Annotated in this window: 100 protein-coding genes, 5 tRNA genes and 3 pseudogenes (2 of these 108 cut by a window edge); 60 read left to right on the plus strand and 48 right to left on the minus strand. The window is 41.5% G+C overall.

Features of this window, described 5'->3' with window-relative positions:
* The 6 genes and pseudogenes from WDV74_RS06340 to WDV74_RS06365 form a co-directional block, all read right to left on the minus strand.
* Positions 1 to 705, minus strand: a pseudogene (locus WDV74_RS06340) (tyrosine-type recombinase/integrase) (its annotated part extends 135 nt beyond the left edge of the window); the annotation flags it as partial.
* A 283-nt stretch (positions 706 to 988) separates the two neighbouring features.
* Positions 989 to 1,219 carry a helix-turn-helix transcriptional regulator gene (locus WDV74_RS06345; protein ID WP_338885552.1) on the minus strand — a complete coding sequence of 77 codons (231 nt, stop codon included), beginning with the start codon at positions 1,217 to 1,219 and terminating at the stop codon, positions 989 to 991.
* A gap of 1,226 nt (positions 1,220 to 2,445) precedes the next feature.
* Positions 2,446 to 4,893 carry a hypothetical protein gene (locus WDV74_RS06350; protein WP_338885176.1) on the minus strand — a complete coding sequence of 816 codons (2,448 nt, stop codon included), beginning with the start codon at positions 4,891 to 4,893 and terminating at the stop codon, positions 2,446 to 2,448.
* A 605-nt stretch (positions 4,894 to 5,498) separates the two neighbouring features.
* The gene (locus WDV74_RS06355) at positions 5,499 to 7,835 is read right to left on the minus strand and encodes a phage/plasmid primase, P4 family (protein ID WP_338885553.1); all 2,337 of its coding nucleotides are present in this window, start codon (positions 7,833 to 7,835) and stop codon (positions 5,499 to 5,501) included.
* 209 nt (positions 7,836 to 8,044) lie between these two features.
* The gene (locus WDV74_RS06360; RefSeq protein ID WP_338885177.1) at positions 8,045 to 9,259 is read right to left on the minus strand and encodes an integrase arm-type DNA-binding domain-containing protein; all 1,215 of its coding nucleotides are present in this window, start codon (positions 9,257 to 9,259) and stop codon (positions 8,045 to 8,047) included.
* 194 nt (positions 9,260 to 9,453) lie between these two features.
* Positions 9,454 to 9,541, minus strand: a tRNA-Ser gene (locus tag WDV74_RS06365).
* A gap of 181 nt (positions 9,542 to 9,722) precedes the next feature.
* Here WDV74_RS06365 and tusE point away from each other — a divergent pair.
* Together tusE and WDV74_RS06375 are read left to right on the plus strand one after the other, a co-directional pair.
* Positions 9,723 to 10,052: a sulfurtransferase TusE gene (gene tusE / locus WDV74_RS06370; protein ID WP_338885178.1), complete on the plus strand. Its 330-nt coding sequence runs from the start codon at positions 9,723 to 9,725 to the stop codon at positions 10,050 to 10,052.
* Between the two features lie 176 nt (positions 10,053 to 10,228).
* Positions 10,229 to 10,923 (plus strand): IS5 family transposase gene (locus WDV74_RS06375; RefSeq protein WP_338885554.1). Its coding sequence is split into 2 segments (ribosomal slippage): positions 10,229 to 10,498 and positions 10,501 to 10,923, totalling 693 coding nucleotides; the frame shifts between segments, so codons are not numbered across the junction.
* Between the two features lie 164 nt (positions 10,924 to 11,087).
* On the opposite strand, the gene WDV74_RS06380 is transcribed toward WDV74_RS06375, so the two are convergent.
* On the minus strand, positions 11,088 to 11,501 hold the full coding sequence (locus WDV74_RS06380; protein ID WP_338885179.1) for a tail fiber assembly protein: 414 nt from the start codon (positions 11,499 to 11,501) through the stop codon (positions 11,088 to 11,090).
* 2 nt (positions 11,502 to 11,503) lie between these two features.
* Positions 11,504 to 12,202 (minus strand): phage tail protein, encoded by a 699-nt coding sequence (locus WDV74_RS06385; protein ID WP_338885180.1) that lies wholly within the window; start codon positions 12,200 to 12,202, stop codon positions 11,504 to 11,506.
* Between the two features lie 752 nt (positions 12,203 to 12,954).
* Here WDV74_RS06385 and WDV74_RS06390 point away from each other — a divergent pair.
* Together WDV74_RS06390 and tnpA are read left to right on the plus strand one after the other, a co-directional pair.
* Entirely contained in the window at positions 12,955 to 13,377 is a 423-nt protein-coding gene (locus WDV74_RS06390) for a hypothetical protein (RefSeq protein WP_338885181.1), read from the plus strand.
* 238 nt (positions 13,378 to 13,615) lie between these two features.
* Positions 13,616 to 14,026: an IS200/IS605 family transposase gene (gene tnpA, locus WDV74_RS06395; RefSeq protein ID WP_338885182.1), complete on the plus strand. Its 411-nt coding sequence runs from the start codon at positions 13,616 to 13,618 to the stop codon at positions 14,024 to 14,026.
* Positions 14,027 to 14,147: 121 nt separating this feature from the next.
* Here tnpA and nqrE read toward each other — a convergent pair whose 3' ends face one another.
* Positions 14,148 to 14,747: an NADH:ubiquinone reductase (Na(+)-transporting) subunit E gene (gene nqrE, locus WDV74_RS06400; RefSeq protein ID WP_338885183.1), complete on the minus strand. Its 600-nt coding sequence runs from the start codon at positions 14,745 to 14,747 to the stop codon at positions 14,148 to 14,150.
* Positions 14,748 to 14,837: 90 nt separating this feature from the next.
* On the opposite strand from nqrE, the gene WDV74_RS06405 reads away from it, so the two are divergent.
* Positions 14,838 to 15,056, plus strand: coding sequence for a hypothetical protein (locus WDV74_RS06405; protein ID WP_338885184.1), 219 nt, complete (start codon positions 14,838 to 14,840; stop codon positions 15,054 to 15,056).
* A gap of 245 nt (positions 15,057 to 15,301) precedes the next feature.
* Here the strand turns inward: WDV74_RS06405 and WDV74_RS06410 are convergent, their stop codons facing one another.
* Positions 15,302 to 16,900: a phosphoethanolamine transferase gene (locus tag WDV74_RS06410; RefSeq protein ID WP_338885185.1), complete on the minus strand. Its 1,599-nt coding sequence runs from the start codon at positions 16,898 to 16,900 to the stop codon at positions 15,302 to 15,304.
* A 205-nt stretch (positions 16,901 to 17,105) separates the two neighbouring features.
* On the opposite strand from WDV74_RS06410, the pseudogene WDV74_RS06415 reads away from it, so the two are divergent.
* Positions 17,106 to 17,288 (plus strand): annotated as a pseudogene (locus tag WDV74_RS06415) (transposase family protein); the annotation flags it as partial.
* Positions 17,289 to 17,384: 96 nt separating this feature from the next.
* On the opposite strand, the gene WDV74_RS06420 reads toward WDV74_RS06415, so the two are convergent.
* Positions 17,385 to 18,098, minus strand: coding sequence for a S24 family peptidase (locus WDV74_RS06420; protein WP_338885186.1), 714 nt, complete (start codon positions 18,096 to 18,098; stop codon positions 17,385 to 17,387).
* Positions 18,099 to 18,195: 97 nt separating this feature from the next.
* On the opposite strand from WDV74_RS06420, the gene WDV74_RS06425 reads away from it, so the two are divergent.
* The 7 genes from WDV74_RS06425 to lldD all read left to right on the plus strand — a co-directional run bounded on the left by WDV74_RS06425 (position 18,196) and on the right by lldD (position 25,141).
* Positions 18,196 to 18,381 carry a Cro/CI family transcriptional regulator gene (locus WDV74_RS06425; RefSeq protein ID WP_338885187.1) on the plus strand — a complete coding sequence of 62 codons (186 nt, stop codon included), beginning with the start codon at positions 18,196 to 18,198 and terminating at the stop codon, positions 18,379 to 18,381.
* Positions 18,382 to 18,503: 122 nt separating this feature from the next.
* Complete coding sequence (locus WDV74_RS06430; RefSeq protein ID WP_338885188.1) at positions 18,504 to 18,956, plus strand: DUF2335 domain-containing protein; 453 nt, start codon at positions 18,504 to 18,506, stop codon at positions 18,954 to 18,956.
* Positions 18,957 to 19,245: 289 nt separating this feature from the next.
* Entirely contained in the window at positions 19,246 to 20,001 is a 756-nt protein-coding gene (locus WDV74_RS06435; RefSeq protein ID WP_338885189.1) for an alpha/beta fold hydrolase, read from the plus strand.
* A 93-nt stretch (positions 20,002 to 20,094) separates the two neighbouring features.
* Positions 20,095 to 20,697, plus strand: a complete 603-nt coding sequence (locus WDV74_RS06440; protein ID WP_338885190.1) for an alpha/beta fold hydrolase — start codon at positions 20,095 to 20,097, stop codon at positions 20,695 to 20,697.
* A gap of 441 nt (positions 20,698 to 21,138) precedes the next feature.
* Entirely contained in the window at positions 21,139 to 22,059 is a 921-nt protein-coding gene (locus tag WDV74_RS06445; RefSeq protein ID WP_338885191.1) for a LysR family transcriptional regulator, read from the plus strand.
* Positions 22,060 to 22,375: 316 nt separating this feature from the next.
* Positions 22,376 to 23,959, plus strand: coding sequence for an L-lactate permease (locus tag WDV74_RS06450; RefSeq protein WP_338885192.1), 1,584 nt, complete (start codon positions 22,376 to 22,378; stop codon positions 23,957 to 23,959).
* Positions 23,960 to 23,998: 39 nt separating this feature from the next.
* Positions 23,999 to 25,141, plus strand: coding sequence for an FMN-dependent L-lactate dehydrogenase LldD (lldD, locus tag WDV74_RS06455; RefSeq protein ID WP_338885193.1), 1,143 nt, complete (start codon positions 23,999 to 24,001; stop codon positions 25,139 to 25,141).
* A 60-nt stretch (positions 25,142 to 25,201) separates the two neighbouring features.
* Here the strand turns inward: lldD and WDV74_RS06460 are convergent, their stop codons facing one another.
* Positions 25,202 to 25,708, minus strand: a complete 507-nt coding sequence (locus tag WDV74_RS06460) for a DUF1543 domain-containing protein (protein WP_338885194.1) — start codon at positions 25,706 to 25,708, stop codon at positions 25,202 to 25,204.
* Between the two features lie 11 nt (positions 25,709 to 25,719).
* The gene (locus WDV74_RS06465; protein WP_338885195.1) at positions 25,720 to 26,508 is read right to left on the minus strand and encodes a PhzF family phenazine biosynthesis protein; all 789 of its coding nucleotides are present in this window, start codon (positions 26,506 to 26,508) and stop codon (positions 25,720 to 25,722) included.
* Positions 26,509 to 26,746: 238 nt separating this feature from the next.
* On the opposite strand from WDV74_RS06465, the gene WDV74_RS06470 reads away from it, so the two are divergent.
* The 4 genes from WDV74_RS06470 (at position 26,747) to WDV74_RS06485 (ending at position 29,147) form a co-directional block, all read left to right on the plus strand.
* Positions 26,747 to 27,646, plus strand: a complete 900-nt coding sequence (locus tag WDV74_RS06470) for an IS982 family transposase (protein ID WP_338882223.1) — start codon at positions 26,747 to 26,749, stop codon at positions 27,644 to 27,646.
* 55 nt (positions 27,647 to 27,701) lie between these two features.
* Entirely contained in the window at positions 27,702 to 28,157 is a 456-nt protein-coding gene (locus tag WDV74_RS06475) for a hypothetical protein (protein WP_338885196.1), read from the plus strand.
* A gap of 10 nt (positions 28,158 to 28,167) precedes the next feature.
* Positions 28,168 to 28,503 carry a hypothetical protein gene (locus WDV74_RS06480; protein ID WP_338885197.1) on the plus strand — a complete coding sequence of 112 codons (336 nt, stop codon included), beginning with the start codon at positions 28,168 to 28,170 and terminating at the stop codon, positions 28,501 to 28,503.
* A 182-nt stretch (positions 28,504 to 28,685) separates the two neighbouring features.
* Positions 28,686 to 29,147 carry a hypothetical protein gene (locus tag WDV74_RS06485; RefSeq protein WP_338885198.1) on the plus strand — a complete coding sequence of 154 codons (462 nt, stop codon included), beginning with the start codon at positions 28,686 to 28,688 and terminating at the stop codon, positions 29,145 to 29,147.
* 111 nt (positions 29,148 to 29,258) lie between these two features.
* Here WDV74_RS06485 and WDV74_RS06490 read toward each other — a convergent pair whose 3' ends face one another.
* The 3 genes from WDV74_RS06490 to WDV74_RS06500 form a co-directional block, all read right to left on the minus strand.
* Positions 29,259 to 29,915, minus strand: a complete 657-nt coding sequence (locus tag WDV74_RS06490) for a LysE family translocator (protein ID WP_338885199.1) — start codon at positions 29,913 to 29,915, stop codon at positions 29,259 to 29,261.
* Between the two features lie 102 nt (positions 29,916 to 30,017).
* Positions 30,018 to 30,953 (minus strand): LysR family transcriptional regulator, encoded by a 936-nt coding sequence (locus tag WDV74_RS06495; protein ID WP_338885200.1) that lies wholly within the window; start codon positions 30,951 to 30,953, stop codon positions 30,018 to 30,020.
* A gap of 151 nt (positions 30,954 to 31,104) precedes the next feature.
* Complete coding sequence (locus WDV74_RS06500; protein ID WP_338885201.1) at positions 31,105 to 32,046, minus strand: Kdo(2)-lipid IV(A) acyltransferase; 942 nt, start codon at positions 32,044 to 32,046, stop codon at positions 31,105 to 31,107.
* Positions 32,047 to 32,392: 346 nt separating this feature from the next.
* On the opposite strand from WDV74_RS06500, the gene WDV74_RS06505 reads away from it, so the two are divergent.
* Positions 32,393 to 33,451, plus strand: a complete 1,059-nt coding sequence (locus WDV74_RS06505; RefSeq protein WP_338885202.1) for a rhodanese-related sulfurtransferase — start codon at positions 32,393 to 32,395, stop codon at positions 33,449 to 33,451.
* A 150-nt stretch (positions 33,452 to 33,601) separates the two neighbouring features.
* Here WDV74_RS06505 and WDV74_RS06510 read toward each other — a convergent pair whose 3' ends face one another.
* From WDV74_RS06510 to WDV74_RS06525, 4 genes are all read right to left on the minus strand, one after another.
* Complete coding sequence (locus WDV74_RS06510; protein ID WP_338885203.1) at positions 33,602 to 34,207, minus strand: LuxR C-terminal-related transcriptional regulator; 606 nt, start codon at positions 34,205 to 34,207, stop codon at positions 33,602 to 33,604.
* Between the two features lie 214 nt (positions 34,208 to 34,421).
* Positions 34,422 to 34,676 (minus strand): biofilm formation regulator BssS, encoded by a 255-nt coding sequence (gene bssS / locus WDV74_RS06515; RefSeq protein WP_338885204.1) that lies wholly within the window; start codon positions 34,674 to 34,676, stop codon positions 34,422 to 34,424.
* Between the two features lie 238 nt (positions 34,677 to 34,914).
* On the minus strand, positions 34,915 to 35,967 hold the full coding sequence (pyrC, locus tag WDV74_RS06520; RefSeq protein ID WP_338885205.1) for a dihydroorotase: 1,053 nt from the start codon (positions 35,965 to 35,967) through the stop codon (positions 34,915 to 34,917).
* A gap of 228 nt (positions 35,968 to 36,195) precedes the next feature.
* Positions 36,196 to 36,271, minus strand: a tRNA-Asn gene (locus WDV74_RS06525).
* A 287-nt stretch (positions 36,272 to 36,558) separates the two neighbouring features.
* Here WDV74_RS06525 and WDV74_RS06530 point away from each other — a divergent pair.
* The 3 genes from WDV74_RS06530 to WDV74_RS06540 are packed head-to-tail and all read left to right on the plus strand — an operon-like array spanning position 36,559 to position 37,970.
* The gene (locus tag WDV74_RS06530) at positions 36,559 to 36,882 is read left to right on the plus strand and encodes an antibiotic biosynthesis monooxygenase (RefSeq protein ID WP_338885206.1); all 324 of its coding nucleotides are present in this window, start codon (positions 36,559 to 36,561) and stop codon (positions 36,880 to 36,882) included.
* Complete coding sequence (locus WDV74_RS06535; RefSeq protein WP_338885207.1) at positions 36,875 to 37,267, plus strand: amino acid-binding protein; 393 nt, start codon at positions 36,875 to 36,877, stop codon at positions 37,265 to 37,267. The genes WDV74_RS06530 and WDV74_RS06535 overlap by 8 nt, the downstream gene beginning before the upstream one ends.
* A 1-nt stretch (position 37,268) precedes the next feature.
* The gene (locus WDV74_RS06540) at positions 37,269 to 37,970 is read left to right on the plus strand and encodes a metalloregulator ArsR/SmtB family transcription factor (RefSeq protein WP_338885208.1); all 702 of its coding nucleotides are present in this window, start codon (positions 37,269 to 37,271) and stop codon (positions 37,968 to 37,970) included.
* Between the two features lie 230 nt (positions 37,971 to 38,200).
* Here WDV74_RS06540 and WDV74_RS06545 read toward each other — a convergent pair.
* The 4 genes from WDV74_RS06545 to WDV74_RS06560 form a co-directional block, all read right to left on the minus strand.
* Positions 38,201 to 38,276 (minus strand) — tRNA-Asn (locus tag WDV74_RS06545).
* 264 nt (positions 38,277 to 38,540) lie between these two features.
* Positions 38,541 to 38,616: transfer RNA gene (locus tag WDV74_RS06550), tRNA-Asn, on the minus strand.
* A 450-nt stretch (positions 38,617 to 39,066) separates the two neighbouring features.
* Positions 39,067 to 39,142, minus strand: a tRNA-Asn gene (locus WDV74_RS06555).
* Positions 39,143 to 39,277: 135 nt separating this feature from the next.
* Positions 39,278 to 39,793 carry a YlaC family protein gene (locus WDV74_RS06560; RefSeq protein ID WP_338885209.1) on the minus strand — a complete coding sequence of 172 codons (516 nt, stop codon included), beginning with the start codon at positions 39,791 to 39,793 and terminating at the stop codon, positions 39,278 to 39,280.
* Between the two features lie 516 nt (positions 39,794 to 40,309).
* On the opposite strand from WDV74_RS06560, the gene cspE reads away from it, so the two are divergent.
* The 16 genes from cspE to WDV74_RS06640 all read left to right on the plus strand — a co-directional run bounded on the left by cspE (position 40,310) and on the right by WDV74_RS06640 (position 59,812).
* Entirely contained in the window at positions 40,310 to 40,522 is a 213-nt protein-coding gene (cspE, locus tag WDV74_RS06565; protein WP_047766586.1) for a transcription antiterminator/RNA stability regulator CspE, read from the plus strand.
* Positions 40,523 to 41,318: 796 nt separating this feature from the next.
* Positions 41,319 to 42,017, plus strand: a complete 699-nt coding sequence (locus tag WDV74_RS06570) for an MgtC family protein (RefSeq protein WP_338885210.1) — start codon at positions 41,319 to 41,321, stop codon at positions 42,015 to 42,017.
* A 206-nt stretch (positions 42,018 to 42,223) separates the two neighbouring features.
* A complete protein-coding gene (gene mgtA, locus WDV74_RS06575; protein ID WP_338885211.1) occupies positions 42,224 to 44,923 on the plus strand; it encodes a magnesium-translocating P-type ATPase in 2,700 nt (899 codons plus the stop codon).
* Between the two features lie 1,575 nt (positions 44,924 to 46,498).
* Positions 46,499 to 46,849, plus strand: coding sequence for a flagellar transcriptional regulator FlhD (gene flhD / locus WDV74_RS06580; RefSeq protein ID WP_074019618.1), 351 nt, complete (start codon positions 46,499 to 46,501; stop codon positions 46,847 to 46,849).
* A 2-nt stretch (positions 46,850 to 46,851) separates the two neighbouring features.
* A complete protein-coding gene (flhC, locus tag WDV74_RS06585; protein ID WP_338885212.1) occupies positions 46,852 to 47,433 on the plus strand; it encodes a flagellar transcriptional regulator FlhC in 582 nt (193 codons plus the stop codon).
* A gap of 132 nt (positions 47,434 to 47,565) precedes the next feature.
* Positions 47,566 to 48,447 (plus strand): flagellar motor stator protein MotA, encoded by an 882-nt coding sequence (gene motA, locus WDV74_RS06590; protein ID WP_338885213.1) that lies wholly within the window; start codon positions 47,566 to 47,568, stop codon positions 48,445 to 48,447.
* 2 nt (positions 48,448 to 48,449) lie between these two features.
* Positions 48,450 to 49,466 carry a flagellar motor protein MotB gene (gene motB, locus WDV74_RS06595; protein ID WP_338885214.1) on the plus strand — a complete coding sequence of 339 codons (1,017 nt, stop codon included), beginning with the start codon at positions 48,450 to 48,452 and terminating at the stop codon, positions 49,464 to 49,466.
* Between the two features lie 6 nt (positions 49,467 to 49,472).
* Positions 49,473 to 51,707 (plus strand): chemotaxis protein CheA, encoded by a 2,235-nt coding sequence (cheA, locus tag WDV74_RS06600; RefSeq protein ID WP_338885215.1) that lies wholly within the window; start codon positions 49,473 to 49,475, stop codon positions 51,705 to 51,707.
* A gap of 86 nt (positions 51,708 to 51,793) precedes the next feature.
* Entirely contained in the window at positions 51,794 to 52,291 is a 498-nt protein-coding gene (cheW, locus tag WDV74_RS06605) for a chemotaxis protein CheW (protein ID WP_074019720.1), read from the plus strand.
* Between the two features lie 152 nt (positions 52,292 to 52,443).
* The gene (locus tag WDV74_RS06610) at positions 52,444 to 54,135 is read left to right on the plus strand and encodes a methyl-accepting chemotaxis protein (RefSeq protein ID WP_338885216.1); all 1,692 of its coding nucleotides are present in this window, start codon (positions 52,444 to 52,446) and stop codon (positions 54,133 to 54,135) included.
* Positions 54,136 to 54,190: 55 nt separating this feature from the next.
* Entirely contained in the window at positions 54,191 to 55,822 is a 1,632-nt protein-coding gene (locus tag WDV74_RS06615) for a methyl-accepting chemotaxis protein (protein ID WP_338885217.1), read from the plus strand.
* Between the two features lie 60 nt (positions 55,823 to 55,882).
* Entirely contained in the window at positions 55,883 to 56,716 is an 834-nt protein-coding gene (cheR, locus tag WDV74_RS06620) for a protein-glutamate O-methyltransferase CheR (protein ID WP_338885555.1), read from the plus strand.
* Complete coding sequence (locus WDV74_RS06625; RefSeq protein ID WP_338885219.1) at positions 56,709 to 57,761, plus strand: chemotaxis response regulator protein-glutamate methylesterase; 1,053 nt, start codon at positions 56,709 to 56,711, stop codon at positions 57,759 to 57,761. Before cheR ends, WDV74_RS06625 begins: the two co-directional genes overlap by 8 nt.
* A gap of 80 nt (positions 57,762 to 57,841) precedes the next feature.
* Entirely contained in the window at positions 57,842 to 58,231 is a 390-nt protein-coding gene (gene cheY / locus WDV74_RS06630) for a chemotaxis response regulator CheY (protein WP_338885220.1), read from the plus strand.
* Positions 58,232 to 58,240: 9 nt separating this feature from the next.
* Positions 58,241 to 58,897 (plus strand): protein phosphatase CheZ, encoded by a 657-nt coding sequence (gene cheZ, locus WDV74_RS06635; RefSeq protein WP_338885221.1) that lies wholly within the window; start codon positions 58,241 to 58,243, stop codon positions 58,895 to 58,897.
* 111 nt (positions 58,898 to 59,008) lie between these two features.
* The gene (locus WDV74_RS06640; RefSeq protein WP_338885222.1) at positions 59,009 to 59,812 is read left to right on the plus strand and encodes an alpha/beta hydrolase; all 804 of its coding nucleotides are present in this window, start codon (positions 59,009 to 59,011) and stop codon (positions 59,810 to 59,812) included.
* Here the strand turns inward: WDV74_RS06640 and WDV74_RS06645 are convergent.
* Complete coding sequence (locus WDV74_RS06645) at positions 59,809 to 60,372, minus strand: recombinase family protein (protein WP_338885223.1); 564 nt, start codon at positions 60,370 to 60,372, stop codon at positions 59,809 to 59,811. The two genes, WDV74_RS06640 and WDV74_RS06645, sit on opposite strands and share 4 nt — an antisense overlap.
* A gap of 420 nt (positions 60,373 to 60,792) precedes the next feature.
* On the opposite strand from WDV74_RS06645, the gene WDV74_RS06650 reads away from it, so the two are divergent.
* From WDV74_RS06650 to WDV74_RS06680, 7 genes are all read left to right on the plus strand, one after another.
* Positions 60,793 to 62,169, plus strand: a complete 1,377-nt coding sequence (locus WDV74_RS06650; RefSeq protein ID WP_338885224.1) for a sodium:alanine symporter family protein — start codon at positions 60,793 to 60,795, stop codon at positions 62,167 to 62,169.
* A gap of 195 nt (positions 62,170 to 62,364) precedes the next feature.
* Complete coding sequence (flhB, locus tag WDV74_RS06655) at positions 62,365 to 63,516, plus strand: flagellar biosynthesis protein FlhB (RefSeq protein ID WP_338885225.1); 1,152 nt, start codon at positions 62,365 to 62,367, stop codon at positions 63,514 to 63,516.
* Complete coding sequence (gene flhA / locus WDV74_RS06660) at positions 63,509 to 65,596, plus strand: flagellar biosynthesis protein FlhA (protein WP_338885226.1); 2,088 nt, start codon at positions 63,509 to 63,511, stop codon at positions 65,594 to 65,596. The genes flhB and flhA overlap by 8 nt, the downstream gene beginning before the upstream one ends.
* A 1,250-nt stretch (positions 65,597 to 66,846) precedes the next feature.
* Positions 66,847 to 67,392, plus strand: coding sequence for a fimbrial protein (locus tag WDV74_RS06665; protein ID WP_338885227.1), 546 nt, complete (start codon positions 66,847 to 66,849; stop codon positions 67,390 to 67,392).
* A gap of 108 nt (positions 67,393 to 67,500) precedes the next feature.
* Entirely contained in the window at positions 67,501 to 68,205 is a 705-nt protein-coding gene (locus WDV74_RS06670; RefSeq protein ID WP_338885228.1) for a molecular chaperone, read from the plus strand.
* 30 nt (positions 68,206 to 68,235) lie between these two features.
* Positions 68,236 to 70,725: a fimbria/pilus outer membrane usher protein gene (locus WDV74_RS06675; protein ID WP_338885229.1), complete on the plus strand. Its 2,490-nt coding sequence runs from the start codon at positions 68,236 to 68,238 to the stop codon at positions 70,723 to 70,725.
* Between the two features lie 62 nt (positions 70,726 to 70,787).
* Positions 70,788 to 71,807, plus strand: coding sequence for a fimbrial protein (locus WDV74_RS06680; protein ID WP_338885230.1), 1,020 nt, complete (start codon positions 70,788 to 70,790; stop codon positions 71,805 to 71,807).
* Between the two features lie 239 nt (positions 71,808 to 72,046).
* On the opposite strand, the gene flgN is transcribed toward WDV74_RS06680, so the two are convergent.
* From flgN to flgA, 3 genes are all read right to left on the minus strand, one after another.
* Entirely contained in the window at positions 72,047 to 72,487 is a 441-nt protein-coding gene (gene flgN, locus WDV74_RS06685) for a flagellar export chaperone FlgN (protein WP_338885231.1), read from the minus strand.
* A 28-nt stretch (positions 72,488 to 72,515) separates the two neighbouring features.
* The gene (gene flgM / locus WDV74_RS06690; protein ID WP_338885232.1) at positions 72,516 to 72,815 is read right to left on the minus strand and encodes a flagellar biosynthesis anti-sigma factor FlgM; all 300 of its coding nucleotides are present in this window, start codon (positions 72,813 to 72,815) and stop codon (positions 72,516 to 72,518) included.
* A 120-nt stretch (positions 72,816 to 72,935) separates the two neighbouring features.
* Positions 72,936 to 73,613 carry a flagellar basal body P-ring formation chaperone FlgA gene (gene flgA / locus WDV74_RS06695; RefSeq protein WP_338885233.1) on the minus strand — a complete coding sequence of 226 codons (678 nt, stop codon included), beginning with the start codon at positions 73,611 to 73,613 and terminating at the stop codon, positions 72,936 to 72,938.
* A gap of 208 nt (positions 73,614 to 73,821) precedes the next feature.
* Here flgA and flgB point away from each other — a divergent pair, with 208 nt between their 5' ends.
* The 14 genes from flgB to WDV74_RS06765 all read left to right on the plus strand — a co-directional run bounded on the left by flgB (position 73,822) and on the right by WDV74_RS06765 (position 86,047).
* Positions 73,822 to 74,238, plus strand: a complete 417-nt coding sequence (flgB, locus tag WDV74_RS06700) for a flagellar basal body rod protein FlgB (protein WP_338885234.1) — start codon at positions 73,822 to 73,824, stop codon at positions 74,236 to 74,238.
* 5 nt (positions 74,239 to 74,243) lie between these two features.
* Positions 74,244 to 74,648, plus strand: a complete 405-nt coding sequence (flgC, locus tag WDV74_RS06705) for a flagellar basal body rod protein FlgC (RefSeq protein WP_047770689.1) — start codon at positions 74,244 to 74,246, stop codon at positions 74,646 to 74,648.
* 13 nt (positions 74,649 to 74,661) lie between these two features.
* Entirely contained in the window at positions 74,662 to 75,363 is a 702-nt protein-coding gene (locus WDV74_RS06710; RefSeq protein ID WP_338885235.1) for a flagellar hook assembly protein FlgD, read from the plus strand.
* Between the two features lie 15 nt (positions 75,364 to 75,378).
* Positions 75,379 to 76,644 (plus strand): flagellar hook protein FlgE, encoded by a 1,266-nt coding sequence (gene flgE / locus WDV74_RS06715; protein ID WP_338885236.1) that lies wholly within the window; start codon positions 75,379 to 75,381, stop codon positions 76,642 to 76,644.
* Positions 76,645 to 76,665: 21 nt separating this feature from the next.
* Positions 76,666 to 77,421 (plus strand): flagellar basal body rod protein FlgF, encoded by a 756-nt coding sequence (locus tag WDV74_RS06720; RefSeq protein WP_338885237.1) that lies wholly within the window; start codon positions 76,666 to 76,668, stop codon positions 77,419 to 77,421.
* Between the two features lie 16 nt (positions 77,422 to 77,437).
* Positions 77,438 to 78,226: a flagellar basal-body rod protein FlgG gene (flgG, locus tag WDV74_RS06725; protein WP_338885238.1), complete on the plus strand. Its 789-nt coding sequence runs from the start codon at positions 77,438 to 77,440 to the stop codon at positions 78,224 to 78,226.
* A gap of 67 nt (positions 78,227 to 78,293) precedes the next feature.
* Positions 78,294 to 79,073, plus strand: a complete 780-nt coding sequence (locus WDV74_RS06730) for a flagellar basal body L-ring protein FlgH (protein WP_338885239.1) — start codon at positions 78,294 to 78,296, stop codon at positions 79,071 to 79,073.
* A gap of 15 nt (positions 79,074 to 79,088) precedes the next feature.
* Positions 79,089 to 80,207, plus strand: a complete 1,119-nt coding sequence (locus tag WDV74_RS06735; protein ID WP_338885240.1) for a flagellar basal body P-ring protein FlgI — start codon at positions 79,089 to 79,091, stop codon at positions 80,205 to 80,207.
* Positions 80,207 to 81,190, plus strand: coding sequence for a flagellar assembly peptidoglycan hydrolase FlgJ (gene flgJ, locus WDV74_RS06740; RefSeq protein WP_338885241.1), 984 nt, complete (start codon positions 80,207 to 80,209; stop codon positions 81,188 to 81,190). Before WDV74_RS06735 ends, flgJ begins: the two co-directional genes overlap by 1 nt.
* A 101-nt stretch (positions 81,191 to 81,291) precedes the next feature.
* Entirely contained in the window at positions 81,292 to 82,926 is a 1,635-nt protein-coding gene (gene flgK, locus WDV74_RS06745; RefSeq protein WP_338885242.1) for a flagellar hook-associated protein FlgK, read from the plus strand.
* A gap of 35 nt (positions 82,927 to 82,961) precedes the next feature.
* Complete coding sequence (gene flgL, locus WDV74_RS06750; RefSeq protein WP_338885243.1) at positions 82,962 to 83,924, plus strand: flagellar hook-associated protein FlgL; 963 nt, start codon at positions 82,962 to 82,964, stop codon at positions 83,922 to 83,924.
* A 93-nt stretch (positions 83,925 to 84,017) separates the two neighbouring features.
* Positions 84,018 to 84,227 (plus strand): hypothetical protein, encoded by a 210-nt coding sequence (locus WDV74_RS06755; protein ID WP_338885244.1) that lies wholly within the window; start codon positions 84,018 to 84,020, stop codon positions 84,225 to 84,227.
* A 484-nt stretch (positions 84,228 to 84,711) separates the two neighbouring features.
* Positions 84,712 to 84,888 carry a hypothetical protein gene (locus tag WDV74_RS06760; protein ID WP_338885245.1) on the plus strand — a complete coding sequence of 59 codons (177 nt, stop codon included), beginning with the start codon at positions 84,712 to 84,714 and terminating at the stop codon, positions 84,886 to 84,888.
* Between the two features lie 4 nt (positions 84,889 to 84,892).
* Positions 84,893 to 86,047 (plus strand): phage tail protein, encoded by a 1,155-nt coding sequence (locus tag WDV74_RS06765; protein WP_338885246.1) that lies wholly within the window; start codon positions 84,893 to 84,895, stop codon positions 86,045 to 86,047.
* A gap of 3 nt (positions 86,048 to 86,050) precedes the next feature.
* Here the strand turns inward: WDV74_RS06765 and WDV74_RS06770 are convergent, their stop codons facing one another.
* The 4 genes and pseudogenes from WDV74_RS06770 to WDV74_RS06785 form a co-directional block, all read right to left on the minus strand.
* Positions 86,051 to 87,010 carry a hypothetical protein gene (locus WDV74_RS06770; RefSeq protein ID WP_338885247.1) on the minus strand — a complete coding sequence of 320 codons (960 nt, stop codon included), beginning with the start codon at positions 87,008 to 87,010 and terminating at the stop codon, positions 86,051 to 86,053.
* 25 nt (positions 87,011 to 87,035) lie between these two features.
* A pseudogene (locus WDV74_RS06775) lies at positions 87,036 to 87,317 on the minus strand (transposase); the annotation flags it as partial.
* 525 nt (positions 87,318 to 87,842) lie between these two features.
* Positions 87,843 to 88,610, minus strand: a complete 768-nt coding sequence (locus WDV74_RS06780; RefSeq protein ID WP_338885248.1) for an MW1434 family type I TA system toxin — start codon at positions 88,608 to 88,610, stop codon at positions 87,843 to 87,845.
* Between the two features lie 258 nt (positions 88,611 to 88,868).
* A complete protein-coding gene (locus tag WDV74_RS06785; protein WP_338885249.1) occupies positions 88,869 to 89,084 on the minus strand; it encodes a DNA methyltransferase in 216 nt (71 codons plus the stop codon).
* Between the two features lie 245 nt (positions 89,085 to 89,329).
* On the opposite strand from WDV74_RS06785, the gene WDV74_RS06790 reads away from it, so the two are divergent.
* Complete coding sequence (locus tag WDV74_RS06790; protein ID WP_338885250.1) at positions 89,330 to 89,458, plus strand: hypothetical protein; 129 nt, start codon at positions 89,330 to 89,332, stop codon at positions 89,456 to 89,458.
* A gap of 226 nt (positions 89,459 to 89,684) precedes the next feature.
* Here the strand turns inward: WDV74_RS06790 and WDV74_RS06795 are convergent, their stop codons facing one another.
* From WDV74_RS06795 to fliF, 14 genes are all read right to left on the minus strand, one after another.
* Positions 89,685 to 101,306: an amino acid adenylation domain-containing protein gene (locus WDV74_RS06795; RefSeq protein WP_338885251.1), complete on the minus strand. Its 11,622-nt coding sequence runs from the start codon at positions 101,304 to 101,306 to the stop codon at positions 89,685 to 89,687.
* 357 nt (positions 101,307 to 101,663) lie between these two features.
* The gene (gene fliR / locus WDV74_RS06800; protein ID WP_338885252.1) at positions 101,664 to 102,443 is read right to left on the minus strand and encodes a flagellar biosynthetic protein FliR; all 780 of its coding nucleotides are present in this window, start codon (positions 102,441 to 102,443) and stop codon (positions 101,664 to 101,666) included.
* A gap of 2 nt (positions 102,444 to 102,445) precedes the next feature.
* A complete protein-coding gene (gene fliQ / locus WDV74_RS06805; protein ID WP_099116301.1) occupies positions 102,446 to 102,715 on the minus strand; it encodes a flagellar biosynthesis protein FliQ in 270 nt (89 codons plus the stop codon).
* 47 nt (positions 102,716 to 102,762) lie between these two features.
* Positions 102,763 to 103,500: a flagellar type III secretion system pore protein FliP gene (gene fliP / locus WDV74_RS06810; protein ID WP_338885556.1), complete on the minus strand. Its 738-nt coding sequence runs from the start codon at positions 103,498 to 103,500 to the stop codon at positions 102,763 to 102,765.
* A 59-nt stretch (positions 103,501 to 103,559) separates the two neighbouring features.
* Positions 103,560 to 104,054 (minus strand): flagellar biosynthetic protein FliO, encoded by a 495-nt coding sequence (gene fliO / locus WDV74_RS06815; protein ID WP_338885253.1) that lies wholly within the window; start codon positions 104,052 to 104,054, stop codon positions 103,560 to 103,562.
* A gap of 2 nt (positions 104,055 to 104,056) precedes the next feature.
* Positions 104,057 to 104,464 carry a flagellar motor switch protein FliN gene (gene fliN / locus WDV74_RS06820; protein WP_338885254.1) on the minus strand — a complete coding sequence of 136 codons (408 nt, stop codon included), beginning with the start codon at positions 104,462 to 104,464 and terminating at the stop codon, positions 104,057 to 104,059.
* Positions 104,457 to 105,464: a flagellar motor switch protein FliM gene (gene fliM / locus WDV74_RS06825; RefSeq protein ID WP_338885255.1), complete on the minus strand. Its 1,008-nt coding sequence runs from the start codon at positions 105,462 to 105,464 to the stop codon at positions 104,457 to 104,459. The genes fliN and fliM overlap by 8 nt, the downstream gene beginning before the upstream one ends.
* A gap of 5 nt (positions 105,465 to 105,469) precedes the next feature.
* The gene (gene fliL / locus WDV74_RS06830; protein ID WP_338885256.1) at positions 105,470 to 105,946 is read right to left on the minus strand and encodes a flagellar basal body-associated protein FliL; all 477 of its coding nucleotides are present in this window, start codon (positions 105,944 to 105,946) and stop codon (positions 105,470 to 105,472) included.
* A 214-nt stretch (positions 105,947 to 106,160) separates the two neighbouring features.
* On the minus strand, positions 106,161 to 108,302 hold the full coding sequence (locus tag WDV74_RS06835) for a flagellar hook-length control protein FliK (RefSeq protein WP_338885257.1): 2,142 nt from the start codon (positions 108,300 to 108,302) through the stop codon (positions 106,161 to 106,163).
* Positions 108,299 to 108,745 (minus strand): flagellar export protein FliJ, encoded by a 447-nt coding sequence (fliJ, locus tag WDV74_RS06840; protein WP_338885258.1) that lies wholly within the window; start codon positions 108,743 to 108,745, stop codon positions 108,299 to 108,301. The genes WDV74_RS06835 and fliJ overlap by 4 nt, the downstream gene beginning before the upstream one ends.
* Positions 108,746 to 108,884: 139 nt before the next feature.
* A complete protein-coding gene (gene fliI / locus WDV74_RS06845) occupies positions 108,885 to 110,249 on the minus strand; it encodes a flagellar protein export ATPase FliI (protein ID WP_338885259.1) in 1,365 nt (454 codons plus the stop codon).
* Entirely contained in the window at positions 110,249 to 110,953 is a 705-nt protein-coding gene (gene fliH / locus WDV74_RS06850; protein ID WP_338885260.1) for a flagellar assembly protein FliH, read from the minus strand. Before fliH ends, fliI begins: the two co-directional genes overlap by 1 nt.
* On the minus strand, positions 110,946 to 111,938 hold the full coding sequence (gene fliG, locus WDV74_RS06855; protein ID WP_338885261.1) for a flagellar motor switch protein FliG: 993 nt from the start codon (positions 111,936 to 111,938) through the stop codon (positions 110,946 to 110,948). Before fliG ends, fliH begins: the two co-directional genes overlap by 8 nt.
* On the minus strand, positions 111,935 to 113,656 hold the full coding sequence (fliF, locus tag WDV74_RS06860; RefSeq protein WP_338885262.1) for a flagellar basal-body MS-ring/collar protein FliF: 1,722 nt from the start codon (positions 113,654 to 113,656) through the stop codon (positions 111,935 to 111,937). The genes fliG and fliF overlap by 4 nt, the downstream gene beginning before the upstream one ends.
* A gap of 239 nt (positions 113,657 to 113,895) precedes the next feature.
* Between fliF and fliE the strand changes: the two genes are divergently transcribed.
* Positions 113,896 to 114,207, plus strand: a complete 312-nt coding sequence (gene fliE, locus WDV74_RS06865; RefSeq protein WP_338885263.1) for a flagellar hook-basal body complex protein FliE — start codon at positions 113,896 to 113,898, stop codon at positions 114,205 to 114,207.
* Between the two features lie 676 nt (positions 114,208 to 114,883).
* Here the strand turns inward: fliE and fliT are convergent.
* Together fliT and fliS are read right to left on the minus strand one after the other, a co-directional pair.
* The gene (gene fliT / locus WDV74_RS06870) at positions 114,884 to 115,258 is read right to left on the minus strand and encodes a flagella biosynthesis regulatory protein FliT (RefSeq protein ID WP_338885264.1); all 375 of its coding nucleotides are present in this window, start codon (positions 115,256 to 115,258) and stop codon (positions 114,884 to 114,886) included.
* Positions 115,258 to 115,343: the end of a flagellar export chaperone FliS gene (gene fliS / locus WDV74_RS06875; protein ID WP_338885265.1), read on the minus strand. The gene runs 325 nt beyond the window's last position; only the last 86 of its 411 coding nucleotides appear in the window; its start codon lies beyond the right edge, outside the window; it ends in the stop codon at positions 115,258 to 115,260. Before fliS ends, fliT begins: the two co-directional genes overlap by 1 nt.

The following is a 115,343-nucleotide window of genomic DNA, read 5'->3' on the forward strand; positions in this document are numbered from 1 at the left end:
CAATTCCACCCATTCAGAAGGGAAGCATTGCTCATGTAGCACTGTGCTCATAGTATGGCGGAATCCATGCCCCGTAGCCCTGCCACCATACCCCATACGCTTCATCATGGTATTCATAGCCATTTCACTGAGGGGTTTTTTGTAATCAGTTCGGCTAGGAAATACATATTGATAATCACCACTGATTGGGATTAATTGCTGAAGCAAAGTTACCACCTGATCAGGTAAAGGCACGCTGTGTGGTCTGCGCATTTTCATTCTTTCCGCAGGGATTTGGATAAGTCTCTTTTCCAGATCAACTTCACTCCACTTTAATTTTCTTAATTCACCAGGACGTAATCCCGTAATAATTAGAATTCTCAGTGCATGCCTAACAATCTGGCTACCCATGTGCTTATCAATGGACTTCAGGAATTCTGGTAACTCGTCAACATCAAGGTGAGGATAATGTTCTCTTTTATGGGGAATGAAAGCACTAGCAAGATCGGGGGCTGGATTATATTCAGCTCGACCAGTGATAATTGCGTATTTCCAAACTTCACCACAACGTTGACGGACTTTTTTTAACTTCTCAGTAGCCCCGCGCCTTTCCATCCTCGAAAGAACGTCCAATAACTCCAAAGGTTTTATATCTGCTATTGGTCTATTGCCAATATAAGGAAAGACGTCATTTTCAAAAGCACTCATCATGTCAGCGCGATACCCTACCGACCCGAGGAGAGCGCAATACTGGTAGGTTAACATATTAATATTTAATAAATTAATTTTATCCAAAATGTCACATACCCCCAGTTGTACCCCCACATTATTTTGCTACATCAAGTCTGGTAGTTTTTATGTGGAAATTAGATTTATAACTTTTTAATCATCACGTTAAAGCAAAAAAGCCATGAGATTTGGAAATGGTCAAATTTGGCTGCCATCTCACGCTCAAGGCTTCATATAAACATTTATCATTTTTACGAACTAGATCACAAATTAAAACGGGTTATTCCTGTGGCTTAGAGCGGGCTTTCCTTTTTAATAATTCTCCAGTATGAGAATCGAAATAACGACTTGGCCAGATTTCTGAGGGATGGATGCCAAGATAATCAGCAATGATCCATTCGCCTTTAGGCCAAGGCCTACTGAATGCGTTTGCTAGTGTAGATGAACTAAGTCCCGACTCACGAGAAACAGCCGCTAAAGTTGTACCGCGTTTACGTAATGCGGCAATAATATCGGCCTGATGCCAATATTTTTAACATTGTTATTCATTCCTGCTACCCCTTCCATTAATTGATCATTGATGGTGGTGATTCAAAGCAGGGTTAGCAGACCGGGAGTAACCATCCGGCGAGGTTACTCTTTAAGGCTGCTAAACCTTACCATTGGATTGTGCCAATGGCGGGAGAACTTTAACTGATTGCTTTATCTGAATCAATAACTGGACGACTAAGTTTAACAGCTATAAACCCACGCAACATAACAGGCAGCGATCCGAATGCTTAATTCTTCAATTAGCTAATTCATCAATTTCCTTACTTATACCTGACAACATGCAATCTCTGGAGCGCGACAGTTCGGACAAAACAGAAAATACCTGCCTTATCCTTGATCGATATCTGTGCGCCAGAGTGAACGCAAGTTGAGGTATTGCGGGGTATCGGTTGAGTACTCAGTACTGCCGCCTGTATTAACAGGTCATCCCCACCGGCTAAAGGCCAGCCTCGATATCGTCAATTTCTCCTTTTTCAATCTATAAAAAGCAGTGTCAGATTCACTGTGTGGTTAATCAGGCCAGAGCCTTTGAGAGTTATGGCGTTCTTTGGCTGCGGCGTCACTTTCAGCGGTAACCCTGCAAAAAGTGACGCCTTGAGTTCCGCGAACTGTCAGAAAAAGCTGTGCAAACGTTGAAGTGCCATCATGCATAGCAAAACGCCGTAAGGTTAAATATCAAAACGGTAGTTATGTTAATGGATTAGCTGTAGAAAAATTGTCTGTTGAATAATTCCAACAAAGATAGATAAAAGTATGAACGGAGGCGCAAAGGCTATCTCTTTGTTCATTGAGGATAAATAGGATTTATGTTGATTTGAAACGCCAGTGTATGAATCCACGTTCACTACACTTTGGTGACAAGATAAAGATATCCTTTTGGGTTATCTATTAGTTTAAGAGACCTTCATTGCCAGACGATGGTTTAGGTGTCTTGGCAATATCTGCTTCCAAAAGTGTGCAGATGTACCGCAATTATGCTCTCTCTTTCAGGCTACGAGAGTTTTGTTTCGCCACCCGAAGGCGATCCTGACAGGCGATAGATCGTTTTTTGTAGTAGGATGTTAGCTGTGGTGATAAGTAGAGTCAACTGCTTATATTGTCTAAATGACCTTTCAAAATGGTCAGTAAGGTTGTAGTATTAAAATTATTACATACATATGGAAATATTGCATATTCAATTTATCATTAAGATTTGCTAGGAGCACTTTTAACAACACGCTCTACACTTACAAATGATCTTTCTCCCATTTTCATTAATTCATTCATATCGAAATAACTTGGTTTATTCACAAGCTTATTCCATGTACCCAATAAATAATCTTTGAATGCGATTGTTCTATTGTATCTATCACCAATATTGAAAGATTCACAATTTGAACGCATTTCATTAACTATTTCAGAATTAAAAATTGGTGTATCAAAAAGCATTGCATCTAAATATGCAAAGTCACTAATCCAGCGTTTAAGGTGATATTGCCCAATTGACGTAATTCTGAATTTAGCTGGCATTTTTCCTATCAATCCTGTTTCATCCTCGTCAAAAGTAAAACGTTGTGACGTTTCGATAAGTTTTTTATTGGTGACTCTTCTTAATGCATGTTCAGTTTGTGCAGGTATATATCCTAAACTTTGCATTTCAATTATTATATTTTTTGTTTCGCAGAAACCATCGCGATCTTGTATTTCATTTTTTTCTGATAAGAGAGCTAAAATTAAAGGAACAAGAAAGTGTTCGGTTTCATCTGCAATAGAGATATCAAATATATTCATTGCAAGAGATGTATTAGGGTCAAAGTGTGAGAACTCACCTAATAGGGCTTGTTTTGAAAACTCGTGAACAGGTATAACATATCGTCCTTCTTTTTCATAGGTGTTGATAATTTTTTCCGCTTCAACATTTGGGCTTCCTATAAATCCAGTTATGAAGGTTAATGCTTGCCTTACATTTCCTCCTGTTATATTTTCTATAAATTCACCAAGGGTTTTATTGTTTCTAAGCGACTCAATTAATACTTTAATGAATACAGAAAGATTATCAATATGAATCCTCACAAATTCGGCTTTTTCTAACGGAATTTTACCCTCCGACATCTCATGTGCAAATTGAAGGCGTTTATCTAGCACTTGATCTATTCGAGGTGGTGCTATAGTAAATACTTTATGAGGATAGGCAGTTAGCGCACCAGATGATTTAGATTTAAAGAATGTTTGGGGGCGGACTGAGATAAACACCAAAGAGTTCCAATCCTTAGCAAGTTCTTGAGATATGATAAAAGCTCTTTGTTGTGTATCAAAGTCTCGTTGATCGGCATTATCTATGCAAATAATTATTTGTTTTTTACTTTGCTTAGATAGATGATTAATTGAGTTTTTTAAGTGCTCATCCTTGTTTTCTAGCTTTTCCGCAAGCATCTCTAACTGTTTCTCATGATATTTTTCTTTATTAGTATCTCTGAGCTCACCCCATATACCAGCCGAAAACCTTTGGATATCTCTAGCATATACACCCTTGACAAATTTCATTTCTGAAATATCAGTATCATACTTGTTTAAGAGCTGCTCCTCCATTTCGTTAATAACAAATTTCTGAAGGTTTTCAGCAAGAGTTGCCTTGGCACCTAAATCAATATAAATGTATATGGCTTCCTTAAACTCTCTAAATGCGCTGGAATAAATAAGATTTTTCACAAAAGAAGTTTTACCAACACCAACATCACCTATTAGAACTATTGGGCGCTTAGATAATGCCTCAGCCATGATACTAGGATCTAATCCTTGTTCTTTTCGTCCTGGTTTTACTGGTGTAATTTGAGGTGAAGACTCACTATCACTGAATAATGCTGCATATCTTGCTTGCAATATTTCCTTGCTTAATAACGCATATTTGGATAGAGCGCCACTTTCACAGTAGCATTTCTGATAAAAAATCTCTTCAATTTCTTTACTTTCAAGAGCATCCTGAATTATTAGTTCAGATATTTGGCGAAGTGAGGTTTGTATTTCACTTGTGTATCTGACTTTTGGATACATTGCTAGATATGATGAAAGTTTATTAGGGATACCTTTCACATCTGATACTAGATATTTCATTAAACGTTGTTCCTTCACACCTTGATAAGAAAGCATGTTCCACGCAAGAGTGAAGTTACTAAGCATGTTATTTAAACTGTCAAAAACTAATGCCTTACCTTCTAATGGTGAACTACCATTTTGATTACTAGCAATAAAGGCAACATACTGATGTCCATTCGTCGCAATAGCAATTGGAGTTCCTCTAGATGAGCAATAGTTTTGGACTTGTCGTATTGCTTTATTTAAATCGTCATTTGATTTTAAAAGAACAGGTATATCGATAGTGTTTTTAGCTGATAAACCAGCAGGTATTTCAAAAATATGTCCTTCTCTTTTTGCCTCAATGATAACTTGCCTTGGTTTGCCTAATTCGTAATCTGTAAATGTTTTATCTTCATAATACTCAACTTCATAACAATCATCTGGCCACGCAAATACATCTGTTATTATTTTGTTAATTATGTGGTGTCTTGTTTGAGCTTCATTTCTTATCTTTTTAACGTCATTGTATTCTGCAACAAGATTTCTTAAAGAATTTTCACATTCGGTCAATGTTTTCATATTATATTTCTCCATTGGTTTTTCTCGATATGTGTAACCCTATTTACCACATAATATTATCATATTAATGATGTATAATATAACGTTAAACATAAGTCGTTCCAATACAAATGAAAAACCAATGGGAAAACTGTGATAAGTATCTCTTCCTAAATAAAATCAAATAATTACATTTATTAAATTTCACACAATGAAACATTTTAAAAACACACTGACGCGCTGTGCTTGTCTTCTCCGAGTTACTGGGCTAATACATTAACCCGGTAACTCAGAGATCTGAAAGATCACCTGCCAGAGAAAACATTTTTACCTACCCCCCCTATTAAAGAATTAGGTATAAAACTGTTCACCCTGTTCACCTTTAAATAATTTTATTTAAATTCATATTGTTAAAGGGTGATGAGTTGAAATTAAACTCATCACCACTCTTCACCCAACCGTTCACCTCCAACCAGAAAAAAGGTGAACAGTGATGAATAGTTGTGAACAGTTTTAAAATAACTATTCACCCTATAATACATTGATATATTTGGTTTAAATTATAGGGTGAACAGTAATGAACACTTTTTTATATTTCTTTGAAAAATGCCTGAAATCAGAAAAAATTATTCTTCTGGCTGGCTATTCCTTGTCAGTTTTGGCATCCATTCGATAGCGGTATCAAGATTCAGGCTCAGATTGCTACGAATGCCCTGTTTGCTTTTCTTGCGTAAATATTGCTGACTATACTCTGCCAGTGCGCCTGGCATATCCATGCCAAAACGAGTCACGGAAACAGGTTTATTCAGGTTATTGCCTTTCATATAAGCAAGATAGGCGTGATAAAGGTATTTACGGGGATTGAACGGCATAATTTCCGCATTGCCGATTAATAGGCCGTCAACTTCATGGGAAGCAATGAGATAACCGCAAAAATCGACCAGTGGATCTGTGCCGCGTTTGATATCCAGCGCCTCCGCAGATTTCTGCTGTTCTGCCAGTAAACGCCTTGCTGATTGTGGATCAGTAAACCGATGCAGCAAATGCCGGATAATCACGGGCAATTCTTCCGCAATTTTATCCCGCAGCAGTGGATCGCGTTCATTTTCCGGTACGACTTCGGAAAAATTGAAAATCACCCGACGCCGCGATACTCCACCACTGCGATCACTGAAACTCATGGCATTATTATTTACTGCCAGAACCACCGCAGAGATACGGGTTGAATAGGGTTGTTTATGCTTCGGATCAATAGCAACTTCATCACCGCCTGTAATCGCCTTGATGCCAGAGCCATCGCCCACATAGCGAGTTTGGTCTGGCAGGATGATCAACGAATAGCCAACAATCAACGCCCGTTCTCGTGGGTTTTCCAGTGCTGCCATACTTGCGGAAACGGTATTGCCTTTACCTGCCAACATGGAAAAAATTTCGGCAAAGATACTTTTGCCACTGCCTCCGGCTCCGGTGATTTCCAAAAATAACTGCCAATCATAGCGATTCGCCAGCACCATAAACAGCGCCGCTAGTACTCTATCTGCTTTGTTTTCACAGTTGGCAGTTGCCTGATTGAGCCAGCGCCAGAACTGTGGCGCGTGATCTTGCAGAGTTTCCCCCGAAACAGGGGAATTGAATTCAACGTCATTGGCAAGCAATAACCAGTCATTTTTGCGGTGAGGTCGGAACTGACAGGCTTTCAGATCAAATACACCGTTACTGAATCCGATTAAGTGGCGTTTTGGTGGCTGCATCATGGGAAGTTGTAATTTCAGGGCATCTACGGCTGAGCTAATACCATGCGGTGAATACGGTAGTTTCTCTTCCATAAAAGCAGCGACCATTTCCCGTCTTAAATCACGGTCACTGACCGGACGCCAGATAATACCGTCATAGTGATGAACGGTTTCCGAAGCACCATCCAGTGCCAGATCACCGTTATAACGTGACAGCAATACTTCCCCACGCTGACTAGCTCCCATCTGGCAGAGTGTCAATTTTGAAGGCTCGGCATCATTATTAAGCTGAATAGCTGCTTTGTTCTTGGTTGATGTCGGTTGATAAAGCCCCTGAGCAAAGGCTTGTTGTGCTATTTCTACACCGTGTTGCTGGCGATAATCATCCCAGTCGGCTTTGAATTCCGTAGGTGGTAGTGTTACCCATCCATTAATCGCCAAAGCAGTATTTTCTGCTGTTATTTTTCCAACATTCTTTTTCAACCTGCCGTTTTTGTCTCGTTCTTCCGGTTCGTGCCTGTCGTTATCAGCGGCAATTATAATTTTGGAGTTTGGATACTGCTCTCTAGCCTGTTCGGCAACAATCAATAGATTACTTTCATCAATCGCTGCCAATACCACGCCTTTATGCAGTTGGCTGACAGTTAAAGCTGTAGCATAACCTTCGGTAATGATGATTGTGTCCGGCGTTCCGGTAATCTCAGTTACCAGAATAAAACTGCCTTTTTTCTGTGTACCTGCAACAAGGCGTTTTTCACCATTTGGCTTGATGGCCTGTGCGCCAGTAATTGCGCCATCCAGTGTCTGAGTTACCAGCAATAAAGAACCGTCTTTTAACATCCGCTGATTGGAGCATTGCAACCCTTTTTTCACCAGATATTGAGATTCCCCCTCAACAGCAGTGGCAACCAGTGCCGCGATACGTTCAGCAATTGGCTTAGTGTTCCTAGTCAGCGTTTTGGCTGGTTTGGGTTCTGGCAAAGGCAATGCCAGCACATCTGCAACAATTTTTGCAGCCTCAAAAATCGAGATCCCTTTGGTCTTTGCCACTAAATCCAGCCCATCACCATAGTTCGGAACGTCACATTGGCGGCAATGCCAGTTGCCATGATGGTGGTCGTCGATAAAGTGGAAACGGTCAGTACCGCCGCAAACAGGACAAACCCCATGTTTATTTTTTGCTGGAATATCAATACCACAGGCAGGTAGCAGATTTTCCCAGTGATACATGGCGGATTTTTTCACGGTTTGGATGAGTTCGAGCGGTTTTTGTTCGTCTGTTTTATCTGAAGATGTAAATTTAGGGTGAGTTTGGTTAGACTGTGTATCAGCCATCATCGTTACCTCATTTAACGGTTTGGTTAGACGCCTCAGATGTGTTCCACCACACTGAGGCGTTGATTTTTATGTTACTTTTCTTAAAAAATCTCTATCTTTCTTTATGCCCTTTTGCCAAATTTCCCGATCAGCACATTTTCACCTCGTTCCAGCATCTCCATATAATCCGCATACCATTGCAGCATTTCCCTGCGACCATCCAGATATTGAGCGTGGTTGTAAGTGCCTCGAATACTGTTTTTATCGACATGAGCAAGCTGTTTTTCAACCCATGCTGTGTTGAAGTCTTGATCATGCAGGATGGTACTCATAGTGTGTCGGAATCCGTGGCCTGTGGCTCGTCCTGAATATCCCATACGGCGGATCATCGTATTGATTGCCATATCAGAAAGATGCTTTCTGTAATCTGTCCGGCTTGGAAAAACATACTGATAACTGCCGTTGATGGGCTGAATCTGCTTCAATAAATCGATAACTTGCTCTGATAGTGGCACTACATGAGTGCGGCGCATTTTCATTTTTTCGGCTGGAATTGTCCAAACAGCCTTATCTAAATTAATCTCTGACCATTCAGCTTTACGAAGTTCTCCCGGACGAACGCCGGTTAATATAAGCATTCGCAAAGCCGTTCTGACTATCTGACTTCCCATGTATTTATCAATAGAGCGCAGAAATTCAGGTAATTCATCCACTGAAAGGTGAGCGTAGTGTTCGCGTTGATGAGGAATAAAAGCACTCGCTAAATCGGGAGCTGGATTATATTCGGCTCTGCCCGTAATAATTGCATATGTCCAAACTTCACCACAGCGTTGGCGGACTTTCTTTAATTTATCGGTGACACCTCTCTTTTTCATAATAGAAAGGAGGTCTAATAATTCGAGGGGTTTTATTTCAGCAATCGGGCGATGACCAATATAAGGAAAAACATCTTTTTCGAATGCGTCCATCATATCTTCACGATAACCAACAGACCACCTGTCTTTTCTTCCCTCGTACCATTCACGCGCAATGCTTTCAAAGGTATTACTGATTTCGCCCTGAGCCGCAAGTTTCTTCTGTTTTTTATCTTGGTTGGGATCAATACCTTCGGCTATCAGTTTCTTGGCTTCATCACGTTTTCTTCTGGCCTCTGCCAACGTAATAAGCGGAAAAGTACCAATAGCGAGTAACTTTTCTTTTCCTGCAATGCGGTATTTCAGTCGCCAGTATTTAGAACCGGTTGTCTTTACCAGCAGGTACAAACCGCCACCATCCGACAGCTTAAAATCTTTATCTTGGGGTTTTACTGTTTCAACTTGTCGGGCTGTTAGTTTCATATTTCTAGCATCCTTGCCCCCTCACAGTAATGGGGGGATTTTTTTAGGGGGTACAGAAAGTTACCCCTATATATACCCCCTGACTGGGGTACATTGCAATAGATGCCAGTAGACGTTACTAGAGTGTTATTTGGGGATTTTCGTTGATTTTATTGGGAAAAGTAGACTTTAAGAGATGCTGCTAGAAGTGTAGATGGCGGAGGAGGAGAGATTCGAACTCTCGGATGGTTTCCCATCGGCGGTTTTCAAGACCGCTGCCTTCAGCCGCTCGGCCACCCCTCCGCGATGTCGAGCACTATAAACATCACAGTTACCAATGTAAAGTATTTATCTGTTCAACTGCGGTTAATTTACTCACAACACTGTCTGTTGGTCTATTTATTCGGCATGTTGAGTAATCTTTCTTGGGGATAGTGGTGAATTTTGCTAAATTGCGGCCATCGTTATTGGATGGTAGAAAGTTATGTTGGTATTTGAAGGTCGTGAGATCGAAACTGATGCACAAGGTTATCTAAAAAACTATCGTGATTGGCAAGAAGCTATGGCTCCTGTCATTGCCGAACAGGAAGCAATCACTCTAACCGAACAGCACTGGGAAGTTATCCGTTTTGTACGTGAGTTTTATGAAGAATTTAATACTTCACCCGCTATTCGTATGCTAGTCAAAGCGATCGCCCAAAAATATGGTGAAGAGAAAGGAAATAGCCGTTATCTCTATCGCCTGTTTCCCAAAGGGCCGGCAAAACAAGCAACAAAAATTGCCGGCCTTCCCAAACCAGTCAAGTGTATTTGATTTATTCATCCGTCACTAGGGCGTGTTGACGTTTTGTGAGGGTAGTTTGAACAGCATGATGCTCTGGTATCATTGTCTTCGCGAAAAAACTATTCCCCCAGTTCATCATGCCACGAACAATGTTATCAAAACCCTTATGGAATAAGCTAACTGTATTAATGTAACAACATGGATGTATTTACCACAAAGAGGCACATTACCTGACTTTCGAAGGGAGCCTTTGTCGAATGAGAACAGGATGTCCGTGGCGGGATTTACCGGAGGAATTGGGAAAGTGGAATACACTCTTCAAACGTTTTAATGCCTGGTCAAAGAAAGATATTTTTTATTTATTATTCAAATTGTTATCTGATAATACAGATACTGAATGGTTATTCATTGATGGCAGTATTGTCCGCGCTCATCAACATAGTTCAGGGGCTGCTTCAACGGAAGATGAAGCCATCGGGGTAAAAGCCGGGGTGGACGTTCAACTAAAATTCATTTGGCGGTAGACAGTTATGGTTTTCCTGTCCATGTTGAGCTGTCAGGGGGACAAACACATGACATTGTACATGCAGAAAGTTTGGTCGCAAATTCATCGGCATCTGATTTTGTGATAGCGGATAAAGGTTACGATAGCAGAACTTTCCGAGATTTCATTGAAAAACAAGGTACAACAGCAGTCATTCCTTATCGAAGAAATAGCCGAAAACCCGATAAGAACATCGATGATGTTTTATATCATTATCGCCATTTGGTCGAAAATGTGTTTGCTCGAATAAAGCATTTTCGAGCAATTGCAACAAGATACGCTAAATTAGCGCGAAATTACGCCAGCATGTTAGCGCTGGCGTTTATCATGATATGGCTACCGATGTGGGTTGATTGAATCATAGACACTAAACGTCAACACGCCCTAATACATTAGCATGTCAGTATTGCGCTTTCCTCCAAAATTGAATGGATTGAGTCCGGTCGAGTACAGAACTTAATCCATTATGGCGATATAATAATGTCTAACTTTTTGGGGGCAGATCATAATGCCTCTGATTATTATTCTGGCGCTTTAGGCCAGTCAATATTTGGTGCCGCCGAACAATCTACACGGTTCAATAATACCATATATTTTTTCCATTCTGTTAGCATTGATAGTTCCACATCCGTTGCCATATCGAGGTCAACAGCATATTGCAACGGGGCAATAGCAATATCTGCCCGTTGTCGCAATGATAATTTTTGCTGTTTCGCCTGTTGCTGCAATTTCGCTGGGGATGGAGGGGGAATATCGACCAGTTTTGGATATCCGTTATCACCGGCTACCCATCGTTTGTTGACGGCATTAATAAAACGGTAATAATCCTCATCACTGATTTCAACACCATCATCTGGCCACGATCCGGCATCAATATAACGTTGTTTCAATTCAATCGGATGAAATGCATTATTTTTTGCGCTGTAAATATACATAATTAATATCCTATAGCAAACCAGAAAACGAGGTTCGATGTCGGTGAAATGTAGGAAAACCGCACTTTCATCCGGTTGGAATTTGCTATATCAACCCCAATCGAACGTTGAGATGGGTCTCGAGTTGGAATATTCGCTTGAACAATTCCGAATGCAGTCGGGAATGCAACGGGAAATGATATTTCAATCGTTTCAACTATTCCGAATGTACTCGAAATATCAAACCGCCCCCATTGAATGATTAATCCCCCAGGGAAATACTGAACGCCGCTTGTACCCAGGATATTACGGAAACTATTCATGTCTGGAATCTGATTTGGCCCGTTTCCGATGGTTCTATAGACCGAATCCGCTAAACCGATATTATTCACAAACGCAGATTTATCAGGAATATCAGCACCGTTTTGTTTCTTTTCCAAATAGAGGTTGGAATTATTGTTGAGAGCATTTTGATTGGCGGTATTGGCTAGATCGTAGGCTTTCTTAACCGCTTGAGAGGTTGCGACGGTTAACTCATTATCGCTATCGATTTCATTACTTAGTGTGACAAATCCTGGCTCTGTCTGAGTTGCATATGGGTGATTACGGCTTTTTGCGTGCTCATTAATTGCTTCTTTGATTGAATATTTAATATATTGTGGTGTTGGTACTATTATAACGTTATCTTCTAAGGTTTTTGACTCGGGCTTTTTATCTTGCATATTTATTCCCTCATTTAATCAACAATACATTGCTAAGTAACATGAAGGCGGTGAGATACTGCTCCGCCTGTGAACATCAATAAAATTGGTTCATCAATACTGGAGAGTACATCTTGATTTAATTTCAATGGGTGAGATACATATTTTGAATGGCAGAATGACATAAAATAACAGGTGTGAAATTAATCAAATTTATCAGGTGGCTGATGAAACTTAGTACAGTAAGAGTGGGTTTTTCCGTCTTTAATTTAGCATGCCTCCGTTTGAAACGGGGAGAGTGAATTAACCCTAGGGATTCTTAAGGAGTTCTCAATCCTAGAGTCTCATCTCTTTAAGATGATGAGAATTTCAACTATATCTCAGATAAAACAATGTTAACACTAAACCAATTATATGTATTTACTGAGGAAGAAAAAATAAATTACAGGTGAAGCAATAAACATGCTGGATGAAATATTTAATAGTTCTTCCATAAAAATGGAATGGGCAACTAAATATGTGAATCTAACAGATACTAAGTCTGAGAAGAACACTTACTCCTTATGTCGCAAGGAGTAAGTAAGTTTCTTACGATTTTGAAATGCTATTTAATATGAAATAAATGTTTTTTATTATTTGTATTTTTAAGCAAAAGAGTATCCTGCCCAGCAGGAACGTCATATTTATTTTATGGTTTGAAATTATAGATATGATAACCGGATGGAGTGATAATTTAATAATGAATAGATTTTATAATTAATTAGGGGTTCATTATGGGACTTAGAAGAGTAACTATTGCATTACAAGCAGATAATGGTCTTTATTTAAGTCGAATTAATAGGAATGGGATTCAATATATTGAAGCGACAAAATCTGGTATAGATGAATATTGTCGTTTTACTGTTGTCTATCTTGATCCAGCTAATACTAATAAAATAGCACTTTATGGAGATAACAAGCTTTATCTCAGCCGAATAGCTGAATCAAATGGTAATTTTATCGAAGCTATTAAACCAACGGCGGATACTTACTCTGTTTTCACTGTCGTGGATGTCGGTTGTAATATAATTGCATTGAAAGCTGACACGGGTAACTATCTTAGCCGAATTACAATAAATAATGTTGATTATATCAAACCTGATAAAGTTGTTTTGGATGTCTATTGTCAATTTCGGGTAGTAACTTTGGTTGAATAGTGAAGATAATTATTATTTTTCTTGTTAACTGGAACGAATGAATTTATATATATAGTGGCCGCATAATGGGGCCACTTTTCTGTTTATGGCTTTAGCCAGTTTAAGTAGCATCAGCTGCTTAAACATAAAACCACCCGCTATGCGGGTGGAGCCCCGAGGTTATACCAAGAAAAACACCTTTCCGTTACGATATAGATGTTCAAGCTAATAGATGTGACTGAAATAAGGAAAGGTGTTTATGGGGATTAAAGCACAAAGTTCAGCCCATACAAAGTGGCTGTGCAAATACCATATCGTTTTTTCGCCGAAATACAGACGAAAAGTCATTTTTGCCAGTATCCGTACAAGCATAGGTGAAATATCACGAGACCTTTGTAAGTACAAAGGCGTTGAAATAATTGAAGGCCATTTAATGCCAGCTCATGTCCATATGCTCGTGAGTATTCCCCCGAAAATCAGTGTGTCGAGTTTTATGGGATATTTAAAAGGCAAAAGTTCGTTGATGATATTTGATAAGCATGCGAATTTAAAATACAAATTTGGCAACAGGAAGTTCTGGTCAGAAGGATACTATGTAAGTACGGTGGGGCTCAATGAAGCCACAATCCAAAAATACATAAGAGAGCAAGAAAAGTCAGATTTAATGTAGGATAAATTAAGTACACGAGAGTATGAAAATCCCTTCAAGGGGTAAGCCAAAGAGACAATGACCCTTTAGCTTGAACAAAGAGAAAGCGGCGTCATTTAGGCGCGGTCGGTTATGATTTTTATTAAATTGATATCCCAGAGAATGACATAAATCCAAGTGACATAAGGCCGACAGTGATAAAAGTAATACCTAATCCCTTTAACCCTTTGGGTATATTTGAATATTTCATTTTTTCTCGTAACCTGGCTAGGGCAATAATCGCGAGCATCCAGCCAATACCACAACCTGCGCCATAAGTAATAGATTCAGCAAAGTTATAGTTTCGTTCAACCATAAATATGGTGGCGCCAAAAATCGCGCAGTGAATAGTGAGCAATGGTAGGAAAACTCCTAGCGAGTGGTAAAGGGAGGGAATAAGTTTATCGAGAAACATCTCCAAAACTTGGACAAGAGCAGCTAAAACACCGATAAAGGTAATAAAATTAAGAAATGATAAATCTATTCCTCCAATGATAGTATTTTCTTTGAGTATGTAATTATATATTAAGTTATTGATTGGAGTGGCTAATGTAAGCAGTACTGTAACTGTTATACCTAGTTTAAATGCGGTTTTTACCTCTTTAGAGACAGCTAAAAAAGTACACATTCCAAGGAAGAAACTTAAGGCCATATTCTCAATAAAAGCTGCTTTAATGAGTATATTTAAGTGATTTTCAACCATAATTTCCTCCTATGTATGATAATCTTTTTATAATCTAAATAAAACAGTCAATTACTTAAAGCTATCTTTTAAAAAAATGGGAGGTAGATTATGAGTATGAATTTGGAAGAAAGGGGATTATCAGCGCTTGATAAGCATTATCCTGAGTTACGTCATAAAATTGATCATTATGATGTTGAGGTGACTCAAGCGAATTGCAGAGTAAGAATGTGGACTAAAGGCGAAGTTTTGCCAAGATATGTCATATTTGATAGGGAAACTAATACTGACAATTTGTACTTGATACACGGAATCAGTGATGAAATCTAACAAAAATGTTGGTACTTATTTTTACAATTAGTAGTAAACTCTGGTTTTACCATTCGATTTGATAACTGGTATGGACGCAGGGAACACCACCGATGCTTTCTATTTGCAAAAAATTTCTCTGATATCTGATTGTTAGATGAGAATCTATGTTGAAACTATAGATTATTTCTTTAATGGATTCTTGATATTAGTGACCTAATTAAGGCCACTTTATATAGTGTGGTTTTATATAATTTGAAAAGATATCATTTTCCAGTCAAATCGATAGCAGGGTCATCGGGTATATTGTTTTTATTAATTCGCTGATATAGGCCAAAGTCATCTGGATCGTTTTCCGTAGAGAATAAATCGTATTCTTTCTGAATATAAGCATTTTCAATACCTATCCAATTAGCAATGCCATCTACCAACATTAAGCCAGATTTAAAAGTTTTATATTGTTTTCTCTGAGAATCATCGCTAGATATTTTCAATAAAGGAATGTCATAATGTCTTTTACTTTCTCTATTATTATTAAAGAATATTTTTCCATTGATATTTTTATGGGCTTGTCCATGATCTGAAAAATAAATCATGGAATAACTTCTTCCTGAAGTTCTGTAATTTTTTGATAATATTTCGTTAAGTTTTCTTAATGCTTCATCTGTTTTATGAATTGAAGAAACATAGCATGATAAGTAATCATACTTTTTATCTTTTACTTGAATTATACGGTGATAATCTTCTATACGGCTACAGGCACTGGGATGAGAACCATATAAATGTATAACAAAAAATCTTTTTCTTTTAAAAGCAGATAGTAATAATTTTTCGAATTTGTCTATTAATAAAAAATCGCTAGTGTTTATAGATGCATAATTACCACTTTTTAAGAATAATTTGTAATCACTTTTATTGGCAATTGCGGAGATTGGAGTATCAAAATAACCTAAATAACCTAAATAACCTAAATAACCTAAATAACCTTGATTAGATAACCAATAAGTATTTATTCCTGCTGATTTAATTAAATCAATTAAGCTGAGGCTGTAATCCGGTCTCCAGTTTTTTTTATCTGACTTGGTCAGCATAAGCCGTAAAGAAGATACTGTATTTGTTCCTCCACTAGTAAAACCATCAATTATTACACCATGAGTTTTATCCATAAACGGGGTGTTAGAAATAGGATAGCCGTATACATGATGATAATCACGTCTTGCACTCTCTCCTATAACTAATACATAGTCATCATAATGTGAGTTTTGTTTTGATAATGTACTTTTTCCCCATGCGCTCTTTATTTCCAGAGAGTTAAGTTTAATTAATTCTTCTTTGACTTCCATAAAGGATTTATATATCTGATTAAAGAATTCAAAAGGCTTTTGAGGCAACAAAGCGGCAATGACAACTAAGCAAAGAAATGTCTTATTACGATGATAATATACTTCTAATCGTATTGATAGAAAACGAAACAGCATCACAAATGTGATGATCATTAATGCATAAATCCAGTTTTGGAGTGGAATCTGGCCAAGAAATTCGTTGCTTTCTTGAACATCAGTAGCAAGGAATGACATAATATATTGATAAGATAATTTTCCAAATGTAATTCCGATTGGTGTATATATGCTATATGCTATCGCTATAGGTAGAGCAATAAAATAAAATGCTTTCTTGGAAGAATTTAATATGGTGAAAAGTAATGTTAAAAGGAAAGCGTCATGTTCTGATGAGTTTATTGTTGTACTTTTTAGCATTATATTTGATGCTATGAAAATGAAAACTAATGGAATGATCGATTTTGCGAAGGTTTTATTTGCTGAAAAAAAATATTCTTTGAAATTGGAAAAATTGGTGTTACGCATTGATTTTTATTCCTCTATAATTGGAACATTAATTATAGATGATTGTATAAAAACAATGAGGTTTTTGTGGCTAAAAAATAGACTTCTCTCACATTTTGCTGATGTATTTAACATGGTTTTCAGAAGTCAATTTAGAGCAAGGGGCTGGATGGAATCATGAACGTTTTTTAACCCAGTTAGGAAGATTTGATCTATAAACAAGATTATGATCTTATACTCCTTTTTGGAGCGCCAGCATGAATGTCGATGCTTTTTTCAATATTTTGGTGAATTAACCGATATCCGCCAGAATGCAAAAATAAACTATCCTCTATTTGATGTTCTTTCCCTGACGATGAGTGCTATTCTTGCAGGGGCTGAAGAATGGGAAGATATTGAAGATTTCGGGGAAACACATTTTTTGATACATGATTGTATTATTAGTGTACTATCTATTGTGCAACTTTTGTAAAAAGCTATATAGGTGACTGGAACGCTATTATTTTTAAGGTAATTTTCCAATCTTCGCTTCTACAACTACGCCAACAATATGTACGTGATTATTAAGAGGAATCATATTGTATTGAGGGTTTAATGGCTTTAAAAACTTATCATATCCTTCTGTGATCAGTTGCTTGAAAGTCAGTTCTTTCTCTCCATCGAGTTTTGCTACGACTAAGTTGTTGGGAGTGGGCTTAATTTCTGGATCAACTAAAATGATCATGCCTTGCGGTATGCTGAGTCCGTTTGGCGATACCATTGAATCACCTTTTACTTCCAGCCAAAAAGCACGTTGTGAACATTCAACGCAGGTTTCATATGCTTTTGCATAGCGGCTTGCTTGGTATTTTGGTGCGGGATCTTCGCACCAATTACCTGCGTTTACCCAGTCAAGTAATGGATATTGCTTGTGCAGGAGCATATGACTGGCAAATGTAGCATTATCATCATCGAGGACAGAGACAAGTTTTCTTGCTTGTTTATCCAGCGATGGACTGAAATCTGCAATTTTGATTTCCAGTTTTTGGGCAAAATAGCCCGCCATCTCCAGGTTAAGGGCATTTATCCCATTGAGATAGTGTGAAATTGCACTTTGTGTCTTGCCAATTTCTTCTGCAAGTGTTTCCTGAGAGATGCCGAGTTGTTTTTTCTTAGACTCAAATAGCGCTTTTAAGCGTGCTGCATCTGCAAGTTGTTCTGCTGTGAGTTTCTTTTTCATGGATTCATTTTAATACCAACGCTATTAAAATGATAAATACTAAAAGTATTGAAATTTTTAGTACTCTGGATATTATTTTGAGAGAAGGAGAAATCGTATGGAAAAAATCCCATTATCAGAGTATGTAAAGTTGAATGGCCAAGTTAAAGCGGCTCGTTTGGTTGGTGTTCATCAAACAGCGATCAGTAAAGCGTTGCGCTCGGGCCGGAAAATATTTTTGATTCGTCAAGAAGATGGAACCTACAAAGCTGAAGAATGCCGCCCGTTCCCTAGCCAAAAGTAAGGTGTATTGTGAATAACGAAGATATCAGAAGTACGATTAATTCATCTCTATTATAGGTTGAACTTAATTATCTCACTGATTTTATTAAGATGTTTTTTGTGTATATTGCTGGGGGAGAAAACGTGAACTTTAACATTGGTTATTACTTCAGAGCGATAGGGAGCATTCTTGACATTATGCCCGTAAATGATTACCGCAATGGTTTAGATGCTGATTCATCAAATGGATATTTACTCGAAAATAAAGAGATGTCTCATTGTTTTAGTTCATTTCCATCCCCTGAAGTATTGAAGAGTTATGAATCAATTTTACCTGGTTGTGCTGAAAGAGTATTTGCTTTCAGAGAAAAAGAGCAGGTTTTTCAACATGAAAAACAGAAAAAGACGTTGGATGGATTGATAAACCGAGATAAACGAGGGCAATGGATGGGCTTTTCCATTACCATATTTATCTTAATCATTGCGACTGTTTTTGCTTTTAGAGGAGAAATGTTATTTGCTGGTACTTTGATCACCATTGATTTAGTGGGGTTGGTTTCTGTATTTGCCATCGGCCGTAAATTGAAAATTAAATAATTTCAGAGTAAAATAAATATTTTCTAAAAAATAGGTGATTATTCTTACTTGCCTTAAAACAAGCTATTGGCTGAGTTTTTATTGAACACTGGTGATAAGTTAATTAATAATTATAATCTAACTAATTGTTTTTATTATAGAAAAAGAAACGGATGGTTATTGTTCTATACCTAATGAATATTTTTCAAATGCATCCATAATCAATCGATTTCAATTTACTATTGTAAATAACAAAGAAATTGCTTAAAAAGTTCATTGGATATTTCTTATTGGCTAAAGGAACTTCATCTTGTCTGATTCAGTTTTATTTTCTGCGATTAAAAGGCCAGAGGCCGGAGCACAACTGATATTTTTTCATCACGCTGGAGGCTCTTCTTTTCCCTACATTAAGTTGGCTCATAAGTTATCGAAATTTATTGAAGTTTATTGTTTTGAGCTTGCAGGCAGGGGAATGCGTGCTTCAGAGCCTTTTCAGGTGGATGTTGAAACTATTTTATCCAATATACTTGCCGCGATAAAGCGTTTAAAGTTAGGAGAGGGTAAACCTTTATTACTGTTTGGTCATAGTTTGGGAGCGGAACTGGCTTATCAGGTCGCTCGTAGGCTGGAGAGTGAATTACCAGAAAAACAATTAGCACTCATTATCTCTGCCCGTCGTTTTATTGATCCCGAAGGGTTTAAAAATATGCCATGTGAGGAATATTCTGATTCTTATGTTTTGAATATCCTTGAGCAATGTGAAGGAACACCAACAGATATTCTTGCTAACCCCGAATTATGTAATTATGTGATCAAAACAATGAGAAATGATCTCATTTTGTTGGATTCATTGTCTTTATTACCGAAAGTAGAGTTGGATATCCCAACTTATGTAATAGGAGGAGATCGGGATAATAGAGTTTCTGTTTCTCTGTTGGCGGAGTGGCAGCGAGTGTTACCTACGCCAATAGAACAACAGATTTTCACAGGAGGGCATTTTTACTTGTTCGATAATTATGCAGTAATTTCTTGGATCGAAAAACAGGCCAGAGAACTAGTAGGATAAGACTAAGGTTATGTACACTATTATTGACTCACCTGAGTCTCAAGTTCTTAATGATTTCCATAAATAGATAAGTTATTAAATAGGAGAAAATGAGTGATATCAGAAAAGATCAGTGTTCAAGGGCGGTTTTCTGGCAAAAAAATAATTATTGTTCATGGATATACTGCTTCGCCGTCATCACATTGGTTCCCTTGGTTAAAAGAGAAACTTACTGAACAAGGTGCGGAGGTTATCATACCTACAATGCCTGATACATCATCACCCAAACCTGAAGCCTGGGCTAAGATGTTGATGGATATAGTACCTGAAGTAGATAAAGACGCGATTTTTGTTGGTCATAGCCTCGGTTGTATCTCTCTATTGCGGCATTTAGAATCGATGCGTTCTCAGCATCTTCATATTGGTGGATATATTTTGGTCTCCGGGTTTGATTCTCCTCAAATTACTTTACCAGAATTGGATCCTTTTACTGTTGAACCGTTAGATTATGCTTTCTTGCGTGAGGTAACCGAACACCGTTTTTCACTTATATCTTCTGATGATAAAATTGTTTCTCCTCATTCTTCCCTGGATTTATCTCATTCTTTGCAAACGGAAGTAATTAATATTGCTAATGGTGGGCATTTCCTGGATAGGGATGGATTTACTTGTTTGTTACCTGTTTATGATATTCTGGAAAATATGCTATCAGAATAAGCGTAGATAAATGGTATCTTCTAACCCTCCAGTTTATTGATTTTATTCTGGAGGGAGATATTAAATATAAAAGACCAATGAGTTATTTTAAATAATGACAATGTAAAAATATATTTTTTTGATTTTTTATTCTATTTTTGAGTTTTATGTGTAAATATAATTTACTAAGGGGTGTTTATGATACCAATGCATTCTCCTCTTGTATCTAATGTAAATAATGATGATTTGATTAACGTGAATATTACACACAAGATAGGCCAATGCGCTATCAAAAATTTTAAATCCAATAGATTTATTTTTTGGGGCTTGTATGTCAAAGTATGTGAGCTATTTAATATTTTTACATACCTATAAAAATATTATTGATTTATTGCTTACAGCGTTTAAACTGTCCACCTTGAATGCACACATTAAAGTACATAAATTGAAGTACGTAAAATTATGTTATCTACCCATGAATATGCAAACGATCTGATCTTGTTTGCCTTGATTGTTGACTGTGGGTCTTTCAGTAAAGCGGCAGAAAGTGCCGGTATCACAAGTTCAGTCATCAGTAAGCGTATTGGGCGTCTGGAAAAATCTCTTGGAGCCCGTCTATTATATCGTACTACGCGTAGTCTCACCTTAACTGAGAATGGACGAGCGCTTTATCAACATGCCAAAGAAATCAGTATACGAATTCAAGACGCATTGCATGTTGTCAGTGAAAAAAGTGATGAGTTAACAGGTGTGATTCGAATGTCTGTGCCAACGGTATCAGGTGAATTACTTTTGAGTGAAAAAGTTGCTGAATTCTGTAGTCTCCATCCTAAATTAAAAGTGGAAATACGGTTAGAAAATCATTTTGTTGATTTGGTCAATGAAGGTATTGATTTAGCGATTCGCACTGGCACGATGCCGGATTCTAGTTTGATTGCTAGGCCCATATTGAATTCGCGCTGGGTAATTGTCTGTTCTCCCGGTTATCTGGGTAAACATTTGCAACCACAATCAGCGGAAGATCTTCTTAAGCATAATTGTCTGACCTATACCCATCAGGAAAGTGGCACTGCCAACTGGTTAATGAAAAGGCCAGAAAGCGGTGATATTTATGAATTACTGGTTAACGGTAATTTTTCTTCAAATAATGCATTGGCGATCCGTAAAGCAGTATTAGGTGGGTTTGGTATTGCGATGGTTCCACGTGTCATGGTGTATGAAGATTTGCAGGCAGGAAAACTGGTGGAAATACTTAAAGGAAGTAGTGGAAAAGTATTAGGTGTTTATGCTGTTTATCCTTACACCCGAAATTTACCCCTAAAAATCCGAATGTTGATTGAACATATCATTATTTCTTACAAAAATATCAGCCATTATTTCTAATATTTTTCTCTGTCGGAGTATAAATAATCGGCAGAGATTATGCTATTTTTAGATATAGTCTATTGAAAATTCATGCTTAATTAATGTGAACTACTTATTATTTTAGTACCAACGATATTTTATATCTATTTGATTTTTAATGATTTAAATTTTTTGGGTGAGGTGGAGATCGTTATTGTGGATCCATATTATTTCCGATGGTTAAAAAGTCACAGTGTAGGAGTCTAGAAAAAGTTGTGATTATAATGGCGTTGTTATAGAAATTAACTTTTCAGCTACATTTCTTATCTTATAAAAATAATTATTTGAGGAACTTATGCCCTTGTTTTTCAGCATTGCTCCAATTGTCCTGCTGATTTGGATGATGACCAAACGTAATGGTATTCCATCCTTTATTGCTTTGCCATTAACAGCCGTAATGGTTTATTTCATACAATTATTCTGGTTTGAAGCCCAACCTATAATATTGAATGCCAATATTATTACAGCTCTGATTTCTGTCTTTACTCCTATCACGATTATTTTAGGCGCAGTATTACTGAATAAATTGATGCAAGTCAGTGGTGCTGAAGATATTGTGCGCAATTGGTTAGAAAATATCAGTCCTAATCCTGTAGCCCAATTAATGATTATTGGTTGGGCTTTTGCATTTATGATTGAAGGTGCCAGTGGTTTTGGTACGCCAGCAGCGATAGCTGCTCCTATATTGATAGGGCTGGGATTTAATCCTTTGCGGGTCGCTTTGTTGACTTTAGTGATGAACTCAGTCCCTGTTTCTTTTGGGGCGGTTGGAACACCGACTTGGTTTGGTTTTGCCAATCTTGGATTACAGGATGACAATTTATTAGAAATTGGGCGATTGAGTGCATTGATCCACTTTATTGCTGGTTTTGTTATTCCTTTATTGGCTCTGCGTTTTATTGTGTCATGGCAGGAAATCCGCCAAAACATCTTGTTTATCATTTTGAGTATATTAAGTTGTACCGTGCCTTACCTGTTGCTGGCTCAAGTGAATTATGAATTTCCAGCGTTGATCGGTGGCGCTATTGGGTTGGCTTTATCGGTATTGTTTGCCCGCATGGGGATCGGCATAAGACATTGCGAAAAAAAGCGTGATTCGCTACAGGTTGTGCCTTTCAGCAAAGTGATCAAGGCCATGATGCCTACCTTGTTATTGATTGGGATCTTGATTATTACCCGTATTCATCAACTAGGTATCAAGGCATGGTTGAATAATGCCGAGATCAATTGGCAAATGAATTTAGGATGGTTGGGTGATCTGAGTATCAGTAAGTCCTTAGTGATAAGTTTGCAGCAAGTATTGGGAACCTCGGCTTCTGCCAGCTACAAAACGTTATATGTACCGGCAATTATTCCATTTTTGTTGGTGGTATTGGTATGCATTCCACTGTTTCAACTCAACCGCCATCAAGTGAAGCAAATGTTCTGTGAAACAAGCGCTCGTGTTTTTAAGCCATTCATTGCGTTATTTGGTGCGTTAGTGATGGTGAACATGATGATGTTAGGGGATGAAAATGCGCCTGTAATTATTATTGGTAAGGCATTGGCTGCTATTACAGGAGAAAGCTGGTTATTGTTCTCTTCATTTTTAGGGGCGCTGGGGTCATTTTTTTCAGGCTCTAATACGGTCTCTAATCTGACATTTGGAGGGATACAATATTCCATCGCGCTGAACAATGGAATGAATGTCAATTTGATGTTGGCGCTGCAATCCGTTGGTGGGGCAATGGGTAACATGGTTTGTTTGAATAATATTATTGCTGTTTGCTCTATTTTGGGGATCACCAACGCAGAAGGCCAGATTATGAAGAAGACAATTTTACCCATGCTAATCTATGGGGGAATTGCGGCTATCATGGCTTTGATTTTGGCATCTTGAAAAATGTGCAAATAACTTTTCAACATTAGGGTCAATATTATGATTATTTCCGCTTCAACTGATTATCGAGGTGCAGCACAAGCTAAGTTACCGCCTTTTTTGTTCCACTATATTGATGGCGGAGCCTACGCAGAACATACCCTTAAACGTAATACAGCAGATTTATCCAATATTGAGTTACGCCAGCGTGTATTGAAGAATATGTCCGAATTAAGCCTGGAGACCAGCTTATTCGGAGAGAAGATGTCAATGCCGGTGGCACTTGCTCCTGTCGGGCTAACAGGCATGTATGCACGTCGTGGCGAAGTACAAGCTGCACGTGCTGCGGCCAAAAAAGGGATCCCATTTACGTTGTCGACGGTGTCGGTATGCCCGATTGAAGAAGTTGCTCGTGCAATAGATCGCCCAATCTGGTTTCAGCTCTATGTACTAAAAGATCGTGGTTTTATGCGCAATGTACTGGAAAGGGCACAGGCTGCGGGAGTCAAAAATCTGGTATTTACCGTTGATATGCCAGTACCTGGGGCGCGTTATCGTGATGCACATTCCGGTATGAGTGGCCCGAATGCGGCCATGCGTCGTATTTTGCAGGCGATGACTCATCCTCAATGGGCATGGGATGTCGGATTATGGGGCAAGCCACACGATCTGGGCAATATTTCTGTGTATCGTGGCAAACCGACTAAATTGGAAGACTATATTGGCTGGTTGGGAAATAATTTTGATCCCTCAATCTCATGGAAAGATTTGGAATGGATCCGTGATTTCTGGAAAGGGCCAATGATTATCAAAGGCATCCTTGATCCAGAAGATGCCAAAGATGCTGTCCGTTTTGGGGCTGATGGCATTGTGGTCTCAAATCATGGCGGACGTCAGCTTGATGGTGTTCTGTCAACGGTACGGGCCTTGCCTGCGATTGCGGATGCAGTCAAAAACGACATTACTATTCTTACTGATTCCGGTATTCGGACTGGATTGGATGTGGTGAGAATGATTGCCCTGGGCGCGGATAGTATTTTGCTAGGGCGTGCTTTTGTTTATGCATTGGCTGCGGCAGGTGAAGCGGGTGTTTCTAATTTGTTGGATCTGATTGACAAAGAGATGCGGGTAGCGATGACTTTAACCGGAGCGAGATCGATTTCGGAGATTAATTCAGATTTACTGGTGCGTAATCAAGTCTAATGGGAGACCATGCTATGTGGGTCAGCAAAGTCTATTTGCTGACCATATCTAATTAATCCTTTAAATACCAATAGGACGATATCCTTGCCATTCAGGTTTATCTGGCTGACCGTGAGGATTTTCAGTTAAATGGATATGATAGCCACTGACTTGTCTAAGGAGCAGGCAATCATCAACATCTTTCAGATTATCTTTATGTAATTGACCATAACCAAGCAGTAAACTTTCTTTGGCTTTTTCTTTCGCTTCTTCTGCTGAACGAGCGACAAAGAACCCGAATTCATGGGCTTCTGCGAGTGAGTCTTTTTGGTAACCACCAAGGTTTACAAAGTAGAGCCGCATTTCTCCGTGATATTCATTATGATTGATTGCAATATCATAGCCGTCAGCCCACGTTAAAGGCATGTAACCATCCAGATGAAGTTTATCTTTATCACCAAACCAAACTTCGCGTAACAGAGGGTAAACTTCTTCTATTTTTTCTACTACAGCAAATTGGACATCGTGAACTTCAATATTGGATTTTCCAGCATTTCCACCAAGATAGAACATGTATAATTGAGACATTTTTTCCCTGCTTATATATTTTCTAGCAATATCTCACCGTGTGAAAAGAGCTTCGCTTTACCTGTCAGATAAACACGATCCCCATTTATGCGACACAGTAGTTCACCGCCTCGTTCGGATAATTGACGGGCATAAAGTTCAGTCTTATTGAGCCGTTTTCCCCAAAAAGGGGCAAGAACACAATGGCTAGAACCTGTAACAGGATCTTCATTGACACCTTTAGCTGGCGCAAAATAGCGAGAAACAAAATCAGAAGATGAGTCACCGAGAGCGGTAATGGTAAGTCCTGGCAAGGGTAGGGAAGCAATTTTATCAAAATTGGGTTGGGCATTGAGGATTTGTTCTGCGGAATCCAAAACACAAATATAACGATCATGTGAAGCCAAAACTGCGGAAACATTTTGTCCCAGGGCGTCTTGTATGACAGGGATGAGGTCATTTTCTTCATGACAATCGGCGATAGGAAAATCCAATGTAAAAACACCCTCTTGGTGAGAAACTCGGAGTTCACCGGAGCGGCTTTTGAATGTAAGCAACTTTTCTTGAATGTTGCGATGGGTTATAAGGACAAACGCAGTCGCCAGCGTTGCATGACCACATAAATCGACTTCGACTTTAGGTGTAAACCAACGTAGATGATTTTCTACCAGAAAAGCGGTCTCTGGCAAGCCAATTTCAGCAGCGATAGAAATTAGTATTTCATCTGCTGGCCATTTATCCAGCAGAACAACCGCAGCAGGGTTGCCAGAAAACGATTTTTCTGTAAAGGCATCGACGTGATAAATAGGATATGGATGCATCAGAATCTCTCTTAATTTTTATAATGAAAAGCCAAATATAGAATGTTGAAACCTTATTGATTTGTAAAGAGTTATTTTGTTTGATTGCAAAGTACACAGAAATTGTAGTGTTGACCTTAGGTGATAATGGTTATTAAATAATAACGCGATGCTCGACTTTTATGGTGAGTTGAAATGACATAGCCGCTCCTTTATAACTTTAAGTCGCCAAACTGAGAGAAATAAAGGAACAAAGGCTATGTCACAGCAAGATTTTATCATTTGGGTGTTTTGTTGGGTAGACGATAATTTAACGGCGTTACAGCAAAGCTCTCGATTCAGAAGCCGGGGATACCCACCTAAGCTGAGCGATGCGGAAGCCATCACGATGGAAGTGGTGGGTGAATTCTTAGGCTTTTCAACGGATAAAGGAATTTGGACGTACTTTCGTGATCACTGGTGCGAGTGGTTTCCGGGACTGGGTTCACGCGCCAATTTTGCTAAACAGGTTGCGAATCTTTGGGCTGTTAAACAAAAGCTGCAAGAAAAGCTGGCGAGGTTATTGGGTGCGTTCGATAGGCCGGTACATATTGTCGACGGATTTCCGTTGCCCATCTGTGGATTCAAAAGAGCGAAAGGCAGTGCCAGCTTTAAAGGACAAGCTGATTATGGGTACTGCGCCGCCAAAAACGAAACTTACTACGGCTTTAAAGGGCATCTCATGATAGATGAAATTGGCGTAGTAACGGGATTCACATTGACGCCCGCCAATGTCAGTGAGCGTGAAGCGGTCTGGGACTTGACTAGCCCAATAAAAGGCTGTTTGCTCGGCGATAAAGGTTATTTAGGTTTTGAATTTCAAGAGGAAATGAAGCAGTCGGGTATTGAAATGATAGCCCCGGTGCGTGCCAATATGGATGACCCAGTCCCCAGAGAAACAAGAAAGCGCATTAATGCCAAACGGCGCTTAATTGAAACCGTCATTGGTCAACTCGCTGGGCAATTTGCTATCGAGAAGTGCTGGGCACGGGATTTGTGGCATTTGAGTAATCGAATAGCCAGAAAACTGCTTTCTCATACACTGGGTATTTTTGCCAATTTTAAACAAGGTAAAAGTCAACGCGACTGGCTTCAACAAGCCCATGTTATAGGGAGCTAAAGTTGAGCATCGCGTTAAATAATAATTAGTTGTTATAGTTACACTAAGGACGAATATGAAAATTAAAGGATACTATTGCCTGTTTTTTATTTTGTCAGTGTGGTTTTCTCAGGCTCTGGCTTTGGATTTAAGCTACCAGGGCGATATACCCGCAGCTAACAGACCTTCAGAAGAATACCCGAAAAAAACGTTCAGTTTGGACAGTTCTGACTACGAAAATTGGAATATGGAGAAACTAGCTAAAGGTAATACCTTAGCTGGGAAGCAGGAGAGGAAACTGCATAAGTATGATGATAAATTTGAGAAAAAGAGGCTGGGACTTCCTCATGATTGGTATGCGCAGTACTCTGAGGATTATCCAGTATGCAACAGCAAAACTTTAGACCGGAGATGCCGGGCTTTAGTATGCAACAGAAACATCTTAGACCAGAGATGCAAAGATTTTGGTATGCAAGCTCAAGCTAAACGTTTCCAGGCTGAAAGCCAAACGTCATTATCATATCCTCATTAAGGAAAAGTATATGAAAATTAAAGGATCTTATTGCCTATTTTTTATTTTGTCAGTGTGGTTTTCTCAGGCTCTGGCTTTGGATTTAAGCTATAAAAGCGATATACCCGCGGATAACAAACCCTCAAAAACGTACCTGAATAAGAGGGACAAATTGCACGATGGAAATTGGGACAGAGAGAAATTGGCTAAAGATAATACCTTAGCAGAGAAGCAGGAAAATGAACAGAAAGAGTATAATCATCGCTCTTCTGGTTGGTATAGCTCGAACAACTTTAGCTTTAAGGATTATCCTCCCAAGACGCAAGATCTAAAGCGAGATATAGAACACTTTATGAAACAAAACTGACCGTATTCAGGGGGAAAACTAAACGTTATTGCTATAGGACAACAAACCAAAAGAGGCTTGAGATTTTATTAATTGAGCCCGCTGCCGTTAGCGAAAACTTAAACTTTCTCTGAAGCCACGATGCACAATATGATAACGATTATTAATGATAATTAATTATTATAGTTCTAATAAGGAATGACATGAAAATCAAAGGATCCCATTACCTGTTTTTTATTTTGTCAGTGTGGTTTTCTCAGGCTCTGGCATTAGATTTAAGCTACAAAAGCGATATACCCGTGGATAACAAACCCTCCAAAGAGTATTTGAAAAAGAGGGATACACTGGATAGTGGTAATTGGAACACCGATAAGCTGGCTAAAGATAATGCCTTAGCCGAGAAGCGGGAGAATGAACAGAAAGAATATAATGATAAATTTCATAATCATCACAGTGGACTTGATAAAGAAAGCTGGAAACTTTCTTATGATTGGAATGATCAACAGCTTAAATTTGCCCATAAGCCACAAGACGACATTATGCATCATTTCAGAGAGCAGGGTAAACGTCGTTGCTATAGGGAAACAAGGCAGAAATTAGAGAAAGAGCAGGGGAATGGCTATTCTTATGCTGATATTGCCGACGCCTGCTCTTCTTACTATTAAGTGAGTTGACACAGGCTTAAACTTGTGGCTTGAATGTAACAAAAACTAAGAAATAGTGTGCAAGGATGCTAAAAATAGCGAAAGGATTCGTAAATTTAGTATCAAAAGGTATTAAACGATTGGCAGGCGCTGATCAATACATAAGTTGATGGCTAATGCTATAAATATCAAACTGGTGATCCTATTGAGAATAGTTTGTACGGATGGTTTACTGGATATCATTTTATTTAAAAATCCGGACAGATAGGATATGAACGTAAATACAGTAAACGCAATTACGACAAATATTAAACCTAGATATAATAATTGAAGCGATACTGGAATAGCGATTGTATTGTCAGTAGTAAACTGAGGCAGAAAAGCCAAAAAGAAAATAATTACTTTTGGATTTGATAGATTCATAAACAAACCTTTCTTAATGAGTTTTTTTGTGTCATTAAAACTTTTGGTGTTGCTTTTGGTGTTGCTTTTGAGGTGAATAGGCTTTGCCTTGAAGGCTCCCCAAGCCAGATAGGTTAAATAAAATACACCCAATAGCCTGATAATTTCAAAGGCCAGCGTATTGGCTTGTATTATTGCTGCAATGCCTAATGAAACTAAAAAGGTATGTATTACTAATCCAATACATAAACCAATGGTAATTAATATTCCATATTTGCATCCATTTATTGCAGACTGACTTAAAACTAACAGATTATCAGGGCCTGGCAAGAAGCATAGGAAGGTTGAAATACTGATGAATGTAACAAGTGTTTCTATGGAAAGCATATTTATTGCCATTATAAAATCAAAAGTAATTGATGTTACCATCTATATGAAAAAGTGTTGATTATATTACTGTAACAAAGTCATCTATAAAAGACGAAAAATCTACTTGCGGGTATGAATTAATTTCATACCATGTTCGATAGTTCTTTCAAGATGCGTTTTGATCAGAGGAAAACAGATATCCCTAAACCATCTATGCTCTGGATCTTGGTGATGTTTTGCATGCCATAGCAAATAGTATTGTTGTGTTTTAATATCAATAGGTAAGCGTCTTATTTGTAAATCATAGTCTTGAGCAAAATCAGCCGCAATATGCAGTGGTATGGTTAGCATGGTGTCTGTTTTTAACAATAATTCAATGGCCGCTTGGAAAAAGGGAACTGTAGCGTAAATGTGGCGATTTAGGTTCATCTCTGCTAACGTGTGATCGACAGAACTGTCTTTATCTCCCCCACCACTAATCAGAATATGTCGGCCTTCTATATAGTCGTTAATAGTTATATCGCTATTAGCTTTGGAGTGTGCATCTCTAAATGCGATAACAAGCTGATCTTCAGCCATTATTTTACCGTATAAATTATCAGGTATCGTGTCGGCAATGGTTGCGACTAAATCAATATGTTGCTCAGCAAACTTATTTAATTTGTCTTTGTGCCACAATTTATATTCAATACTCACGTTAGGCGCATCAACTTCAATGTTAGAAATTATAGAGGGTAAGATGGCTTGGGCGACATAATCACTGGATGCTAAGGTAAATTTTCTCTTACAAAGGTTTGGTTCCATTATTTCTGGTGCATAGAGGTTATCTAATTGCCACATCAATGCTGGAAGTTTTTCTTTCAATTTTTCGCCTTTTGGGGTGAGAATAAATTGATTTGCTTCCCTCACAATAATTTTGTCATGAAAATCCTCACGCAGTTGATGTAATATTTTGCTCATTGCTGATTGTGTAACACCTAATTGTTTTGAAGACTCAGTTAGGTTAAGTGTTTGCAATATTGATACTAAAGCTGGTAATAATTTGTAATTATTCAAGATATGCTTTCCATGAAATTAAATATCTAATGATTATAATAATTTTATGTAACTAATGGGGTTCCTGGATAAATACCACTGAATATTCCTGACTTAAATACGAGGGAAAATATTGGCTGTTACTTAGGGAATAACAGCCAGATAATGTTTATCAGTGAATATTATCATTGTCACCATACAAAGATGGCATACCTTTAGGGCGAGTTTTGAAACGGCGATGTAACCACATATATTGTTCGGGTGCCTGCATAATTTCCTTTTCGATCACTTTATTCATGAATGTTGCTGCTTCTGTTTCATCTTGCAGAGGAAAATTTTCTACCGAAGGCTGAATAATTAACTCATAACCCTTTCCATTGGGTAACCTTCGCGGCGTAAAAGGGATCAGCGCAGGTTTGGCCAAACGGACGAGAATTGAGGTTCCGGTCGTAGTTGCCGCGTGTTCAATAGCGAATAATGGGGCAAATACACTGTTACGTGGGCCATAATCGTGATCAGGGGCGTACCAGACAATTTCACCATTTTTTAAGCATCGGATCATGCCCTTAACATCTTTTCTGTCCAGCATGTATTTATTGGAACGAAGACGTCCCCAAGTTTGTAGCCAATCCATGACAGGATTGTCATTGGGACGATAAACACCAATACCTGGGTTTAGCATACCAAAAATACGTGCTCCCAATTCCAGCGTTAAAAAATGGATACCAATGACAATAATCCCCTGGCCTGTGGATTGCACTTGTTGGATATGCTCCCGTCCAGTAACTTTAAACCAACGCTTGATGCGCCAGTCAGGCCAAAACCAGGCCATCCCTGTCTCAAACAGACCCATGCCAACAGATTCGAAATTTCTGACTAGCCATTCCTGTCGTTTCTCTGCTGGCATATCAGGGAAACAAAGTGCCAAATTGCGCTCTGCAACTTTGGCTCGTTTTTTTAAGAAACGTAGTGAAAGTCGCCCAAGTCGAGTTCCCATCCAATAAATCGTTGGATAAGGTAGCAAAACCAGTAAATAAAGTATGCCAATACCTAGCCAGGTCAGCCAGTAGCGGGGATGTAAAAACGAACGACAAAAAGGAGGAGCTTGTATCATGTGTTTTCTGTATGTTATTTGTTATCTTGAATCGGTTTCAATCTGTCGGAATTATAGAAGCCCAAGATAGACTCTAAAAATCGTATTGGCGTATTGTGACACCTTTTAGTGAAATATCGAAATTTTGTGGCACTCAATAGTGAATCTGAGGGTAACTTGTTTGCCAGATTCACTGTTTGGCAAGGTTTTGCTATCTCTGTCCTCGTAGTCACCATCCTACTGTATTGGTGTGATGGAAAAGCATAAATCACTATCCGCTAACAGCCATTTTCGTTATGATATCCAGCCACCAATGGAACGACCATTGAAGTTTTTATTTTTTAATCGAAATTCAGGAAAGTACACCATGCCAGTGTTACATAACCGTATTTCTAACAAAGAGTTGAAAGAACGCATGTTGGCTGAAATTGAGCCGCGCACTACCATCTCTTTTTATAAATATTTCACTATTTCCGCACCACAGGCTTTTCGCGATAGTTTGTATCAAAAGTTTACTGAGTTATCTGTCTTTGGGCGGGTTTATATCGCTAAAGAAGGTATCAATGCACAAATTAGTGTGCCTTCCAAAAATGTCGATGCGTTGAAAGCATTATTGGATGAGACCGATCCGGCATTATGTAATCTGCGCCTTAACATCGCGTTAGAAGATGATGGTAAATCATTTTGGGTACTGCGCATGAAAGTGCGTGAGCGCATTGTTGCAGATGGCATTGAAGATGAAACTTTTGATGCATCTAAAACAGGCGAATATCTGAAAGCCGAGCAGGTCAACCAAATGTTGGATGATCCTGATACTGTCTTTGTCGATATGCGTAACCACTACGAATATGAAGTTGGGCATTTCGAAAATGCGATTGAGGTTCCATCAGATACGTTTCGTGAACAGCTGCCAATGGCTGTAGAAATGCTGAAGGACAATAAAGATAAAAATATTGTTATGTATTGTACTGGCGGAATTCGTTGCGAAAAAGCAAGTGCTTATATGTTGCATAACGGCTTTAACAAAGTCTACCACGTAGAAGGTGGTATTATTGAGTATGCCCGTAAAGCGAAAGAACAAGAATTGCCAGTTCGTTTCGTTGGCAAGAACTTTGTCTTTGATGAGCGTATGGGTGAGCGTATCACTGAAGATGTTATTGCTCACTGTCATCAATGCGGAGCGACGTGTGATAGCCATACCAACTGTAAGAACGATGGTTGCCATTTATTATTTATCCAATGTCCATCTTGTGCAGCGCGTTTCGAAGGTTGTTGTAGTGATGCTTGTCGTGAAGAGATGAAGCTGCCAGAAGAAGAACAGCGTGCCCGTCGTGCAGGAAGAGAGATTGGGGCTAAGATTTTTAATAAATCTCGCTATCGATTAAATGATGGTTTGAATATTACATCACTGCAATCTATTAAATAATAGCAGTGCTTTAAGTCGTAATCGCTCCCATATTTCAAACCAAACATTATTCATCACTTATCCCATTTACATAGCTTGTTATGTGAATGGGAATCACTTTATTGTCGCTGATTGGTAACTTGAGAACTATTAACCATAAATAGAATCAGTTTATTCAAAGGGTAAACAAAAATATTTAAAGATATTGTAAATAAAAAGTAACTCTATTTTGTTAGAAACGCCTATTTTTTCTATAATATGTCTCTTATGAGAATAAACTGTACTATTGCTGATTTTTAATATTTTGGCAATTTTATGGGTGTCCATTTCTAACATCCAATAATAGATGATACGGTTTTCTTGATGGCTAAAAATAGAACTATATACACTAAAATTAGAGAAATAACGTTGAATATCGAATGATGCTATTTCTTTTAGGCGTTCAAGCAATATCGTTAGTTCTTTTTTGGGTAATATAAAATCCTTATGTGTCAATTGGATAGGTGTTTTCTTGGTGGGGTATGTTTTGTCTATATAAATATAGATACGAGCATTATAAACTGAAGAAACTAATAATTTTAGTTGATTACAATATTCACTGTAGTAACCATAATTGGTTAAGTTTACCAAAATAACGTTTGGAGAGAAGACAGATAAAATATTTATGGCATCGCGTATTGATACAACGCCTAAAGAGAGGATGCCTGTATTTTCTTTTAGAGATTCAATAATCCCCAAACGTGTATAATGGCATTCATCAATGATTAATAGTTTCATTACTTGAACATCCTTGTCCTACTATAGTTTTATTTAAATGATCAGTTTGATAGTTAAGCATTAGATGGATGAACACTGATGTATAATACAATATTATGAAAAATAATAAACCATATAGATAATTTTACTGGTGAATATATATTCAGTTGTTTGTTTGGGACACCCAATATATTGAGTGTCCGAATGTGTTGGAAGTGTTAAACCTATTTATTTGTTAATGTTTAATACGATCAAGTTGGCTGTATTCTGAGGATTCTATTTTTTCAATCCCAGCTTGTAAAATGAGGATAAGCTGTTTAGCTACGCCTGTTGTTAACCATAACGTTTTGTCAAAATTGACATTTTCTGCTGTTTGATCTTGGGTGGATGAGTAATGAAGACGTATCATCATGGCGTCATAGGCATCGACAGTGCTGATATCCCAGCCTACAACAGGGTGTGTTTGAATTATTTCATTTTCTTTTCCCATATAACCTCCTAATCAGACTACAGAATCATTATTAATATAATTGACTAAGAGCAGAAGGCCTCATCTAAGAAGAGCCCTTAGCAGTATAAACCTTTTTAGTAATCTAAGAAGTGAAAAAAGCAGGTTTTTTTACATTAGGCCTGGAGAGGAATCATTGCAAGGCTACTGCTGTCTTTTATCAGGTCGGGATTGTGCGGAAATAAAAAATAATTTCCGCACACGAAGGGGCGTGCTAAAGTTACTCACATACCCTTACATCCCATCCTACATCTTCCCCTGCAAGGAATGGAATCAACTTTTCGCCACCACATTCGATATATTCAACAACCGGAGTTGGTTTACGGGTAAGTTCGATAAAGCCATCATTAATCGGCAAACCGTAAAATGCAGGGCCATTCAGGGAGCAGAAGGACTCGAAATATTCCATTGCTCCTATTGCTTCAAAAACAGTCGCATAGGCCGCCAGGGCAGTTGGGGCATTGAAAACGCCCGCACAGCCACAAGAAGATTCTTTGCGGTGCAGTACATGAGGAGCAGAATCTGTACCTAAGAAGAAGCGGTTACAACCACTGGCGACTGCTGTTTGGAGGGCTTCTTGGTGAATATTGCGCTTTAGTATAGGCAAACAGTAAAGATGGGGGCGAATACCACCAACCAGCATGTGGTTGCGATTGAACATCAAGTGCTGTGGTGTCAACGTCGCACCTAATTTATCGTTGCCTTCAAGAACATATTCTGCGGCTTCTTTGGTTGTAATATGCTCGAAAACAATTTTTAATTCAGGGAATTGCTGGCGCAATGGTTCCATTACCTGTTCGATAAAGCGCGCTTCACGGTCAAAAATATCAATATGAGAGGTGGTAACTTCCCCATGGATCAGGAGTGGCATACCTATTTTTTCCATGGTTTCCAATAATGGGTAGATTTTTTTGATATCAGAAACACCGTGACTGGAGTTCGTTGTTGCGTTGGCAGGATAGAGTTTGCAGGCGGTAAAAATACCTTCTTTATAACCAAGCTCAATTTGGTCGCTAGCTGTTGAATTTGTCAGATAACAAGTCATAAGAGGTTGGAAATGATGATCTGATGGAGTCGCTGCAATTATCCGTTCCTTGTAGGCTTTGGCACTGGCAACATCTGTCACTGGAGGGACAAGGTTGGGCATGACGATAGCTCGGCCAAAAAAACGGCTGGTGTGGGGGACAATCGTTTTTAGCATATCACCATCACGAAAATGGACATGCCAGTCGTCAGGACGGCGGATTTTAATTGTATATGATTCAGTGGTCATGGAACCGGCTCCAGAATATAAATGAAAAATGATGGATGCTGATTCAGCAATCCTTAAGCCGGAGGAGAATGATAAAGTGAAAATAGCTAAATAGCTATTATTGAATGATAATATTCTCTAAGTTTTTAATAATTAGAATGTTAAGATTATTTAGTTAGGGTATTCAGAGGGAATTATTGTATCAAAAAAGAAAAAAATAGAAGTAACAACACGAGGGTGAATTGAATTTGGCTCCTCCAGCTGGACTCGAACCAGCGACATACGGATTAACAGTCCGCCGTTCTACCGACTGAACTATGGAGGAACTCCTTCAAGACGGGGCGAATATTAACGGCATTTTTTGCGTTTGTCAAAGCAGAAAATAGCAATAACTGTTTGATTGGCGAGTATCTGTGCGTTATGTATGTTTTTTGACTAAATCTAACTGAGTTATGGTAAATATAGGCAAGGCAGAAGTAGGATTTTGCCAGCTGAAAAAGAGATTGGCTATATTGTCTATCTCAAGTTGCACTCATACTTTGCTCATTAACGAAGTATTCAAAGCTGAAAACGGTAAAGTCATGTTTTGTCTATACACTAAAAGGATAGAATATGATCGCAGTACTTTTTGAGGCAGATGTTGTTCCTGCACAACAAGAGCGTTACCTCCAGCTTGCTGCCGAACTGAAACCGTTATTAGCTGATATTGATGGGTTCATTTCCATAGAGCGTTTCCAAAGCCTGGTAACGCCAGGAAAGATCCTTTCGTTGTCTTGGTGGCGAGATAAGAATGCCATCTTAATGTGGAAGAAAAATTTCTTTCATAAGGCTGCTCAGACTGAAGGACGAGAGTCGATCTTCTCTTTTTACCGAATCCGCATTGTACACGCTATCAGAGACTACACTTCAGAAAACAGAGGAAATACAAATGTATGATATTCATGTTATTTTGAGAAATATCCCCGGTGAATTGGCCTCTTTGGGGATTATCCTTGGACGAAATGGTGTAGGACTTGAAGGTGGTGGTGTGTTTTCCGTGGCTAATGAAGGCCATGCGCATTTTCTTGTTGAAGATGGTGATAAGGCTAAATCTATACTTGAAAAGGAGGGATTTCAGGTTCAGAGCATAAACAAACCGTTGATCAGAAAACTTAAGCAGGAGCGTCCTGGTGAACTGGGAGAAATAGCAGTAACATTAGCTGAAAATGGTGTCAATATTCTGGTTCAATACAGTGATCATTCAAATCAACTGATCCTTGTTACAGATAATGATAATGTTGCAAGCAAGTTGACAGAAAAATGGGCGGTTATTCCTGAATAAAATGCTTAAAAACGTTGGGTTACTGGATGATAGTGACACACTTGAACGCTCTATGGCAGCCGTAGCTGCTGCCATATCAGACTTTTCTCGTGTAAAAATTCTCTGTGCATTGATGGATGGACGTGCATGGACAGCCACAGAATTGAGCGTGGTTGCTGATATTACTTCTTCTACAACAAGCGCCCATTTGTCCCGGCTTGTAAGTGGGAATTTGATTACTTGCCTTTCTCAAGGTCGTCATCGTTATTATCGTCTGGCTGGGAAAGATATCGCCGAACTTCTTGAGAAGATGATGAGTATATCATGGCATAGGATTTCGCCAGTCAAAACTCGTATTCCTTCCTTGTTGAGAATTGCCCGAACGTGTTATGACCATTTAGCTGGTGAGGTAGCGGTAGAAATTTATGACTTCATGGTTAGTGAAGGCTGGTTTAATGTTGATGGAATATCAATAACATTGGAAGGCCGAAAACAATTCCAGCAGTTAGGCATTGTGTTTGATCCAAAAACGAGGCGCAAAGAATGCTGTGCCTGTCTTGACTGGAGTGAGCGACGATTTCATCTTGGAGGTTACGCTGGTGCTGCTTTTTTGATTCATTGCGAACAAAAGGGATGGTTAACCAGAACTCAGGGGTTTAGGGAAGTTAACATCACTTCAGATGGAAAACGGGCTTTTAAAAAATTGTTCAATGTAGGCGTATAATCCGTTAAGTACACCTTTTCCAGAAAATGAAACAATCAGATTTATATCTGTTTTAATCATTGCGTGGTGAAGGGGGTCAAACAATTTTATTTCGGCATAAGGAAAGTTTAGTCATTGCATTTACCAAACTGGTGTGATTTCGAATTGTTTTTAGTGAATGAAGGAAAAGAGGTAGTTGTTTGATAGAAACGAAAAAAGCAGACTTTAGTCAATGTCTGCTTTCTTTAAATTGGCTCCTCCAACTGGACTCGAACCAGTGACATACGGATTAACAGTCCGCCGTTCTACCGACTGAACTATGGAGGAACTCCGTTTAACTGGCTCGAATATTAACGGCATTTTTCACATTTGTCAAAGCAGAAAATAACAATAAGTGTTTGATTGCTTGTAATATGTACTTTTGGGTTGCTTTTGATCTTGTTTGTATTTTTAACATAGATAATTACGTCGGCAAAGCAACTTGAAATAAGAGAATAGAGATGGTGAATAAATATGATTACTACGAAAAAATAATCAGTACTCAAAAGAAAAAATCCCGACTAGCAAAGTTAATCGGGATTTTCAAGAATTTGGCTCCTCCAGCTGGACTCGAACCAGCGACATACGGATTAACAGTCCGCCGTTCTACCGACTGAACTATGGAGGAATTGATTTGTTCCTGAGAACGGAGCGAATATTACAGTGAATGGTTTTATGTTGTAAAGTAAAAAAATTAAAAATAGAACCAATTGTTTTGTTTTTAGTCAGGATGGTGTTTTTTTGTTGTTTTTGTTTAAAAAACATCTTTCAAATTGCAAGACTATTCATTTTTTCTTTTTTATTGTCCTTTGTTTATCTTGGAAAAACTAAACGTATTTATTATTTTTACCTTTTTTTAAAATCCTAAGTAAACAAAACGAGATTTTGCAAACTAGATATGTGCAGGATTATTGTTCAATAAATGTAGAACACGTTGATCTTGAGAATGAGGGATAAATAAAAAAATCAGAATAAAAAAACGGCTCCCCAATTGGGAAGCCGCTCGAAAAGGTTTAGGCTAAGTTACCTTTCTCAACCTTAATATCACGCTAATTTATCTAGCGAGATATTTGAATTTTGGCTCCTCCAGCTGGACTCGAACCAGCGACATACGGATTAACAGTCCGCCGTTCTACCGACTGAACTATGGAGGAATCGGGTTGTTCCTGAGAACGGGGCGAATATTAGCGATGAACTGGAATCGTGTCAACGCAAAAATTCTTTTTTCTTACTATTTGCTCGCTATGTAATCTTATTTGGTTTGTAATCGTACTATTTTGTTGAATCTATTATATTTCTGCCTTTTTATTAACCATGTTAATAGATTTGGCATAGGGTGATTGTTCTGAACAAGCAAGCATAAAGACATCATAGAAACAAATCCCCTGTTTCTTCTGCATAATATATTTGATGTCATCTTTGATTGTATTCGGTACTTGGGGATGAGTGAGTATCTTATCGATAGCTTTCTTAGAAATTTGTTCGTTGACGAACCACTCACCGTTATAGCATACACGTAAATCAAGCACATCAATATCTTCGAAATGATAGACTGGCTTGATATCAAATAGCAAAATGGCCGCCATAGCAATAAAGGCTAGAGTAAATGCAAAAAGAGACCAGGTACCGAAATAGGGAGCGTACCACATAAGCACAGCTAGAAAAGCATAGGCAATCACCATCGCTAGACATAGGTAAGGGTGTTTGCGAATAAAAATGCTGTTGAAATGTATTTTACCATCACGATGCTCTTTAAGGTTGATCCGCTCAATATCCTGAATCAATATCTGTTTTATGATTTTCATAATACTAACCCGTTTATTTATAGACTCATCAGTATAAATTGTGTCGTAAAAATTGTTGCAAAATCGTGATCGAATTGAAAGTTATAGCATTTTTAAGATTATCATGTCCTGAACCTATACCTGTATAGCAATCGCTTTAATTTATTGGGCAAATTGTTATTGTTGACAAGCAATATCTTGTTTCTTTCTTGATAATAAAAAGTTGAATAAATCAAATAAAATTATAAAAAAACCTATTTATTATGTTATTTTGTTCTAATATTGAGCGTCTGAGTTTTTTTTAAAACGATAATACATAAAAAGGTTGATATTCGCGTGCGGTCATGCGTTAATGCGTTTGGCCTGATTAACAGACCTACTTTATGTACGACATCTTGAGTTAATGCGTTATGTGTAAGTGCTATCCTTGGTAGCCTTTGTTGACCGTTTCCTTCTTAGTGCCTCCATAAGTAATAGCTGATACTGGCCAACACATGCCCGAGGTGGCGAGTTTTTTTTGATATATAGGAAAGTCAAATGTCTGACAAAATGAAAGGTCAAGTGAAGTGGTTCAACGAATCTAAAGGCTTTGGTTTCATCACTCCAGCTGATGGTAGCAAAGACGTATTCGTACATTTCTCTGCCATTCAAGGTAACGGTTTCAAAACCTTAACAGAAGGCCAGAACGTAGAATTCACCATTGAAAATGGTGCCAAAGGCCCAGCAGCAGCAAACGTGACTGCTATCTAATTTCTGCCTTTATGCCTTATTTAAGCTCGCCAGCGCGAATGCCGTGGCGGGCTTTTTGTTTTTTTGCACCGTGTTGTTTTGCTGTATCATAAAATTCATTTTTTGTGTTCAATTCTAAAATTTCCTCAACTTATTTATTTAATTGATAAAAAATAACTTAATATTAGTTACTTAGTAAAACAAAAAACTATTTCTGTTTTGTGGAACAACCTGCCTGATTAAGGTCTTTACTTGTTAATTTTAACTGTTTATACTCCTCGCAAATTCTATTGGAGAACGATTAATTGGATAGTCAAAGTTTTTGGTTAAATAAAAAATAAACTGGTAAGCTGTTCATATCCCTTCGATTTGCTGCTTACCTGGAATGGTGGGCGGTGCTACTTTAATTTCATGGGTTGTACCTACCTAAAGAAAAATTATCTGATATTAAGGATCTACTGAGTTGGAATTCTTAGTAAGGTATTAACTGAAGGTATATTGGGAAACACATGATGTGGTCATATATTCACTCCTTATTCCCTCCGGGAACATACGACTAATCAATTATAGATTCGTTGTCAGAATATTCTATGCACGATGAAGAGATACTCTCTTCAGGTTATTTTTTACGTATTAGTTTTATAACGAATTAAAAAATCAACTAATAAAAGCTCGGTAAATGCAATTAAATGAGCCAGCCTCGTGCATGATTTTCTGCATCTAACAGATTTCAAGTTTGTACTACTCAATCAAGTTCACATTCAATAATTTGAGGGACTTAGAGTATTTCTATCCATTTGATGTTATGGAGAATACTATGTTGTTAACATCTATCGCAATGCACTTACTATCCGCGTTATGTTTTGGGGCTTTGATTGGAGCTGAACGTCAATGGCGCCAACGTATGGCAGGATTAAGAACCAACGCTTTGGTATCAACAGGTGCTGCACTTTTCATGATTACTGCAATGAGCGCTTCTGAGGGAAATCCTGATCGTATTGCTGCACAAATTATCTCTGGCGTTGGTTTTCTTGGTGCTGGCGTGATTATGCGTCAGGGAATGAGTATTCGTGGTTTAAATACAGCAGCGACATTATGGTGTTCAGCGGGAATAGGGGAGTTATGCGGTATGGGGCAATACTGGGCAGCAGGGATTGCTACAGCGATTATTCTCTGTGCAAACATTTTATTGCGGGAGATCGCGCAACGAATTAATACTCAGCCTCACCAGCAAGCCTTAGATTTAGAACAACGCTATAAGATCCATATTATTTGCGACATAAATGATGAAATCCTGGTCAGGACTTTGATTTTACAAGCACTCAATGGATTAGGTGTCAGGTTACAGTCATTGAGCAGTGCAGATGCGATTCAGCCTGATAGGCTTGAGGTTTGTGCGGAAATATTAGCCACTCCTGCGGAGCAAAAAGAAATTGAATCGATTGTCTGTCGAGTAAGTTTGGAAAAAAGCGTCACTTCAGTGAATTGGAAAATTGCGGCTGAATTACCAGCGTAGAATATTTTTTTATTACTAATTCCATAAAGTTATATCAATAAGGAGCCAATATGGACGATGTCCCTCCCTCCACACTAAATAAGGTGTTGCCTATGGAGTAAGCAATTTTATTTCTCAGATAGGTAACGCATAAAAGCTGTATATGGAAATTATCCCTGGTGAAAAAGGGATGATAGGTATTGCAAATTGAATATAGAGAAAGCGTTATGACTGAGAAATACACTAATAAATCAGCCAATTTTTTCAAGGAAAAAGAATTTATTGTCGCGAAGCGAGCTAATCAGAGTCTTGAACATATCCTTACTGATCTTAACGGCAGTACATTGGGTTTAACTGATGATAAGGCCATAGAACGTTTAGGGCAGTATGGTATTAATGAAGTTGCACATGGAAAAACACCTCATGCTTTGATGCAACTTATTAAAGCTTTCCACAGCCCGTTTACCTATGTATTGCTATTACTGGCTGCAATCAGTTTTTGTACTGAATACTTGTTGCCATCATTCAACGGAGAAGAACCAGAGCTTACGAGTGTCATTATTATTCTAATAATGGTGACATTAAGTGGATTACTTCGGTTTTGGCAAGAATATCGAACAAATAAGGCATCGGAAGCCTTGAAATCAATGGTGCATACAACAGTAACTGTTTTGAGACGCCCTTCCGATAATACCAAATCACAGAAAAAAGAGATTCCAATCAAGTACCTGGTTCCAGGAGATATTGTTTACTTATCGGCTGGAGACATGATCCCAGCAGATCTGTATTTAATCGAATCCAGAGATCTATTTATCAGCCAGGCAATTTTGACGGGGGAAGCGATCCCTATCGAAAAATATGACACGATGGCGCATGTGAATGCCAAGACAGCTCGTTCTGATAATGTATCTGAAACAGAACTACTTGAACTTTCTAATATCTGCTTAATGGGAACCAATGTGACTAGTGGTACTGCGACTGCGGTGGTTGTGGCGACAGGAAAGCAAACTTACTTTGGTTCACTTGCAAAATCTATCGTAGGAATACGGGCACAAACTGCATTTGATCACGGTGTTAATAGTGTTAGCTGGCTCTTGATCCGTTTTATGTTGATTATGGTGCCAATTGTTTTTTTAATCAATGGGTTAACGAAAGGTGATTGGCTTGATGCGGCGTTGTTTGCACTGGCGGTTGCTGTTGGTTTAACACCTGAAATGCTTCCCATGATTGTCAGTTCCAATCTGGCAAAGGGAGCGATTGCTATGTCAAAGAAAAAAGTCATTGTCAAGCGACTCAATGCAATACAGAACTTTGGCGCAATGGACATATTGTGTACGGATAAGACGGGAACACTGACTCAGGATAAAATTATTCTCCAACACTATTTAGATACGGAAGGTAGGGAAGATGCTTCTGTCCTTCATTGTGCTTGGTTAAATAGCTTTCATCAAAGTGGAACTAAGAACTTAATGGATCAAGCTATTGTGAGGTATGGATACGATAATTCAGACCTCGATTGCCTACACAGCTACAGAAAAATTGATGAATTACCGTTTGATTTTATTAGACGTAGATTATCAATTTCTGTACAAGATTTGGCTAAAAAATATCAATTGATCTGCAAGGGAGCAGCAGAGGAAATGCTATCGGTTTGCTCCTATATAAGGATAAAAGAGAAAATTATTCCTCTAACTGAAGAAATCCGCAACAATGTAATGGAATTAGTTAGCAGTTATAACGAACAAGGTTTCAGGGTATTAATCTTAGCAACCCGGGAGTTAAGTCACGATGAAGTGAAACATCCACTTTCTGTTGCAGATGAAAAGGAGATGGTGCTACAAGGTTTATTAACATTTTTAGATCCACCAAAAGAAAGTGCGGCAATGGCAATTACGGCATTAAAGGAAAATGGTGTTTCGATCAAGGTGCTCACTGGAGATAATCCTGTTGTTACAGCCAAAATTTGTCGAGATGTGGATTTAGATTCTGGAAATATTCTTATTGGCCCCGATATTGAACTAATGAGTGATGAAGACCTTTCAAAAGAAGTGGAATTAAGGTCCGTCTTTTGTAAGTTAACCCCTCTGCAAAAGTCACGTATTTTAAAATCATTGCAAAATAATGGGCACACAGTTGGTTTTCTTGGTGATGGAATAAATGATGCGCCGGCATTACGGGATGCTGATGTTGGAGTTTCAGTTGATACAGGAACTGATATCGCAAAAGAATCCGCAGATATCATTCTGCTAGAGAAGAATTTGATGGTATTAGAAGAGGGAGTAATTAAGGGCAGGGAAACGTTTGGGAATATCATCAAGTATTTAAATATGACTGCCAGTTCAAATTTTGGAAATGTATTTTCGGTATTGGTTGCCAGTGCATTTATTCCATTTTTACCGATGTTAGCGATTCATTTGCTTGTACAAAATCTAATGTACGATATTTCCCAACTATCTATGCCATGGGACAGAATGGATAAGGCGTTTTTGAAAAAGCCGCGTAAATGGGACGCAAAGAATATAGGACGTTTTATGCTCTGGATTGGTCCTACTTCGTCTATCTTCGACATCATGACTTATGCTGTGATGTGGTATGTATTTGCAGCTAACAGTATAGAACATCAAGCATTATTTCAATCTGGATGGTTTGTTGAAGGATTATTGTCACAGACTTTGGTCGTGCATATGTTGCGTACACAAAAAATTCCTTTTGTGCAAAGTACGGCAGCACTTCCTATTTTATTAACGACACTAATAATAATGGTACTTGGTATTTACATTCCATTCTCTACATTTGGTAACCTCATTGGGTTACAACCACTACCGTGGAAATATTTTCTATGGTTAATTGGAACATTAATAAGCTATTGTATCATTGCCCAAATGATGAAGAAATTTTATATTCATCGATTTGGTGAATGGTTGTAAATGATTCTCATTAAGTAATTTTTTATTCAGTATGGGTTAAAGAGAGTAATCCATACTGGATATACAATATTATGACTCGTATCATGACGGATTTTTTGCAGGAATTGGATAGGTGTTGATATTATCTTTAAGTATTAAGGATATGTTAAAATATAAACAAAATTAGGAATGCAATAACGTTATATTTATCTTTTCCCTATTTGAATTATCAGGTCAATTATCTATTATTATTTTTATTTAAATGTAAATGGAATGATTTTATTTTTATATCTATTTTTATATCTATTTTTATATCTATTTTATTTTTCTTTAATTTTTGACTCTTATTTTGGTTGTATTTTATTTGGTGATATATTATCGGCTGATTTTTATTTTGTCAGAATTTTATATTTATATTTATATTTATATTTATATTCTTGTTATTTAAGTAAATTTATCTTTAGTCAATAAAGCGCCTTGTTAGAGAGTTTGGTTGTTGGTTTTTTCATCCAAGAAAGCGGCATAAAACATTTTTAAATCTTATCATTTGTGTTGTTGGCATAAAATAAATTGATTAATTTTTCTTATTTGTTTTGTGTGTAAGCTAACCTGAGTGGTGAAATTATAAACAATGGCAATTTGGTTAAATTTATGTCATGAGACGACGGTATATTTATTTATTTTGTTTAGAAAAACTTATCAATAGTTGTGGCGAAAAATATGCTTGCCAGATAACAGAGGGTTGGATTTCGTTTAATTAGTAAAGCTTTGCTAGTTAGGTTTGCCAGAGAGAAGAAATGTATATGTTTTTTTATTTCAATATCATACTGTATTTTATCTTATTTTTTCTATCTGTGTGATATTTGTGCCCAACGTGGGAGTGTGCGCTTTTTTTATTCTGTTTGGAAATAGTGCGATAATGAACTAAAAATGATCATACTGATAGCTTTTCAATAACCAGTATTCACATTTAATTAATAAATTTGGCATGACTATGATCTAAATCAAGTTATAGTGGAAGATGAGCACCTACCTACATTATCAAGAAGCAAATTTTATTAGAATATTGATAATTTAACTAAAGGTAGGATTTTTTGTCGTTATTTTAGATTTGTAAGTTTAATAGATCGTATAAAACCAAAAATGGTTCCTAATATTTTTATTTAAATAATTTAACTTATTAATTGTAGACTATTTCTTGTTTTTTATTGCTTGAATAGTTAATGAGCTAGAATCATAATAAAAAGTACTGGTTTTGTGATCAAGATCACATAGTATTTAAAATGACATCTGTTCTCCGTTGTATAAGTTGATGATTCAGGAGTAAAGTTAATTAGCATTAAGAATATTCTTAATCAATTGTGGCAAGTTCATTACCCAGATGACGCAATAATACTTTTACAACCCATTACCGAAATATTTTAGAAATTGGGCGATCCCAAGAGTAATACAAAGGACAGTTACTGCTCTGGCTAAAGATGTATATTTCAGTTATGTCGGAGATTATTGAATCTCGTGCTACTGGTAATTTTGTCGTGAGTGATTCTTTGATCACTTAATTTGATTTTTTCATGTAATCGGACGGGATATATAGAAATGAGTACGGCTGAATTGCTCAAACATATTTATGACATAAATTTATCGTATTTGCTTTTGGCACAACGGCTAATTAACCATGAGAAAGCATCTGCGATGTTCCGTTTAGGTATTAGTGAATCGATGGCTGATACGTTGGCCGAGCTGACATTGCCTCAGTTAGTAAAATTAGCTGAAACAAACCAATTGATTTGCCATTTCCGGTTTGAAGATCACGAAACTGTACAGCAGTTAACTAAAGAATCTCGGGTGGACGATCTGCAACAAATTCATACAGGTATCTTACTGTCTACTCATCTTTTTCAGCAGTTATCCGCCCAGGATGACACCTCAATCAAGAAAAGAGCGTAAAGATGGTTGAAAAAAGTATCGTTCAGGAAGCGAAAGATATTCAGCTGGCGATGGAACTCATCACTTTAGGCGCGCGATTGCAGATGCTTGAAAGTGAAACGCAACTAAGTAGAGGTCGATTGATCCGGTTGTATAAAGAGTTGCGGGGAAGCCCTCCGCCTAAAGGGATGCTCCCCTTTTCGACGGATTGGTTTATGACTTGGGAACAGAATATTCATTCGTCAATGTTCTACAATGCCTATCGTTTTCTGTTAAAAAGTGGGCATTGTGAGGGAGTAGAGGCTGTTGTCAAAGCTTATCGTTTATATCTTGAGCAATGCCCTCCGACGAGTGAAGAAGGCCCCGTTCTGGCATTAACTCGAGCTTGGACATTGGTTCGTTTTGTTGATAGCGGGATGTTACAGCCAACACAATGTCGTTGTTGTGGTGGAACTTTTATCACACACGCTCACCAGCCATTAAATAGCTTTGTTTGTAGTCTTTGCCAGCCCCCTTCACGGGCAGTAAAAAAACGTAAACTTTCCTCTCAACCTGCCGATACTAAATCACAACTGCTGGATGGATTTGCTCAGCAAGCTGTGTGAATTTAAATGGGAAAGTAAAATTCAGGTTACAGATTTGATCATAACCTCTGTAACCTGTCGCCATACTCTTTTTCATTATCATTTGCCCTGTTCAAATCTCGTCTGCTCACCAACTTAGCTAAAGGATATCGCGTGTTAGTACTTTTAGGATATATCGTGGTTTTTGGTGCGGTAATTGGTGGCTACTTGCTTGTCGGTGGTCACATGGGCGCACTTTATCAGCCAGCGGAATTTTTGATTATTGCAGGTGCGGGAGTTGGTGCTTTTATCGTGGGCAATAATGGCAAGGCGATAAAGGCAACACTGCGTGTATTACCAAAAGTATTGCGTAGATCAAAATACAATAAAGCGATGTATATGGATCTTATGGCGTTACAGTTTCGTTTGTTGTCAAAATCCCGCCAGCATGGGCTACTCGCTTTGGAGCGGGATATTGAAAACCCGCACCAAAGCGACATATTCACACAATATCCTCGTTTGTTAAAAGATCAGCATTTGATGGATTTTATCACTGATTATATACGCCTGATTATCAGCGGTAATATGAATCCTCATGAAATCGAAGCCTTGATGGATGAAGAGATTGAAACTTACGAACAGGAAAGTGAAATACCAGCGACTAGTTTGGCAGCAGTCGGGGATTCATTACCCGCGTTCGGGATTGTTGCGGCCGTCATGGGTGTTGTTCATGCGCTGGGAGCTGCGGATCGTCCGGCAGGAGAATTGGGCGCGTTGATCGCACATGCGATGGTGGGAACATTCCTTGGGATCTTATTGTCTTATGGTTTTGTTTCCCCCCTGGCAACACTCCTTCGTCAACGCAGCGGTGAGCAAGTCAAAATGATGCAATGTATTAAGGTGACATTGCTTTCCAGTTTACATGGTTATGCACCACAAATTGCAGTTGAATTCGGTCGTAAAACATTATTCCTAACAGATCGTCCTTCATTTACAGAATTGGAAGAACATGTTCGTCGGGTTAAATCCCCTGTACAACAAGAAGCTGAAGAATAATTATGAGAGAGAATAATGTTTCCGTCGTCAGGATAAAGAGGCGTAAAAAACATGATTCGAACCATGTTGGTGGATCTTGGAAGATTGCTTATGCTGATTTTATGACTGCAATGATGGCATTCTTTCTGGTTATGTGGTTGATATCGATAGCTAGTCCACAGGAATTGACTAGTATCGCAGAATATTTCCGTACCCCTTTGCGAGTAGCGATCAACCAAGGACAGAAGAGCAGCGATAATACTAACCCGATCCCTGGGGGAGGGGAGGATATTTTCCAACAGGATGGAGAAGTTTTCCGTCAATCTAAGGTAATTGAAATTAAAGAAGAAACGCGTCGCTTAAATCGATTACACCAGCAACTTGATCAATTGATTATTACCGATCCTCGCCTTAAAGAGCTACGCCCTCATCTATTGATTGACATGATGGATGAAGGTTTACGTATTCAGATTATCGATCGAGAAAATCGCCCAATGTTCATGATTGGCAGTTCTAAGGTCGAGAATTACATGAGCGATATTTTGCGAGCAATTGCGCCGATCTTGAACGATATTCCAAACAAAATCAGTCTTTCTGGCCATACCGATAGTTTACCCTATGCTAATGGTCAGCGGGGTTACAGCAACTGGGAGCTTTCTTCAGATCGTGCCAATGCGTCAAGGCGTGAATTGCTGATAGGTGGTTTGGATGAAGCTAAGGTCCTGCGAGTTGTGGGTATGGCATCTACTGTTAGTATGCAGAAAGACATCGATCCTAATGCGCCGGTTAACCGTCGTATCAGTATTATTGTACTAAATAAAGATGCAGAAAAAAGGATTGAACAAGAAAACAGTGGCGGTAACGCCATGACCGCTAACAATAGTATGGATATGCAAGAAGTCATCAGAATGGATTCAAATGAGGGAGCGTCTGGTCAGCAACCCACTGAACAATCCCATGTGATCATAAAACATGAAATCACAAAATCGGAGCAGCCCTCATCGGTTGAACCGCCGAGTGACAATAAGATGACAGAGTAAGTAACGATGGATATTACCGCGTTTTATCAAACTTTCTTTGATGAAGCAGATGAACTATTGGCTGATATGGAGCAGCATTTATTGTTGCTCGACGCCGATGAGCCTGATCATGAGCAGTTAAACGCAATATTTCGCAGCGCCCATTCCATTAAAGGGGGTGCTGCGACTTTTGGTTTTACCAAACTGCAACAGACTACGCATGTTTTGGAAAATCTGCTCGATAGCGCCAGACGTGATGAAATACGTTTGACCATTGACATTATCAACTTGTTTTTAGAAGCGAAAGATATTATGCAGCAACAATTGGATGCCTATAAAAGTTCTCAGGAGCCGGATGAAGACACATTCAATTATATCTGCGAGACGCTGCGTCAGCTTGCGTTAGAATTACAGCAAGGGCAGCAGCAGGAAGAATTTCTTGCCTCAACACCTGAGATTCAGGCTGAGCTTGCCCCGGAAGATGTTGTAAATGAAGTTGAGGAAAAACAGGCAGTAGAGTTAGCTCAGTTAGAAAAAAATCAGCCAGAGAAGCGACATTCTCCAGCAAACAAATCTAATCATGGGCGGATCCGTGTTCATTTATCTGGGTTGAAAGAACGCGAAGTCAGTTTAATGAAAGATGAATTGGGGCATCTTGGTGAGATTTATGATGTAGAACAGACTAATAATAGTCTTGAAGCTTCGTTGATCACATCTGCGACAGAAGATGATATTACAGCTGTATTGTGCTTTGTGATTGAGCCTGAGCAAATTACTTTTTTACCCACAAATGAATCTCAGTCAGAAGGTGTGGACACTGAAACAGAACAAGATGCAGTAGCAAAAGGGGATTCTGTAGTTGATGCCTTAGTAAAAACCGATACGGTAAAAACGGTAGCAGAAAATAGCACAACAGATACGGCAGCAGAGACTACCACAGCAACAGATACGACAATTACAAATGATCCACAGTTGTCTAGTGCTCCGAAAAAAATAGATGTGCGCGAAGTTGGGCGTCCGGCACCCCGTCCAGCAGCGGGTTCGCCACGCCAGCGAGCGGAATCGTCTAGTATTCGTGTTGCAGTTGAAAAAGTTGATCAGCTTATCAATTTAGTGGGTGAATTGGTTATTACCCAATCTATGCTGGCTCAGCATTGTAACGGTCTGGAACCAACCAAACACAGTGAATTGCTAAGTTGTATGGCTCAATTACAACGAAACTCCCGTGACTTGCAAGAATCTGTCATGTCAATTCGTATGATGCCGATGGAATATGTTTTTAGCCGTTATCCGCGTTTGGTGCGGGATTTGGCTGGAAAACTCAATAAAAAAGTGGAATTGACACTCATTGGCAGTTCGACAGAACTGGATAAAAGTTTGATTGAACGGATTATCGATCCTCTCACACATCTGGTACGCAACAGTCTTGACCATGGTATCGAAAGCCCGGAAAAACGCCTTGCGGCTGGTAAACCTGAAACAGGTAATTTGACTTTGGCGGCTGAGCATCAAGGTGGAAATATCTGTATTGAAGTCATTGATGATGGTGCGGGTCTGAATCGTGAGAAAATCTTGGCAAAAGCACAATCTCAGGGCTTAAGCGTCAATGAAAATATGAGCAACGAAGAAGTGGCTATGCTGATTTTTGCTCCCGGCTTCTCTACCGCAGAAGTAGTCACTGATGTCTCTGGCCGTGGTGTTGGTATGGATGTGGTCAAGCGCAATATTCAAGACATGGGAGGGCAAATTCAGATTAACTTCCAGGAAGGAAAGGGAACTGTCATTCGCATTTTGTTGCCATTGACATTAGCGATATTGGATGGAATGTCAGTCAGAGTTAATGAGGAAGTTTTCATCCTGCCACTGAGTGCTGTAGTGAGTTCATTGCAACCACAAGAGGAAGATATTTATCCGTTGGCGGGTGATGAAAAACTATTGCTGGTACGTGGGGAATATTTACCTCTGCTGGAACTGTATCGCATATTTGATATCCCCAATGGGATCACTGATCCAACGAAAGGCATTGCTGTTATTGTGCAGAGTGCTGGACGCCGTTATGCCTTGCTGGTGGATAAGTTGGTGGGGCAACATCAAGTTGTTGTTAAAAATATTGAGAGCAATTACCGCAAAGTACCGGGTATTTCAGCTGCCACCATTATGGGGGATGGTAGCGTTGCGCTCATCATTGATGTTCCTGCTTTGCAAAAACTTAACCATGAACAATTGGCGCAGAGTAAGGCGGAATTAGCGAACAACAATTAAAAAAAGATACCCAATAGATTTCAAGTTGGCGTAACCGTAAGGGGCAGCTTGAAAGGAGAAAAAACTTCACACTAAAAGGTAACATCATGTCAGCCATAGAAGAATTTAATAAATTATCGGGGGAAACAACCGGAAAGGAATATCTGGTTTTCACCTTGGGTGATGAAGAGTATGGAATTGAAATATTAAAAGTGCAGGAAATTCGCGGCTATGATCAAGTTACCCGCATTGCAAACACGCCGGCTTTTATAAAGGGGATCACTAACCTGCGTGGAGTGATCGTGCCTATCATCGATTTGAGGATCAAATTCTCACAGGAAGATGTCACCTATAACGATAATACGGTTGTTATTGTCCTGAATTTGCTTAATCGTGTTGTCGGAATTGTGGTCGACGGTGTGTCAGACGTGCTTTCCCTGAAAGAAGATCAGATTTGTCCTGCGCCAGAATTTGCGGTTACTTTATCAACAGAATACTTAACCGGGCTTGGTTCTATTGATGAACGGATGCTGATTCTGGTTGATATCGAAAAGCTTCTCAACAGTGAAGAAATGGCATTGGTTGATTCAGTCGCCAAAGGCTGATGTTTTGGGGCTACTGCAATAAAAAAACAGCAGCCCCTTTGTCTTAGATCAAAAAAATACCGCAAAAAATCAATTTCTAGAATTTTACGTAAAGTTCCCTTTAAGTGTGCCGATAACACTGGCATAGAAATTTAGTAAAAAAAAGGGAAGTCATGTTTAACCGAATGAAAATAGTGACGGGATTAATCTCAGTCATCATATTGTTTGGTGCTTTGCAACTTATCTCCGGGGGATTGTTCTTCAAAGGGTTGAAGAGTGATATACAAGCCTTTGACTTAATAGATAAAATGCGAGAGCAGCAAATCTATCTGGATGAAAGCTGGGTTAACCTGCTGCAAGGCCGTAATAACCTAAACCGTGTTGGCATCATGTACATGATGAAAAATCGCGGTGTTGAAGGTAGCTATAAAATTGATGACGCTTTGGGAGAAGCCAGGGCTAATATTGCTCGTGCCGAACGATTCTTCGAAAAATATGAGCAGACTGAAAGATTGTCTTTTTATGATTCAGAACGTCTGCAACGTTTGAAACAGACCCATAATGACTATCTTAATGCGCTTAAAGAATTAGATAACATGTTAGCGCATGACAAATTTGAAGAGTTTTTTCTCCATAAAACGACGGATTACCAGAACGCGTTTAATGCAGAATTTAACTTTTATTTATCTCAGAACGCAAAATTTTATGATCAGGTATCACAGGAAGCTGACAAAGCTTACAGCAATGTTGTTGTTTCATTGCTCCTTGTGATGGCTCTGCTGGCTGTGGTCATAGTGATAAGCTGGATTGGTTTGCGTAAAGCATTGATCGATCCGCTGCACAAGCTACTGGAAAATATCAAGGCTTTCTCAAGAGGGGACTTGACCCAGACGATCACTGTAACTGGTAATAATGAAATGGGCATGTTAGCTGTTGGCTTGAGACACATGCAGGAAGAACTGATCAATACAGTCAGAAGTGTTCATCAAAGTACCGAAACCATCTATACCGGTACCAGCGAAATTGCAGCAGGTAACAACGATCTTTCTTCTCGTACTGAACAACAAGTGGCCTCGTTGGAAGAAACGGCTGCCAGCATGGAACAGTTGACTGCGACAGTAAAACAAAATGCTGACAATGCCCGTCAAGCCAGTAACTTGGCTGACAACGCCTCTGAGATCGCCCGTCAGGGGGGCAAAGTGGTGGCTAATGTTGTTCAAACCATGCATGAAATTGCAGACAGCTCTCGCAAGATCTCTGACATCACGGGTGTCATTGATGCCATTGCTTTCCAAACTAACATCCTCGCCCTTAACGCTGCCGTGGAGGCTGCCCGTGCGGGTGAGCATGGTCGTGGTTTCGCCGTCGTTGCCGGTGAAGTGCGTAACTTGGCACAGCGCAGTGCAGAAGCGGCTAAAGAGATCAAAGCGTTGATCGAAGACTCTGTCAGTCGTACAGATACCGGTTCCATGCAAGTAGAAAGTGCTGGCGAAACCATGAACAAAATTGTCGATTCTGTTACTCGTGTGACTGACATTATGGGGGAAATTGCCTCGGCTTCTGATGAGCAAAGCAGAGGGATCACGCAAGTTGGTGTTGCTATTTCTGAAATGGATAGAGTCACACAGCAAAATGCGTCATTGGTTGAGCAATCTGCGGCGGCGGCGGCGGCATTGGAGGAACAGGCCAAGATATTAACCAAAGCGGTTGCGATGTTCCAGCTATCGGAGCAGGCAGAAAGGAAACAGCCTGAGAAAAGAAAAAATGAAGTTTTATCGTCGATTCCTCCAGCTAATAAAACGAATCCTCCCGTATTGAAGAAAGAAAACAATGTGGAAGACCCCTCTAATTGGGAAACATTCTAAAAAATAATAGCGATAACCACGGCTGCATTATGCAGCCGTTAAACGAGGTGATTACATGTTAGGCAAGCTTCGCATATCAACCAGTTTGTATCTGTTACTGATGATGTTTTGTGTTATGCAAATTATTTCGAGTGGTTTGTCTCTGGGAATAATTCATACAGACCAGACATATATCGAAAGAATTGATCTGGGCACTCAACGGAGAGATACCCTTGGGTTGAGTTGGGCGGCATTGTTACAAACGCGTAATACTCTAAACAAAATCGCGATTGCCCATAAAGTGGGGCAACCACAAACTCAGGTAGAAGCAATGGAGGCGTTGCTTAAAAGCTCACTGAATGAAGCAGACAGGAGTTTCGCCAAATTTAGTTCATTACCTCGGATAGAACAAACTGATCATAGTGCAGCTTTATTAGCTGCGGTTGAACATTCTTATCAAGAATATATCAATGCATTAAAAGAGCTAAAAACGTATCTTTATGAAGGTAATTTTCAGGCTTTCCTTGATCAACCTACAGAAGATTACCAACGTAAGATGGAAATTGCATATAACAACTATATGCAATATCTCGGTGATAACATTAACTCAGCGGTTGCTGAGGGGAAATTTTTCTACAAAGTATCCATTGCCATGTTTTTTGGCGCTGTCTTGATGGTATTTGTTGTTTCAATAGCGGCTAATTGGTGGCTAAAACGTAACCTTCTCAGACCGTTTTCGAATATGAGAGCTTGCTTCCAGGATGTAGCGGAAGGGCGTTTGGATAAAGAAATTGCTGTGTTCACCAAGGATGAGATTGGTGATATTTTCCGCAAGCTGCGTGATATGCAGGCATCATTAGTCAAATCCATTGCTGCAGTGCGTGATAATACCAACCAGATGTATTCTGGTATTCAAGAGATCACTCAAGGCAATACGGATTTATCTTCACGTACAGAACAACAGGCAGCATCATTGGAAGAAACGGCTGCCAGTATGGAGGAGTTGACCGTTACTGTTAAACAGAACGCAGAGAATGCGCGCCAAGCCAGTGAATTGGCGATATCGGCTTCTCAGACTGCGTCAAAAGGTGGCGAATTGACCACAAGTGTTGTGGCAACGATGGATGAAATTGCCAAAAGTTCGAAAAAAATTAGCGCTATTATTAGCGTTATTGATGGTATTGCTTTCCAGACCAATATTTTGGCACTGAATGCTGCCGTTGAAGCAGCTCGTGCCGGTGAACAGGGACGTGGATTCTCCGTAGTGGCCGGTGAAGTCCGTGACTTGGCGCAACGCAGTGCCGAAGCCGCGAAAGAAATAAAAACATTAATTGATGAATCTGTCCATCGTGTTAATCAGGGTTCAGAATTGGTGAATAATGCAGGGCAAACGATGGATGAATTGGTTAGGTCAGTGAACCAGGTAACTGATTTAATGGCTGAAATTGCTGCTGCTTCTGATGAGCAGAGCCGTGGCATTCATCAAGTTGCTCAAGCGGTCAGCCAGATGGATCAAGTCACACAGCAAAATGCTGCATTGGTGGAACAATCTGCGTCTGCCGCTGCCGCCCTTGAAGACAAGGCAGATATCCTGGTGAAAACCGTTGCTCAATTTGAACTACCTAAAAGTTTGGAAGGTGAATACGCTCATCAGGCGACCGTTACATCAAACATGACTGATGAGCATGTTGTAAGTCAACTACGCTGAGGTCAGATGAAAGCCAATTCAATAGCTTCGGATACTGATGCTACTGCGTCGCTAAACTTTATGCTTCAGCGACATGCTTTGTCGGATGCGCAATTTGAGCGCATCTGCCAGTTTATCTACCAACGGGCTGGCATAGTACTGGCAAAAAATAAGCGCGAGATGGTATACAACCGTTTAGTCAGACGGCTTCGTGTATTGGGACTTAATGATTTTGGTCAATATTTATCGATTTTGGAACAGGACAGTCACAGTAAAGAATGGGAATCTTTCATTAATGCATTGACCACCAATCTCACCGCGTTTTTCAGAGAGTCTCATCATTTTCCTATTCTGGCGGCACATGCCAGCAGACAAAATGGCGGCGCGTACCGAGTTTGGAGCGCTGCCGCTTCAACGGGTGAAGAGCCATATTCTATTGCAATGACCTTGTGTGATGCACTGGGGCATCGGTCAAATCGGATAAAAATCATTGGCAGCGATATTGATACTAGTGTGCTGGAAAAAGCCAGACGGGGTATTTATCGGCTGGAAGAATTACAGTATCTAAATGAAAGCCAAAAGAAAAAATATTTTTTCAGAGGAGTTGGCCGTTTTGAAGGATATGCACGGGTTCGTCCTTTACTTGCTGAATTGGTGAGTTTCCAGCACTTGAATCTACTCGATTCTGATTGGGCACTCGAAGGTAAGTTTGATGCGATATTCTGCCGTAATGTCATGATTTATTTTGATAAAAAGACACAGGAAAGGATCTTGCGTCGTTTTGTCAGTTTCTTAAAACCGGATGGTTTGCTCTTTGCAGGGCATTCCGAAAACGTCACTCAAATCAGCCGAGAGTTCTACTTGCAAGGACAGACCGTTTACGGTGTAGGTCGGGCAAGGAGGGGTCATGAATAAAATAACTGTTCTTTGTGTGGATGATTCGGCGTTGATGCGTCAAGTCATGCGGGAAATTATCAATAGTCACCCTGATATGGAAGTCGTGGACTGTGCTCCGGATCCATTCGTTGCTCGCGATTTAATTAAAAAGCACAATCCGCAGGTACTGACATTGGATGTTGAAATGCCACGCATGGATGGCATTGATTTTTTAGAAAAACTGATGCGGTTACGCCCTATGCCTGTTGTGATGGTTTCCTCTCTGACAGCAAAAGGTTCGGAAATTACATTGAAGGCATTGGAACTGGGGGCGGTAGACTTTGTCACTAAGCCACAATTGGGTATCCGTGAAGGTATGTTAGCTTACAGCGAACTGATTGCTGAAAAAATCCGTGCCGCAGCTCAAGCTAGAATTAGTCCTGCGGAACCGACAGCTGTAAATACAGCACCATTAAATTTCAAGCCACTCTTATCCAGTGAAAAACTAATCGCAGTAGGGGCATCGACAGGAGGAACAGAGGCAATCAAAAACCTGCTGCAACCTCTGCCGATCACCAGTCCGGCTTTATTAATTACTCAACATATGCCTCCGGGGTTCACCCGTTCTTTTGCACAACGACTTAATAAACTGAGTCAAATCACGGTAAAAGAAGCGGAGGATGGAGAACGTGTTCTGCCGGGACATGCCTATGTTGCGCCTGGTGATCGTCATATGGAGCTTTGCCGTAGCGGTGCCAATTATCAAATCATGATAACTCATTCCCAGCCGGTTAATCGTCATCGTCCTTCTGTCGATGTTCTCTTTCGTTCTGTTGCAAAGTATGCCGGGCGCAATGCGGTAGGCGTTATCTTAACAGGTATGGGCAATGATGGTGCTGCGGGTTTGCTGGAAATGAAACAGGCAGGTGCTTACACATTGGCTCAAAGCGAAAAAAGTTGTGTCGTATTTGGAATGCCACGTGCTGCGATCCAGTTAGGGGCGGTGGATGAAGTCATGGATCTTCAAAAAATCAGTAAAACTATGTTGGCCAAAATCAGTGCAGGGCAATCGGTTCGTATTTAGTCGTTGTATTTGGTAGTTGTATTTGATGTTAATTTTTGCAGCGCTGTGCTGCTGGATAAGTGAAATTCCAAGGAGTTTTTATGGCAAGTAAGGATCTGAAATTTTTGGTCGTCGATGACTTTTCAACTATGCGTCGAATTGTACGTAATCTACTGAAAGAATTGGGATTCAACAATGTAGATGAAGCACAGGATGGGGCAGAAGCGTTGACTAAACTCCGCACTGCCGAATTTGATTTTGTTATTTCTGACTGGAATATGCCAAATATTGATGGCCTCGAATTGCTGAAAATGATTCGCAGTGAAGAAAAACTGGCCGCTTTACCTGTCCTAATGGTAACGGCAGAAGCAAAAAAAGAGAACATTATTGCAGCAGCCCAAGCCGGAGCGAGTGGTTATGTTGTGAAACCGTTTACTGCGGCTATTTTGGAAGAGAAACTCAATAAAATATTTGAAAAACTGGGGCTCTAAGGAGACAAAATGAGTGAAAATCCAGTCATGCCGAGAGGTGAGGCAATCTCGACCAGTGAGATAATCAGCCGTATTGGGCAGTTAACCAGAATGCTGCGCGATAGTTTACGTGAACTGGGATTGGATCAAACCATCGCTCAGGCGGCTGAAGCGATCCCAGATGCAAGAGAACGATTGAATTACGTTGTCCAAATGACGGCCCAAGCGGCTGAAAGGGTGTTGAACTGTGTTGAAGTAGCACAGCCCCGTCAGAACGAATTGGAAACGTCAGCCAAAGCCTTAACCCAACGTTGGGATGAATGGTTTGCAAATCCGAAGAATTTGGATCTGACTGATGCTCGTTCACTGGTAACGGACACGAGGAACTATTTGAATCTCGTACCTGATCATACCTCATTTACCAACACCCAATTACTTGAAATTATGATGGCGCAAGACTTTCAGGATCTTACTGGGCAGGTAATTAAACGGATGATGGAAGTCATCCAGGAGCTAGAAAAACAGTTGGTCATGGTATTAATGGAAAATATGCCTTCTGACCAGATGGCTAAAGCGAAAAAAGAGAACGACAGTCTTCTTAATGGCCCTCAAGTTAACCAAAATAGTGCCGGAGTGATTACCAACCAAGCACAGGTTGATGATTTGTTGGACAGTTTAGGTTTTTGATCACGAATATAATTGCTTTAACGAACAGGACTTTATATTTTTGGTGCGCTTGGGGGAGTTCCAAGCGCCTTTTTCGATGGCATTAATTCAGATTATGCAAAGGAAAGTATTGTGGAGTCGATTGATAAAGTTATTAAGTTAAAAGATTCATTGGTTTCTTACCGTAAGGAATTTCCAGACAATACGCAAAATAACAAAAAATCAATTATCTTCCTGCATGGCACAAATAGTAGCGGTGACAGTAGCTTTGGAGAGATAAAAAAGGCGTTTAGCCGTGACCGAACTGTTATCATTCCTGACTATGCAGGTTGTGGAAATTCTGAACTACCGCCAGAAACATTGACTATTGAGCATCTGGTGGAACAAGTTGCTGCTGTGATAGAAGATAGCAGCCATTTTCCTGTTGATTTAGTCGGTGTTTCCCTGGGAGCCGTTGTTGCGGCAGTTGTCGCAGCCAAATATCCAAATCTCATTGATAAGTTAATATTGACCGCTCCGTGGGCGACAAGTCATGATCCTCGCCACCAATTGGTATTCAATACTTGGTTACATTTGGAGTTGAATGACAAACCATCAGCGATGGCTTTTGCCTTATCACATGCTCTAAGCCCTGAATTTATCGCATCATTGGGACATGAGACTATACAGCGGATCTGCTCTCAACCTGCAGAAAAAGGGATAGAAAGACGTATTGCTTTGGGGTTATCTATAGATATAAAAGATTATCTTCCTCAAATAGATAAAAACACGCTGGTTATTGGCTTAAACAGTGATACGTTAATCCCTCCTTATTTGGTACGTGAAGTTTATAAAAACATTAACAACAGTACCTACAGAGAGATTAATAGTGGCCACGCGGTACAAATTGAGAAGCCAACAGAGTGGGTTAGTTTGATAAAAGAGTTTATAAACTAATTAACCACTTCCCCTACAGGTAAGTACTTATAAATTGTTGATAACGATACATTGTAAATAATCGACAACTGCTTCCGGCTATGCCCTTTGTTCAGTAATCTGATAGCCTGTTGTCGATTTGCTTCGGTAAACACGACGGGTCGTCCCCCCATTCGTCCCTGTTCCCGTGCGGCGGCCAAACCTGCATTGGTTCTTTCTACAATAAGTTCACGTTCCATTTCTGCAAGTGCACTCATTACATGGAAGAAAAACCTTCCCATTGCCGTACTGGTATCAATACTGTCAGTCAGACTTTGAAAATGAATTCCGCGTTCATGCAGTTCTGAAATCAGTGTGACCAGATCCTTCACACTGCGCCCCAATCGATCCAATTTCCAAACCACCAGAGTATCGCCAGGTTTAAGATGTTTTAAGGCGCGTTTTAGCCCTGGACGATTAACCGTCTTCCCACTGATTTTGTCTTCAAAAATCAGCTCACAGTGAATATTGATTAACGCATTTCTTTGTAAATCACTATTTTGGTCATTTGTAGACACTCTGATGTAACCAATTCTTGCCACTGATAATCCTTTAGTAACCTTGATAACTATTTAAAATGAAAATAATACCTTTTTATTTACTATAAAAAACCTTTAATTTATTTAATGTCAAAATAAAAATTGGTTGGCTGGTAGGGAAAATTCAGAATAATTGATGTATACCAAACTAACTTCAAGATGCTTGTGATTTTTCCCCGCAAAGCGGGGAGAAATCAGGTTTCATATCGTGTTGTAAATTGCAACTTGAAGTTTAATGCGTATAACAAGAATTATTACCAATAAAGTTGGTAAAGAGTAATCATAACGAGTGACTTAACTCACAGTATCCATTTTTTCTTGCTGAAGGTCCTCAATTAATCCTCGCTTATTTTGCCAAAATGCTCTTTATTTAATTGAAATAATTTTGTTGCCAACTTGTTATATTGAATGCCGAGGGTGTATATGGAATTAATTACACAATGGTTAGCTGCATTAAACGGGGTAGTATGGGGTGTTCCCATGCTAATTGGGCTTTTGGGTATTGGTATCTTCATGCAAATCCGTTTGTCCTTCTTACCGATCCGTAAATTAGGCACGGGGTTTAAATTACTCTTTCAAAAAAATGAACAACGTGGTGAAGGTCAGATTTCACCTTTTAACGCCCTAATGACTGCATTGTCGGCGACAATCGGGACTGGAAATATCGCAGGAGTGGCGACAGCCATTGTGATGGGCGGGCCGGGAGCAATGTTCTGGATGTGGATGACCGCATTGGTGGGCATGGCGACGAAATATTCGGAAGCGGTTTTGGCGGTACGTTTCCGTGAAACCGATAAAAACGGTAATTACGTTGGCGGCCCGATGTATTACATCAAAAACGGCTTAGGAAAAAAATGGGTTTGGCTGGGAACGCTTTTTGCTTTCTTTGGCAGTATTGCAGGTTTTGGTATCGGCAATACTGTACAAGCTAACTCTGTCGCTGACGTATTGCAAAGTAACTTTGGTATTGAAAAAACCATCACGGCCGGTATCTTGGTCGTTTTGGTTGGTGCCGTGTTAATTGGCGGTATCAAGCGCATTTCTGATGTTGCAGGTAAATTAGTGCCTATTATGACAGTCGGTTACTTTGGGGCAGGGATTGTTGTTTTGGCACTCAATCTTACAGCTATTCCCGATGCTTTTGTTTTAATCGTCAAATCAGCTTTCACTCCCGTTGCGGCGCAGGGGGGATTTGCTGGTGCAGCCGTTTGGGCGGCGATCCGTTTTGGTATTGCCCGTGGTGTCTTCTCTAACGAAGCAGGTATGGGAAGTGCCCCCATTGCCCACGCAGCGGCAAAAACCCAAAACCCCATTCGTCAGGGTTTGATTGCGATGCTGGGAACCTTTATTGATACGATCGTTGTTTGCTCCGTGACAGGCTTAACTATTGTTATTACCGGTGGCTGGCTGACAGGCCAAACAGGCGCAACACTAACCGCAGCCTCCTTCTCAACCGTGATCCCGGGAGGCAACTATATCGTTGCTGTTGCTTTGGCTATTTTCGCCTTTACAACCATTTTGGGATGGAGTTTTTATGGTGAGAAATGTATCCAATATTTATTGGGGCCAAAAGCCATAGTACCTTTCCGTATCGTTTGGATTATCGCGTTACCGATTGGCGCTACTCAGTCGTTAACCTTTGTCTGGTTGCTGGCGGATACCCTTAATGCCATGATGGCGATCCCCAATCTGATAGCAATTGCTTTTCTGAGTCCAGTTGTTTATCGCCTGACGAAAGATCATATTCGTGATGTTAATGCTGATAGTATTAATATTAAGGCACCAGTTAAAACAGATTGAAAAACGGTTTGAGATGGCTGTTATCAGCCATCTCAATTCAAGACAGTTGTCATAATGCTCCAAATACCCCCGCAAATTTTGCAGTGTTCCCGCCATTGAATTTCTAGGCTTTTGTCATGCTTAACACAATTTTATTTGCCCACTCCTAAAGGCAAATTTTCTGCACGTAATCACGAATGTTCACCAAGGAAAGCAGTGGCTGAAGATAGCGATCTCGAAAAAACCGAAGAACCCACGCCCCATAAACGGGAAAAAGCGCGTAAAGAGGGGCAAATAGCGCGTTCTAAGGAACTCACCTCAATCTTGATGTTAGCGGGAGGGGTAAGCCTGCTCTGGATGAGCGGACAATCGATTACCCATGAACTTTCCTTAATGGTGTTTGAAGGATTCAATTTCGACCACAGTATGGTCAGTAACGACAAACAGATGGTGCAACAAGTCGGCCGGTTACTAAAGCAGGCGGTTTGGGCACTACTGCCGATTTTTGTCGGATTGGTATTGATTGCTATTAGTGCGCCAGCATTGATGGGCGGGCTGCTATTCAGTTCAAAATCCATCAAATTTGATTTGGCTAAGCTGAATCCTATCTCTGGTTTGAAAAAAATATTCTCCATGAATGCGCTGGCGGAATTATTCAAAGCTATTTTGAAGGCATCACTAGTGGGAGGTGGTGGTGCTCTGTTTATCTGGCTTAATTGGCCTACTATGCTCAATTTGGCTGCTCAACATCCGTTGATAGCCTTGAGCGATGCCATGATGATGCTGATTTTTGCCAGTTATATTGTCTTATTTATGCTGATACCCATGGTGGCGTTTGATGTGTTTTATCAGATCCGCAGTCACCTGAAAAAATTGAAAATGACTCGTCAGGAGATCAAGGATGAATTTAAGGAGCAAGAAGGGGACCCACATGTAAAGGCAAGAATTCGTCAACAACAGCAAGCGGCTGCGCGTAAGCGCATGATGGCAGATGTGCCGAAGGCGGATGTCATTGTCACCAACCCGACTCATTACGCTGTTGCCTTACAATATGACAGCAAAAAAATGAGTGCCCCCAAAGTGTTGGCAAAAGGGGCAGGGCTCATTGCCTTGCACATTAAAGAAATTGGTATGGAAAATCGCATTCCACTACTGGAGGCCCCCCCTTTGGCACGAGCGTTATTTCGCCATGCTGAGGTAGGTGGTTTTATTCCTGCGGCGCTCTATTCTGCTGTCGCAGAAGTCCTTGCCTGGGTTTACCAATTGAAACGTTGGAAACAGGAAGGTGGTTTGAAACCGAAAAAACCTGAAAATCTGCCAGTGCCGCCAGCACTGGATTTTGCTGGAGAAAATAATCGTCATGGCTAATCTGGCCTCATTATTACGTTTATCGGGGAATATAAAAGGCTCCCAGTGGCAAATGCTTGCGGGGCCTGTTCTGATACTCATGATCTTGTCGATGATGGTACTGCCGTTGCCCGCATTCCTGCTTGATCTACTGTTCACTTTTAACATTGCGCTTTCTATCATGGTCTTGCTGGTGGCCATGTTCACTCGCCGGACATTGGATTTTGCCGCATTCCCGACCATTTTGCTGTTTTCAACTTTACTGCGCCTGTCACTTAATGTGGCTTCCACACGAATTATCCTGATGGAAGGACACACGGGATCTGCCGCGGCAGGGCAAGTCGTGGAAGCCTTTGGTCACTTCCTAGTTGGCGGTAATTTTGCCATCGGTATTGTAGTCTTCGTTATCTTGATCCTGATTAACTTTATGGTCATAACCAAAGGTGCAGGGCGTATTGCAGAAGTTGGTGCACGCTTTGTATTGGATGGAATGCCTGGTAAACAGATGGCGATTGATGCTGATCTGAACGCAGGATTGATCGGCGAAGATGAAGCTAAAAAACGTCGTGCCGAGGTGACACAGGAAGCGGATTTCTACGGTTCAATGGATGGGGCGAGCAAATTTGTACGTGGCGATGCAATTGCTGGATTGATGATATTGGTGATCAACATCATTGGTGGCTTGATCGTTGGTGTTGCCCAACACAATTTGTCTTTGGGGGATGCCGCAGAAGCCTATACCTTGCTAACCATCGGTGATGGCTTGGTTGCTCAGTTACCCGCATTAATTATCTCCACAGCGGCAGGTGTTATCGTAACGCGCGTAGCGACAGATGAAGATGTGGGTCAACAAATGGTGACCCAGCTTTTCAACAATCCAAAGGTAATGATGTTGAGTGCAGGTGTACTCGGTCTGCTTGGATTGGTCCCGGGAATGCCTAACTTCGTTTTCTTGTTATTTACGGCGGCTTTAGCGGGCGTGGGCTATTTCCTACTGCGTAAGGAAAAAAATCCGCTTGTGACACAACATGAAGAGATGAAAGCGGTGGAAGAGCAACAACAAACCGCAGAGGCTTCATGGTCTGATGTACAACTGGAAGATCCACTCGGAATGGAAGTGGGTTATCGTTTGATCCCAATGGTGGACTTCCGCCAAAACGGCGAATTGCTGGGTCGTATTAGCGGTATTCGCAAAAAATTCGCGCAAGAAGTGGGCTATTTGCCACCAGTTGTGCATATTCGTGACAACCTTGAATTGGCGCCCGCCAGCTACCGTATCATGATGAAAGGCGTAGAAATTGGGCGTGGAGAAGCCCATCCGGGACGTTGGTTGGCGATTAATCCGGGCGGTGCTGTAGGTGAATTGCAGGGTGACTTAACGACAGATCCGGCCTTTGGCCTGGCTGCTGTCTGGATTGATGACAGTCTAAGGGAACAGGCGCAGGTGCAAGGTTATACCGTCGTAGCTGCCAGCACAGTTGTTGCGACTCACTTAAACCATTTGCTCTCCCAGCATTCCAGTGAACTGTTTGGAAGACAGGAAGCGCAACAGTTGTTTGAACGCGTCAGTCAGGAAATGCCAAAACTGACAGAGGATTTCATTCCTGATGTGGTAAGCCTGACAACGCTGCATAAAGTTTTGCAAAACTTACTGGCGGAACAAGTGCCAATTCGCGATATGCGTACTATTGTTGAAACACTGGCAGAACATGCTCCAGTACAAAAAGATCCTTACGAATTGACGGCCATGATTCGGATTGCACTTGGCAGGGCGATTGCCCAGCAATGGTTCCCAGGTACAGATGAAATCAAAGTTATTGGTTTGGATGCGGGTTTGGAACGATTGCTGCTGCAAGCACTGCAAAATGGCGGCGGACTGGAGCCGGGTCTGGCGGAAAGTTTGGAACGTCAGGCGGCAGAGGCATTGGAGCGTCAGGAAATGTTGGGGGCGCCACCTGTATTATTGGTCAACCATGCACTGCGTCCGCTATTGTCTCGTTTCTTACGCCGTATACTTCCTCGGTTGGTTGTACTGTCCAACCTTGAAATTACCGATAATCGTCAAATCAGAATGACGGCAACGATTGGGGGAGCAAGATAGCATTGACAACGACCGTATTTTATTAAGAAAAAAATAATAAATATAAGGTGATTGTTTAGCAAAACCCGCCGAAAACCCCCGCCCAATGCGGGCGGGGATATAAGGTGATCACCATATTATAGATTAATCACGCATAATTAATCATTTATCATATAAATATAACAATCTAACCTAAAGATTCGTGTGATTTATCCCTGTGAAGCGAGGAGAAATCACGTTTCATCTAGTGTTGTAAATTGTGACTTGAAGTTTAATACGTATATATAGCGATATTTCTTTAGTTTATTGAGAAGTTTAGTTTGCAATAAATAATAATTATGGTGTATTTGCCAGAATAAATTTTAATTGAAGGTGCAATGATTTTATACCAATAATTAATTAGTAATACAATTTTCAGAATTTTAAATAAATTAAATATATATTATACCAATTGCCTTTCAAGATGCGTTTTATATCTCCCCGCGTAGCGGGGAGATATAAACAATCACATTGATTTGCAAGCGGCAACTTGAAGCTGGATGGGTATATGTGCATAAACGCAAGAGCTGCTTATTTGAGTGATTATGGATAAGGTTTGAGCTTGTTATGTATTGGTTATTATTTGATCTGTTAATCGGAGATCAGAAGTGACTGACAGTATATAACGATCGAAATGGCTACTTTAATAGTTTTTGACTATCAATTTGTTCTAATAAATAGTTAATAACAATTTTAATGACAAAATGAGTTAGTGTATCTTTGCTCCTTTGAAAATAGGGAGTTTATCGTTATTGTTCATACAAAATATTGTTCTAAGTGAAATCCACTATAGCCAAATAATTTTTGCAGATCATAATACGGTGAATGGGTATTTAACCAAATGCTAGTTTTGGTAATTTTTATACATATAATTGTTAACTTGATGGAAAGAATGGAAATTATCAGGTCAGTATTTGGGCTAAAATATATATATGCATTAAACTTCAAGTTGCAATTTACAACACGATATGAAACCTGATTTCTCCCCGCGAAGCGGGGAGAAATCACATGCATCTTGAAGTTAGATTGGTATATAGGAATAAATATATCTCCAATTTCTCTTTTAATCATTAAAAATATAATTATTAAGACTACATAATTTAAAGGACTATATTTATTAAATTCTGAGATGGAATAAATTAAATTTTTAATATTAATTTCTATGGGTTTTAAATCGAAATATAAATTCATTTCGATGGATTCTACACGCATAATATAAATGGAAGAAATAAATGAAGTTATTAATGAAATCAGCTATTGTTGTGACAATTTGGAGTTCTATGATTGTTTCTGCATTTGCTATTAATAACAATGGCAGTATTACTTTTACCGGTAAAGTGACGAAAGGAACATGTTCTACTGCTGTAGCGGGTGATGGTGGTAATGTCACTATGGCTGATGTGGGTGTGGGTGATTTTACAAATACAGGTGATGCTAAAGGTGATACGCCTTTTAAAATTAAACTGAGTGGTTGTAAATCATCGGATAATTCTTCAGTAAAGATTAGATTTACTGGTATTCAAGATCGTGGTAATAGCAAGGTATTAGCGAATACTGCTTCGGGGTCTCCTGCAACAGGGGTTGGCATTGGTATTTATAATAAATCAGGAGAGCAAATCGGAATAGGAGAACCACTTGTAACAGTTGATACCTTAACTACCAGAGATACTTTTAAGGAATTGCAATTTATTGCTAAATATGTAGCGATAAAAGACAAAAATAATATTACATCTGGCTTAGTTCAGGCTAGGGCTGCATTTACAGTAGAATACGACTAACTCTAACTCCTTACATTTCCGTTTTCTTTTTTTATTGTACCTGTGATATTCCCACTGTACTTGGTGGGAATATTTTTTATTTTGAAGTGATGTAGGGATAGGATCGTTATGTCAAAACATTTTTTTATCGGGCTACTATTTATTCTGCCTGTTTTCTTTCTCCCTCCTGTCCACGCTGGAATATCACTGAGTAGTACTCGGGTGATCTATGAATCTTCACAACGTGAAGTTGCTATTGCCGTCATCAACGATAGTCAAGATGATGTATACCTTATTCAATCTTGGGTCGATATGTTTACCCCAACGATTGAATCTTCTGGTCAAAAAGCCCCATTTTTAGTGACACCGCCTTTATTTCGTCTGGATGGTGAGCAGGAAAATCGTTTACGAATTATTTTAATGGATAACACACTGCCACAGGATCGTGAATCTATTTTTTGGTTTAACGTTAAGGCCATTCCTGCCTCGAAAAATGATGAATCAAATCGTTTATTAATCTCGCTGAAAAACCGGATAAAACTCTTTTATCGTCCAAAAGGGTTAACAGAACAACTTGCTGTAACGGCTTATCAGCAGTTGATCTTTTCCCGGCAAGCAGGGCAATTGGTGGTGCAGAATCCTACACCATTTTATGTCTCCTTTTATGACATCAGGCTTGGAAACAGTGTAATACCAGAAGCTGGCATGGTGGCACCCTTTAGCAACCGACAATGGCCGTTACCTATAAGCTCTGGTAATAACATTATCTGGAGAGCCATCAATGATTATGGTGGTATCACTGAGCCCCAATACCAAACATTGTCATCCCTATAATAACCTATCAGTCACAAGACGCTTGGTATCATGAGCTTGATTATTTCTGTTGCCTATAATTGGTTGTTGTTAACGATGACATTGGTGATACCTACTGTTGGGTATTCCAGTGAATATTTCGACCTCAATGCATTGGAAATCGATGATCCGTCTGCTCCGCTACCTGATTTAAGTTATTTTGCCGAAAAAGGGGGCAGTGCGCCAGGAACATATAGAGTTGCTGTCCGTGTTAATGATCAGGACAAAGGCACACAGGATATCCAATTTGTGATAGGGGCAGAAAAAAAACTGCAACCTGTCTTATCGGTTCAACAATTAGTTGACTGGGGAGTCAATGTATCTGCTTTCCCTGGTTTGAAACCAGAAGATCAATTTTCTGATTTACCTAATGTTATTCCTTATGCCAGTGCATCATTACAACTGAGCCAGCAAACCCTATTGGTTACCATTCCTCAGGCGGAGATGGTAACGATAGCGAGCGAAGCGATTGATTCATCACTTTGGCAGCAAGGAGAATCGGCACTATGGATCAGTTATGATTTGAATGGAACTAACACTTGGAGTAAAAACGACTCTAGTACGAATAATTTCTATATGAATTTACGTAGTGGCTTTAATTGGGGAAGTTGGCGTTTACGAAATTATTCCACCTACTATCGGAATTTTGGGAGAAACAATAGTGATAAACCCCATTGGGAAAATTTGAGTACATCTTTGCAGCGAGATATTCATACCCTAAAAAGCCAGCTTGTAGTTGGTGAGACCAATACACAAGGGGATCTGTTTAACGGATTTGCTTTTCGGGGGATCACCTTGATGTCGGATGATAACATGCTGCCAGATAGCCAGCGGGGATTTGCCCCAGTGGTACGAGGGATCGCAGAAAGTAACGCGCAGATCACTGTTCGTCAAAACGGGTATATCATTTATCAGGCTAATGTTCCGCCCGGCGCTTTTGTTATTGATGACCTTTATCCAACCTCTTCTGGGGGAAATTTGGATATCGTAATTCGGGAAGCAGATGGCCGTGAGCGCCATTTTGTTCAACCATTTTCATCAATTCCTGTGATGTTGAGGGAAGGGAATTTAAAATACAATTTTACGGTAGGAGAATACCGTAATTTGCACGCAGATGCCCATCAGCCATTCTTTATGCAAAGCGAGGTTTATTACGGTCTGCCATATGCAACAACCCTGTATGGCGGTCTGTTATTGTCTGCGAAATATCAAGCATATGCAGTTGGTATAGGATATAGCCTTGGTTGCTGGGGATCGCTGGCGTTTGATATCACACAGTCGCAGGTTGATATTATCAATCAAGGTCAACAACGGGGTTGGGTCTATCGGGCACAGTATGCTAAAGACTTTGAACAAACTGGAACGAATTTTTCCCTGACAAATTATTATTACCCTTCACCCCATTTTTACGAATTTCAGGACGCCAATAACAGGGGGGTGTTCGATGAGCCATCACATCAAAATAAACATAAATTTCAATTCACACTGAGCCAAAGTTTGTCGGATTATGGCAGCCTCTATTTTTCTGGCTATGTGCAGAATGATTGGGAAAGCAGAGGTACTAGCCGCAATTTGGATGTGGGATATAGCGTAAATTATTCCAATATTCATTACACCCTGAATTACGTTCAAAACAGGAATGCCGGCGATTCAATGGTTGATAACCAACTGGCATTCAATATACAGATCCCGTTTGAGCGGGGGCTACCAGGTAGCTGGGCAACTTATAGCATCAATCATAATCGCCGTGGCGATATTAACCAGTCAATTGGCTTGGGGGGTACGGCTTTAGATGGATTGAATTACTCCCTGCAACAGAGTCACAGTAATGACGGTCAAGGCACTAGCAGTAATATAAGCCTTAACTATAAAGGCCGTTATGGGGTGTTATCTGGCGGATATCACTCTGGTAATAACGCACAACAGATCAATTATGGCCTTAGAGGGGGGATGGTTGCCCATCGCTATGGCTTGACTTTATCGCAACCGCTGGGGGAGACGATTGTTTTGGTCAAAACATCTGGAGCTACCGGCATTAAGGTTACTGGTTATGGCGGTGTTGAAACTGATGGACAAGGTTATGCTGTATTGCCTTATGTTAGCCCTTATCATCGTAATCGTATCGCTCTGTCACCGGATTCTTTTGGGGAAGGTGTGGAGATTGGAACCAATATCCAGACTGTTATTCCAACACAGGGAGCCATGGTTTTGGCTGACTTCCAGACATGGCTCGGTCGCAGGGTATTGTTCACTTTGACTTATCAGGGTAACCCTATCCCTTTTGGCGCAATAGCGACTATGAATGGAGAAAACACCTTTCGTTCTACTGCAAATCACAGCATCGTTGGTAACGGGGGAGAAGTTTATTTCGGTGGTGTGCCAGAACAAGGTCAGCTTTCGGTTCAATGGGGGAGTGGGCAGTTTGAGCAATGTAAAGCACGTTTTCTTTTGCCGAAAAGTAAGGCAATGGTGATTTCAACAAAGGTCGATTGTTATCCATAAAAGTAAATCATCATAGTTTTTCGGATGAACAACATAACAATAAGTTATATAAGGGATGACTTGTGAATGTATCAATTCCTTCATGGTTACTATTGGTAGCCATATTTTTATCCTCCTGTGCGGGATATGCTTATACTGATGTCTCTTGTACAGCACCTTCTCAAACATTGAGTTCATATAAGATATCACTGCCAGTAGATGTACCTGTAGATCAAGAGCTGGAAAAATCGAATGATAGATTGAGAATGGATGCGAGTCCTGTGATTGTTTGTCAAGGGAAGTCTTTGCACAAGACTGAGGCTGTTCTTGGTATCAAGGCATATGGAGTACCGTCAAAAATGATTAATGGCCGGAGAATTTTTCGTTTGGGTAATAGTGGTATTGGGTACGCAATTAGAGGCCTGACCGGGGATCCTAGTGATAGAAAATACATTCGGGGAAATAATAATAGTACGGCACTTAAAACTGTCGCTTTGCGAGATCAAGGTGGAAGAATGAGTGTTGGAATTGCACTTGTATTTTACCGTATAGGTCAAGTAAAACCTGGTCAATACCCTTCCCAGCCTGTGGCAACCGCGACGGTAACACTACGAAATCCTGGTGAAAGCGGTTCAAATAAATATAGTGAAATAGGGCGGTTCAGCACCGGCAATATAGTCGTTGAATCACGCTCTTGTGCCTTTGATAACAATTCAATTCCTGTCACATTAGAACCGATAACGAGTATGCAATTACCTAGAGTGGGTTCCACCGCAGCGGAAAAGGCATTTGATATACCTTTAAATTGTCATGCACATATCAAAGTTAATATGCTTTTACAGGCTGGTTCTCAAGGAGCGTATAATCTCCAAAACGGAATTATTAAACTTAATCCTAGTGCCAATGCAGCCAGGGGGATTGGTATTCAAATTTTAGATGGTAAAAAAGCAACGCCTGTTCCCCTTGGAAAGAAAATTGAATATATAGAAACTCGGGCAGAAGGACCTATCAATATTCCTTTAAAAGCGCGTTATTATCGGTATGGTAACGTTAAGGAAGGGATAGTTAATGCAACAGCGACATTCACGATGAGTTATGAGTAATTCCCATTTATAATCTTTCGAATTATTTGTTACTCATTTTAACCTCCTGGAAAGAGAGTGTTCTTGATCTTAATATTGGTATTGGATTATTTTGATTTGAAATATCACTAATTGATTATATAACGAGAATCATTATCTTTTTATAGAAAAAGAGAGAGTCACACAGAAACAGACCCCTTATCAATTACCAATAAACCAAGAGGTCTGTAGGACTTACTGCTTAAGTAGTAATCGAATAATCAAACGCTGATCTTGTGACCGGATAGCGCTGAATGATGACGGGATTGGCCGTCTGCACCATAGAGAGAAGGGCTATGGTGAATTTTCAGAAAAGCGATAGCTTTACTGTTCAATTCAATATGTTGTTCCAGTAAAAATCCGTTATGCGAATTTAAGTCACGAATATGTTCAACAGATTGGTTAACTTGACTCCATAATACTGTGAGCCTTTCATAGCCAGTATAAGGAGCTTTTATTTTTAGTGTTTCATTTAATTGCAGGCGTTTTCGTTCAGCGTGATCGAGTGCTGAAAGCAAAAATGTCTTTTTTTCTGTTACGCTATGTAATTGATTTACTTCAATAAAGCCTTCGCTTAGTATGCGCTGTTCTTCTGCCATAGTTTGCGAAAGCGAATTTAAGTGCACGTTTTGCTGTTCAAGCAATAGTTGAAGTTCTTCCATTTATTATGGCTCTTTATGATTTTGATGTTTATTTATCATATTCCATGTTTTCAAGGGCCTCTTTAAATAGAGCATCAGCAATTTTACCGCTGTCCATCGTTAGGGTTCCCTTTGCAATGGCTTCTTTCAATTGTTGTACTTTCTGGATATTAATATCCTGGCTGCTTGGCTGGACGAGCTTTTTCTGCGCTTCGCTCAGCTTAACTTGTGTATCTGCGCTTTTTTCTGCAACAGCGACAATTCTGCGAGTGCTCTGAGCACTTTCATTGGCATTACGCTGCTGTAAAGCAGCCATAGCCAGTAGAGGTTGAGTGCGTTCAATACTCATAATCGTAATCCTTTAATCAGGCATTATTTATTTCTTAGGTATCAGGCGATATACCGCTGGCATGCCTGTAAATCATGGTCTGTTGGTTATATCGGCGTAAAGAAATAAAACTTTAGCCATTTATAACATCATTTTTACACTACCATTTTCTTGAGCTTTACCAGTAATAACCCGTCCAGAACTTAGGCGTACACGGATATTATCAAAACTCGCGGCATTGTTAATCGCTTTTCCTTCGTAACGCACTTGAAAATGGTGTCCATCTACTGTGACGACTACATTTTGCCCAGCTTTAATTACCCATGGACGCCGGATCATATTGCGTTTGATGAATTGTCCAGCAGGGATATTACGAAGCGCAATACTATTTTGTATGGTTTTCTTGTTACGGATTATGTCGCTTGGCAGCTTATCTAAGGAGCCTATTTTTACTTGAAAATCTTTTTCTGTCAGGACCGCATTGCGGTTAATAGCTCGCTTAGAAACCAAATAAGGGCCGATGACATTGACGTAGACTTGAATAAAATGGCGTTTCTGACCACAAGTTACAGGAACAGAAATGTTACCCCAATTTTTGTTGTTAAGTAACGGTTGCATTTCAGGCTGCTCGCAAATTGGCCATTGTTGCTCAGGTGTTTTGATTTTTACTGAAACTTTATGGTTTGATGTGCGATGGATCTGCCTGAAATAGTCATCTATTAATTGCGGTAAGTGATTTCCCCAAGCCAAAGAACAGCCAAAAACAAAAAATAGCTTAAGGAAAAAGGCAAATAACCCGATAAACTTTAATACAGGCATTTCATCACCTTAAATCCCGTTAGTCAGCCATGATTTAAAAAATATTCAGCATCTGTTGGATGTTAGTAGTGTAACTCGATTGATTATTCGTTAATGGGATAAATAGCAATTCAATTTGTTTCTATTCTTCGAATTACCTTTTTCTTCTCCGTTTATTCTGTTATCTGCTTGGGGCTTATCCCCGACAGAACAAATCCGAGGGAGGAATATGCTCGATAAATTAGATGCCGCTTTTCAATTTCGACAAGAAGCGCTGGTACTCCGTAATCAGCGGCAGGAAATTTTGTCTGCCAACATTGCTAATGCGGATACCCCCGGCTATCAGGCGCGTGATATCGATTTTGCTGCTCAATTACAAAAAGTCATGGCACATGGTCGTGTAACGGGGAATGGAATTGGGCTATCTCTGACTTCCGATCGACATATTCCCGTCCAGCCTCAAAAACGTCTGGAGATGGATCTGCTATATCGTGTGCCATCCCAGACAGCAATGGATGGAAATACCGTTGACATGGATATGGAACGCAGCAATTTCGCAGATAACAGCCTGAAATATCAGGCCGAACTTACTATGACGAATGCGCAAATCAAAAGCATGATGTCAGTTCTACAGTCACAAGGATAATGGGAATGTCTCTACTCAGTATTTTTGATATTGCCAGCTCCGCGCTTTCTGCCCAGTCCCAGCGACTGAATGTCAGCGCCAGTAATATGGCGAATGCCGACAGTGTTGCGGGGCCGGATGGAGAGCCATATCGAGCCAAGCAAGTGGTCTTCCGTGTTGCCGCCCCCGCAGGCCAAGAGGTTGGCGGCGTTCGCGTTAGCGAAGTTGTGGATGATCCTTCACCGTTCCGTCTTGAATATCAACCGGGTCATCCGCTGGCTGATGAAAAAGGCTATGTACGTATGCCGAATGTGGATGTCGTTGGAGAAATGGTTAATACCATCTCGGCTTCCCGTAGCTATCAGGCAAACGTTGAAGTACTTAATACCACCAAATCCATCATGTTGAAAACGCTGACACTGGGCCAGTAACAGGAATATCGTTATGGGAATGACCACTTCAATTAATGAATCATTGGATAATTCAGCAATCAGTGAACTGTCTAAGTTTACCAACCAAAAACCGCAAAATAGTGGTGATATCAAAGATAGCTTTTTGAATATATTGGTGGCTCAGCTTAAAAACCAAGACCCCACTAATCCAATGCAAAACAGTGAGTTGACTTCACAGATTGCCCAGATCAGTACTGTTGAAGGTATTGAGAAACTCAATAAAACGCTGGGTTCCATTGTCGGGCAAATGGACAGCAACCACGTGATGCAAACGACAGCACTGATTGGTCGAGGTGTCATGGTTCCTGGCAATGAGATTTTGGTGGGTTCCAGCGCAGATCCTATTGGCTTTGAACTGAACCGACCCGCTGATATCGTCAAAGTGACTATCAAAGATAAAAGTGGCGCAGTCGTTCGCGAGATGGAATTCAATAAAGTCGATCCCAATGCATTCGAATATTTGGGTGCTGGTGTACACAGCTTCAGATGGGATGGTAAAGACGCAGAAGGCAATGCCGTAGAACAAGGCGCTTATCATTTCAGTGTTTCCGCAAGCCAACAGGATCAAGCGTTGATGGTCAATTCCCTGAGATATGCCAAGGTTGAAGGCATAGTGCGGCAGGAGAATAGCGCTCAATTGGATTTAGGGCTGATGGGTGCGGTAAACATGGGCGAAGTTCGTCAGATTCTTTAATTAAACGGAGGACATATGGCTTTTTCACAAGCGGTCAGTGGCTTAAATGCCGCAGCAAGCAACTTAGACGTTATTGGTAATAATATCGCAAACTCGTCAACCTATGGATTTAAATCCAGTTCAGTGGCTTTTGCAGATTTGTTCAGTGGTTCAGATGTTGGATTGGGTGTCAAGGTTTCGGGCATGGTGCAGAACTTTAAGGATGGTTCTATCACCAAAACCAACGATCAATTGCATATGGCGATCACGCAGGGCGGTTTTTTCCGTATGCAAGATACCAACGGGAATATTTTTTATTCCCGCAATGGTCAATTTAAAATGGATGCCGATCGTAATGTGATCGATATGCAGGGAATGAAATTGACAGGTTATCCCGCCATTCAAGGCAAAGAAGGGCCTGAAATTCAACAGGGCGCGGCACCTGAGCCGATTACGATTCCAACCAATATGCTGACGGCCAAGGCGACGACAGAAGTCGCTATGACGGCTAACCTGAATTCGATGCATAACCAGATCGAAAAAACGCCAAATTATAAATTTGATCCAAGTAACAAAGAGACTTTTAACTACAGCTCCGGTATTTCGATATACGACAGTCTTGGTAATGAACACAATATCAATGTGTTTTTTGTCAAGACAGGTGTTGTTAATAAAAATGAAGGTAAGGCCGGGCCAGAAAACTGGGTAACTCAGTGGGATATTCATGCCCTCGATACTTCTGTTAAAGACGCAAAATCTGAATCATTAGGTAGTGTCGAATTTAATGGTAATGGCCAACTGGTGAAAGATGAAAACAAATTTTCTTTCGGGATGAAATCTTTGAATGGTTCTGAGCCGGCACAAGTCGCTTTTAATTTTAATGGCAGCAAACAGCAAAGAGTCAAAGAAGACTCCATTTCTAACCAGAAGCAAGATGGTTATGCGGCCGGCCACTTTACCAACTACCAGGTTGAGAGTGATGGCAAAATTTACGGCCTTTATTCTAACGAGCAGAAACAAGTGTTGGGACAAGTCGTACTGGCGAACTTCTCCAACCCAGCAGGCTTGGCTTCACAAGGTGATAACGTTTGGATAGAAACCGGTGCATCCGGTAGCCCAGTGGTGGGTACTGCGGGTTCAGGTAATTTCGGTAAATTGATCAGTAGCTCATTGGAAGCATCAAACGTTGATATGAGCCAGGAGCTGGTCAGTATGATCGTCGCCCAGCGTAATTACCAATCTAACGCCCAAACCATCAAGACGCAGGATCAAATTCTGCAAACTCTGGTCAGCATGCGTTAATAGGCTCAGGCGGATAGCTTTATGGATCACGTCATTTATACCGCTATGGGAGCTGCGCGCCAGACACTGGAGCATCAGGCTATCACAACCCATAATCTGGCCAATGCGTCAACACCAGGCTTTAAAGCCCAGCTTGCTGCACTGCGTGCCGTGCCAGTTGAAGGTGAAACTTTGCCGACACGTTCGCTGGTTGTTGCTTCTACCCCTGGCGCAGATAGCCGTCAGGGGCCGATGAATTATACCTCCCGTCCGTTAGATGTGGCAGTCGGACAAGGTGGCTATTTGGCTGTTCAGCTTGAAGATGGGACAGAAGCCTATACCCGCAATGGTAACATCCAAATTTCACCTGAAGGACAACTGATGGTGCAGGGGCGCATGTTGATGGGCGAAAACGGGCCGATTGATGTTCCGCCGCAGGCTGAATTAACCATTGCAAAAGATGGTGCCATTTCTGCTTTGATTGCCAGTGATCCGCCCACTTTGCTGGGTCAGATTGGCAAGCTGAAAATCGTCAAACCAGAAGCTAACCAAGTGGTGCGGGGCGATGATGGTTTGTTCCATTTAACGCCACAGGCACGGGAACTACAGGGCAATGAATTGGCGGCCAGCACCGAAGTGAAAGTTATGCCGGGTGTACTGGAAGGCAGCAATGTGAATCCAGTAGAAAGCATGGTGAACATGATAGCCAACGCGCGTCGCTTTGAAATGCAAATGAAAGTCATACACAGTTCCGATGAAAATGCGCAGCGGGCTAACCAAATTCTCGCTATGAGCTAATCGGGGGGATAAGTTCATGATCCGATCTTTATGGATTGCCAAGACTGGGCTGGATGCTCAGCAAACCAATATGGATGTTGTTGCCAATAACCTGGCAAACGTCAACACCAATGGCTTTAAACGCCAGCGTGCAGTGTTTGAAGATTTGCTTTACCAAACCGAGCGTCAGCCGGGTGCCATGTCATCTGAACAGACCAATCTGCCGTCAGGGTTGCAGATTGGTACGGGGGTTCGCCCAGTTGCGACAGAGCGGCTGCATAGCCAGGGTAATCTGGTGCAAACCAATAGTAGCAATGATGTGGCAATTGAAGGGCGAGGTTTTTTCCAGATCCAGATGCCTGACGGCACAATGGGTTATACCCGTGATGGTTCATTTCAGAAGGATCAGAATGGTCAGTTGGTGACTGCGGGTGGTTTTCCGGTTATGCCTGCCATTATCATGCCAGACAACGCCACTAAACTCAGTATTTCCCGTGATGGGATTGTCAGTGTATATGTACAGGGACAGGGACAAGCTGCCCCTCAACAGGTTGGACAACTTACTCTGACTACGTTCATCAATGAAAGTGGTTTAGAAAGCATTGGTGAGAACTTGTATTTGGAAACCAACAGTTCCGGTGTACCTGTAGAAAATATACCAGGCATCAATGGTGCTGGAATAATTCGTCAAAATTTTGTCGAAACGTCTAACGTCAATGTGGCGGAAGAGTTAGTTAATATGATTCAGGTTCAGCGAGCCTATGAAATCAACAGCAAAGCAGTATCGACCTCTGATCAAATGCTGCAAAAACTGACTCAGTTGTAACCTAACCGTTAATGGTGGAGGGATCCCTTTCTCCACCATTTCTACGATCAACTTAAGAGCATAGAAGATGGATACAGTGCCTGTTGCCGAAAGCCATGCTAAAAACCATGTAGCTTATGGCTCCACTGGTTTACGGAAAGACCAGAGAAATCAGCGGCGTATCAGTATATCTGTGGCGGTACTCGCATTGTCGGCACTGACATTGGGGGGCTGTGCTTATATGCCGCATAAGCCGCTGGTGGAAGGGCAAACAACAGCAAAACCCGCCGAAGCGCTTACCCCAACGCCAAATGGTTCTATTTTTCAAACTGTCCAACCGGTTTATTACGGCTATCAACCGCTGTTTGAAGACCGCCGTCCACGTAATATCGGTGATACGCTGACGATTATCTTGCAAGAGAATGTCAGCGCGAGCAAAAACTCTTCAGCTAATGCCAGCCGCAATGGAAAAACCAGTTTCACGGCTGCCTTAACTCCCCGTTTTTTACAGGGATTGATGGGCGGTGAAAAAACCGATTTGGAGATGGAAGGAGATAACGAATTTGGCGGCAAAGGGGGGGCAAATGCCAACAATACTTTCAGGGGCACAATTACTGTGACCGTGGATAAGCTGCTGGCCAATGGCAACTTGCATGTGGTGGGGGAAAAGCAGATTGCCATTAATCAGGGAACGGAGTTTATTCGTTTCTCTGGTGTTGTTAACCCACGCACGATCACGGGCAATAATACAGTAAGCTCTAATCAGGTTGCTGATGCTCGTATTGAATATGTTGGTGATGGCTATATCAACGAAGCGCAGCACATGGGTTGGTTGCAACGTTTCTTTATCAATATCTCACCGTTTTAAAAGAGGATGGTTAGGATGAAAAAATTAGTCGCCAGCCTTTTTACATTTTTGTTGGTGCTATCCAGTGTGTTCACCTCTACCTGCGTTTTTGCGGAACGTATTCGTGATTTGACGACGATTGAGGGAGTCAGGGATAACGCGCTGATTGGTTATGGTTTAGTCGTCGGTCTGGATGGAACGGGTGACCAAACCATGCAGACGCCTTTTACTACCCAAAGCTTGGGCAATATGTTGTCACAGCTAGGGATCACCGTACCCGCCGGTACAAATATGCAGCTTAAAAACGTCGCTGCCGTGATGGTGACAGCCAAGCTGCCCCCTTTTGCGCGTGCAGGGCAGAGCATTGATATTGTCGTTTCCTCACTCGGTAATGCTAAAAGTTTGCGCGGTGGTACATTGCTGATGACCCCATTAAAAGGGGTAGATAACCAGGTCTATGCGTTGGCTCAGGGCAATATTCTCGTGGGCGGTGCAGGTGCGAGTGCCGGTGGTAACAGTATCAAAGTCAACCAGCTTGCAGGGGGACGGATCTCCAATGGTGCAGTGATTGAACGTGAATTACCAACACAGTTCGGCCAGAAAGGTACACTAAACCTGCAACTGAATGATGATGATTTCGGATTGGCTCAGAAAATCAGTGATGCGATCAACCGATTGAATGGAAAGGGGACGGCGACACCATTGGATTCCCGCACTGTTCAGTTGCGTTTGCCGATTGAGAACAGCGAGCAAGTGAGGTTTCTTGCCCAGGTACAGAATTTGTCTATCCGGGTAGATGCCGGTGATGCCAAAGTGATTTTCAACTCCCGAACAGGATCTGTGGTGATGAATCGCAATGTGACCTTGGACAGTTGTGCAATTGCCCATGGCAGTTTGTCTGTAACTGTTGAACGCCAAATAGTGGTTAATCAGCCTAATACGCCATTGGCGGGAGGCAGTACCGTTGTGACCCGTAATACGGGAGTTGGCATTCAGGAGCAGGGGGGTGCTTTGCAGCAGTTGAGTGCCAGCGCGAACCTGACACAAGTTGTACGTGCGTTGAATGCATTGGGCGCAACGCCAACAGATTTAATGTCAATCTTGCAGGCAATGGAGAGTGCAGGTTGTCTGCGGGCAAAATTGGAGATTATCTGATGAATGACTTTCTGAAGATACCCAATGCAGCTTACGATGTTAACTCATTGCATTCACTGAAAGCTAAACTGTCACAGGAACCACACCAAGGGCTACGGCAAGTAGCCCAACAATTAGAAGGCGTCTTTGTTCAGATGATGCTGAAAAGTATGCGTTCCTCGTTGCCACAGGATGGCATTTTAAGCAGTGATCAGACCCGTTTTTATACTTCGTTGTACGATCAGCAAATAGCCCAGGATCTTTCCCAAAAGGGGTTAGGATTTGCTGACATGATCGTGAAGCAATTCTCTAATGCGAATAATGTGCCTGGTGAATTAGCCAGCACCGTACCGATGCCGCTGGATAATGAAATCCTGCAAACACTACCGAAGCAGGCATTGGAACAATTTATGCGTCGGGCTATACCTGATTCTGGTGATATGTCTAAAAACGCCTCTCTGGCTTTTTCCAATGGGGCAGCTCAATCAAAGTCATTACCAATGCACAATGCCAGCTTTGTTTCCATGCTTTCTTTACCGGCAAAATTGGCAAGTCAGCAAAGCGGCATTCCTCATTTATTGATCATTGCCCAGGCAGCATTGGAATCCGGTTGGGGGCAGCGAGAAATTCTGACGGCGGAAGGCAGGCCAAGTCATAATTTATTTGGTATTAAAGCGGGGAAAAACTGGAAAGGACCTGTCACCCATATTATGACGACGGAATACATTGATGGCGAACCGAAGAAAATGCAGGACAGTTTCCGCGTTTATGGCTCTTATGTGGAAGCGATAACGGATTACGTCAAATTGCTGACGGAAAATCCCCGTTACGCTAAGGTTGCAGAATCAACCACAGCGGAGCAAGGCGCCTATTCCTTACAAGAGGCTGGATATGCTACCGATCCCAGTTATGCCAAAAAACTAGTGTCATTGATCCAGCAGTTAAAAAATACCGGCCATCAAATGGCAAAAGCCTATACCTATGATTTTGATAACCTGTTTTAAGGGAACCAATTCGCTCAAGAATCAGGGTATTTTGCCGATAACTGTAGCAGTGAATTACCTCCTGCGATGGAGGCGTAACGAAAACGTAAAAGGATCTACACATGTCCAATAATCTTATCAATACTGCCATGAGTGGTATTAATGCTGCGCAGGTGGCAATGAGTGTAGTAGGTAATAACATTACCAATTATAATGTCGAAGGATATCACCGACAGACAACGGAAATATCGCAAAATAATGGAAGCATGTCACCCGTTGGTTTTATTGGCAATGGTGCGCACGTTAATTCCATTAATCGTCAATATGATGAGTTTGTCAGCGAACAATATAATGCTGCAAAAACGAAATATGAAGAATTAGTTGCATACAATAGACAGGTTGATCAAGTTGACAATCTGCTGGCGGATAAGGTAACCAGCCTTTCCAGTTCTATGGGCGATTTCTTTAACAGTATGAGTACACTTGCCGGTAACGCAGAAGACATTGCGGCAAGAACCACTGTACTGGGTAAAGCTGAAGGTTTGATTAACCGATTTAAAGAAACTGATCAAGCGCTTAATAAGATGAACAGCGGTATCAATGCCCAAATTGAACAAAATGTCGAGGAAATCAACAAATACGCGGAAGAAATCGCCTTTTTAAACAATGAAATTTCTCATATGCATGGTACAGGGGCGGGAAAACCTCTTGCTTTGCTGGATAAACGTGATCATGCGCTGAGTGAGTTAAATAAACTTGTTAAAGTAGAAATGATTCAGCAAGACGGTGGTGTTTACAACGTCTCATTTGGTGGTGGCATGTCATTAGTATCGGGCAGTAGATCCTATCAATTGGAAGCCATTCCATCCAGTGCAGACAACGGCCGTATTGCTTTGGGTTATAACAATAATGTCGTCGGCACGAAAGAGATTGATGAGCGTTTTATCTCGGAAGGTGCATTGGGTGGTGCATTACGTGTGCGTAGTGAAGTGATAGACCCAACCCGTAATCAGCTAAACCGATTGGGGTTAGTGATGGCGGATCAATTCAATCGGGTCCAGCGTGGTGGTTTCGATCTAAACGGTGAAAAAGGCATTGATTTCTTCAATTTTTCACAACCAGATACCATTGCTAACAGCAATAACACTGGTACAGCCGACATTAAAGTGGAATATACAGATACCACTAAAGTAAAAGACAGTGATTACACCATCAAATATGAAGATGGTGCCTGGAAAGTGCAGCGTGTTGCTGACAAGGAAATGATCCCGGTAAATGGTAATACATGGGAATTTGATGGCTTAAAAATTGAAATTAATGCGACTAATCCGCAAGATAATGATCGGTATACACTGAAAACGGTTAATGACGTAATAGTTACACTTGAAGTCAATATTAAAAACTCTTCCCAGCTGGCAACGGCGGGTGCCAAAGACTCAGGCCAAAGTGATAACGAAAATGCGAAGGAATTCGTTAGCCTGCAAAAACAAAAGCTGGTTGATGGGAAAAATACCTTGACTGATTCTTATGCTTCGCTAGTCAGTACCGTGGGCAGCAAGGCTAATAGCGCTAAACGCAGTATGGAAGCTCAGGATGTCAAGGTAAAAGAGTATAATCGGGTTCGCGAGTCTATTTCTGGCGTTCATCTGGATGAAGAATACGGTGAACTACAACGCATGCAACAATACTATTTAGCAAATGCCCGTGTTATTCAAACCGCATCAACATTGTTCAATGCTATTTTAGACATTCGTTAATCATTATTGGCTAAAGAAAAAAAGGAAGTAATATTGTGCGCGTAAGTACGAATCTTTTATATAGCCAAAAAATGAATGGGGTTTTTGGCTCCCAATCTAAATGGATGCAATATGGTGATCAGTTATCCAGTGGAAAACGTGTCATTAATCCATCTGATGATCCATTGGCTGCTTCACAGGGTATTATGATTGCCCAATCTGAGTCGCAAAATCAGCAATTTGTGGCGGCTCGGGTCTTTGCTAGAAATACGATGTCAATCCAATCGAGCACTATCTCCAGTGTTGTATCGGTGACAATTAATGTTAAGGAAAGATTAATTGCGGCGGCTAGTGAACAGAGTGATCACAATCGTGAATCTTATGCCCAGCAATTAGATGGCCTTAAACAACAATTGATGAATCTTGGGAATCAAACCGATGGCAATGGCCGCTATATTTTTGCTGGTTATAAGACAGACGAGCCACCTTTCGAAGCTGATAACAGTGGAAAAGTTCACTACAAAGGTGGGGATCGAGCTATAAGCCAAAAGGTGGATGATAATCGCTCCATGGTTATTGCCCATACAGGGGAGAAAGTCTTTTTATCGGCGACATCTAACCCGATTAAAGAGCCTGATGGTAGTGTAAGTGAATCAGATATTTTCGCCTCCATTGATTTCGCGCTCGAGGCGCTTGGCAAGCCATTCACTAATGCTAGCGAAGCAGAAAGAAAGGAAGCAAAGGAGTTGATTGACCGGGCTATCCGAGGTGTAGAAAATAGTTTGAACAACTTATACGCGGCGGATGCCGTATTAGGGGTACAACTTCAGGAAATGGAACAATTGGATGCGTTAGCCAGTGAACGCAGTATTGCCAATCAAGTTCGTATGGGCGAATTGCTTAATGTTGACTGGGTCTCTACTATTTCCAGTTATTATCAGGAACAGGCCGCATTGAATGCTTCCTATAAGGCTTTTTCTGATTTAAAAGGGATGTCTTTGTTTGAAATGTATCGCTAATTAACCTGAGCTTCGCTTAAGAAAGGAAGTAAAGTGCCTGAGGCACGATCAACGTTTTTGCTAAAGAAAACAAAATCGGGGAGATCCTCAGGCATGTGTAATTTAGAAGAACTTTACTGCTGCGTCGATGACTTTTGCCAAAAATTTATCCCTCTCTGGCATCAGCAGCCCATGGAAAATGAATTACGTAAACGACACCGAGACGCTTCCCTTTTTCTCAGTGAAGTCATGATGATCCTCATTTTATTCCCTATGAGCCATTATCGTGATTTTAAAACGTTTTATATTGAACATGTAAAATAATATCTTAAGGCCGATTTTCCCGGATTAGTCGGCTATACCCGCATGCTCATCCTGAAGAAAAGGGTCCTGATTTCTTTATATGCTTTTCTTTCGTCACGCAAGGCGAAAACCCCAGCTGATGTTAAGACGGCGATTAAAGTCACAGAAACATTCATTAAACGTGAATACTACTTTCTCTAAACGATCTAATCATTGGGTTCATGATCAAACTACTTAAGCAATAATTGTGGAGCTTAAGCCAATGCGTTGGTGTTTCATTATGCCAACTGACAAAATAAATTTTGTTACTGCAAGTCAACTTGTTAAATGCCATTCTCAGAGAACAAAAATGCAACAAGATAACTCAGTAAACCACTCACCACGATAGACCAGGAAACTTTTTTCCGTGTTGATAAACCCGATTTTTGATGTTGACAGGCGGAGAAGTTCTACCGCCTTCATCTAATTTAGCAATGTACGTTGTTGATGAAATGAGGGGTTATACATGAATACTCAAAATAATAAGCCGGATAAAACCATAACAAAAGATGATTCACTTCCTGATACCACTATCCGGGAAGTACAGACTGATACACTGAATAAGACAGCAAACAGTGAGAATAACACTTTTGGTTTTGGTTACTACCGCGCTAATTTCTCTAACAGTCATTTCGGAGCTTAATGTCATGACAAAAATCTTTAAAGTTCCCTTTGCAGCGCAAGGGGATAGGGTTTCTATACCTAATGAAGTTCAGCCAGACGGTGCAGTATCCTATACGCAAGGATATGGCTATGATTACGAACGTGACCAAAACGTCGATCCAGTTGCGAGGGATATTGAACGTGAAAAGATGAATGGTCTTTTTCACGATATCACGGAAGCCGTGGGCGAAATACAAACCTTTGGTACGGCACAATGGAACGCTGAGGCACAGCCCTATCCGTTACGGGCACTGGTCTACCATAAACAAAAGTTGTGGCAATCCCACATAGAGAATAATAAGGATGAGCCTGCAGCAGGTAATGCCTGGGTTGAACTAAAAGCCGATCTGACTGCGGATGAGGTGGGGGCTTATAGCAAAGGGGAATCCAACCAGCGCTTCCAGCCTTTGGGCAATTACACACTTGCAGGCTATGGTTACAGCAAGAAAGAATCAGATACCCGTTTTCAGCCGAAAGGGAACTATCAACCTGCAGGCGACTATGCAACAAATGTAACAGTGAGTGGTAAATTGGATAAATCTGCTATTGCTCAGAGTACAGGACAAAATCCATCTTTGGTTATGAGTCAAAAAGCAATAACAGATGCATTAGTCCATGCTGTATCTATTGATAGTTTATATCCTATTGGGATAGTTGTGTGGTTTGCCCAAAATAAAAATCCAAATAATTTGTTTCCAAATACTATATGGAAATACATAGGAGAGCACAGAACAATTCGCTTAGCAGCTTCTAATGGCTCTGATGTATTATCAGTAGGGGGAAGTGATTCAATTAAGCTAAGCGTAGCACAAATGCCAGCCCATAATCATAGATTTAGTGGTGAAACTAGTAATTTTGATTATGGAACTAAGACAACAAATAGCAATGGCAACCATAGTCATACGGTGAATGGTATGGGGGCTCCAGGTAACGCACATCCTAAAGTATCGACAACTGGTGGAGGGGCATATACCTTTAATAGACCTTCGACTAACACCGAAGGCGCGCATACTCATAGTGTAGTTATAGGTTCTCATAGACATACTTTTAACGGTACAACCCAAAATACAGGTGGTAATAGAGAAGTTAATATTACAAACTCTTTTATCAAATTGATGGGTTGGTATAGAAGTGCTTAATAACTATTTCTTCAGTAAATTAATTTTATTTAGTGAATATACTAAAAACCTCGACAAATGAGCCGGGGTTTTTTTCGATATAATTGAACTAATTAGATCATTCCATTTAGATGCTGTAACTTGACGCTCAAATTCAAGGAAACGAATTCGACCATTTCTAACCATATCTATATATAATAATTGATTATTTTGTAATTCATCAATAGTGCTTATTAATTGTTCTTGATCATGAGCGACCAAATAATCAAGGTGGCTTTTACGTATTGCTTTAATAGATGGTTCCTCATCACAAATAAAAGGGCAACCTGCATACCAAGCATTAATGAGTTTACTAGATGGTTTTTTTATTAATTCATCATAGTTACCTTTTCGGAAACTTATCGCTATATCTACATTTCTGTAATCAGTCCAATCTGACAAAGAATGTATAAAGTTAATGTGTCTTACTTCTAATTCTTTAATAAAATTTTCACTTGAAAAAAAAGGAGGAAGAGCATTTTGGTGTCCAAAAAAAGCAATGGTTTTTATGTTATTGTCAATTCGTTCTCTAACCTTAATATTTGGCTGTGGCCAGTGAGGAATATATATCTTTTGACTTTCTGCTTGAAAAGGGTTTTGAACCACAGTATAGTAGCTTGAATATTCATTCAAGCTCGGTCTGTCAGCTTGACAGACTATCGTGTAGCCTCTCCAAGGCTTGGTTTTAAAGCTAAAATCATCATAATGTATGATATTTATTGATTCATTTTCTGCGACATCACTTATTTTAACATTGAAGCGTTCTCCAAAATAATAATTGAGATTTATCAGAGTTTGAAATACCCAGCAAGCCTTCCCTTTTCTATAATATCTTTCAGAGAGAGTATTTGGATCAATTTTATTTTCAATAATATAGTTAAAATCATATGCATATTTTTCTATGAAATTTCTATTTGAAACGCCATTAATTACAATCTTATCCATCTTGTTATCAACCTTATATACGCAATTAACTTGAAAATGCAGGTTTTAGGATCTGGAAATTATCAGTCAACTGGGTAACGAGTTCACTTGCTTTTTTTGGCAACGTGATATGAAAAAAATGATGAAGTGCTTCATGGAAGGTTTTTGCATCCGGAAAATAGACGTTGTTTCGTACTTGCTCGTTCGCATATTTCCATAATCGCTCTATGAGATTGAGATTAGGGCTGTAAGGCGGTAAGTAGCGCAACTCAATATTTAACACTTCGGCAAAAAATTGAACGAGTTTGGAACGGTGGTAACCTGCACCTTTATCAAATTACGAGAGTTAATGTAGCTGTAAACAAAAAAATATCCATTCAATTATCTTAATATTAGTATATACGCATTAAACTTCAAGTTGCAATTTACAACACTCTATGAAATCACACGCATCTTGAAGTTAGATTGGTATACGCTCTTTTTCTAGTTGTTGTAATTCAGTCGGTGATGTGATTATTGTTTGACAAGTGAAGAGAAAAGGAACTCTTCTGCCAAAATATCAGGAATGTGATTTTTTCAAAGAAAAAATCTATGGCCACCCCCGTTTCTGCAACTACTGATTTTGATTTATGATGGACTTGATTAAATCTATCCAACGTCAATATAGACAAAAATGTCCGTGCTTGATAAACCTAATAACGATACTGAGGTGCTGTGAATGATTGCGGTGGCAAATTCGGTTAATACATTGATGAGCACTTCTTGTTTTCATCCCTCAAATGAGAGATAAAAAGCGGAAGGTGGTGATAAAAAAGGCCACACCGAAGCGCAGCCTAATGTTGATCTTGGTGAGTTATTTCCAGTTGAAACAGTAAGGTCGTGAATATATTGCATTTTGTTGCTGTAACAAACTCCCCAATTTTTTGGCGTCGTCGTTACCGTACTCGCCAATAAACTCATATTCATGCTTACCATATAGGTGGCTGTCGATACTGCTCCCCAGTGAATATGCTGTGCCGCCTACTGTTAACAAAAGGTCTTGTTTAAATAAATCCACCAGCTTCTGGTAACCGTCTTGAGTATTATCCGAAGAAACCCGGATAAAGATTTTCTGGTTTAAGCCATCCCAGACAAGCAATGAAAATGTCTTGATAACAGTTTTGCTCTGGAAGTCATCCAAGATACCGAACGGGCCAAGATGCTCACCCGCAGGCTCAAATTCTGTATCCGCAAGATATCCCCACGTCTGATCTTTACTCGAAAAAGCACCGGTGCCTACAGTGAGATTAAAACTCAACATACAATCTGTGGGTTGTGGTTTTGAATTTGATGTTACCAAATGCCAGTCACACGCCATCAAATCTTCCGGTGTCGGCTGCCACGGAAACCATAAGCCATGTTTATCACTCTTCTCGATATAAGCCGGAGTATTATCTGTCGATGGTGATGTCAGGCGCATATGTTCGCCCGGTGCATCCCAATCACTACGATGCAATTTATTTCCCAGGTACACCTGAATAATCGCCCACGGGCAAGATCCCACTGGTGCGGTTACTGCATCAATTTTGTATTGTGCGGGAATAATCTGACACTGCTTTTCAGGACTATTAACTGCAGACATAAACACCTCACTTAATGATTTATTAATAAAGGTAATTTCATCCTGTTGCTAAATAACCAAAAATCTTATGTAAGCCTGCTTTTTATCTCAATGACAACCTCGTCTATCAAGTGGTATATAATTTAGAAGATGATGATTATTTTTTGAGTTATAAATCCTGAGTTGATAACTGCGCAGCAATTTCATGTTCTGGTTGCTTAAACAGGTCTACTTTCAACTCCACGCCTGACACACGACAATTGAGTTTTAATGCCGCATTCAGCGTTGCCCAGAACCCATAAAGAAGTCCACGACCAGATCCCCTTCCCGGCTGCTGGACTGAATAATATGCGCCATCAAGTCAATAGGTTTCTCACAGGATGGTTGCCCGGATAATAGTGTACCGGTGCAAATTGCCAGACATCGATATAAAGCATGGCAGCAGTGATCATAAACGGGCGATGCATTAGCCGTATACCTACCACAATTCGTCATATTGGCGCGACAGTGTTAAATGCGATTCCACCAGACATGATAAAACGTGTTTAATTTGCCACGCTGGTGCTTGTCTTTGGCAATACGCTCAAATAATGCCTGTAGCTTTTCATTGGGTAACTACCACTGACTACACTTGAGCCAGTGACTAGCTAACCTGAGATTTGCTTAAGAAGGGAACTAAAGTGCCTGAGGTACGATCAAAGTTTTTGCTAAAGAAAACAAAATCGTGGAGATCCTCAGGCATGTATAATTTAGAAGAACTTTATTGCTGTGTCGATGACTTTTGCCAAGAATTTATCCCTCTCTGGCATCAACAGCCCATTGAAAACGGATTACTCAAACGCCACCGCGAAGCTTCCCTCTCTCAGTGAGGTCATGATGATCCTCATTTTATTCCATATGAGCCATTATCGTGATTTTAAAACGTTTTATATTGAACATGTAAAACAATATCTTAAGGCCGATTTTCCCGGATTGGTCAGCTATACTCGAATGCTAACCTTGAAGAAAAGGGCGCTTATTCCTTTATGTGCTTTTCTTTCATCTTCTTATCCAAGATTCGGTTTAATTAACAAAATCTTATTCTGGATAATGGTATCAATTTGGGTGACTCGGGGTTATAACCTTGGCCAGTTCACATAAGATGGGATGTGTGAACAAGGTTGCTAATGGAATGTCTATGTCTTGTTCACGCATACGAGCCAACAATTGTATTGCTATCAATGAATGACCTCCCAATGCAAAGAAATTGTCATAACGACCGACCTTTTTCCGTTTCAGCAATTTCTGCCAAATCTCAGCTAGAACAGTTTCCACATCACCACGAGGCGCTTCGTAACCGGCAGTTGTTCCAATAGCAGGTTGTTCTGATATCGGCGTATTTTGCGGTAAGCCAGTCTGAGTAGCATTGAAATTGGTTAGTAACTGCTGGCGTTCTGTGGCAGACAGAGTGGAAATGTTCATGATTGGTTTTTGGGGTTCGGTTTCTAATGTTTTTACCAGATCGGCTAAAGCAGACGTCATATAAGCAATCAGGTGTGCCGGATCGATTCCTGCTATAGCCTGAGCTGTCAACAAGAAGCCTTTACCTAAATCATCTATAGCCAGATAGATAGGATAATTCGTCCTTTCTCGACCTGTTACCAGACGTATACCTTCCCATAACGTATTGGTAACATCCGGTTGGCTATGGCGATAATTAAGGAGCGTATTAAAAAGCGGCAGAGGATAAGCTACACCGCTGCAACGTTGAGCCAATGCCAGTGGTGCCTGTTCGTGTTCAAGTAATTGCGCCAAACTGCGGTAAGCTGCTTGCACAGTGGCTTGTGTGCTGTTCCCCGCAAGTGTGATCCGCATGGGCAGGGTATTAATAAACATCCCCAGAATTCGCTCAATATCGGCACTTCCTTGCATCCGTCCTGACAAGACTGTCCCGAAGACGACATCATCTCGCCCACTTATTTTTGCCAGCACTTGTGCTAACGCAACATGGAACAGGATCCCAGGGCTAACGCCTTGACGGCGAGCCTGTTTGCGAATAGCACGAGCCAGTGTAGCACTCAGTGGCTTGCTAGTTTCAGTGACTGGTCTGTTTCCACTGTAAACGTCCAATATACCGAAAGGTGTTGTTGGTGTATCCACATCAGCGAGTATCTTCCTGAAATAAGTTTCGTGAGCTGATATCGGCATACGCAAGGATTGGGCGATAAAATGGCGGTACGGTAATACAGGCGATAATTGCTCAGTACGATGGTGCAGAAGTTCATTGATTTCGGCAACGATGATATCCAACGACATATGATCATTGAGGATATGGTGGCAACAGAACGCTAACAACCACTCTCCTTGATTCGGATCATATGCGATATCAGCAGAGAATAGCGGAGCCTGGCTTATATCGAGGCGGTGCTGGTATGGATCTGTCTGTGCCAACAATTGAGACGATACATCTGTTGTATCGTTATCCGGTACAAACGTATTGATGCGCAGGGAAGCCTGGCGCCAAACCACCTGTACTGGCCGTGTTAAGCCCTGCCAGCAGACGGCTGTACGTAGAATATCGTGGCGATTAATTACCTGTTGTAAAGCGGCCAGAAAAGCATCAAGACGCTCGCGGGTATTGAAAGCAAGCAAGAGGTGCAACAGATAAACATCCCCTTGTGTTTGCAGTAGATGATGGAACAGCATACCTTCCTGTAATGGTGCAAGTGGGTAGATATCCTGAATATTGTTGACACCATTGGGAACGGTGGCAGCGATAGTATCAATCTCGTATGGTGTCAGAGAAACCAGCGGTAGCATATCAGGCGTGATGGCGGTGCAACCATCGGGGATGAGATTGGGTGGTAGGATAAAAGTGGTCTCATCATCTTGAGTTTTACGCATTATTTTCGCTATTTCCGCCAATGTTGGTGTGGAAAATACAGCACGAATATCAAGGTGCCAGCCTCGGTTGCGCAGCTGCTCAATCAGATTGACAACCATCAGGGAATGGCCACCGAGTTCAAAGAAATGATCATAGCGCCCAACCTTTTCCAGTCCTAATAATGCTTGCCAAATCTCAGCCAGGGTTATTTCCATTTCACCGAGCGGCTCTTCATAAGTATGGGTTGCAATGGATGTCTGATCCGGCATCGGTAGTGCCTGGCGGTTAATCTTGCCATTAGGAGCCAATGGAAAAGTATCCAATGTCACAAATGCACTAGGCAGCATATAGTCAGCGAGATATTGTGCGAGTTGCTGACGTAGTTCTGTTGGTACTAATTTTATATTGGGTTCGGCTATCAGATAAGCAATCAGTCGCTTATCACCCCGCTTATCTTCGCGGGCAAGCACGATAGCTTCACGCACGCCGTGGCATTGCATCAATCTGGCTTCAATTTCCCCCAGTTCAATCCGGTAGCCGCGTAACTTGACCTGAAAATCATTGCGGCCAAGGTACTCGATATTGCCGTCAGATCGCCAGCGAGCTAAATCCCCCGTTTTATACATGCGAGCATTAGGATGTTCGCTAAAGGGATCGATAATAAATCTCTCTGCTGTTAGCTCTGGTTGGCTTGAATAACCACGGGCGACCCCCATTCCACCGATATAGATTTCGCCGCTCACGCCGATAGGAACCGGCTGACCAAATGCATCCAAAATATAGATACGTGTATTGGACAGTGGCCGGCCAATCGGAATATTGTTAGTGATAGGCGGAATATGTTTGTTATCTGTCACCATTTCTTTATCTATCAGCATAGCTGTGGCAGTGATGGTAATTTCTGTCGGGCCATAAGCGTTGAACCAGCGGCAGGATTGAGTTTCTGGGCACGATAGCCAATCCACTAAATAGCGGTATTCCACTTTATCCCCGCCAACAATCACGGTGCGTATATAGGGGCTGAAACCGATGTGTCCTGACTTTATTTCTTGCACCCAATGGTGCCAGAAAGCCGTCGGTATATTGATGACTGTTACTTTTTGTTCACGTAAAAAATCAACAAACCTGTTATCTGGTATTTTGAGCTGAGGCGGGCGCAAAACCAGCGTGGCACCCGATGCCAGAGTAGGGAAAATATCTGACACCGAAATGTCAAACGCGAAGGTCACAAATTGCAGAATACGATCCCCCAAACCAGGTTCACTGATCTGGCAATGAGCATGGATAAGGCTGACGACATTGCGATGTTCCAGCATGACGCCTTTGGGATTACCGGTTGAACCCGAAGTGTAGATGATATAGGCCAAATGATGTGGCTGAACGCCTATTTGCCTGCTGTCAGGGTTATAATCAGGCTGTTTTTGCAGATCCTCCTGATAAATTTTATCGTCCAGCAGCCAGAGGGGAATATCTTGTATTGGTAAACGTGTCTGTAAATGTTTCTGGGTCAGTAATATGACAGGCTTGCAGTCTGACAACTGATAAATCAGCCGCTCGGCAGGATATTCTGGATCAAGCGGAATATAACCGGCACCCGCTTTTAAGATCCCGAGCAGACCAATGATCATCTCCAAACCCCGTTCAACCTGAATTGCCACGCGGTCATCAGGGCGTACACCAACAGCAATCAAACGATGTGCCAGTTGGTTGGCACGGCGGTTTAGTTCGTCATAACTCAAGTATTGTTCTTCAAAGATCACCGCCGTAGCATTTGGTGTGCGTTGTACCTGAGCTTCGAACAGTTGGTGAATCAACGTATCATGCGGAAAGTCGGCTTGGGGGGCATTGAAATCAACCAATAATTGTTGGCGCTCTGCAACGGATAACATCGGCAGGCGGGCAATAGCTTGTGTTTCATCGGTTGTCATGGCAGTCAGTACGTTAGTGAGATAACCCACCATACGTTCAATCGTTGTCCGGTCAAATAGGCTGGATGCATATTCCAGATAGCCACTGAGCCCATCCTGGTTTTCGATTAATGACAGTGTCAGGTCAAAGTACGCGCTGCGGTGTGGGGGCGCCATCATCGAGACAGATAAACCCGGTAATTCAAGGGATTGAGGGGGAGTATTGTTTAGGGCCAGCATAACCTGAAAAATGGGGTTGTAGCTTAAGCTGCGTTCAGGTTTTAAGGCTTCCACCAACTGTTCAAATGGCAAGTCTTGATGTGCATAAGCTGCTAGCGTCTGTTCACGAACATGGGCGAGCAGATTTGCCACCGAGTTGCACTGTTCCAGTTCGATGCGTAAAGGCAGGGTATTGACAAAAAAGCCGATCAAACCTTCCAGGTCACTTAATGAACGGTTGGCGACGGGAGTGCCAATGACGATATCGTCCTGTCCGCTCAAACGGGCCAGTACGATGCTCCAGGCTGCAAGCAACGTCATAAATAATGTGGCATCCTGCCGCTGTCCAAGCGCTTTGAGAGCCGACAATAAGCTAGCATCCAGATGAACGGGCACATGAGAGCCGATGTAACTTTGTTCTGGTGGGCGTGGGTGATCAATCGGGAGAGTCAGCAATGTCGGTGCATTTTGCAGTTGTTTCTGCCAAAAATCCCGTTGTGCGGTGAGGATCTCATTTTGTAGCCATTTCTGTTGCCAGACGGCATAGTCCGCATACTGAATGGGAAGGTGAGGCAAAGGAGTGCTACATTTCCCTAATGCGATACGGTAGAGGATACTCAGTTCGCGGAGCAATATCCCTACTGACCAACCATCGGTGATGATGTGGTGTTGGGTAACTATCAACACATGTTCTTCATCAGACAGTTGCAGTAATTGACCTCGAATCATTGGTTCATTAGCGAAATCGAATGGCGTTTGTGTTTCAAGTTCCATCAATTCGTTAACGCGAGCCATGCGAGAAGTTTTGTCTAATCTACGCAGATCCTGATAGGCCAGAGAAAACCCCGTATCTGCACTATCTATGTGCTGGTAAGGTTGTTCATCAATCAGGATGAAACGGGTGCGCAAACTTTCATGTCGGCTAACGAGATGGTTAAGTGCAGACGTAAACGCAGCATGATCGAGATATCCGCTGAGATGAAGGGCTATCGGAATATTATAAGCCAGATTAGCTTTGGTATTGAGTTGAGCAAGGAACCATAAGCGTTGCTGGGAGAAAGAAAGCGGTAATGGTTGGTTGCGATCGATAGCGGGAATAACAATTTGGGTTGTTACAGGCGTGTCGATGAGCAAGGCAGCCAAATCGGCCAGGACAGGATGGGAAAAGAGTTGCTGCAAGTGCAATTCTCGCGCCAGTCTCTGGCGTATTCGTGCGGCAAGCTGAATGGTGAGCAGGGAATGACCACCGAGTTCAAAGAAATGATCGTGACGACTCACTTGTTCCAAGTTCAGCAATTCTTGCCAAATCGCGGCCAACGCTATTTCTATGTCTCCGATGGGAGCAGCATAATGACGGGTTGCGAGTGCTGTTTGATCGGGCATTGGCAGCGCCTGGCGGTTGAGTTTGCCATTGGGCGTCAATGGAAAGGTATCAAGTGTCACAAAGGCACTGGGCAGCATATATTCGGCAAGGTGTTGCGCCAGTTGCTGGCGTAGTTCTGCTGGCACCAGTGTTGCATTGGGTTCGGCAAGCAAATAAGCAACCAGCCGCTTCTCATTCGGTGTATCTTCCCGGACAATCACAACTGCTTCCCGTACACCGTGACATTGTGCCAAGGCCGTCTCAATTTCGCCAAGTTCGATACGAAAACCACGTATCTTGACCTGAAAATCATTACGGCCAAGGTATTCAATATTCCCGTCAGGCAACCAGCGCGCCAGATCACCACTTTTGTAGAGGCAGGCATCAGGACTTGAAGAAAAAGGATCAGCAAGGAAGCGTTCTCTGGTTAGCTCTGGAAGATTCAGGTAACCGCGGGCAACACCGATCCCACCAATGTAAAGCTCCCCTGTCACACCGATTGGTACGGGTTTTTTGTGACTATCAAGCAGATAAATTTGGATATTGGCTATGGGTTTCCCAATCGGTACTCGTCCGATATAGCGATCTGGCACGCATTGCCAGGCGGTGACATGGATCGCAGCTTCAGTTGGGCCATATAAGTTATGTAACTGGCAATGAGCAAAATGGGACAGACATTTCTGCTGCAAAGTATAAGGAAACTCTTCACCACTGCATAAAATGTGACGCAAAGAAGGGCAACATCCGGCAGGAACAGCATAGACAAATTGTTGTAGCATGGAGGGGACGAAGTAGATAAGCGTAATCCGGCGTTTTTCTATCTCAGACCGTAAATAGTGTGGATCTTTATGACCATCGGGGCGAGCCAAAATTAATTGTGCCCCAAACATCAGGGGTGGGAATAGTTCCCAAACGGAAACATCAAAACTAAATGGTGTTTTCTGCAAGACCCGATCCTGTGGGGTTAATTGATAAGCCTGCTGTGACCAGAATAGGCCATTCACGACACCACGATGCTCATTCATTACCCCTTTGGGCAAGCCTGTCGAACCAGAGGTATAAATCACATAAGCCAGATGGCGTGAGGTTAGGCCAAGCACTTTGGGATCTGGGTTGCTACTTGGCATGTCTGCGGTAAGGGATGCCAAGTTATTGAGATCCACAATGGGGATGTTGGTCAGTCGATTGATTAACGTTGTTTGGGTAAGAAACGCAACGGGAGCCGCATCTTCAAGTAGATAAGCCAATCGTTCGGCTGGATAGCCTGGATCGAGCGGGACATAGGCACCGCCGGCCTTAAGGATAGCGAGTAATCCCACCATCATGATCGAACTGCGTTCAGAACAAATTGCTACCCGATCATCCGGGCGGACACCGAGAGCAATCAGATAATGCGCTAAGCAATTGGCTTGGTGGTTCAGTTCAGCATAACTCAACGATTGATCTTCAAAGATGACTGCAATTGCATCAGGATTTTGCTGGACTTGCTTTTCAAACAGTTGGTGGATAAACGTGTCTTGTGGGAAGTCGGTGACTGTATTTTGAGGGAATACCGTGTGTTGAGAAGCCTGGAGCGCGTTAAAATCCACCAGCAATTGTTGACGTTCCATAACGGGCAAAATCGAGATATCTAGAATTGGCTGGTGGGGCGAGGTTTCCAGTGCTTCGATCAGCCCTGTCAAGGCTGTCGTCATATAACCGATCAAACGAATCGGATCGATGCCTGATACAGTTTGAGCAACCAAACTAAACCCATCACCCCAATCGTCAACAAACAAACCGATAGGATAGTTAATTCTCTCTTCTTCCATCAGCAGACGTACACCGTCCCATTTAGCAAAGGTGGTATCTGTCTGGCTATGACGATAGTTGAGTAGTGTGTTAAAAAGCGGCAAAGGGGGGATCACACCACTGCAATGTTGAGCCAGTGTCAAAGTTGCCTGTTCATGTTCCAGCAACCTCATTAAATTGAGGTAGGTATCTTGAACGATTGCCTGGACACTCTTATCTGTAAGCCCAATTCGAATGGGCAAAGTATTGATCAGCAGCCCCATCATTTGATCGATGCTGGTACTGCCTTGCATACGTCCCAGTAGTACTGTACCGAAGACGACATCTTCGCGCCCACTGGTTTTTGCCAGCACCAATGCCAAGGCGACATGAAACAATATACTGGGGCTGACACCTTGGCGTTTGGCTTGTGTGCGAATGGCTTTGGACAGTGCCATATCCAGTGACTGTTTGGCCTCCGTTATTTGCTTATCCTCATTGTGAACATCCAGTATCCCGAAAGGTGCTGTTGGTGTATTGATGTCAGAAAACATCTTACGGAAATAGGCTTCATGATCTGAAGTCGGCAAATACAGGGATTGGGCGACAAAATTACGATAAGGCAATATTGGGGGTAATTTTACAGAATGGGCGTTGCCAGGATACCCATTCTCGCTATGGCCAGGTAATAAAGCATCAATTTCATCAATGATACGTTCCAGTGTTATATGATCACAGACTAAATGATGGATGCATAAAACCAGTAACCACTCATCCTGATGTGGATCATAGGCTATGTCAGCGGAGAATAGTGGTGTCCGACTGACATCAAGACGGTATTGATGAGGATCGGTGTGTGCCAGTAATTGGAAAGAAATATCCTGTTCGCCATTGGGTAAGAATGTATTAATGTTCAAAGATGCTTGTCGCCAGACAACTTGCACGGGTTGTGCCAATTCCTGCCAGTAGATTGAAGTGTGCAGAATATCGTGACGGTTAATAACCTGTTGTAAGGTTGCCAAAAAGGTATTGAGCCGTTCGTGGGTATCGAAGGCAAGTAACTCGCGTAACAGATAAGTATCGCCCTGTTTTTGCAACAGATGATGGAACAAAATACCTTCCTGTAGTGGTGCGAGAGGATAAATATCCTGGATATTGGCCGCACCACCAGGGATTGTCGCGGTGATGGCATCAATCTCGTGCTGGGATAAGGAAACTAAATTCAACATATCGGGGGTAATGGCAGTACAACCTTCAGGGATGAGATGAGGTGGTACAGTGAACACCGTTGCATTTTCTTGCTCTGTATTCCCTTGAACAGTATCTTTTTGAACCGACAATAGCGCTTTTGCCATCTCTTTCAAGACGGGTTTAGTGAATATAACCTGAATATCAAGAAGCCATCCCAATTCGCGGAGTTTTTCGATCAGGTTAACGGCTATCAGCGAGTGCCCGCCAAGCTCGAAAAAGTGATCGCAGCGGCTGACATAATTCACACCAAGCAATATTTGCCAAATTTGACTCAAAATAGTTTCTGCTTCGCCTACGGGTGCCTGATAACTGCGTGTGACGATTGCCGTATGATCGGGTTTGGGAAGCGCCTGACGATCAAGTTTGCCATTGGGTGTCAGTGGAAAGGCGTCAAGTGTCACGAAGGCACCGGGTATCATGTATTCTGCAAGATGTTGTGCCAGTTGCTGTCTTAATGTCATGGGTTCCAGTTCAACACCAGTTTGTGGTAATAAGTAGGCAACTAGCTGTTTTGATACTGAACTGTTTTCACCAGGCAGCTTTTCACCAGGTAGCTTTTCATAAGGTAGCTTTTCATAAGGTAATACTATGGCTTCACGTACGCCATGGCATTGCCGCAGCCTTGCTTCAATCTCTCCCGGCTCGATGCGGAAACCACGTAGTTTGATCTGGAAATCATTCCGGCCGAGATATTCAATTTTGCCATCAGGGAGCCAACGTCCCAGATCACCGGTTTTGTACATACGAGCGTTGTATTCAGAAGAGAGCGGATTGATGAGGAAACGTTCGGCAGTCAGTTCAGGACGATTCAGGTAACCGCGGGCAACACCGACGCCAGCGATATATATTTCTCCCACAACTCCGCGTGGGACGGGTTGACCGTACATGTCAAGGATATAGATCTGAGTATTGGCGATGGGACGACCAATCGGCGGGGCATGGTTTCCCTGACTTTCACATCGGCAAAGAGTCGCACAAACAGTGGCTTCCGTCGGGCCATATGCATTGATCATCTTCCGCCCTTGTGCCCAGCGTTTGGTCAGCGTAGGCGGACACGCTTCTCCACCTACCATTAAGGTTTGCAGGGTTGCCGGAAGCGAATCCATAGTTGCCAGGGCTGTGGGGGACAAGAGGGCATGAGTAATGGCGTGGGTCTCTAAATAGTGAGACAGGGTTGTTCCCGGCAGAAGGTTTTCCCGTCTGGCAAGGTAAAGGCGAGCGCCGGCCATTAAAGCCATGCAACATTCCCAAATACAGGCATCGAAACTGTTTGAGGCAAACTGCAAGATCCGGCTGTCTGGCGAGATGGTGAGTATATCCTGCTGGGTGGTAATCAAGTTACACAAACTGCGGTGTTCTATCATGACGCCTTTGGGTTGTCCTGTGGAACCCGAGGTATAGATAACATAAGCCAGGTGACGAGAGGTCAGTCCCAATGTTTGGATCTCTGGATTTTCTTCCGATTTTTCATCCAAAACAGGATCGGCTGGAATATCAAGCAAAATGGTTGGCAGGTGGCTGTTCCCTATTTTTGTCATCGTTGTTTGCGTAATCAACGCCACGGGGGCTGAATCATTGAGCATATAGGTCAGTCGCGTGGTTGGATAAGTTGGATCAAGGGGAACAAAAGCACCACCGGCTTTAAGGATACCTAATAAACCGACTACCATTTCCAGACTACGCTCAATACAAATTGCCACCCGATCATCAGGGCGTACACCGAGAGCAATCAGATGATGCGCCAGGCGATTGGCACGTTTGTTCAGTTCATCGTAGCTCAACGATTGCCCTTCAAAGACTAAGGCAATGGCATTTGGTGTGTGCTGCACTTGTGCTTCGAACAGTTGATGAATCAGAGTATCTTGCGGGAATTCGGCTTGGGTGGCGTTGAAATCCATCAATACTTGCTGGCGCTCGATGTCGGGCAGGATTGGCAGATTGACTATTTTTGTTTGTGTTAGAGAGGGGATTTCCAGAGACGTGAGGGCAGCATCAAGCAAGACAGCAAGGCGAGCTTGGAGCGCCAAAACCTCCGTACTACTCAGATAATCAGGAGAAAAATAGAACTCAATGGAAATCGGGAAATCGGTATTTTCAGGACGGGCGGTGTTTGTGTATTGCTTCATTCTGATACAAAGAGGGTAAGGGGCACCGGAATGTAGTGCTAATTGTTTGACGCTGACGTTTTCTCCTTCCATATGTAAATTGGCTTTAAAGGGTTCGAGAGATAAAGTCACGTCGAATAATCGTGCATTTCCGACTTGTTGTCGCGAGTATATTTGTCGGTTAAGTTCTGCGATAGGAAAGTGTTGATGCTCATGGCAAAGACTCATTTCGGTTGCGGCTTTGCGCATGACATCACGAAACGTATCCTCTGGTGAAAGGGTGATACCAATGGGGAGCACGGAGGCGAACATGCCCATCGTGGATTTTTGTCGCGTATTTTTGCGATTGTGTATGGGAATACCAATAACAATTTCATTGACATCTGCTATTCGTGCAAAGTAGCAGGCCAGAATGGCGTACATGAAATGCAGGAAGGGCAATCCCTGTCCGCCAGCCACGTTTTCGATACGTTTAAACAGAGCCTGATCGATGGCCCAAATGACAGGCTGGGGAGCAACGGGTTTGGTTTGTTCATGGTTTGTCGTGTTATTGAAATTGTCAGGCTGGAGTAACGGAGGTGGCAGGTTTTCATAGCGTTTCAACCAAAATTGAAGATCGTGTGAGTAGTGTTCAGAAGCCAGATAATTGAGGTTATCCGTAATAAAATCCAGATAAGAATGAGCGGCGTTATCCAGCGTTTCTCCTTTCATCAGGCGATTGTAGGCATCAATAACCTTGTTGATGAGAATGAATATACCTGTGCCATCAATAATCAAATGATGACAGCAAAATTGCCAATATCGGCAGTTATTACTTATTCGTAATAATTTGGAACGCCACAGTGCCGCATTCAGATGAAATGGACGCAGGAACTCGGTATCCATGTATTGTTTTACTCTGGTTTCAGCATCTGGATGCGATGAAAAATCCAATATGTCCATGGTTGCAGGAAGCGAATGAGCAATCTTTTGGCTGGGTAAAGTGTGGGTGTTGAGAAATTGCAAACGCAGAGTGTCATGACAACAAACAACAGATTCAAAGGCACGGGAAAATACGGCTTCATTCAGTTCTCCTTCGATGCAGATAAAAGCACTGAGGTTGTAACTGGAAGAATTGGGATGAATAGCCTGATCAAACCAGATAGCTTGTTGGGGAGAACTGAGAGGATAAGCCGGTAAGGGGAGTGAATTGTTATTACAAACTGTGGAAGAAGTTTGTGAAGAGTTGTTGTGTAACATTTTAGTTTCTCCTTTGTAGTTATTTGGTTTTAATTTGTTGTATCCATCTGAAAGTAAATTAAATTCTGCCTATAGATAATTTTTTGGAAAAAAGAACTGTTTAAAGCTACATTGGCGGTATTTTATACTAAATACTCACCTTATAGTAACTTCTGAAATTAAATTAACTGAAATAAACACCGTGTGTCGATATTTTTTGTTGTTACAATGTTAATTATGAATGCGAGTGCTACGTTGCAGGGTTGAAAAGGGATATCCGGGCAAGGTAAATACGGTACTGTTTATCAGGGCGTTGGTGGGTATGGGGCAATGTGGAAGTTATCCCGCTGCTTGGCGGGATGATTAGCAAAATGACGGCTACACCAATTCATGAATGATGATCGCCAAACGATCAAACATTTCTCCAAATAATCGCTCAGTAAATGGCACTAACGTTGGAAATAATAGGGAAAGCGTGAAAATCCCCACGGTCAGAGTCAATGGAAAACCGACCACAAATACAGAGAGCTGGGGTGTCATGCGGTTTAACATTCCTAGAGAGAAGTTTAGAACCAGAAGTAGGGTAATCATTGGCATTGCCAGCATCATGCCATTGATAAAGATCAAGCTGGCACTTTGGGACAATAATAAGAAACCTTTTGGATTCAATTGGGTTAATTGAATGGGTATGGAATAGAATGTATCTGCCAGAATCGACAATAACCATAAATGTCCATCAAAAGCCAGGAACAGCAACATCATTATCATATTTAGAATACGGGCTAAGATAGGCATATTCGGGCCACCAGTAGGATCAAAAAACGTGGCGAATGAAAGTCCCATTTGTAAGCCAAGTACTTCACCTGCGTGACGCACGACAGCAAAGGCAATCTGCATGGTTAATCCCAAGGCCATACCAACCAATACCTGTTGTATTAAAACCCAAATTCCGGCAACAGAAAAAATCGGAATTTGGGGGGAGGGGAGGGTAGGAACGAGTAAGGAGGTGATCACTAAGGCTAAGCCAATTTTGACCCTTATCGGTATCTGTTTTTCACTGAAAATAGGTGCAGTGCTGAACAAAGCCAACAGGCGCACCATGGGCAAGAAAAAATCACTGACGAGGCGGGAAAGTGTTTCGCTATCAAACGGGATCATAATTAACCGATAATAACTGGAATACTGCTAAACAGAGTGCGCATATAATCCAGTAATAAATTAAGCATCCATGGTCCGGCAGTGACGATAGTCACGAAAACAGCCAGGATTTTTGGAATAAACGACAAAGTCATTTCGTTTATTTGCGTTGCCGCCTGTAATAAGCTGATGATTAAACCAGAAATCAAGGCAGATAAAAGAGGTGGAGCAGCCAGTGCTAATGCCACTTTCATCGCCTCAACACCGAGGGCCATTACCGATTCTGGAGTCATAATTTCCTCAAACCCCTCTTTGATCTTTATTCCAATAAGGTTTCACGCTAGACATAAAAACTTTGTGCCAGTGAACCAAGTAATAGTTGCCAACCATCAACCAAAACAAACAGCATAAGTTTGAACGGCAGTGAGATAGTGGCTGGTGGGACCATCATCATCCCCAACGCCATCAAAACACTGGCAACAACTAGATCGATGATCAGGAACGGAATGAAGAGCGTAAAGCCAATCTGGAAAGCGGTTTTCAATTCACTGGTAATAAATGCCGGGACAAGTACGCGCATCGGAACAGAATCCGCAGTTTCAAATGCGCCCTGATCTGCAAGGCGGGCAAACAGCGCCAGATCATTTTCCCGTGTCTGACGTAACATAAATTGGCGCAAAGGCTTGGCTCCCTGATCCAGGGCGATTTCCAGTGTGATCTTATCCTCACTGTAAGGCAGGTAAGCGTTTTGATAAATTTTATCGAATACGGGCGACATGATGAAGAAAGTCATAAACAGTGCCAGACCCAACATCACCTGATTAGGCGGGGCTGAAGGTGTTCCCAGTGCATTGCGCAGCAAACCAAGTACAATGATGATACGGGTAAAACTGGTCATCATTAGCAGTGCTGCGGGAATGAACCCCAGTGCCGTGATAAAAATCAGGGTTTGAACTGGCAAGGACCAACTCTGTCCGCCATTGGCTAAAGGCTGGCTGATGATGCCAGGAAACTCAGCCGCAGCGTTCATGGGAACGAGTGGTAACAGGAGCACCATAAACATAGTTGTTAAACGCATTGGATGAAGCCGCGAGACAAATTTCTTGCCTGTTATTCGGTTACCTGTCATAAAAAAACCTATTTTTCATCATCGTCTTTGTTATTTTTGTTTTTTTGGAGTGTATTTTTTAGCATCTGACCAAATGGTAGCGATTTGAGCGCAGTCTCCTTGTCCATGTTGTCAGGTGGTGCAGGCATTTGATGCAGCATATTGATCTGTTGAGATGTGACGCCTAAAACCAGCCAGTTATCCTCGACTTCTACCACAACAACCCGTTCTTTTGCTCCAAGGGAGCAGCTTGCCTTGATGTTTAGCAAACGATGATTTTTGCTTTTGGCAGGGGCAAAACCCAAACGGCGAACTAGCCATGTTATGAAGAAAATCAGCAACAAAATACCACCCAGGGCACTGCTGACTTGCATCAGAGTTTGGCTGGCTGGAAGAGGATCATTATTGCCTGTCGGTTTAATCGTATTTACATAAGCATGGTTGGCTACCGTATTAACCGGTGCAGCATCAGATGCCGCACCATGTTGTAAGGAAGTATCATTGGAAGGCTGGCTTGCCATCATGGTTAACGACTCAAGCGGCGCATGCGCTCAGAAGGAGTGATGATATCTGTGATACGGATACCGTATTTATCGGATACGACAACCACTTCTCCCTGCGCGATCAAATAACCATTAATCAGAATATCCAATGGTTCTCCCGCCAGGCCATCAAGGGGAACGACTGAGCCTTGTGATAGCCTCAATAGTTGCTTAATGGTCATTTTAGTACGGCCTAGCTCGACTGAGAGCTTGACCGGAATGTCCATGATCAAATCAATATCGGAGAGTTGGGCTAATGCATCCTGTGCTTCCAGGTTCTCGAATATTGACGTGCCGCCGTCAGAGGTTTGCTGTGCGGCCTGTTGTTCCAGCGCTTCTGCCCACATATCTTCAGTCGAGCTGGTATCTGTAGGTTGTTTAGCATCACTCATTGGGCTTTTCCTCATCCAGAGCAGTTAAGACAGGGTTAATCAGGTGTTCAACACGCAGGGCATATTGCCCGTTTAGTGTTCCATATTGACTGGTGAGCACAGGCACACCATCAACGTGAACGATCAGACGTTCAGGTTTTTCAATCGGCAAGATATCGCCTCTTTTCAATTGAAGGATTTTTGACAACCGCAGAGGAATATCAACAAAGTTCGCCACCAGCTCTAATTCTGAATGTTGAACTTGCTTCACTAAACTTTCACGCCACTGACTTTCTTCCTGACGCACATTTTCCACTGGTGGGTTGGTCAAGCGTTCGCGCAGAGGCTCGATCATGGCAAATGGAATACAAATATTGAATTCCCCGGTCAATGCACCGATCTCTACTTGGAATGGGGTAGTCACCACGATGTCGTTCGGTGAAGTGGTAATATTAGTGAATTTCACCTGCGTCTCGGAACGCACGTATTCCACTTCAAGTTTAAAGATGGAATCCCATGCGTCACGATAGGCATCCAGTGCCAGTTTTAACATCCGGTTGATGATCCGCTGTTCGGTATAGGTAAACTCACGGCCTTCTACTTTGGTTGGAAAACGACCATCCCCTCCAAACAAATTATCAACGGCGATATAAACTAAGCTAGGTTCAAAAGCGAATAGTGCAGTTCCTCTCAATGGTTTCAAGTGAACCAGATTGAGGTTGGTTGGCACGGCCAGATTGCGGGCAAATTCGTGGTAAGGCTGAACCTTGATAGCACCGACCGTAATATCCGGACTGCGGCGTAGCATGTTAAATAGCCCCATCCTGAATTGGCGGGCAAAACGTTCGTTGATAATTTCCAGAGATTGCAAACGTTCGCGCACAACACGGCGTTGTGTATTGGGATCGTAAGGACGAACCTCATTTTCTCGGGACGCAGTTTGTTCTACGTCATCGGCAGAGGCACTGTCACCATTGAGCAGGGCATCGATCTCTGCTTGTGAAAGAATATTGTCACTCATTATGATTATCGCAGAATAAACGTAGTGAACAACACATCGGTGATCTCTTGATCGGGTTCACCGGGTATTAGTGTCGGGCGTAGTATCTGTTTGATATCTACCACTAAATGCTTCTTACCATCATCTTTTGCCAGATTGGTGGCTTCCTGACGAGATAATAACAGCAACATACGGCTACGAACTTCTGGCAGATATTCATGGAAGCGTTGGCGAGTTTTCTCGTCAACCAGACGCAATGTGACGCCAACGTGCAAGACGCGGTCGAAATGCTCTTCGTTGTCGATCAAATTGACAGTAAAAGGCTCCAGGGTCATAAATACTGGTGCATCAATGACTTTGGGTTTTTCTGCACTATTATTGGTTGACTGATTCATTGCCCACCAGCTATACCCTCCGATGGCAGCACCAAGAACAGCAATCAGTACTAACAGTATCATCCAAATTGGATTTGTGCGTTTATGCTCGTAGCTATAATCAGACATGGACAGACAAATTCCTGTTTTCTGTTGCGAATAGTCTTCGCGCATTCCGTGGCGAAGCTCTTATCCATCAAAATTGATATTAATTATCCCGCGTCTTTGTTCCAGCAATGGCTGGAACAAACGGGGAAAAAACTATTAACTCATACGTTTGTTATCAACCGTTTTCGTTTTATCCCAATGCTTCACGAAATTAGGTTCGTGTTTAGGTGGATAATTAAGCAAAAGTATCAATACCTCCTCGGACAGAGGTCATTTGTTGAGGTGTTACCTGAATGGTTGATGCATGAGAAGGTGTGATCCCTCTGGCAGCTGCTAAGCCAGACTCTTGAGTTTCGGCGTGGGATTTAGAATTGCTGTTCGAGTTATTGGCATGGTTATCAGCAAAATATTCTTGTTGCCCGCTACCTTGGGTATCACTGTTGACACTGCTTTGTGCTAATTGAATACCACTTTCAGCCAGCGCGTGGCGCAATCCTGGCAATGCCGCTTCCAGAGCTGCACGAACATGCTGATGAGCGGAAACAAAATGCAATTGTGCCTGATTGTCTTCAACGCTCATGTGGATGTGTAATGCGCCCAGTTCTTGAGGATGTAAGCGAAGCTCTGCTTGTTGCAAGCCATTACGGTTAAAGAATAAGACATGTTGGTTGAGTTGTTGCTGCCACTCTTCGCTACCAAGATGGGCACTTAATAAAGGCGTTGTGGTGCTGTTGTTAAGCTGAAATTGCCCCGTTTGTTGTCCTGCTGAAAATAGGGAAGGGGTTGCTAATACTGTAGGTAAGTCAACAGACGTTGTTTCTGCCATCGAGGTTGTCAATGCTGGCGCTGTCTGAACTGCCATCTGGGGCAGATTTGGAGCTTTGCTATTGGCTGAAACTGCATCTTCGGGAATGACATTGCGAAATTCAGTCTTATTATTAGTAGCCAGGTTATTAATATCAAGTTTGGGCTGCGTAGGGAGCGGAACTAATTCCGCTTGAAAGTTGACAGGATTCTCTGTCTTATTGTTCAGAGGAATTTCCTGTTTAGCAGAAAGTTGAATATTTTTATCTTGCTCACCCGCTTTAGAAAATTGTTCAGTAAGATTGGGATGAGTTAATTTGCCATTCTTGGTACTGTTATCCAACAGGATGCTAGTCGTGTTGTTGGCGTTATCCCGCCCTTCATTGCTCAGCAATAGATTTTCTAACGATTCACTGTCCATTACCTCATGGGCATTCTCAGAAAGAACAGCGGAATTGGTATGAGCGGTAAACAGGCCAGTAAGCTGAGTGGGGATCGCCGTACTGGATGTTTTAGCTTGTGAGTGATCTCCATTGTTCAATATAGCAAACTCTGATGAGTTTTGCAGTAATGAATTTTCTAATGATGCATTGCCCATCAATTTATATGGGTTTTCAGAAAGAACAACGGAATTGGTATGAGGGTTAAACAGTTCAGCAGGCTGGATGGCTGTCTTTGTTCTTAATGCTTCAGCGGGTAAGAGCTCTTCATTGTTCAATGCAGCAAACTCAGGTGCTGAACTTTCCAGTAATGAATTTTTCAAAAATGCATCACCCATCAACTCAGGTGAGTTTTCAGAAAAAACAGTGGGACTTACATGACGGTTAAGCAGTCCAGCAAGCTGGATTGGCATTGCTGCATTTAATGCTTCGATAGATAAGGGATCTTCATTGTTTGATGCAGCTAATTCTGGCAATGAATTTTCTAACGATCCATTGTCTCTCAACTCATGTGAGTTTTCAGGAGGAACAGCGGAATTTGTATGAGAGCCAGGCAATCCAGCTTGCTGGATGGGTGTTTTTGTACTTATTGATTCTGTTGGTGAGAGATCGTTATTGTTCAATACAACAATCTCTGGTGATGAATTTTGCAGTAATGAATTTTCTAATGGTGTATTGTCCATCAACTCATGTGAGTTTTCGGGAAGAACAGTTGAATTTGTATGAGAATTCAGCAACCCAGCAAGCGGGTTTGGTACTGCTGCACTTAATGTTTTCGTTGGCAAGGACTCTTCATTGTTCAATGCAGCAAATTTAGCGTTGTTTTCTTGCAGGACTGTTTCTACATGTGGTTTATCCTTGACCACATTGTTATCTGATACTGCCTTCTCTGTCACTGTTACTAACTGCGACCAACCACTTTCTGTTGTGTTATCAGTGGTGAATTTTTCCTCTTTCAGGCTATTTTTATCCACTTGAGTAGTGGACTTCTGTATAGAGGCCGTTTCCGCATCGAGGAGTTGCCCAAATTGAGAAGAATGGTTATCGATCACGGTATTATGTAAAGTCGGCTGACTTTTATCCGTACCTTTGTCCGTGAATTTTAAATCAGTAGGCAAAAGAGTGAGATTCATTGTTTCATTCTCCGTTGTGCACCGCGTTGTGCGTACTCGTCCATTTGTTTTTGCTCCATGCGATTTTGGCGTAACTTCAAATTATGCTCTGCCCGCTGTTGCAGTGTGTCGAAGGCATTCAGGCGTTGCTGTTTTTCCTGCCATTGTGACATGGCTTGCTCAAGACGTTTTTTCCATTGGTTGAGCTGTAATCTATGTTGTTCAATTGCCATTTCCAGCGTTTTCATAAATTGCTGGTAATTTTGCCAAGTCGAGCAGGACATACCACTGCTGAGTGTGTCATTCAGACGGGTACGATACTCATCTTGATAATTGATTAACGCCGTGAGTTGTTGCTCCATTTGTTGGTGACTTTGCCGAATCTGTGCAAGTTGCGATGCCGCTTTTTCTGCCGCATCTTGGGCTAGTTCACGCAGGGTCATGAGAGGGGAGTGTTGTTGCATGTATTTCCTCGTATTAATCACCAAACAGACATCAGCGTTACTGAATGATATCAATAGTAAATTTATATCGGCACCGTCTTGATAAATGTTATACCCCTTGGCAAAAGTATTTTTCGGCTAATTTCCCATAAACAAAATATTATGTTGGCAATAATTGTTGAAGCTGAGTACAGGCTTCATTGTATTCGCTGCGCTCGTCAATGCCTTGTTGCAGGAATTGGGCCATATGAGGATAAAGCTCAATCGCCCTGTCAAGCAGGGAGTCACTGCCCGCAGCATAGGCACCAACGTTGATCAAATCTCGGTTACGTTGATAACTGGAAAGCAATTGTTTGAAATGTTGTACACGCCGATAATGGGTATTGTCGATCAGCGCGGTCATGGCACGACTGATCGACGCCTCGATATCAATGGCAGGATAATGACCAGATTCCGCCAGTGAACGTGATAGCACGATATGGCCATCCAGGATGGCGCGTGCAGCATCGGCAATCGGATCTTGCTGGTCATCACCTTCTGTCAGCACGGTATAAAATGCGGTGATGGAGCCGCCATCACTGACACCATTACCGGCTCTTTCCACCAGTGCCGGTAATTTGGCAAATACAGAAGGGGGATAACCTTTGGTGGCGGGTGGCTCGCCGATAGCCAGTGCGATCTCACGTTGTGCCATGCTATAACGAGTCAGGGAATCCATGATCAACAAGACATGTTTACCTCTGTCGCGGAAATCTTCGGCAATGCGCGTGGCATAAGCGGCGCCTTGCATTCTCAGCAAAGGTGAAACGTCGGCGGGAGCGGCAACAACGACTGAGCGTGATAATCCCTCTGTACCCAAAATATTTTCGATAAAGTCTTTAACTTCACGGCCACGCTCACCAATTAATCCCACAACGATCACATCAGCTTGGGTATAACGAGCCATCATACCAAGCAGCACACTTTTACCAACGCCGGAGCCGGCAAATAATCCCATACGTTGCCCACGTCCTACTGTCAGCAGGGCATTGATGGCACGAACGCCAACGTCCAATACATTGCTGATAGGGGTTCTTTGCAAAGGGTTAAATGGTGTTGTTGTCAAGGGGGCACGATAACCTGTATCGGGGGCTGGTAAACCATCAAGGGGGCGGCCTGCACCATCCAGAACCCTGCCGAGTAATTCCATTCCCAGAGGCAAGCGGCGTCCGGCGCCTGCATCTTCGCCATAAGAACGGGCATAGACGCGAGCGCCCGGTACAATACCTTCCAATTCTTCCAGTGGCATTAGCAACAGTTTTTCGCCATTGAAGCCGACGACTTCACTTTCAACTTCTTCAATGGCGTTACCATTTTGGCGCTCGATCAGGCAGGTAGCGCCAAGAGGCATATGTAAGCCAGTGGCTTCCAGTACCAAGCCGGTAGCGCGGGTCAGGCGCCCATAGCGACGTACTTTTGGTGTTTTTTCCAGTCGCTTTTCCAATGAGTCCAACGTTGCCAGCCAGCGACCCAATCTTGCCGTCATCACAATTCTCCCGGTGCTGCCAGACGACACATTTCATGCCAGCGGGTAGCTAAACTGGCGTCCATATCTCCTTCATCGGCGCTGACTTTACAGCCGCCCGGATGCAGCTTGTTATCCGCAATTAAACGCCAGCCGTGTAGCGCTAAAACTTCCCCCAGTTGTTGCTCAACCAGCGGAATATCTTGTGGATGGATACGCAATTGGGGTTTGCCGCTGAACATAGGTTCTTGCTGGATAAATTCGCGGATTTGGTTCAGCAGGGCGGTGCCATCACAAACCGCAGGCTGTCCCAGAATATGATGGGCAGCCGTCAATGCAAGTTGCATCAGGCGGGAAGCAATCACAGTATCCAACCCATCCAATGAATGGCTAAAGTCCGTTAGCAAGGTTTTCCACTGTTCAGTAATAACTTGCTGTTGTTGTTTGGCTTCCTGCAAACCTTGTTCCAATCCGGCTTGGCGCCCTTCCTGAACCCCTTGCTCATAGCCCTGGATCTGGCCTTCTGCAAAGCCCTGCATATGACCAGCCTGACGTGCCTGCTCTTTTAGCTCGTCCAGTATTCTTGCTTGTTCCAGTAGCCGATCTTGTTCGCTTGGCTGCTGTTGCTCATCGATGGGTTCCAGTTTTGCCCGCAAGGTTTCCCACTGAGTCAATTCGCCTGGCTGCCACGGCCGCCAGTTGCCCTTATTCGACTTATCAGACATAGGTATCGTCACCACCATTTAGGATCATTTCGCCACTTTCTGCCAGACGACGAACAACAAGCAGGATGGATTTCTGTTCGGCTTCCACTTGAGACATCCGCACAGGGCCTCGGTTTGCCAAATCATCGCGCATGATTTCAGCCGCACGCTGTGACATATTGTTGAGGAAGTGGTCGCGCAATGCCTGATCGCAACCTTTCAATGCCACAAGCAAGGAATCGGTGGAAACTTCCTGCAACAAACGTTGGATACTGCGATCGTCCACGTTGATAAGATTTTCGAACAGGAACATTTCATCAATGATTTTCTGTGCCAGTTCGTTATCGTAGGAACGAACCGCGTCAATGACACCTTCTTCCTGCTGACTCTTCATCAAGTTGATGATCTCTGCCGCAGTACGAACGCCTCCCATCTTGCTGCGTTTCAGGTTCTGGCCATCCAGCAGGTTATTTAGCACTTCCGTTAATTCTGCCAATGCGGAGGGCTGTACACCACCAAAGGTGGCGATACGTAGCATGACATCGTTTCGCAGGCGATCATCAAACAGGGCGAGGATATCGGCTGCCTGGCCACGGTTTAAGTGAACCAAAATAGTGGCAATGATCTGTGGATGTTCACCACGGATCATGTCGGCCGCCATTTGGGGTTCCATAAAGTTAAGGGTTTCTATGCCCGTCGTTGTATCACGGGACTCAAAGATATCCTCAAGCAGGCTGGAAGCCCGTTCTTCACCTAATGCCTTGATCAGTACATTGCGCAGATAATCGTTAGCGTTGATGCTGAGGGCAGCATATTGTTCCGCATCTTCTTCAAACTCTGCCATCACTTCAACGAGCTGCTGATTGGAGACTTGTTTCATTCCCGCCATCGCGATACTCAGTTGTTGTACTTCACGGGAATTCAGGTGCTTAAACACCTCGGCCGCCTGATCTTCTCCCAGGCTCATTAACATGACGGCACTTCTTTCTGTTCCGGTCAGGCTCATTGTTCGTTACTCATCCATTGGCGGATCACCAGCGCGACGACGCGAGGATCTTTTTCTGCAAGTTCACGGAGACGCTGGCTTTGAAGCTCAACATTGACACGTTGGCGAGCTAAATTACGACGCATTTTTTCGTCCAATTCAGCATTGGTTTCTATTTTCTGTTTTAGCTGGTTCTTTTGTGTTTCTAGTGCGGCTTTTTCTGCGGCGCGTTTTTTGGCGATTTGTGGCACGATCATCTTGCGCCACAGTAACCATACAACCAGTACCAACAGCAACCAACGGCTTGCTTCCAGCAATTTCTCTAATAAGATAGGGTTTTGCCAAAATGGCAAAGGTTCTATCACTTCGGCTATGTCATTGAATGGTGTGTTAACCACATTCAGGCTATCACCACGCTCAGTAGAGTAACCCATTGCTTCACGGGTTAATGCTTCGATCTGTGAGAGCTGTTCTGGTGTTAACGCTTGTGTTTCAGGGCCATTTTTTCCCTGAGTAGTAGCATAATTAACCACAACAGCAACCGAAAGGCGCTGCACCGCACCAGCCTGCAATTGTGTATGACGAATAGTGCGATCCACTTCATAGTTAATGGTTTCATCATAACGGTTATTGCGGTTGTCGCTTAATATGCGCTCGTAGCCATTGTTTCTAGTATTATTGCGTTGCTGAGCCGGTTTTTCATCGCCTTTTTCGTCGCCGTTGTTTTTGGCATTTGCGTTTGGCTTTTCAATTGGTGCACTTGGTGCAGCACTGGGTTGATTTGATAGTGCACCCGGTACTCCACCTACTAATGGCCCACCACTTTGCTCACTGGTACTATTTTGTTTAGAACGGACAGCCGCCTGGTTCGGTGGTTGGTTAGGTTTATATTCTTCTGCTGTTTCTTCGCGACGAGAAAAATCAATTTGGGCGGTTACCTGTGCATGTACGTTACCATGGCCAACTACAGGTGCCAGAATGGTTTCAATTCGATGCTGGAAACGATTTTCCACTTCCTGTGTATATTTCAGCTGAGTGGTGTTTAAATCCCGGCTAGTGGCATCGCTTTGTGTTAACAAGCGTCCTGATTGATCCACAATCGTGACATTGCTCGCGGGCAGGCCGGCAACACTGCTTGAAATCATATGCACGATGGCATTGATTTGTCCTTCATCCAATACTCGGCCTTGTAGTAATCCCACCGTGACTGAGGCTGAGGGTGATTTTTGTTCACGAACGAACAGGGAAGGCTTAGGCAAGGCCAGATGGACTCGGGCACTTTGGACTGGGCCAAGTGATTCCACGGTGCGAGCCAATTCACCTTCCAGAGCGCGTTGGTAATTGATCTGCTCACTGAACTGGCTGATACCGAATTTTTCTTTGTCCAATAATTCGAACCCCGCAGCTCCCCCTTTGGGCAATCCTTGTTGTGCGAGTTTCAGGCGAGTCTCATGTACCTTGTCGGCAGGGATCATGAGTGCAGAGCCATTCTCCGCAAAACGGTAAGGGATATTCATTTGGGTTAATTGCGTAACAATCTCGCCACCATCCTTATCGCTTAGGTTGCTGTAAAGCACCCGATAGTCGGGGCTTCGCAAGTAGAGAAACAGGGCGATGATGATGGCAATGGCAGCGGAGCCAGCAACCAATAACGGAACTTTTGGATCAGCCTTTATCTTGCTGATGATAGCGTTGAAGCCTTTATTTTGGTTTTCAACGTCGGTTATTGCTGCACTCATAGACGATCCTTGCCTTGCTGGTCAATATGAATACTAAAAGCGTGGCGTAACAAAACAGACTCCCCATACGCAAGCGAAAAGATTCTTCCTATTATTAATCCCATCATTATTCGCTGTTCACACCTCTTTTAATGGCACAATAAGCTTCGAATTTTTACTTCAATTACCCGCTTTAGTTTAGAAAGGCTATGTTACGGTGGCATCCCATAATCAATAGGGTGATTTAACACGAGGTTTTTATGTCAATTTCGGCAATTGAGGGTGTGCTACAACAGATGCAAGCCCAGGCATTACAAGCAGCAAACATTGCTAAACCCATTCCAGTACAAGGCAGTTTTGCCAGTCAGTTGACTACGGCAGTGGAAAAAATAAACCAAACACGTCTGAGGGCAGCAAAGCAGGCACAAGATTTCACTTTGGGTGTGCCAGGTGTGGAACTGAATGATGTGATGGTGAATATACAAAAATCGAGCATTTCTCTGCAAATGGGTATTCAGGTAAGAAATAAACTGGCTAGCGCGTATCATGAGGTTATGAATATGCAAGTTTAATGGTTTATATTTTGACAAATACAAACTAATTAATAACAATTCTTGCTTGGGGCACTAGGGGCTAGCTTTCTATTATCAGTAGGTTAATTAGGTTCCTCTATTTTCATTCATTCATGCCCCATAGATATTCCTCATCTTGAGGATGACTATCTATTATTAAACCTCAATTTATATGCATTATCGGTAACTTACCTTTTTTCAAGGTATACTTGGCGGTTAATATTAATACCGGAAAAGTTCTATTTTAGAAATAGATAATGTCGTAATGGTAACGATGTTATTTATATAGTTTATTTGAAATTCACTTTTTAATTAAAAAAATAATATGTGATGACAATATATCCAGTTAATCGCCTTAAGAAATCGCCACTATCATTTCATGGTTAAATTTTTGTTAAAATTTATATATACGCATCAAACTTCAAATTGCAATTTACAACACGATATGAAGCCTGATTTCTCCCCGCGAAGCGGGGAGAAATCACACGCATCTTGAAGTTAGATTGGTATATAAGATATATTGATTGTTTGCAAGTTATAAATACAATAAAATGCCGAGCTAAATTAACCAAAAAACAATAGTGACGAATTGATACCCCCTGAAATGAAAAAATAAATGACACCATTAATCAGAGTTATTTTTAAATGGAATCACTGGTGCCTTTGTTATATATCTCTATTTTGATTCTGTCGTAGTCAACTCCATTTCGTAGTTATTGATTGGGAACTGTCCGTATGTATCATGTAAGAGTTGTTTACAACTTTCCTGTTTAATCAGGTCACTCAGTTCATTTAACCTTCTTTGCAACAATCTCTTAGTTTCTTTTTCATTATCCAAGACAGTTTGCAAAATTTTGGTCAATTGTTGCTGTAATGAAATGGGGGCGTCTGAGTTTTCTGATAATAAAGTGACCACTTCGACTGCCTTCAGGTAAGTGATCTCCATATCAATCAGTTCGTCCCACTTTTCATTTCTGGCTAAATCAATCATTTGCTCACTTAAACTAAGGATCTGCTGATAAGCTGACAAAAGATCCGTATCATTTTTCATTAAACAATATCCTGACTGGCGTTGTAATGAGGACCTATTTGCCGCCAAGCATCTGAAATCTCGGTAAGTAAATCAATCACTTCGG

Source organism: Xenorhabdus sp. TH1, assembly GCF_037260955.1.
Lineage (GTDB): Bacteria > Pseudomonadota > Gammaproteobacteria > Enterobacterales > Enterobacteriaceae > Xenorhabdus > Xenorhabdus griffiniae.

Excerpts from the sequence above, each read along its gene's own strand:
- WDV74_RS06665 (WP_338885227.1), top strand. The coding sequence starts at position 66,847 with ATGAAGTTATTAATGAAATCAGCTATTGTTGTGACAATTTGGAGTTCT.
- cheZ (WP_338885221.1), top strand. The coding sequence starts at position 58,241 with ATGAGTGAAAATCCAGTCATGCCGAGAGGTGAGGCAATCTCGACCAGT.
- WDV74_RS06530 (WP_338885206.1), top strand. The coding sequence starts at position 36,559 with ATGATCGCAGTACTTTTTGAGGCAGATGTTGTTCCTGCACAACAAGAG.
- WDV74_RS06610 (WP_338885216.1), top strand. The coding sequence starts at position 52,444 with ATGTTTAACCGAATGAAAATAGTGACGGGATTAATCTCAGTCATCATA.
- WDV74_RS06475 (WP_338885196.1), top strand. The coding sequence starts at position 27,702 with ATGAAAATTAAAGGATACTATTGCCTGTTTTTTATTTTGTCAGTGTGG.
- cheW (WP_074019720.1), top strand. The coding sequence starts at position 51,794 with ATGTCAGCCATAGAAGAATTTAATAAATTATCGGGGGAAACAACCGGA.
- WDV74_RS06500 (WP_338885201.1), bottom strand. The coding sequence starts at position 32,046 with ATGATACAAGCTCCTCCTTTTTGTCGTTCGTTTTTACATCCCCGCTAC.
- flgK (WP_338885242.1), top strand. The coding sequence starts at position 81,292 with ATGTCCAATAATCTTATCAATACTGCCATGAGTGGTATTAATGCTGCG.
- fliP (WP_338885556.1), bottom strand. The coding sequence starts at position 103,500 with ATGCGTTTAACAACTATGTTTATGGTGCTCCTGTTACCACTCGTTCCC.
- fliJ (WP_338885258.1), bottom strand. The coding sequence starts at position 108,745 with ATGCAACAACACTCCCCTCTCATGACCCTGCGTGAACTAGCCCAAGAT.
- WDV74_RS06625 (WP_338885219.1), top strand. The coding sequence starts at position 56,709 with ATGAATAAAATAACTGTTCTTTGTGTGGATGATTCGGCGTTGATGCGT.
- WDV74_RS06420 (WP_338885186.1), bottom strand. The coding sequence starts at position 18,098 with ATGAAAAAGAAACTCACAGCAGAACAACTTGCAGATGCAGCACGCTTA.
- WDV74_RS06735 (WP_338885240.1), top strand. The coding sequence starts at position 79,089 with ATGAAAAAATTAGTCGCCAGCCTTTTTACATTTTTGTTGGTGCTATCC.
- WDV74_RS06405 (WP_338885184.1), top strand. The coding sequence starts at position 14,838 with ATGAGTATGAATTTGGAAGAAAGGGGATTATCAGCGCTTGATAAGCAT.
- WDV74_RS06710 (WP_338885235.1), top strand. The coding sequence starts at position 74,662 with ATGGGAATGACCACTTCAATTAATGAATCATTGGATAATTCAGCAATC.
- WDV74_RS06675 (WP_338885229.1), top strand. The coding sequence starts at position 68,236 with ATGAGCTTGATTATTTCTGTTGCCTATAATTGGTTGTTGTTAACGATG.
- cheY (WP_338885220.1), top strand. The coding sequence starts at position 57,842 with ATGGCAAGTAAGGATCTGAAATTTTTGGTCGTCGATGACTTTTCAACT.
- WDV74_RS06360 (WP_338885177.1), bottom strand. The coding sequence starts at position 9,259 with ATGAAACTAACAGCCCGACAAGTTGAAACAGTAAAACCCCAAGATAAA.
- WDV74_RS06765 (WP_338885246.1), top strand. The coding sequence starts at position 84,893 with ATGACAAAAATCTTTAAAGTTCCCTTTGCAGCGCAAGGGGATAGGGTT.
- WDV74_RS06780 (WP_338885248.1), bottom strand. The coding sequence starts at position 88,610 with ATGTCTGCAGTTAATAGTCCTGAAAAGCAGTGTCAGATTATTCCCGCA.
- fliR (WP_338885252.1), bottom strand. The coding sequence starts at position 102,443 with ATGATCCCGTTTGATAGCGAAACACTTTCCCGCCTCGTCAGTGATTTT.
- WDV74_RS06460 (WP_338885194.1), bottom strand. The coding sequence starts at position 25,708 with ATGTCTCAATTATACATGTTCTATCTTGGTGGAAATGCTGGAAAATCC.
- WDV74_RS06755 (WP_338885244.1), top strand. The coding sequence starts at position 84,018 with ATGTGTAATTTAGAAGAACTTTACTGCTGCGTCGATGACTTTTGCCAA.
- WDV74_RS06835 (WP_338885257.1), bottom strand. The coding sequence starts at position 108,302 with ATGAATCTCACTCTTTTGCCTACTGATTTAAAATTCACGGACAAAGGT.
- fliG (WP_338885261.1), bottom strand. The coding sequence starts at position 111,938 with ATGAGCCTGACCGGAACAGAAAGAAGTGCCGTCATGTTAATGAGCCTG.
- flhD (WP_074019618.1), top strand. The coding sequence starts at position 46,499 with ATGAGTACGGCTGAATTGCTCAAACATATTTATGACATAAATTTATCG.
- WDV74_RS06465 (WP_338885195.1), bottom strand. The coding sequence starts at position 26,508 with ATGCATCCATATCCTATTTATCACGTCGATGCCTTTACAGAAAAATCG.
- WDV74_RS06385 (WP_338885180.1), bottom strand. The coding sequence starts at position 12,202 with ATGCAAGATAAAAAGCCCGAGTCAAAAACCTTAGAAGATAACGTTATA.
- WDV74_RS06410 (WP_338885185.1), bottom strand. The coding sequence starts at position 16,900 with ATGCGTAACACCAATTTTTCCAATTTCAAAGAATATTTTTTTTCAGCA.
- WDV74_RS06615 (WP_338885217.1), top strand. The coding sequence starts at position 54,191 with ATGTTAGGCAAGCTTCGCATATCAACCAGTTTGTATCTGTTACTGATG.
- WDV74_RS06535 (WP_338885207.1), top strand. The coding sequence starts at position 36,875 with ATGTATGATATTCATGTTATTTTGAGAAATATCCCCGGTGAATTGGCC.
- flgJ (WP_338885241.1), top strand. The coding sequence starts at position 80,207 with ATGAATGACTTTCTGAAGATACCCAATGCAGCTTACGATGTTAACTCA.
- flhA (WP_338885226.1), top strand. The coding sequence starts at position 63,509 with ATGGCTAATCTGGCCTCATTATTACGTTTATCGGGGAATATAAAAGGC.
- fliE (WP_338885263.1), top strand. The coding sequence starts at position 113,896 with ATGTCAATTTCGGCAATTGAGGGTGTGCTACAACAGATGCAAGCCCAG.
- lldD (WP_338885193.1), top strand. The coding sequence starts at position 23,999 with ATGATTATTTCCGCTTCAACTGATTATCGAGGTGCAGCACAAGCTAAG.
- WDV74_RS06785 (WP_338885249.1), bottom strand. The coding sequence starts at position 89,084 with ATGACGAATTGTGGTAGGTATACGGCTAATGCATCGCCCGTTTATGAT.
- WDV74_RS06760 (WP_338885245.1), top strand. The coding sequence starts at position 84,712 with ATGAATACTCAAAATAATAAGCCGGATAAAACCATAACAAAAGATGAT.
- flgN (WP_338885231.1), bottom strand. The coding sequence starts at position 72,487 with ATGGAAGAACTTCAACTATTGCTTGAACAGCAAAACGTGCACTTAAAT.
- cheR (WP_338885555.1), top strand. The coding sequence starts at position 55,883 with ATGCTTCAGCGACATGCTTTGTCGGATGCGCAATTTGAGCGCATCTGC.
- fliL (WP_338885256.1), bottom strand. The coding sequence starts at position 105,946 with ATGTCTGATTATAGCTACGAGCATAAACGCACAAATCCAATTTGGATG.
- WDV74_RS06770 (WP_338885247.1), bottom strand. The coding sequence starts at position 87,010 with ATGGATAAGATTGTAATTAATGGCGTTTCAAATAGAAATTTCATAGAA.
- WDV74_RS06560 (WP_338885209.1), bottom strand. The coding sequence starts at position 39,793 with ATGAAAATCATAAAACAGATATTGATTCAGGATATTGAGCGGATCAAC.
- WDV74_RS06485 (WP_338885198.1), top strand. The coding sequence starts at position 28,686 with ATGAAAATCAAAGGATCCCATTACCTGTTTTTTATTTTGTCAGTGTGG.
- WDV74_RS06670 (WP_338885228.1), top strand. The coding sequence starts at position 67,501 with ATGTCAAAACATTTTTTTATCGGGCTACTATTTATTCTGCCTGTTTTC.
- WDV74_RS06570 (WP_338885210.1), top strand. The coding sequence starts at position 41,319 with ATGTTGTTAACATCTATCGCAATGCACTTACTATCCGCGTTATGTTTT.
- fliF (WP_338885262.1), bottom strand. The coding sequence starts at position 113,656 with ATGAGTGCAGCAATAACCGACGTTGAAAACCAAAATAAAGGCTTCAAC.
- fliO (WP_338885253.1), bottom strand. The coding sequence starts at position 104,054 with ATGATGGCAAGCCAGCCTTCCAATGATACTTCCTTACAACATGGTGCG.
- pyrC (WP_338885205.1), bottom strand. The coding sequence starts at position 35,967 with ATGACCACTGAATCATATACAATTAAAATCCGCCGTCCTGACGACTGG.
- WDV74_RS06450 (WP_338885192.1), top strand. The coding sequence starts at position 22,376 with ATGCCCTTGTTTTTCAGCATTGCTCCAATTGTCCTGCTGATTTGGATG.
- fliN (WP_338885254.1), bottom strand. The coding sequence starts at position 104,464 with ATGAGTGATGCTAAACAACCTACAGATACCAGCTCGACTGAAGATATG.
- WDV74_RS06720 (WP_338885237.1), top strand. The coding sequence starts at position 76,666 with ATGGATCACGTCATTTATACCGCTATGGGAGCTGCGCGCCAGACACTG.
- WDV74_RS06470 (WP_338882223.1), top strand. The coding sequence starts at position 26,747 with ATGTCACAGCAAGATTTTATCATTTGGGTGTTTTGTTGGGTAGACGAT.
- flhC (WP_338885212.1), top strand. The coding sequence starts at position 46,852 with ATGGTTGAAAAAAGTATCGTTCAGGAAGCGAAAGATATTCAGCTGGCG.
- WDV74_RS06350 (WP_338885176.1), bottom strand. The coding sequence starts at position 4,893 with ATGAAAACATTGACCGAATGTGAAAATTCTTTAAGAAATCTTGTTGCA.
- WDV74_RS06650 (WP_338885224.1), top strand. The coding sequence starts at position 60,793 with ATGGAATTAATTACACAATGGTTAGCTGCATTAAACGGGGTAGTATGG.
- flgC (WP_047770689.1), top strand. The coding sequence starts at position 74,244 with ATGTCTCTACTCAGTATTTTTGATATTGCCAGCTCCGCGCTTTCTGCC.
- fliI (WP_338885259.1), bottom strand. The coding sequence starts at position 110,249 with ATGACGGCAAGATTGGGTCGCTGGCTGGCAACGTTGGACTCATTGGAA.
- WDV74_RS06790 (WP_338885250.1), top strand. The coding sequence starts at position 89,330 with ATGTATAATTTAGAAGAACTTTATTGCTGTGTCGATGACTTTTGCCAA.
- flgM (WP_338885232.1), bottom strand. The coding sequence starts at position 72,815 with ATGAGTATTGAACGCACTCAACCTCTACTGGCTATGGCTGCTTTACAG.
- mgtA (WP_338885211.1), top strand. The coding sequence starts at position 42,224 with ATGACTGAGAAATACACTAATAAATCAGCCAATTTTTTCAAGGAAAAA.
- WDV74_RS06730 (WP_338885239.1), top strand. The coding sequence starts at position 78,294 with ATGGATACAGTGCCTGTTGCCGAAAGCCATGCTAAAAACCATGTAGCT.
- WDV74_RS06505 (WP_338885202.1), top strand. The coding sequence starts at position 32,393 with ATGCCAGTGTTACATAACCGTATTTCTAACAAAGAGTTGAAAGAACGC.
- flgA (WP_338885233.1), bottom strand. The coding sequence starts at position 73,613 with ATGCCTGTATTAAAGTTTATCGGGTTATTTGCCTTTTTCCTTAAGCTA.
- tusE (WP_338885178.1), top strand. The coding sequence starts at position 9,723 with ATGTTGGTATTTGAAGGTCGTGAGATCGAAACTGATGCACAAGGTTAT.
- WDV74_RS06355 (WP_338885553.1), bottom strand. The coding sequence starts at position 7,835 with ATGTATCACTGGGAAAATCTGCTACCTGCCTGTGGTATTGATATTCCA.
- motB (WP_338885214.1), top strand. The coding sequence starts at position 48,450 with ATGAGAGAGAATAATGTTTCCGTCGTCAGGATAAAGAGGCGTAAAAAA.
- WDV74_RS06445 (WP_338885191.1), top strand. The coding sequence starts at position 21,139 with ATGTTATCTACCCATGAATATGCAAACGATCTGATCTTGTTTGCCTTG.
- cspE (WP_047766586.1), top strand. The coding sequence starts at position 40,310 with ATGTCTGACAAAATGAAAGGTCAAGTGAAGTGGTTCAACGAATCTAAA.
- WDV74_RS06795 (WP_338885251.1), bottom strand. The coding sequence starts at position 101,306 with ATGTTACACAACAACTCTTCACAAACTTCTTCCACAGTTTGTAATAAC.
- bssS (WP_338885204.1), bottom strand. The coding sequence starts at position 34,676 with ATGGGAAAAGAAAATGAAATAATTCAAACACACCCTGTTGTAGGCTGG.
- WDV74_RS06425 (WP_338885187.1), top strand. The coding sequence starts at position 18,196 with ATGGAAAAAATCCCATTATCAGAGTATGTAAAGTTGAATGGCCAAGTT.
- WDV74_RS06390 (WP_338885181.1), top strand. The coding sequence starts at position 12,955 with ATGGGACTTAGAAGAGTAACTATTGCATTACAAGCAGATAATGGTCTT.
- fliM (WP_338885255.1), bottom strand. The coding sequence starts at position 105,464 with ATGAGTGACAATATTCTTTCACAAGCAGAGATCGATGCCCTGCTCAAT.
- fliH (WP_338885260.1), bottom strand. The coding sequence starts at position 110,953 with ATGTCTGATAAGTCGAATAAGGGCAACTGGCGGCCGTGGCAGCCAGGC.
- flgB (WP_338885234.1), top strand. The coding sequence starts at position 73,822 with ATGCTCGATAAATTAGATGCCGCTTTTCAATTTCGACAAGAAGCGCTG.
- nqrE (WP_338885183.1), bottom strand. The coding sequence starts at position 14,747 with ATGGTTGAAAATCACTTAAATATACTCATTAAAGCAGCTTTTATTGAG.
- WDV74_RS06490 (WP_338885199.1), bottom strand. The coding sequence starts at position 29,915 with ATGCTTTCCATAGAAACACTTGTTACATTCATCAGTATTTCAACCTTC.
- WDV74_RS06540 (WP_338885208.1), top strand. The coding sequence starts at position 37,269 with ATGCTTAAAAACGTTGGGTTACTGGATGATAGTGACACACTTGAACGC.
- flgE (WP_338885236.1), top strand. The coding sequence starts at position 75,379 with ATGGCTTTTTCACAAGCGGTCAGTGGCTTAAATGCCGCAGCAAGCAAC.
- fliQ (WP_099116301.1), bottom strand. The coding sequence starts at position 102,715 with ATGACTCCAGAATCGGTAATGGCCCTCGGTGTTGAGGCGATGAAAGTG.
- tnpA (WP_338885182.1), top strand. The coding sequence starts at position 13,616 with ATGGGGATTAAAGCACAAAGTTCAGCCCATACAAAGTGGCTGTGCAAA.
- flgG (WP_338885238.1), top strand. The coding sequence starts at position 77,438 with ATGATCCGATCTTTATGGATTGCCAAGACTGGGCTGGATGCTCAGCAA.
- WDV74_RS06510 (WP_338885203.1), bottom strand. The coding sequence starts at position 34,207 with ATGAAACTATTAATCATTGATGAATGCCATTATACACGTTTGGGGATT.
- WDV74_RS06480 (WP_338885197.1), top strand. The coding sequence starts at position 28,168 with ATGAAAATTAAAGGATCTTATTGCCTATTTTTTATTTTGTCAGTGTGG.
- fliT (WP_338885264.1), bottom strand. The coding sequence starts at position 115,258 with ATGAAAAATGATACGGATCTTTTGTCAGCTTATCAGCAGATCCTTAGT.
- cheA (WP_338885215.1), top strand. The coding sequence starts at position 49,473 with ATGGATATTACCGCGTTTTATCAAACTTTCTTTGATGAAGCAGATGAA.
- WDV74_RS06380 (WP_338885179.1), bottom strand. The coding sequence starts at position 11,501 with ATGTATATTTACAGCGCAAAAAATAATGCATTTCATCCGATTGAATTG.